The sequence below is a fragment of the Prochlorococcus sp. MIT 1341 genome, from assembly GCF_034092415.1.
Classification (GTDB): domain Bacteria; phylum Cyanobacteriota; class Cyanobacteriia; order PCC-6307; family Cyanobiaceae; genus AG-363-P08.
Genome location: NZ_CP139304.1, coordinates 1,248,188 through 1,363,530, shown reverse-complemented (window position 1 = coordinate 1,363,530; position 115,343 = coordinate 1,248,188). Strand labels below are relative to the sequence as shown.

Below are 115,343 nucleotides of genomic sequence, written 5' to 3'. Positions count from 1 at the left end.
ATCCAAGCTAACAAAGTAGCCATTATTACTCGAATGCCAAAAAATAAACTGCTTTCCTCTGGACAAAAATTACCATTATGTAAAGGAGCACATCCAGTCTTTCCTGCGACTCCTAAACGAAACATCGTGCCAGGAACAGTCACTAAAAGCTCTGCAAAATCCTCTGCACCAAGCGAAGGCCTATCTAGCTGCAACACCTTTTCTTGCCCTAATACCTCAATAGCAGCCTTTTCTAAAATAGATGTAAGTTCCGGGTCGTTATAAACAGGTGGAGCAATTCTTCGATACCTAACAACAGCTGTAGCTCCAAAAGTAGAACAAATGCCCTGAACAATTTCTTCAATCCATATAGGCAAACTTTCCGTTAATGAAGAATCTAAACAACGAACTGTCCCAAGTAAACGAACACGATCTGCAATCACATTAAAAGCTTTCCCTCCTTCAATTCGACCAAAACTAATCACAATTGGATTCAAAGCATCCAAACGTCTACTAATGGCCTCTTGGAGACCTGCTACAACTCTTGCTGCAATCCATATCGCATCAATTGACTCATGAGGTCTTGCTCCATGCCCTCCTTCTCCGAAAACTTCAATTTCCAATTCACCAGCTTCAGCTGTCAAAAGACCACCTTTCACACCAATCGTACCGACGGGTAAAGATGGGCAAACGTGAACCCCAAAAAGAGCCTCTAGATTATTAATCGCTCCATCTTCTTTCATCCATCTCGCGCCCTGAGCTAATTCTTCTGCTGGTTGAAATAACAAACGGACCCGTGCAGATAACGAAGCTTCTTGGGCAAGAAGTCTGCCAATGCCAATGCCTATACAAGTATGTAAATCATGACCACAAGCATGCATTAATCCGATTCGTTTAGAGGAATATGGCAAACCTGTTCTTTCTTCAACAGGCAATGCATCCATATCCACTCGAACGCCAACTAATGGTCCTGTATCAGGTCCAAACTCAGCCAGGACACCTGTTCGACCAACAGCCTCTCGAACTTCCCAACCATGACTTCTAAGATCACCAGCAACTAATGCGGCAGTTTGATGCTCCTCACCACTTAACTCAGGATGCGCATGCAAATGTCTCCGGATTTCTAGTAATTCAGACTGAATTTTCTCAAGCTCTGTAGCAAAAGAGGACGAAGAAAAATTACTCATGGTTTCTCTAAAGCTAGAAAAGCCATCAAATCCTCGGTAGGTCGAGGTGGCCAACGACGAATCTTCAATAGCCAATCACGTTGCCTATAGCGATTGTCAAGGCCTGAAGCAGCCGCCCAATTGCTTTCCGCTTCACCATAAAACCCTTTTCGCCATAACAAAGCACTTAGAGCAGCACGGGCATCTGCCATCATCGGATACCTTCTAATGAGATTTCTTAGCTCAACTTCTGCATCATCAAATTGCTCCAACTGATAATCAGACAAAGCCTTACTAGAACGAGCCAAAGCGAAGCCAGGTCTGGCAAAAGCAGCCTGACTAAATAATGCCTTCGCTTGGTCCCAATCACCCTTGAAGCCAGAAACATTTGCGAGATTATAAAGAGCAGAAGCATTATCAGGCTCTCTTTCGAGTATCCATTTGTAATCGATAATTGCCGAGTCCCAATCTTTAAGAGCCTCTTCCGCAATCCCACGATTTAGATGCGGATCTATTTCAAAAGGGCTCAACTTCAAAGCATTTGTCTGATCAAGAATCGCGCCATTTGGATCACCAAGCACCAAACGAACATTTCCACGATTACTCAAAGCAGCAGAATCATTCGGTGTCATTTCCAGAACCTCATTCCAAAGAATCAGTGCTTTAGGGAAATCACCATCATTAGTAGTTTGAAGAGCTGTTTCAAACTTTTGTTTTACTCCTAGAGAAGACGAAGCCTGTAAGGGTTGGACCATGCCAACAAATAAATACAAACATAAAAACAGGTTTAAAACTAAACCTTGAAAACTTTGACTAAATAAATAAATCATTTTCCATCTGGCCAACCAAGATGACTCCTCCCTTCATTTGTAACTACTCTGCCTCTATTGGTGCGCTTTAAAAAGCCTAATTGAAGAAGGAATGGTTCTACAACAGATTCAAGTGTATTTGGATCGTCACCAAGAGCAGCGGCAATTGTCTCAAGACCCACTGGACCACCATCAAAAGATTCAAGAATTAATTTCATCAAACGACGATCATTCGAATCAAGACCTTTTCTATCAACACTATGAAGAGACAAAGCCTCATCTACTAATCGTTCATCAATGAAGGATTCTCGACCTTTTACCGATGCAACATCTCGAACTCTTCGCAAAAGTCGATTGGCAATTCTTGGGGTACCTCTACAACGCAAAGCTATCTCCTTAGAGGCATTATTAGTTAAAGGTAAGTTCATTAATCCGGCTGTTCGCTCAACGATTAAGTGAAGTTCATTCAATTGATAAAAATTTAACCTTTGAATCAATCCAAAACGATCTCTCAAAGGAGAGCTAAGCAAGCCGGCCTTCGTGGTTGCACCCACAAGTGTAAATGGAGCCAACTGAAGCATTCGTGTACGTGCAGTTGTCCCCCTCCCAACATTTATATCAAGCCTTCGATCTTCCATAGCGGGATACAAAAGTTCTTCGGCAACTTTGGAAAGACGATGAATCTCATCAATAAACAACATTTCTCTTGGTTGCATATTTACTAACAGTCCAACGATGTCACGGGGTCTCTCAAGCGAGGGTGCACTAGTGATACGACACCTAACTCCCAACTCTTCTGCCAGAACTAGTGCCATTGTTGTCTTCCCTAAGCCAGGGGGGCCATACAACAAAACATGATCTAAAGCATCTCCTCTCCCTAACGCAGCTTTAACCGCGATTTCCAAAACCTGCTTCAACTCTGATTGTCCAATGTAATCCTGTAAAGATCGAGGCCTAAGACCATCCTCTATTGATGTCAGCTGATCTTCTTGCGACAATGCAGCATCCATCACCCTAGGCCTGGACCTGGAAGATTTTGAAGACGGGCTGCCGTCACCAGAAGAGACAATCGCCATGTTGCAAGGGTACTTAAAACTGAATGCATTCGGAGCATTCTCTAAATCTCATGAGTAAAAAAAAAGGTAAAAAAGCAAATGCTAAAGAACGATTAAAGGCCCAACGACTTTTGGCCGATAATCGCCTCGCCAGACATCAGTATGAAATCCTTGAAACCCTTGAAACTGGAATCGAGCTATTGGGAACAGAAGTTAAGTCAATTAGAGCTGGCCAGGCAAATCTTAGAGATGGTTTCTGTCTAATTCGTAAAGGCGAATTACACCTGCACAATGTTCACATATCACCAAATAGTCACTCGGGTAGTTATTTTAATCATGAACCATTACGAATACGAAAATTACTTGCTCACCGTAGAGAAATTAAAAAATTAAAAAATCAAATTGAAAAAAAAGGGTTAACATTAATTCCATTAAATCTTCACTTAAAAGGCTCATGGATCAAAGTTTCATTAGGTATTGCTAAAGGTCGAAAACTTCATGATAAAAGACAGGCCGAAAAGAATAAGGAAGCTAAGGTTGAGACAAGAAATGCTCTTGCAAGATATTAACCACATTCACATTGAAAAACATCTCTCCTTGCAATGGTTTTTTGAAAAAGTCTATTAATTTCCACGGTCACGGGTGAACAAAAAAATGAGCCAGAACGAACAACGTGAAAAAATTCGAGTAATCAGAGAAAACATGATCACTCAAATCGAAGATCTTTACAAATCAACCTTTGAAAACCTAACTGAACAAGGCATTGAGGATAAATACCTGGCCAAGATCACTCAGCTGCTTTTGAACTCGAAGGAAGCAGCTGTTACTTTCTTAAAACAAGAAGTCGAAAATCCTATAATCACAAAAGCTGCCAACCCACATTGAAGGTGTGCTGACTGAAATCATAATCGGAGAAATCTAATTCCTGCCAATCATGCAGCATCCATGATTTATAAAGTCAAGAAGAAAACTCAGCTTTTTGGAGCTGGTGGTTCAAGACTCACATTCTCTGGGGGAGGTGTTGGATCAGGATCAGCTATCAGCATATGCTGCAGCACAATTTCTGGTCTTTCACTATCGCGCCATCGGATGCGATAAGCCGGCATCTTGGTACCTCTGCTGGTGGTCTGTTCAACAGGTTCAATAACCCAGCCTCGCCGCGAACGGCCCTGGGGATTGCGCTTGACCACCGCATCGGTGTGCTTGAAGCGGAAACCTACGCGCTCACCACTCATCTCTTAAGGACATTGCCACTACATCAATTATCCACTTTGATGGTTCCATCTGTGTGAATTATGTCCTTGAGTCCGGTCGAAGTAGAGGAAATGCAATCACATCCCTAATAGATGGGCTATCAGTGAGCAACATCACCAAGCGATCAATCCCAATCCCCAAGCCTCCTGTCGGAGGCATACCAACCTCAAGTGCTTGAAGAAAATCTTCATCAACACCATGAGCTTCCAAATCACCAGCTTGCCGTCGAAGTTGCTGGACCTCAAAGCGCTCCCGTTGATCAATTGGGTCTATCAATTCGCTAAATGCATTTGCAGTTTCCCTTCCAGCAATAAATAGCTCAAAACGTTCAACAAGCCCGTGCTTGTTGCGATGAGGTCTAGCCAAGGGAGAAATCTCAATGGGGTAATCAAGAACAAATGTTGGCTGAATCAAATTAGGTTCAACTGCTTCTTCAAACGCAACATTTAATAAACGTCCAACTGTGTCAGCAGCTTCTGGAACGTTTAGGCCGATCGATTGCATTGCCGCCGCCGCAGAATCTCTTTGATCACTAAATGTATTGAAATCAATCCCCGTAGCCTCTTGAACCAGCTCATGCATCGTGGCCCTTCTCCAAGGGGATGACAAATCAATCACATTTCCCTGATAGGAAATTTTTGTTGACCCACAAACATCTAAAGCAACTGAAGAAATCAACTCTTCGGTAAGTTTCATCATGTCGATGTAGTCAGCAAAAGCCTGATAAATCTCTACAGATGTGAATTCAGGATTGTGTCTTGTGCTAACTCCTTCATTACGAAAGATTCTACCTAGTTCATAAACACGCTCAAAACCACCCACAACTAACCTTTTAAGATGCAACTCCGTAGCAATTCGAAGATAAAGAGGGAGATCAAGCGTATTGTGATGAGTTACAAAAGGTCTGGCCTCCGCACCTCCCGCCTCTGACTGCAAAACAGGTGTCTCAATCTCTAAAAATTCTCGTTTATCTAACCATCGGCGAATAGATCTCACCGTAAGTGCACGCCTTCTAAAAGTTTCACGAGATTGAGGAGAAACAACTAAGTCCAAATATCTTTGCCGGTAGCGCTTCTCGACATCGGACAAACCATGCCATTTATCAGGCAGAGGCTGTAATGATTTACTGAGCATTTCCCATTTCCTTACCTTGATAGAGAGTTCACCTCTATCAGTTCTTCTTAAAGTTCCATACACACCTATCCAATCTCCTACATCTACAAGGGTTGTTAGCTCTTTAAAAGCATTTAATTTCTCCCCTTTAGAACTCACGGATTCAAGGATTGCCTTCTCCAAAAAAAGCTGTATTTGCCCTGTCTCATCAGCAAGTGTAAAAAAAGCCAGTTTCCCCAAAACTCGCCTAGCCATAACCCGACCGGCTATAGCAACCTCTAAATCAAGCTCTTGGCCTTTACCAAGGTCAATATGATCTTCTTGTAATTGAGAAGCAGAATGCGTTTTTTTAAAACGCATTGCATATGGACCCTTTCCTAAATCCCTAAGGGTTTGAGACTTTTCAAGACGGGTCTCACGAAGATCAGACAAGGCCTTCAAAGCACACGGGCGTAATATTGCCGGTTAATTGGACAAATAAAAGCCATTGACCAATGGGTTTATCAACTGGCTATAACCGCAGGGAATTCACCCATTCTTTGAGAAGCGTAACCAATACCTCGTACCGTAAGAATTAATTCTGGATTTCTTGGGTCTGGCTCAAGCTTTCCTCTCAGTCTTGCAACGTAAACATCAACAACTCTGAGATCAGCAGCACGACGTGGAGGATAGCCCCACAACTGTTCAAGAATCTCTGCTCTTGGCACTACTCGTCCTGGCTCTCTAAACAAAAGCTCTAACAAACTAAATTCGGTATAGGTCAATCCAATACGTTCTCCAGCTCTACTTACCTGCCTTCGATTCGTATCAACTACTAAATCACCCACTCTGAGAACTCCTTGACCTACTGGAAGTTCTCGGGGCTCTGCAATTGAAGTCCCAGGACCTACCCTGCGGAGAATAGTTGCAATCCTTGCTTCTAATTCTTTAGGGCTAAATGGTTTTGAAAGGTAATCATCAGCTCCTAAATCTAAACCTGCAACTTTTTCTGAGATTGCCTCTAAGGCTGTTAAAAAAATAATCGGAACACATGACTCTGCTCGAAGTCTTCTGCAAACTGCGAAGCCATCTAATTTTGGAAGCATCACATCTAGCACAACTAAATCAGGTGACTCCCGATGAAATACTTCTAGTGCCTGTTCACCATCCTCAGCGGACAAAACCTTGTAACCGGCTAACTGAAGGCGAGTTACTAGAACACGTAATACAGCTGGTTCGTCATCAACCACCAAAAGAGTGGCCTTTGGGTTCACTGGGCCCTTCTGATCAGCTGAGCTATTAATGCTTTCTAAATGGGATGAACCGCCCCCACGCATCAGCAATTCCTCATAAAGAAAATCAACTATATACTTTCGACAAAATCAAAAGGCGCTAAAAAGATCAAAAAGAAGCCTTTTTCCAAATTTTTTAAGGTTTTACACTTACGTATTTATACTTAATTTTTCAACTAATTTCTCATGAGACTTGTTAGGTCTGCATTCCCCTTAATCTTTAGCCTCATCCTTGATTAGCTGAATCTCGAAACAGTTCTTGAAATCTTTCAAAGAATCATACTCAATATCCTTCGAAAACAAGAACAGCAAAAAATCTTTTTTAGAAGTTCAAAAAATATGAATATTCTAAGCATCCGAATTAAAGCTTTTTCTCAACTTCCTTCGTCTTAACAACACCAAAAACCCAGAACTTATCAATGGTGCAGACAAACCTGTTAGAACAGATTGAATGATTAAGGTTTGCCATGCCCAACTAATAATTATATTACTCGGATGATCATGATGGAAAAGTACAATCTGTACCAATAAACTAAGACTAGAAAAAACTGATCCCAACCAAGCCAGAAGACCCAAATTTAATGTCCCCTCAATCACTGATCCATATCTTCCTAACCAACCCCACCAGAAACCAAGTGCCATTAATACAGGCATAAGGGTTGCTCCACCAACACTAAGTGCATCTAATAACAAACCAAGAAAAAACCCAGCCATGACAGCGGCAAACATGCCTTCTTCAAGAGACCATGGCAATAACCACAACACAGCCCAACAAGGTCCCACTCCTGCAACACTTAACCACTTAGGAGCCAAGAGAGTTAAAAAAGGGACTGTCAACAATGACAGCCACCAAGAAGTCTTATAAAAAGTCTTGAGCATCAGCGCGTCCTGACTTGAACCCAATCAATAGCTTCAGGAGGGGCAATCAATTGAACATTTGCTATCGGAGAAGGTAACGCACCAGCATCAATAGATTGAATGACTCCTACAGGCAGATTAGGAGGCATCAAAGTACTGATTGGTGAAGTACTCACAAGATCTCCTGGCGCAACCTTTGGTTCAGTATTTAAGAAAACCAATTGAGGTCGATTAGTTCCATTACCGATCAACATCCCATGTTGCTGATTTCTAGACACCCAAACTGCAACTTTGCTAGCAGGAGAAGTTAATAAAAGGATTCGAGAGGTTACTGGCGTAACACTACTAACTCTCCCAACTAGTCCACCTGGACCAATGACTACATCATCCTTAGCTATTCCATTCAATAGTCCCTTACCAATTTCTAATTGTTGCCACCACCCTCCATATCTACGAGAAATAACTGCTGCAGAAATCAGTCCTTTAGCTTTAGTCTTACTATCCAAAGAAAGCAATAACTTAAGGCGATCATTTTCCTGCTGAAGCAAATTTAATTTCGCTTTTTGTTCTACCTTTAAGGCGCCTTCAATCCATTCCCTTTGAGCCTGACCAGGCCAAAATGGTTTTGTAAATAATGCATAGAAATCAGAAAAAACAGCACCCTTGGTAAATCGAACTGCAACAAGAGCTGTAGTTAAAAATAACCAAGGAGCTAAACGACGTAACAAACGCCAACGCTGAGAAGCTCGCCACAACTGAGCTCTCATCTAAATCAGTTCTTAACAGCAGACCTAGCAAATTCAGGAGTATCAAGAACCCGCCTAAGCCTCTTGAAGTCCTCCAAGACTTGGCCACATCCATTTACGACACAAAGCAAAGGGTCTTCTGCTACATGGGTAAAGATCCCGGTTTCATGGCTAACTAAATCACTTATCCCCCTTACTAAAGCTCCACCACCAGCCAACATGATGCCTCTATCAACAATGTCAGCAGCAAGCTCAGGAGGGGTGCGTTCAAGAGTTCTTTTTACTGCATCAACAATTTTGTTTAGTGGCTCAGCCATAGCCTCACGTAAATCACCAGCTTGAAGATTTACCGAGCGTGGTAAGCCAGAAAGCATATGCAGACCCCTCACATCCATTGATTGCAAATCAAACTCATTGTCAGGAAAAGCTGATCCAATACGAATTTTAATTTCCTCAGCCGTGCGCTCTCCAACAACAAGATTATGAACTTTCTTTAGATACGTTCCTATCGAATCATTGATCTCATCTCCAGCCACGCGAACCGACTCACTTAAAACTGTTCCTCCCAAACTCATTACAGCAACTTCAGTAGTCCCCCCACCAATATCAACAATCATCGTGCCTATAGGTTCAGTAACAGGCAACTTTGCGCCAATGGCTGCTGCAACAGGTTCATCGATTAAATGAACCTCTCGAGCACCTGCCATACCAGCTTCTCTTACAGCCCGTCGTTCAACACCTGTGACTCCACTAGGTATGCCAACTACTAAACGGGGAGCAATAATTCCTCTACCTTCATTGCATTTCTGAATAAAGCTTTTAAGCATCTGTTCAGCTGCATCGAAATCAGCAATAACACCATCACGCAAAGGTCTAACAGCGCGAATATTGCCTGGTGTCCTACCAAGCATCAACTTGGCATCATCACCAACAGCCAACGGAACCCCTTCCTCTAAATCCATTGCAACAACAGAGGGCTCCTGAAGGACAATTCCTTTCCCTGATACGTAAATCAGAGTATTCGCTGTCCCCAGGTCAATACCAATATCCCTGGATAGCTTGAAGCGTCTAAAAAACACGAGTGAAAGAGCCAATCCGGCGAATCATAGGGGCAGTTGGAATTAAACCCAATGAAGTAAAGCTTTAATAGATAAAACTCCTATAGTTATTTGACTGTAAATTCCCCCATTATTAATAAAATCACCATTACCTTTTTGAGAAATGAGTGTTAATTCCGTCACATTAGTCGGTCGGGCAGGCAGAGACCCTGACGTTAGGTACTTCGAATCAGGTAGCGTTGTCGCGAACCTAACCTTGGCTGTTAATCGAAGAAGTCGCGACGAAGAACCAGACTGGTTCAACCTAGAAATTTGGGGAAAACAAGCACAAGTTGCAGCTGACTACGTTAAAAAAGGTTCACTAATTGGTGTTGTTGGCAGCTTTAAATTGGATCGCTGGAATGACAAAAATAATGGTGAAGAAAGAAGTAAGCCTGTAGTTCGTGTTGAACGCCTAGAACTAATGGGTTCGAAAAGGGACCAAGAGGGAAGTGGCTACAGTAATTCTCCGAATCAAGACGAAGTGCCTTTTTAATAAGGCAAAAAAATAATCAATGATTATTATTTCTTCTATTCCAAGCTCGAAAGATCAACCAACAAAAGGAAATTATTAATAAAGTTGCAAGCAAAGTCTTTATAATCTTAGAAACAGGCTCAATCCAAGTTTCAACAGAACTATAACTCTCACCTAACGCAAATCCTGCGAGGGTAAGAAGTAATGTCCAAATAAAACTCCCTGCCGTTGTCCAAAGTAAAAATGGGCTCAATGGCATTAGTTCTATTCCTGCAGGCACAGAAATTAATGTTCTAATACCTGGAACTAATCTTCCCCAAAAAACTAATAAAGAACCATATCGACTAAACCAGCTTCTACTCCTTGACAACTCATCAGGACTAATGCCAATCCAACGACCATTTCGCCTTAACCATGCTTCTAAGCGTTCTTCATTTGCAAATCGGCCAATGTAATACCAGGGAAAAGCTCCGAGCAAAGTACCTAATAAACCAGCAAGAACAACAGGGAAAAGCTGCAATTGACCTTGATGAACATAAAATCCACCTAGTGGCATTATCAATTCAGAGGGAATTGGCGGGAATAAGTTTTCAAGAAACATTGCCAAAAAAATTGCCAAATATCCCATCCATTGATTGGCTGCAACAGCTTGTCCAATTAATTGAGGTAATTGCGAAATAAAATCAGAGAAATCCATGCCTTAATTCCTATCAAGTTGTCAATATCTATAGTGATCTGGCTTATAAGGACCTTCAACGGGAACACTTATATATTTGGCTTGAGTTTCTGTTAACTCAGTTAACCTTGCTCCAATCCTATCAAGATGTAATCGAGCAACCATTTCATCAAGATGCTTTGGCAATACATAAACTCGATTTTCATATTTATCTTTTTTAGTAAACAACTCTATTTGGGCTAAAACCTGATTCGTAAATGAATTGCTCATTACAAAACTTGGATGACCTGTTGCACAACCTAAATTTACCAATCTACCTTCAGCAAGAAGGATAATTTTATTTCCACTCGGCAAAGTTATATGATCTACTTGAGGCTTTATTGATTCCCACTCATAATTCTTCAATGAAGCTACATCAATCTCATTATCAAAATGACCAATATTACAAACAATAGCTTCATCCTTCATGCGAATCAAATGCTCATGTCGTATTACTTGAAAATTTCCAGTTGCAGTAACAAAAATATCTACATCTTGAACTACTTCTTCCAATCTTACAACCCGATAACCCTCCATTGAAGCCTGAAGAGCACATATTGGATCAATTTCAGCAATCATGACAGTTGCACCCAATCCTCTCAAGGATTGAGCTGAACCTTTCCCTACATCTCCGTAGCCCAATACAAGAGCAATTTTGCCTGCAACCATTACATCAGTAGCTCGTTTAATTCCATCTACTAAGGACTCTCTACACCCATAAAGATTATCAAACTTACTTTTAGTAACTGAATCATTAACGTTAATCGCTGGGAAAACTAACTCACCTCGTTTATGCATCTGATAGAGGCGTGCCACACCCGTTGTGGTTTCTTCGGTTACACCTTGAATAGTCCTTTTAATTCGTGAATAAAAAGATGAATCTTCCTTTAATTTGCTTCGAATAGAAGCAAATAATGCGACCTCTTCATCATTATTCGGGTTATCCAATACAGCAGGTTCTGATTCTGCCTTCGATCCAAGCATTACCAACCCAGTTGCATCACCTCCATCATCCAAAATCATGTTGGGTGAGCCTCCATCACCCCATTCAAGAATATGGTGTGTATATTTCCAATACTCCTCTAAAGTCTCACCTTTGACAGCAAAAACGGGGACTCCTGTAGCAGCAATAGCCGCAGCAGCATGATCTTGTGTAGAAAAAATATTGCACGAAGCCCAACGAACCTCCGCACCTAACGAGACAAGAGTTTCAATTAAAACTCCTGTCTGAATGGTCATATGCAAACTTCCAGCAATACGCGCTCCTTTAAGAGGCTGTTCATCCCCATACTTCGACCTAAGGGCCATTAAACCAGGCATCTCAGTTTGAGCTATTGCAAGCTCCTTCCGTCCAAAGTCGGCTAATTCCATGTCCGCGACAACGAAATTAGGGGTTTGCTGAATTAGGGAATTTGAGACTTTCGCTGCCACCATGGTTAGAGCTCTTGAGAGGAAAATGTGAAAGAGAAACACGACGAAAGCTCAAAGGCTTCCGAATCACCTAAGAGCCAATCTACTGATAAAGGTTTAATCCTCAAAGATTTAGCCAGTACAAAAAAACTTGGAGAATCTCTTGTTTCAGAACTCGACAATGTTGGAATTCTCCTCCTTAAAGGACCTCTTGGGGCTGGAAAAACCTCTCTTGTTCAAGGTCTTGCCTTGGGATTAGGAATATATGAACCCATTACAAGCCCGACATTTGCCCTTTCACAACATTACCAAGGAGAAACCTTTGCGTTAATACATTTAGACCTATATCGAATCGAAAATATTGATTCAGCCAATCAATTGTTCCTGCAAGAGGAAGAAGAGGCCAAAGCAAAAAGAGCAATCATAGTAGTAGAATGGCCCGAAAGATTAAGCCTAAACTTAGTTGAAGCATTAGTCATAGAAATACAATACGAACCAAATGGTGGTCGTAGAGCATATTTAAAAAGACCTCAAATAAAATTCAAAAATTTCTCTACTTCAGCCTGAGTGGGTTGAGGGTCAATTGCTCCAGATCCAGAACATGTAATCGCACCACATGCGGCTGCAAAACGAACAACTTCATGGAAGTCAATAGTTTTATTTTCAGAATAAGAGTCTAAAGCTAATTTATGAAGAAATCCTGCCATAAAAGCATCACCTGCTCCCGTAGTATCTTGAACAACTTTTGGTACTATTGTTGCTGTTTGACCAGAGTTACCACCCAAAAACCAATTAATAGGTCTGGCACCATCTGTAATAACCACATCAGGTTTTTTTGATAAGGATAATGATATCTTTTTAGGGTCATCATTTTCAAAAAACCATAGCGCCTCCTCTCTAGCAAGTTTTAGCAAAGATGCGCACTCAAAAAGATATGTAATCTCTTTTATAGAAAGCAAATTTGGTCCTGTAGTTGGATCCATATTGGGATTCCAGAAAGTTGGCCGCCAATTCACATCAAATACAATATTAATCCCTTGTTTAATAGCCATATCAACAATCCAATGTAAAGCCTCTCGAGATATTGGACTCGCCAAAGGAATAGATCCTATTAACAACCAGGAAACCTTTTTAGACAGTATCTGGAATGTCTCTTTTAATTGATTTATATCAAGTGCTTGATCAGCAAAACCATCACCCTGATCTCCTTCAAACCCATTAAAAGTCCTCTCTCCACAGTTGCTTCTACGTACTAATACAATCCGGCAAGGTCTCTTGAAATCAGTCTGTAATCCAATTATATTAACACCTCTAATTTTCATTAGATTCCTAAATTTATCTGATATAACATCACTACCTAAACGGCCTATAAAAGCAACATTGGTCCCTAATTTTGCAAGACCACATGCAACATTGGCTGGTGCACCACCAAAACAATCAATAACAGGTTTATCTATTAATGGATCTCCACCTAAGGGTCCTAAGCGATCCACTAATGCCTCACCAAGGCAGGCAACAACTGGCAAAGTTCTAGTCACTGACAAATAAACTTTAATATAAGGGATAAATTAAAGCTAATAAAAAAATTATATGGATTTTATATAATTCATTAACGCATCAATAATCTTTGTATTAGCAGCTGGAAATGGATACTTATTAAGAGATTTAGGCTCAACCCATCGAACTTGTTGACTGGCTAGTGGCTTTGGTTCTCCACTAACATATTCGCAAATATGAACCACAAATCGCAATCTTTTATGGCTATAAGCATGAGCAAAAGAAATTAATTCTTCGCCAACTTCAACGGTAATCGCAAGTTCCTCAATGATTTCTCGCGAAACTGTTGATTTAATCGGTTCGCCTTGTTCTTGCTTTCCTCCCGGGAATTCCCACATCCCTCCCAACAATCCATCATTCTTTCTCTGATCAATAAGGACTTCCCCCCTCTGATTAAAAATCACTCCTACGCCTATCACTTGAATGGACAACCTTCTTGATTCCATTTTCACTGGGAAACTACTTTGCTGGCCAATAGAGTACGCAAAACACCTTTCAACAAGAGGACATAAAGAACATTTTGGATTACGTGACGTGCAAACTAAAGCTCCAAGATCCATTAGAGCTTGATTGAAATCCCGTGGTCGTTCCTTATCCAACAACAAAAAACTCAATCGCCAAAGCCTCGAATCAACTGATTTTGAAGGGGGTTCTTTACATCCAGTTAATCTCGTCAAAAGACGTCGAACATTCCCGTCAAGTATGGGGAAAGGCAAATTAAACGCACTAGAAAGAATGCTTCCAGCAGTTGTACGACCTATACCCGGCAAAAGCATCCAACCTTGCAAAGTGCGAGGCCAAGCATCACCTTTTAAATTCATTGATGCTCTATGAATACTATGAGCTCTCCTGTAGTAGCCGAGTCCCTGCCAAATAAGAAGGACCTCTTCTAAAGGCGCTTCAGCAAGCAAAGAAACATTAGGAAAAGCATCCATCCATCTCTTCCAGAAAGGCAACATCACACCAACTTGGGTCTGCTGAAGCATGATTTCAGCAATCCAAATTCGATATGGATCTAGTTCACAAGTAGTTTGTTCGTGAGAAGGCTTCAAATCGAATTGATCCGAAGCCTTTTTCCAAGGCAAATCATGACGGCCATAAACAGCCCACCAATCCAGAACTCTTTCACGAACATATTTGAATGAAATAATAGTATCCATCAATAATTAATCTTTAATTTCCAAGTCATTAAATTTTCTCCTTAGGAACTAATAGCAATTAACAGCAAAAATACCGTATAATTCAGCAAGATTAAACATATTAATGGCTGCAAAGAAAGACAAACATCAACGGCTCAAGTTTTCCTCTTCAATCTTCTTTCACTAAAAATACCTTTAAACAATGTCGGAAAAAACTTTTCCAAACTCAAATCATTTAAAACATGGTATATGGGAATGGAAAGGTCACAATATTGCCTGGACAAGCAAGGGTTCAAAAAGCAATGAACTACCGGCTGTTTTGTTAATACACGGCTTTGGAGCATCCAAAGAGCATTGGCGTCACAATCAAAATTTTATAGCAAACAAAACAAACTGCTTTGCTATTGATCTCATTGGTTTTGGTAATAGCAGTAAACCAAAAGCAAGACTAAAAGAGGAACCGACAGAGGAAAAAGATTTCTGTTATTGCTTTGACTCCTGGGGAGAACAGGTGGCTAACTTTTGCCAACAAATTATTAAAGATAGAGTTATTCTAGTGGGAAACTCCATAGGTGGTGTAGTTGCACTCACTGCTGCACAACATCTAACCAAGACATGTGCAGAAATCATTCTTATAGATTGTGCACAAAGAACTATGGATGACAAACGCCTTAGTGAGCAGAAATATTGGATGCGAATAGTCAGACCATTCCTAAAAACGATCGTCCGCCAAAGATGGCTCAGCAATAGCTTATTTAGAAATGCAGCCAATCGCACTGTAATTCAAAAAGTACTTAGACAGGCATACCCAAGTGGGTGCAATGTTGATGAGGAACTGATTGATCTTCTGCACAGACCTAGTCAAAAAATGGGAGCAGCTGAATCATTTAGAGGTTTTATTAATCTCTTTGATGACCATTTAGCTCCAGACCTTCTAGCAAAAACTGATACACCAGTTCACCTAATTTGGGGAGAGGCTGATCCTTGGGAACCGATAGCATTAGCAAAAAAATGGAACTCTTCTATCCCATGTATTCATTCACTTGACATTATCCAGGGCGCAGGACATTGCCCTCATGATGAAAAACCTGAGCTAGTCAACCCTTTACTATTAAAAATTATTCAAGCAGCAATATAAGCGTCATAAGACTTACTTTTTTGTCTTAATAGTCTTAGCCCATCTCGCTCTAAATTCCGTATTCGATCACGACTCATTCCCAAATCTCTCCCGATACCAGTAAGGGTCATGGGATCATCTCCATCAATCCCATATCTCTTTCGCAATACAAGACCTTGTATTTCTGGTAACTGATCAATTAATGCATGTAAATCTCCTTTCATGCAATCAGCTTCGACTTTTTCACTAGGTAGGCTTTCTTCTCCTGGAAGTAAGTCAAGCAGGATCGTGTCATCACCCTCTCCTACTTTCTTTTCCAAACTCATTGGTTGACTAGCTCTATACATCAATTCCTTGACTTCTTCTTCTTTTAGCTCAACAAATTTCGCCAATTCCGATATAGAAGGAGTCCTTGCAAGCTTTTGACTTAATTCTCTTTGACCTTTTTTCAGTTTGTTCAACATTTCAGTGACGTGAATAGGCAAACGAATAGTTCGGCTTTTCTCAGCCAATGCCCTTGTTATTCCTTGTCGAATCCACCAGTAGGCGTATGTCGAGAATTTATAGCCTCGAGTAGGGTCAAACTTTTCTACCCCTCGCACTAATCCGAGAGTACCTTCTTGGATTAGGTCCAAAAGCTCCATATTCCGTTTCGTATATTTCTTTGCAACGCTGACAACCAAACGCAAGTTTGCAGCGACCATACGCTCTTTAGCGCGTCGCCCAGATTTAAGTTTTTTCTTTAGCTGGGTAATGGAAATCCCTGCTGCTTTAGATAATTCGTCAAAACTGGGCTTCTCACCATTGGTTAGTTCTAATTCGGTGCCCAACTGCTCAAGAGACATCAGCTCCTGGACTTGTCTTCCTAAAGTAATTTCTTGATCATTCGTCAACAAAGGAACACGACCTATATCACGTAAATATGAGCTGACCAGGTCTAGATCTCCTCCAGGCTGACGAGTGGACTTCACCACAGCCTTAACGGAATCTTTAGTCAACAGTGCAGAGGCCACGAATCAATTTATTGCGTTATGTAAAGCGTACTACTAAGAAGTGTAAAGATAAAGATTTAGGGGATTGTTTAGGTATTAATACTCATCAACTTACTGGGTTCATGTGCCTGAGCAACCATGCTGCAGTACGCAAATAGATTAAAACCCCTGCAACATCAGTCGCTGTAGTGATAAATGGTGCAGACATCAGGGCAGGATCCAGCCCCATGCGATCAAAAAAAAGTGGCAAAGCGGCTCCTGCAGTGGCAGCAAGAGTAGTTATTGCCATAAGGCTTATCCCCACCGCAGCCCCCACCAAAGGACTCTCCCCTCGCCACCAAGCAAAAGGCACAACAACTAAAAGCATTAATAATCCAAGAAGTGCACCGGCTATCGCCTCTCGAGCAACTGCCTTTAAAGGCCCTAAAGCTTGAATCCTTTGTGTACTAAGACCTCTAATTACAACGGTGGAACTCTGAGCGCCAACATTGCCCCCAGTTCCAATCAAAAGGGGAATAAATGCTGCTAACAAAACAACCTGCTTCAACACAAGATCATTCATTGCAATTACTTGAGTTGTAAAACCATTTGCCACCACAAGTACCACTAACCAAACCACCCGCCTTCTAGCAACCATGAATAAATTACTTTGAAAATAATCATCTTCATCACCAGCTTGAACTGCACCAGCGGCATACAAATCTCTAGTTGCTTCCTGCTCAATCACATCAATAACATCGTCAACAGTCACAATTCCTACAAGTCTTTGTTCTCTATCAACTACTGGAAGCGCAAGAAAGTCATATCGCTGGATCGCTCTTGCAACCTCTTCCTGATCTGTGTCCGTAGCAACGCTTACCACCTCTCTAGTCATCACATCGCCAATGCGTGATTCGGGATCTGCAGTAACTAAATCCCGTAATGACAGGATTCCAGTCAAATGTCTTTTCCCATCAGTCACATAAAGGCTATAAACCGTCTCTGTATCTGGCGCCCTTTTACGAACAATGGTTAGAGCTTGAGCTGCACTGTGAAATTCCTTTAAATCAATAAATTCTGGGGTCATCAGCCTTCCGGCAGTCTCTGACTCATAGCCCAGCAATTGTGCTGTAACTCTCCTCTCAGAAGGACTTAATTCAGCAAGTAGTCTTCGGACAACTTTTGCTGGCAACTCATCAAACAATTGAACCCTGTCATCTGGTGACATCTCCTCAACCAATTCAAGAACCTCACTTGAACGAAGTCTGTCAAGCAAACTCTGTTGAACTCCTGGATCCAAATACTCATATACCTCGATGGCCTCATCCTTACTTAATAACCGGAATGCAAAAGCCTGCAAAACCAAAGGTAAAAAGCCAATAGCTTCTGCAATATCAACTGGCTGAACAGGCTGCAGCAAAGTTTTTGCTCCGTCATAATTGCCATTGGAAAGCAAAGCTTTCAAATCTGCGGCAACTACTTCTGCAAGCTGAGGATCATTGACTACTGATGCAACATGACCTGGCGGCCCAATTTCCTGTTTCATAGGCACACCATGGAGGCTTGATTAAGTGTATGGCTTAACCTTGACGAAATTAGTTTTTTTGTGAGTAAACCATGGACATAAACGTAAGCGACGTTCTGGTTACAACACCAGATGGAAAAAAGAAAGCACTAGGTGACTACAAAGAACGGGTTCTTTTAATCGTAAACGTGGCAAGCCGGTGCGGGTTCACCAAACAATATGAAGGGCTCCAATCACTGCAAGACGAATATGGAAAACAAGGACTAACGGTTCTTGGCTTTCCTTGCAATGACTTCGGAGGACAGGAGCCTGGGGAGCTTGAGGAAATCAAAACATTCTGCAAAACAACCTATAACGCAACCTTCGAACTCTTTGCAAAGGTGCACGCAAAAGGCAACACGACGGAACCATATACAACACTTACAAAAACAGAGCCCAAAGGAGATGTCGCATGGAATTTTGAAAAATTTCTCATAAACAAACAAGGCAAAGTAATTGGAAGGTTTAAGAGTGATATTGAACCTAATAGTAGCGAGCTCAAATCAGCGATCGAACAAGCTTTAACCAACTAATTTTTTGCCAAGATAAAATCCTAGAAATGCAAAGATCAATGCTAAACTTGTGTGACTAATTATTACCCAAAACAATCCCAAGAAATTATTTTTTATAGCAAGAAACAGTAAATCACCCATCAAAGTACTAAATGTTGTCATAGAACCACAAAAACCAATTCCCATCATTATGTAATACTTCTTTGAGAGTTTAGCTCCAAAAAAAAATCCTAAAAGAGCCGCCCCAATAACATTCACTAACAAATCATTGTTCAAGTGCCACCTGATCAAAGCTCCAGGAATAGCTCCTAAGGAAAGCAAAGCATAAGTATTTAACTTATTACTTGTGAACAATTTTCTTTACCAAGCTTTTCCAATGCTATATCCAATTACTATTGCAACGAACCCTCCGATTAAAGAGAACAAAAAAATTAGAATGGCGTCTTTATATCGATCATCAAATATGCTTTGCAGAATATCCAAAATAAAAGAAGAAAATGTGCTCAGACTCCCTAGAAAGCCTACTCCAAAAAACAAAATCAAAGAGTTCAAACTTGCTTGAGAAAAAACCAATGGCTCTATAGAAATAAATAGCCCCAATGCAAAAGAGGCAAGAATATTTACTGTCAAGGTACCAAGAAAAGTTAGTTCATAGATTGATTGAAAATATCTAACAAAATTGAATCTTGCCAATGTACCAAAACAAGCACCTATCGAAACAAAGAAAAATTGAGAAAGAACTATATTATCCTCAAGCATCTATATCTAACCAGCCATTTCTTACGGAATTAATATTAAAATTATGTTCGTATAAAACATGAACATAAGTCCACACTTGGCCATCTGATTCTTGCCAATATTTCAAGATTGTCAAAGGTGTTCCAGATGGAACTGACCTCAGAACAGGTGCTTTTTTTAAAGGGCTAGCTCTCAATGCAGTATCTCTTGTAGTTAAAAAAGGATCAGAAGATTTGCGAGAACGAATCTGTGGTATCAAAAATTGCGCACCTCCAGCAGGTAAAGAAATAGGGGCAAGCAGTGAAATCCCTAGTAACCAACCCCATCGTATAAAAATACCCATTTAAACTATTTCTAAATATCGAGAGATGCCAAATCTAATTCAGCACTATGGGTTTCTATAAATTCGCGACGAGGAGCAACTTTATCGCCCATCAGAATAGTGAAAATTCTATCTGCCTCTAGTGCATCTTCTATCTCTACTCGTTTCATCATTCTTGTGGATGGATCCATTGTCGTCTCCCATAACTGCTTTGGCATCATTTCACCTAGTCCCTTAAATCGTTGAATTGTGTAATTGGCCTTTTCACCAAATCCAGAAAGAGTCTTCTGCAACTCTGACTCGTTATAGCAATAATTATGATTCTTACCTCGCTCAACCTTATATAGTGGTGGGCATGCGATGTATATATATCCACCCTCAACTAACTCTTTCTGATAACGATAGAAAAATGTAAGCAACAATGTTCTAATATGAGCACCATCCACATCAGCATCAGTCATAATCACTACTCGATGATAACGTAAATTATTAAGATCAAATTCCTCTCCTTTAATACCTAAGCCCAATGCAGTTATCAGAGATTGAATCTCTGTATTTTTATAGATTTTTGCATCATCTGTTTTTTCAATATTAAGAATTTTCCCTCTCAATGGAAGAATTGCTTGAAAACGTCTATCTCTGCCTTGTTTTGCAGATCCACCCGCCGAATCTCCTTCAACAATATATATCTCAGATTCCGAAGGGTCTCTAGAACTACAATCAGCCAATTTCCCAGGCAAAGTAGAGCTTTCCAAAACACTTTTTCTACGGACAAGTTCACGTGCTCTACGAGCAGCTTCAGCAGCATTAAAAGCTTGTATTGCCTTTTCAAGAATAAGGTCAATAACAGAAGGATTAAATTCCAAATATTGACTAAGAGATTCTCCAACTAAATTATCAACAATTCCACGAACTTCGGTATTACCAAGTTTAGTTTTTGTTTGCCCTTCAAATTCTGGCTCAGGGACCTTAACAGACAACACTGCTGTTAAACCCTCCCTAATATTTTCACCAGCCAAATTAGAATCACCGTCTTTACGTTTACCTCGCTTTCGTGCAAAAGCATTAAGAGTTCTTGTAAGAACCGTTTTCAAGCCTTCTATATGAGTCCCACCATCAACTGTTCTAATGTTATTTGCAAAACCTAAAATGCTATCCGAATATGCATCAACACACCATTGCAGAGCTGCCTCAACTTGTACACCATCTTTCTGTGAATCTACATAAATAATATCTGAATGAAGGGCATCTTTCTCTGTATTCATATATTTGACGTATTCTTTAATTCCACCTTCATAAAAATAAATCTCTTCATGAGGGTTACCTTCCGAATCAAGAGAAGAAGAACGCTCATCTCTAAAAACAATCTTTACTCCTCCATTTAAATAAGCAAGCTCCCTCAATCTTGTGGATAAAATTGCATATTCGAAAACAATTCCGCCAGTAAAAATATCTATATCAGGTTTAAAATAAACCGTAGTTCCAGTAGAGGCATTTTCTTCTTTTGGTTGTTTCTCAGATTTCAAAATTCCTATAGGAACACCTCTTTCAAATCGTTGAGTATGAACTTCGTTCTGTCGACGAACCTTAACTTCAACCCATTCACTTAGTGCATTAACTACTGATACTCCTACTCCATGCAACCCACCAGAAACCTTGTAACCACCGCTTCCAAACTTGCCTCCAGCATGGAGAACTGTAAGAACTGTTTCTAAAGCGCTTTTTCCAGTTCGGGGATGGATATCAGTTGGAATTCCCCGCCCATTATCACGAATACAAGCTGAGCCATCCTTACAAAGGACAACAACAATCTCATCGCAATGGCCTGCCAATGCCTCATCAACTGAATTATCAACTACCTCATAAACAAGATGATGCAATCCTCTTGGGCCTGTAGAGCCGATATACATGCCAGGACGTTTTCGTACTGGCTCGAGACCTTCCAGAACCTGGATTTGTTCGGCGCCATAGGCCGCCTGCACCTTGGAATCTTCGCTCATTCGTAGAATTCTCAGCCAAAGAGGGGTGTTCCAAGAGGCCTCATATAGAGAACCCTCAAACTGGCATATTTAATCTAACACTGGCTCACTAGGGATGCTCGAGCAGAGCTTTTCTGACAAGGAAAAAGCCTAGCTTTGAACACAATGAAAAATTCTACGGAAACGCAAAAAGCAAAAGATTCATTAGTAATTGTCCTGCTAGGACCAACTGCTAGCGGTAAAACGAAATTAGCTCTAGAGATAGCAAAAGTCCTTGATTTAAGCATCATTAACATTGATTCTCGGCAGCTATATAAAGGGATGAACATAGGGACTGCAAAGCCCACCAAGGATCAACAAACCCAAGTAGAGCACCATCTGCTTGATTTAAGACTCCCCAATCAGCCAATAACGGTGCAAGAATTTCGCCTTGAAGCAGAAAAGAAAATTGAGCAATCTTTTCAAGACAGAGGCATTGCCTTTTTAGTTGGCGGCAGTGGTCTTTATCTAAAAGCTATTACAGCAGGGCTTAATCCCCCGGCTATAGGCCCTCAGAAATCATTGAGAAAACAATTACAAGACCTGGGACAAAATGAGTGCTATCAAATTCTTTCCAGTTCAGATCCAAAAGCAGCAGCCCGCATCTCATCAGCGGATGCAATGCGCACAGAACGTGCTCTTGAAGTCCTTTATGGAACCGGCAAAGAAATCAGTTCTCAACAAAGCGCTTCGCCTCCTCCTTGGCAAATTATTGAACTAGGGCTTGACCCAATTGACCTAGCAGATCGCATCGCCAAAAGAACTTCAACAATGTATTCAGAAGGACTTCTAGAAGAAACCGATGAATTAACGCAACGCTACGGACCAGAACTACCTATGCTAAAAACTATTGGTTATGAAGAAGCCTTAAAAGTTCTGAACAATGAACTGAATACCCAAGAAGCCATAGCCATCACAACAACTCGTACCCAGAAATTTGCTAAACGCCAAAGAACATGGTTTAAAAAACAACATGAACCACACTGGTTAAAAAATGAGAATGCCCTAATTAAAGCTCTTACATTAATCCCTGAGATTTAGGTTAATTCTTGAAAATCAACTACCGTTAATTCTGTAATCGGCTCTGACCCCCTCAACCCACTGAATGCCTCCTCGTCCTCGTTTTGATCGTCGCGCTCCCGTTCGGGAGCTCCCAAACATTAATGACCGTATCAAGTATCCAAAACTTCGAGTGGTCGATGCTGATGGAACCCAACTTGGAATTATTAATAGGGAAGAAGCCCTAGAAGTAGCCAAAGAAAGGGAATTAGACCTAGTACTAGTTAGCGAAAAAGCTGATCCACCCGTATGCAGAATTATGGATTACGGGAAATTCAAGTTTGAACAAGAAAAAAAAGCAAAAGAAGCCAAAAAAAAATCCCATCAAACCGAAGTTAAGGAAGTCAAAATGCGCTACAAGATCGATCAGCATGACTATCAGGTACGAATTGGGCATGCAGTGAGATTTCTTAAGGCAGGAGACAAGGTCAAATGTACGGTGATATTTCGAGGCAGGGAAATTCAACATACGGCCCTAGCAGAAACGCTTTTAAGAAGAATGGCTAAAGACTTAGAAGAACAGGCAGAAATACAACAAGCCCCAAAAAGAGAAGGTAGGAACATGATTATGTTCCTTACTCCACGGAAAACACCGCTTATCAAAAAAGACAAAGAAGATGACAAGCAGCCTCGAGTAATAAGAAGCATCTCAACTACCTCTACCTCCCCTCGAGGGTCTCAAATAAAAAATCGTTGAAGCAAAGAAATTCTCAAGGTCCCAGCAAATATATGAATGCCTTGCTATTAGAAAAAATTACGTATATCAGTAGCTAATGCTTTAGAGCCTCTTAACAAGTAAGTAAATTTCGTTTGCACATCAAGAAATACAAACGGGGCAAAATTAATTTGGTTTTGAGATATGCAAAACCTAAAAAAAGACCAAAAGCGCAAATACGTAACAATGCTGTTACGAATTAGATACTTTTATGCGTCTCACTTTGCTGCTTCATCAGTTCTTGGGCCTAGTGTTTTAGGTAAATTGAGGCCTTCAGGACGAAAGAGTTAAAACAACAAAATCAAAATCCAATTGTCACATTGCTCGTGCCTCCTTAGGGTGGCCGCATTACAACCTGTCCCACTGGCGTGCGCTTCCACATCCAGCAAGAAAGCGATATTCCTGCTTCCACTCAGTTATATAACCAAATTTGTTTCGCGATTGCAGCGAGACACTATCCGCCTGGGCATCGACTTCCCAGCACAAGACAATTGGCAATGCAAACCGGGCTTCATAGAAACACCATAAGCAAGGTATATCGACAACTGGAAACAGATGGTGTCGTTGAAGCAATGGCTGGGTCAGGAATCTATGTTCGCGATCAACAAAAACCAAGAGAAGCGAAAAGTCCTCCACACATCAGGAATAAAGCAATTACTGATATAGATCAAGAAGTTCGAAAATGTGTTGATGGATTACTCAATGCAGGATGCACGCTTCAACAAACAAGGGATTTACTAACCAGAGAAATTGACTGGCGCTTGCGTTGTGGTGCCAGGGTGCTGATCAGTACCCCGAGGGAAGATATTGGAGCATCAATGCTTATTGCAGAAGAACTTGAACCCCATCTAAACGTGCCTGTTGAAGTGGTTCCAATGGAAGAACTAGAAAGCGTTCTGGAAAGCTCAACCAATGGAACCGTAGTAACTAGTAGATATTTTTTACAACCCATTGAAAGTCTTGCAAAAGCACACCGCTTGCGAGCAGTTGCAGTGGATCTAAATGACTTCCGCCAAGAACTAAATATGTTAAAAGAGCTCCGCCCAGGAAGCTGCGTGGGCCTTGTTAGCATTAGTCCAGGGATTCTGAGAGCTGCTGAAGTAATCCTTCACAGCATGCGAGGAAACGAAATCCTTCTAATGACAGCTTCCCCGGACATTGGTAGCAGACTATTAGCTCTTCTTAGAGCATCTAGCCATGTCCTTTGCGATAAACCAAGTCTTTCATTAGTAGAGCAAAGTTTGCGTCAAAATAGATCCCAATTAATGAGAATGCCCCAAATTCACTGTGCAGAAAGCTATTTAAGTAAAGACACAATTGATTTATTACTAAAGGAAATTGGACTTCAGTCATCTTGAAATTATTAAAAAATAGATGCTCAGGGACATAAAAACCGATCTAGCAATTGTTAGAGAACGCGATCCGGCCGCAAGAGGTCTTTTCGAGATCTTACTTTGCTACCCAGGAGTACATGCACTGGCAATGCATAGGCTGAGTCATCGAATCTGGTATACAAGATTTCCACTCCTACCCATGAAACTAATAGCTCGAATTCTGAGTCAAGTAAGTCGAAACCTAACAGGGGTAGAAATACATCCCGGAGCAATAATTGGAAATGGAGTATTTATCGATCATGGAATGGGTGTTGTAATTGGTGAAACTGCAGAAATCGGCAATCGATGTTTGCTCTATCAAGGAGTGACCCTAGGTGGAACTGGAAAAGAACATGGGAAAAGACATCCAACTCTCGAAGAGAATGTTGTAATTGGTGCAGGAGCAAAAGTATTAGGAGCAATTCGTGTTGGTGCAAATACAAGAATTGGTGCAGGTTCTGTTGTAGTTCGTGACGTAGAGGCAGATAGCACAGTAGTTGGCATACCAGGACGAGTAGTGCATCAGAGTGGCGTAAAAATCAATCCACTTGCTCACTCAGCATTACCAGATGCTGAGGCAAATGTAATACGTAACCTTATGGAAAGAATTGACGAGCTAGAAAATCAGATCGCAGCACTAGAAAGGTTCTTACAAGAAACCAGCTCTGACAATCTGCCAGAAAAAGTGCTTACCAATAAAGCACAAAGTCTTAAAGACAGAGAAATTATTGAATTTCTCGGAGAATAAGTAAATCAATCAAAAATCATGCCGTTGTAGATTCCTGGGGCGGTGCAGGTTGGAACATAAACATCGAATAAATTACATTCCTCCGCATGTTCATCATCATCTCTAAGAACATATCATATCCCTCATTCTTGTACTCAATTAAAGGATCTTTTTGCCCATATCCTCTTAACCCAACTGACTCTCTTAAAGCATCCATAGCTTGCAAATGTTCACGCCATAAAGTATCAATTTGTTGAAGGATAAAAAATCTTTCGGCTTCCCTCATAAAGCCAGGTCTTTCCTGCTCTATTTGAGATTCCTTAATATCATATGCATTACGTAATTGTTCTCGTAAAAATAGCTTGAGTTCCTCCACCCCTAAACCTCGTATTTGGTCTGGCGTTAAGTCACTTAATAAATAAACAAACTCTTGCATTTTGGCGACTAATCGTTCAAGGTCCCACTCTTCAGGGGGAAGATCAGGGTTTACGTAAGCTTCGACGATATCATCAACTGTCCTTTCTCCATAACCAATAACCTGGGTTTTTAGTCCGATACCTTCAAGAACTCTTCTCCGCTCAGAGTAAACAGCTCTCCGCTGATTATTCATGACTTCATCATATTCAAAAACTTGTTTTCGGATGTCATAGTAATAGGTCTCTACCTTCTTCTGAGCACCTTCTAATGAACGAGTAAGCATCCCGGACTCGATTGGCATATCTTCTTCAACACGAAAAGCATTCATTAATCCCGCAACTCGATCACCTCCAAAAATTCGCAAAAGATTATCTCCGAGAGATAAAAAGAAGCGTGTACTTCCAGGATCGCCTTGTCTACCAGAACGACCCCTTAGTTGATTATCTACCCTACGAGATTCATGCCTTTCAGTGCCAATTACATGTAAACCCCCTGCTTGTCTAACCGCAGATTCTTCCTGTTGAACAACAACATCGTACTCAGCCTTAACCTTGGCAATTGCACTTCTTAGGTCAGCAATTTTCTGGTCATCAGTAGGAGCCTTTTCAGCAGCCGTCGATATACGATCCTCTAACTCTATCAAGCTCAAAGACCTGTCACCCCAAGTCTTTACTAAGTCACTTGCCAAGTCACCAAGTAACTTGTCAATTTCTTCAGTTAATTGACAGGGGTATAAGCTATCTATTGCTTTTGATGTATTAGTAGAAGTCAATTTTGATTCAGTTAAGGGCTTCTCCTTCTCTCCAAAACCCGATACATTTGAACCACGATTTTGAATGGGTACAGGAGGCCTATGGCCATCTTCAGGTTTAACGAGTCTAGGCATTAAAACCTCTCTCAATTTAAGTCTAGCCATATAATCACTATTACCTCCTAAAATAATATCTGTACCTCTTCCAGCCATATTGGTTGCAATAGTAACTGCTCCAGATCGACCTGCTTGAGCAACAATTTCAGCCTCACGCTCAACATTTTCTGGCTTAGCATTAAGTAAGTTATGAGGAATATTTTGCTCAGACAAAAGAGTGCTTAAAAGCTCGCTTTTCTCAACACTTGTTGTTCCAACTAAGACCGGACGTAGCTTTTTATGTATATGAACAGTTTCCTGAGCCACAGCCCTCCATTTTGCAGCCTCTGTTTTATAAACTTGATCAACCAAATCCTCTCTAGAAGTAGGCCTATTTGTAGGAATAACAGTAGTTTCGAGTTTATAGGTCTTCTCAAATTCTACTTCCTCAGTCTTTGCTGTACCCGTCATCCCAGCCAATCGTGGATATAGCAAAAAGAAATTCTGGTAAGTTATTGATGCAAGAGTCTGTGTTTCAGGTTGAACAGGTAAATTCTCTTTAGCCTCAATAGCCTGATGCTGGCCATCACTCCAACGTCTACCTGGCATAACACGTCCAGTAAATTCATCAACAATTACTGCATCACCATCACGAACAATATAATTAACATCTTTAACAAACAGTTCTTTTGCTTTTAAAGCATTTGTTATGTAGTGTGCCCAGGGATCTGCAGGGTCATATAAGTCACCAACATTCAAAAGCTTCTCTGCCTTTGCAAAGCCTTGATCAGTGAGGGTACAACTGCGCTGTTTTTCATCAACTTCATAGTCACCATCTGGGTCGATTCCATCTTTTCCAATTTCAGGAGAACGTTCTAATTGAGAAACTAATTCTGCAGCTTTTTCATATTTTTCTTGTGGCCTCTCAACCTGACCTGAGATAATTAGAGGTGTTCGTGCCTCATCTATCAGAATTGAATCTACTTCATCAATTACACAATAATGAAAATCTCTTTGAACAACCTCTGTACTATCTGTAGCCATATTATCGCGTAGATAATCAAAACCAAGTTCGGAATTAGTTGCATAAGTAATATCACACAAATAATTTTTACGCCTTTCTGAAGGGCTCATATCTTGCTGAATAAGCCCAACAGTTAATCCAAGAAACCTGTGTACTTGACCCATCCACTCTGCATCGCGGCGGGCTAAATAATCATTCACCGTAACTACATGCACACCCCTACCTGTTAAAGCATTTAAATAGCAGGGAAGTGTTGCAACAAGCGTTTTCCCCTCACCAGTCTTCATCTCTCCAATCTGCCCTTCATGAAGAACCATTCCACCAATTAACTGCACGTCAAAATGACGCATGCCTAAAACACGTTTACTTGCTTCCCTGACAACTGCAAAAGCATCAGGCAAAAGCTCATCCAGTCGAGCACGCTGCACTTGAAGATTTTCTGCCTCCTCTAACCTCTTTCGAAAATCAGCGGTTTTTGCACATAAATCTTGATCTGATAACGAGGAAATTTCCTCTTCTAAAAGGTTGATATCAGTGACAATGGGCTGATAACGCCGCAACTTGCGGTTATTCGGATCACCAAGAAGATGCTTGAGCATATTGTTATGGCTGCTAAAGCTTTTAGCGCAGCCTACTTAGACGAGGTCAACAACAAAAGAGCTCTTTTTAGCAGTGACGGAATAAACAACTGTAAAAAGAGCAAATCTATCTCCTGAAACACTAACAAGTATCAGTGTTTTGGAGACTGGACCAATCTCTAATTCACAATATTAAGCCTATTGCTTTATCAACAAAAGCTCATCTGTTCTGTAAGAACCTTTAGAAAAAAAGCCCAATAACCATTGATCAAACCAAAAATCATTTAGAAGACGTCAAACAAACACCCAAATAAGTGGCCGGCCATCGAGGAATGTCCCTGCCATAAATGGGTATTTTTTATTAATGATGAAGGCGAGCCAGACACTAAACAACCTGGTGCGTCTAATGAAGGCACTACCGGCTAAGCGTAAGCGTGCTCTCGTAGGCTTGATCCCAGTAGCCTTTATCGCAGGCCTTGCAGACGTACTTGTTATAGCAGCCGTTTCTAGACTATTTACCGTATTTGTCGGGTCTCCAAATCGTCCATCTTTACCATTTACAGACCTTATTCCAGCCGACCCACGCATCAAAGCCTTAGGACTTGTCATTGCATTCATAGGATTGAGTTGGTTCTCTTCATTCACAAAGCTTTTACTAAGATCTTGGCAATTTCGTTTGAAATCAGGTATTTGGCGAGACCTCTCAGAAATGGCCCAAAGGAAAATACTAGGTCAGAGGTATGAATATTTTCTAGGAAAAGATAATAGCGAGTTGTCGGCAACTATATTAGTAAATATAGAACGAGTATCGGAAAGGTTAATACTACCCTTATTGCAATTAATAAGCGGTTTATTTCTAATAAGTTTTCTTTTTACAGCAATCATATTTGTCGAGAAACTCGTAGCCTTTGTGTTAATAGGATGTTTAATCCTCAGCTATGTGGCTATAACTCTAAGTATTACTCCTTTTATACGTTTTTCATCGAGACAACGCGTAACTCTTCTCAAGCAGACAAATAACGTATTGAATGATTCTCTAAGAACCATTCTTGATGTGCAATTAACAGGTTCAGAAGAATTCTTTCAGAAAAGATATGCATCTGCTTGGCGTTCTAGTATTCCTTTTATTTGGAAAGGTGAAGCATTACCAGAAATGCCAAGAGCTCTCTTAGAGCCTCTTGGGATAACCCTAATCTTTAGCATTGGAATGCTCCCAATATTGAGCAATTCTGATCCATCTAACTTATTAAAGATAATACCTTTTCTAGCTACTATTGCCGTTTCCTCTTTAAAGCTAACACCTCCGCTTCAGGATTGTTTTCGAGCTTTCACATCGATTCGATCAGCAATGGCTGACCTTGAAGAGACACTTAAACTGATTGAATTAAAAACCAACAGGCTTACTTTAGGGTCACTAGGTGTACCTTCTCCAAGAGGAATAGCACCTAAATACAATATAAAGTTAAACCATATTGATTATAAATACCCATCCAGAGATCAACTAGTTCTCAAAGACATAAATATAACAATCCCTGTTGGAGGAAGAGTAGCCTTTGTTGGTGCAACCGGTAGCGGCAAAACTACTGCTGCCAATCAACTTCTTTGCTTACTTCGACCAACCAAAGGTTCATTACAACTAGATGGGATTGATGTTTCTGAAGCAGATATACCTGCTTGGCAGGCAAATTGTGCTTATGTTCCTCAATCTATAACCCTGCTGAATAGCAATGTTCTAGAGAATATTGCCTATGGAAAAGACCCAAGCAAGGTGGACAAAGATCAAATCTGGGATGCTTTGCAAGCTGCTCAATTAGCAGATTTAGTCTCCGAACTACCGTTAGGGCTATTTACGCATATAGGTGAAAATGGTATTCGGCTATCAGGGGGACAAAGACAAAGGCTTGCATTAGCAAGAGCCTTTTATCGCAATTCAAAATTATTAGTCTTGGATGAAGCAACAAGTGCATTAGATAATAAAACTGAGGCTGAAGTAATGGATGCCATAGAAGTTATTGGACGCAGATGTACTTTAGTCATTATTGCTCATCGCCTTTCTACTGTTATTAGATCTGACTTTATATATGAATTCGAGGAAGGAAGAATAAAGGATTCCGGTCGATTTGAAGAACTACGCAAAACCTCAACAAGCTTCAAAAATCTCACATACTTAGAGCAAACAGAATCTAAATCATGAATTAGTTCTAATGATTTTGGCATAAAGTTTACAACCCATAAGGGTTACTTTTCTATCAACTAATTTATATGTCCCATTCGTTGTCCATCGTAACCAGACTTATTTACCACATCATTACACCAACTAAGATTATTACAATACCACTCTACTGTATTTTTGAGTCCTTCTTCTAAGCTATGCCTTGGTCTCCAATCTAATTCTTCCTGTATTTTTTTTGAATCAATTGAATATCGAAAATCATGGCCTGGTCTATCTTGAACAAAACTAATCAAACTACTATGAGGAGCAGAATTAGGTATTTTTGCATCGAGGAGTGAACAAATTGAATAAACGATTTGCTTATTTGTACATTCACCATTACCCCCCACACAATAACTTTTACCTATCTCACCTTTGATTGCTGATAACAATAGCGCGTCGACGTGATCCTCAACATAAAGCCAATCTCTGGTATTCATACCATCTCCATAAAGGGGAATTTGTTTTCCCTTTAAAGCCTTAAGTATGACCAATGGGATTAGCTTCTCTGGGAATTGCCAAGGGCCATAATTATTTGAGCAATTTGTTACAACCACGGGTAAACCATAAGTAAGATTCCAAGCTCTAACGAGGTGATCGCTAGCCGCCTTAGTAGCTGCATAAGGAGAGCTGGGGTTATATGGTGTATCTTCAGAAAAATATCCTGTATTACCTAAAGATCCAAAAACCTCATCCGTACTTATGTGAATAAGCCGAAAAGAGCCCTTTCTTTTAGGAGGTAAAGACTCCCAAAATTTACGAATAGCTTGTAAAAGATTAAAGGTGCCTATTACATTGCTATCTAGAAAGGTTTTTGGTCCATCAATTGATCGATCAACATGACTCTCAGCCGCAAGATGAAAAACTATATCTGGATTAGCATAAATAATCGCTTCATCAATCGAGCCTGCATCAGATAAATCTACATTGATCAATTCATGACGTTGTGATGATTCACCAACCTGCTGAATACTTTTCAAATTACTAGCATAACCACACTTATCTAAATTAAACACTTTTACATTGCTTCCTGTTAATAACCGCCTTATCAAGCAACCTCCTATAAAGCCAGCTCCACCCGTTACAAGAATTCGCTGCCTATCAGAAAGAAGCTCATTGATTTGAAATATTTCTGGAGAATAAATAGTCATGGATAGCGATTAACGGACTAAAAGAAAACACATGAATCAAAAGTTAATCATCGAGGATTACTAACTAATTTTATAAGGTCTCAAAAAGAAAATTAACAGAACCTTTCATAGCAGCAATGGATTATGACATTGCAATATTTGGCTGTGGTTTTTCAAGAAGATCAAGCAAATAATCCCCATAACCACTCTTCCGCAAAGGATGTGCCAATTCAGCTAAATCCTCAGCTGTAATCCATCCTAATCGCCACGCCACTTCTTCTGGACAACCAACTTTTAACGCCTGTCTGTGTTCCAAAGTGCGTATATAAGCTGCTGCCTCCTGCAAAGAATCGCAAGTGCCAGTATCAAGCCAGGCCATGCCGCGACCCATTAATTCAACATGCAACAAACCATCTTGTAAATACTGAAGATTCAAATCGGTTATTTCTAATTCTCCTCTAGAAGAAGGTTGAACAGATTTGGCGCGTTCAACAACAGTATGATCGTAAAAGTATAATCCTGTAACTGCATAAGTACTTTTAGGATTTTTTGGTTTCTCCTCAATATTTAAGACTTGACCATCTTGAGAAAACTCAACAACACCATATCTTTCTGGGTCACTCACTGGATAGGCAAATAATGTCGCACCTACGTCTTTAGAACGACTGGCAATCAACTGAGGGACTAAATCATTACCATGAAAGATATTATCGCCGAGTATTAATGTGACTGGAGAATTATTGAGAAATTTCTCACCAATCAAAAATGCTTGTGCCAAACCATCTGGACTCATTTGCAGCTGATAATTAATCTCCATACCCAAGTCACTGCCATCACCTAGCAAATTTTGAAAACTCGCTAGATCCTGAGGAGTTGTAATGACAAGAACTTCTCGAATACCTGTAAGCATTAAGGTTGTTAATGGATAAAACACCATAGGCTTGTCATAGACAGGTAACAGCTGCTTACAAACTGCCTTGGTAATCGGATATAGCCTGGTGCCATAACCGCCAGCAAGAATGATCCCCTTACGCTTCATGTACAGCTGTTACTGCCTTCATGCTGACATAGAGACCATTCACAATGCCTTCTATAAAACTGATTAAACATGGAAGAGGAGCTATAGGCCTCCGATGGTTAGGCCTAGGACCAGGCTTGAAACCTATAAGAGGGTTAAAAAAATTAAAAATTCTTTTTGATGACCATGCTTTTTGGGCTGAGAATCGTGACTTAATCAGCATCAAAAGACTACTTGCAGGCAGCCAAGTAGTAATCAGTGTGTGGGAGAAAAATAGAATTGTTGGGTTTGGCCGCGCTACAACTGATGGCGTCTACCGAGCTGTGCTATGGGACGTCATAGTTCCGCAGGACCTCCAAGGCAAAGGATTAGGTAAAAAAATAGTAGATGCGCTTTTGAAGTCCAATTCACTTAAAAACGTTGAAAGGATATATCTAATGACAAGTAATTGTTCTAAATTTTACAACCAATTTGGTTTCGAAAAAGTTAATCAACAAAGTCTGCTTTTAAAAAAGAGACCTAAACAAAGAACTCTGTGAGAATAAAGTAGATATCTATTTACAAAACATTATCCTTAGGGAAGGTGCCATTGATTTATAATATCTATGTATTAAAATCGAATCACTTAGCTTTTAATAAGCTAAAGTATGAATCGGCCACAATAAACTATAGTAAATCGCTGAGTTATTTAGCCCTCAGGCATAATTGCTTGCCTTATTAATTACAAATGATTTCTCAATTACATGAACAATCAAAACATTTCAATTAGCGTAACAGTACCACTTTATAAAAATGATAGAAGAACACTTCTCTGCATAGCCAGTGCCATAACTCAGGGATCTATTGTCTCTGAAATAATTCTTTCAGATGATGGCTCTAATCAAGAGTTAGGAGAACTTGCTCAAAAATTAGACCCTAGAGTTCGTTATTTTCAGAACAAACCTTCTTTAGGAATGTATAAAAACTATGTCAATCTTTATAAGCTGGTTAATAATCGATATTTTCTTTGGCTGGGAGATGATGATTATATCTCTCCAGCTCTTAATAAATCTGTATTAAATTCAATAGATAACCACCCAGATTGTGTTGCATGGCATGGTATACCTAATTATCATTCAACCAATGTAGGCACTTTATTATCTGGTAAAATTCTGACACAAAATATAACTAAAGATCCCTACAAAAGAGTTCTTGATATTTTTGCTCAGGGTAAATATGGAGTGTCTTTTTATGCTGTAACCGATAAGAATCAAGTCAGCATAAGGCCTCTTGAAAAATTACTTGATTGGCCATATGAGCAATATAGTTTTGATTATGTTTGGATGGTTCATCTTGCTATCCAAGGGCCTTTATACCAATCTCCAGAACTTCTATATTTCTACGATCAATCACATTGGGGGGGGGGAGGCAAAGAAATAGAGAGCAAAACGATGGATGAAAAGATGAGGAAATTTTATCGCAACATCAATACAACAATGAATCCATTAAATGTGCCACTTATATATTTTTGTGGTGTATTGATATCAATGTATTGTTATCTAGATAATAATCTTGATAATTATAAAAATAATTTTGCAAACAAAAAGGACTTAGCAAAATCATGGCGGAAAATATTTGCAATGCTATTTACAAAATATCTATATGCAAGACTTTCTAAAACTCATGCTTCTATCATTTTATCAATGACATTATATGAATCATTAATTTTCTGCTCTAAAACATTAGATGCTAACTATAGTAGCTCCAACACAGCCTATTCCTTTGTTAAAAATACACTAGATGAAGCATCAAAATATGAAATAGTTGAAGAACTTTTAAACAAAAAAAGCCTCTCATACTTATCTATAAACTGGAGATATTTCCCAGATGGACCTTTGAAGTTTCGTTCTATTCAAAACTTAATTAAAACAACCCTCACAGGAAAATCAAATTTCGCAATCTGGTCTAAATAATAATTTAGGGGGCATCATTGGTGTTTTTAACTTAATAAATTTATGCAAAAGCCTTCTTCATTTAACAAATAGGTGGCTTTAGAAATTATTCCTAAACTCTCAGGCGAGAAAAATTATGGTTTCAGTCCCTCTAAAGTTATTGTCTCAAATTCAAGAAATCCAGGAGGCATTCTTGCTTCATTCTCCAGAAGGCTTAAATTAACATCCGAGCTTTCAGAAATAGATAATGTCTTTTTGGGAATATCAACAAAGCCAGCTATCGATAAATTTAATTCAAGTGTTTCTATGTCATATATAAATTGATGTCCCCAGTCACGAACATAATTGTTAACTACAAAAGCAGGGCTAAAAACTTTTGGATATTTATTACAACACCAATTCTCAATCGACCATTCAATATAACTTTTATGGGTTTCAGTTTTTGGATTGAATAAGGTGATTATTTTTCTAATATCAGGGGTTGAGATTCTAATTTTACCGCCTGGTTTAAGTATTCTAAAGCACTCTTTCAACATCTTAGTTGCATCATTATAGGATATATGTTCTATCATGTGCTCACTAAATATATAATCAAACTCATTATCTTTAAAAGGGAATTTCTTAGTTGCGTCTAATCTCATAATATCTTTACCGCCATAATAATCAGTATTTAGCCAACCTTTAATTAGGCTTCTACCACATCCAATATGTAACTTACGAATTTTATTGTTTTTGATATACTCATTATATAACCATTTATCTCTGATAAAGTTTATGGAGCGAGCATAATTAAACAGCCTAATTGCGATATTTGTAAGTTTGTTAAACAAGTTTGAAAGCCCTTTATCGTTTACCCCATCGATTGTATGGCCAAAATCTAACAACATCAATTACTTAAATTTATGTTTCCAAACCAGTGAGATGGAGAGATTTCTTCAGGAGCAGTGCGAATTGAATTTATGGAGCTGCTAGTGGAGAAATCCAACCGCATAAAACTTTTGGTATGGATTTTGATCAAATAGCAAGCGAATACCCATAACAGAGCCTTTCATTGGAAAGGTACCAAACCTCTAGGAAGACTTCCAAACTTTTCTAGTGGCATTTCAAGTGCCGCCCTGGCATTTCTGAAAATTTAAAAATCCCTGTTTAAACAGGGATTCACTCTAAGCGGATGAAGAGATTCGAACTCTCGACCCTCTCCTTGGCAAGGAGATGCTCTACCACTGAGCTACATCCGCACTCGAACTAGGAAGTTACATTCTCAATCTAAACAAGCATGCACCACTAATGGGTAACTGGTCAATTAAAACAATCATCTTGCAAGCTTGGACGATTCTATTTCCCCCATCAGCGAACCCATTTCGAGAGCCTGCAGCGCAAAATTCCACCCGCAATTATTCTTAATGCCAGCTCTCTCAAGAGCTTGTTGCATATTGTCTGTTGTGAGTACACCAAAAATAATTGGTATTCCTGTCTCTCGTGAAACAGAAGCAATCCCCTTGCTTGACTCAGCTACTACAACATCAAAATGAGGCGTATCACCTCTAATTACAGCCCCAAGAGTAATGATGACCTGATAACTACCTTTTCGTGCCAACTGTTGAGCCACAAGTGGTAATTCAAAGGAACCTGGGACCCAAGCAATATCAAGCTGAGAACTATTTTCTGAAGTATCAATACCATGCCTTTCTAAACAGTCCAAACAACCAGTAAGAAGCTTGCTAGTGACTAAGTCATTAAATCGAGCAACTACTACGGCTATGCGTAAAGTTGAGATTTCAGTAAAACGTCCTTCAATTGTAGCCATTTTAAAGAGCAGCAACTGCCATAATTATCTAACTACACTAGAAGATAGGGGATTGAACCCAATCCCCAGAAAATACAAAACAACTAGTATTGTCAAAAACTTTCAATCGCTCATCAGAGAAAGAGCCTAAAAAGAAACCCCGACCAACTGATGTGCGACATACTCAGAAATCAAACCATTGACGAGCAAAATATGGAACCAAATTCCACAACCATTCTCGATCAATCGAATATTCCTGGATCGACTGCCATAACTTTCTGTATCTGAGGCAAACAGCAGTGGTACTGCCACGACAAGAATCAGAGACGCAAATAAAAGCGCGTTTGCAGCGATAAAACTAATAGTGTTCATTGGAGATGAAGCAGCTGAGCCAATGCTCTAACCAAGATATTCTCCCATGGTGGATAAGAATCCAGGAAAAACGTAGCAATGATGTCGCGAGGCTTCACATCCAAAGGAACGAATCTCCCTTACGATGCCCATCTTTAAAGGGGTAGGGATAGATGGCTGGCGATGATAAAGCCCTGCAAGGCAGCCTATTTGGGGATTCTCCTGAAGAATCATTCGTTACGGAAGACCTCCAAAAACCCAATTTGAACGATATTTCTGATCTTGCAGAAAAAGATCTTGTTTTAGATGCTGAACAAAGACCAAGGACAAGGAAGGACCCCATCTCAACAGACAAAAAAACCCTTTTAAAAAACCCTATCCAAGACAATCTCGAGCCTTCATGGTCTCACCACACTTTGGTTGAAGTCGAGCTCTTAACACCGGTCCTTAAGCATTACGTAGAACTGAAAAAAGCTAATCCAGAAAGAATATTGCTCTATAGGTTAGGAGACTTCTTTGAATGCTTTTTCGAAGATGCAATCCTTCTTTCACAACTGCTTGAACTAACTCTCACAGGAAAAGACGGAGGCAAATCTATTGGAAGAGTTCCCATGGCAGGCATTCCTCACCATGCCGCTGAAAGATATTGCTCTGAATTGATACGAAAAGGTAAAAGTATTGCTCTCTGCGACCAGTTAGAAAGGACACCTTCTAAAGGAAATTTATTAAAAAGAGGCATTACAAGAGTTCTAACACCAGGTACCATTCTGGAAGAAGAGCTATTAACTGCAAGTCGCAACAATTGGTTGGCAGCAGTGATAGTTGAAGAAAAGCCACAAACTAAAACATTTGTATGGGGATTCGCCTGTGCTGACGTGAGCACGGGCGAGTTCTTAGTAACTCAACAGGAATCAGAATCAGAACTTTTTCAATCTTTAGCACAGATAGAAGCTGCTGAAATTCTCGTATCAGAACACACAAAAGGAGCGAATCATTCCTGGTGTCCGCGGGATATACATGTCACAAAAATTGGAAATACTCCTTTTACTTACCCTGAAGCAGAAAAAAGATTAAAAGAGACATATAACCTTTCGAATCTAGATTTTCTTGGTCTACAAGAGGTTCCTCTTGCATTTAGAGCCGCGGGAGGATTACTAAGTTACCTAAATACAACTAAGCCTATTAATGGTGAATTAAAAGTAAGCAAAGAGTCCGTACCAAATCTTGATCTACCAAAGATAACCTTCAAAAATGAGTCATTAAAGTTAGATGCCCAAACCAGACGAAATCTTGAAATAACATCAACACAAAGGAAGGGCCAATTTTTTGGTTCTTTACTTTGGGCTATTGATCAAACGCTCACAGCAATGGGAGCAAGATGTCTCCGACGATGGTTGGAAAATCCACTGATTAATATCGAGAAAATTAAGGCGCGACAGGCAATTATTAGTTGGTTAGTCAAACAAAAACACGCTCGTAAATCGCTTCGTAAAATTCTTAAGCCTATGGGTGATCTTGAACGATTAGCAGGTCGCTCTAGTGCAGGTCAAAGTAGTCCTAGAGACCTAATTGCTATTGCTGATGGCATTGAAAGATTGCCATATCTTTCAAGAGAATTGCCATCGAAAGATGCAATTGGGCCTAATTTCATCAAAGACTTAGCAAAAGTTAATCCTAAATTAATAGAAGTTGCATCTATAATTCGAGAAAGTATTATCGAAAATCCACCATTAAGCCTAAGCGATGGAGGTATTATTTATGATGGCGTAGATAAAATTTTAGATGGATTAAGAAACCAAATTGATGACCAAGAAAAATGGCTAAATAGTCAAGAAAATATAGAAAGAAAGAATAGCAATATAGCGAACCTTAGACTTCAATATCACAGGACATTTGGTTATTTTTTAGCAGTAAGTAAAGCCAAAGCTAAAGCAGTTCCTGAACATTGGATTAGAAGGCAAACACTTGCCAATGAGGAACGCTTTGTAACACCAGTATTAAAGTCGAGAGAAGAAAAGATTTTTCAACTTAAAGCACGTTGCACACAACGTGAGTATGACGTCTTTTGTCAGGTAAGAGAAAAAGTCAGCAAATATACAAGCGAAATTCGCAATGCGGCTAGAGCTGTAGCTGGATTAGATGCAATTGTTAGTTTGGCAGAAGTGGCAGCTACGAATGGATACTGCCAGCCAGAAATTTTAGAGCCTTTAAAAACAGAGAACAAACGCATCTTGCATCTTGAAGATTCTAGACATCCAGTTGTAGAGCAATTATTAGTCAATGAATCTTTTATTCCAAATGATCTACGGCTTGGTGAAGGAACAGAACTAATAATACTTACAGGCCCAAATGCGAGTGGGAAAAGCTGTTATCTTAGACAAATAGGGTTAATACAATTGTTGGCACAAATAGGAAGTTGGATACCTGCAAAGAAAGCACGCATTAGCATTGCTGACCAAATATTTACTAGGGTAGGGGCTGTTGATGATCTTGCTGCAGGGCAATCAACTTTCATTGTTGAAATGGCTGAAACAGCCTATATCCTTCATCACGCAACTGATAGATCACTAGTTTTGCTAGACGAAATAGGAAGAGGAACTGCCACTTATGATGGTTTATCAATAGCTTGGGCTGTAAGTCAATTCCTAGCGGAAATTCTTTGTTCTAAAACAATTTTTGCTACCCACTATCACGAGCTAAATCATTTAGCAAAGCAAATCAAAAATGTAGAGAACTTCCAAGTTCTTGTTGAAGAAACTGGTAACGATCTTCTATTCCTTCATCGTGTTGTTCCTGGAGGAGCCAACAAAAGCTATGGCATTGAAGCAGCACGCTTAGCAGGGGTACCCAAAAAAGTTTTAAATCATGCAAAAAAAATCTTACATCAACTCGAAAATGGTGAAGGAGTGAAGACAATTACAGCAAAACAAATCTCCATTAAAAATTCACTTACGAGTGCAGCATAAATTAATTCATCTTTAAATATGCTGCTCTAAGCAAAGCATTTAGTGTTGCTGCAGCTAACCCTGCACCCCCCCGGCTCCCCGTCAGTCGAATATTCGCCAAGTCAGTAGCAGCCAATCTTGTTTTGCTCTGTGAAACCCCTATAAACCCAACAGGCATTCCTATTACTAAACTTGGTTTTGCAAAGCCTTTTTCAACTAAATCAAGTAATGCATTTAACGCAGTAGGTGCACTTCCTATTAAAACAATAGGAGCAGGCCCAAAGTCCGACTTCTTTGTAAGTTCTTGCCAGGCTATTGTCATACCTCTAGCAGATCTTGTGACGGCTTCGTTATCTAAATCAGTTGCCCAGTTGAGAGAACAATAAACTGAGGTACCTAAAGTACGTCTCGCCATAGCCTCTACGCCTGCATGAGCCATTCCCGTGTCCACAAGAATCGATGCCCCTGCTAATAAAGCATTTACACCAATCTCACATGAAGACGCACTAAAGCGAAGCGAATCCATAAGAGCAAAGTCACCACTGCTATGGATTAACCGCTCAAGTACTTCTTGTTGCAATGGATCCAAACCTGTTGAGTCCAGCCTCTCTCGAATGAACTGAACACTCTTTATAAAAATTGGATGATCTGGACTCTTCACTGAAATCAGGTTTTACAGTTATGAGCTTAAGCAAGTTGAAATCACTACGTCCAATCCACTGATTTAATGCCTATTCACCTCATCTGGGGAGACGACTCCGCAGGGAAAGAAAACTACATAAACACACTAATCAAAACAACTGTTGACCCCTCCTGGATCAGCATCAACTTAAGTCGATTAGAAGGTACAAATCCTGAACAAGCCATCCAAGCGCTGGAAGAAGCTCGAACTCCACCTTTAGGTAGTGGTTGCAAAATTATTTGGCTCAACAACAGTCCTTTTTGCAATGGCTGCACCAATGAACTTGCGATCCTTTTTGAAGAAACATTGAAACTGATCTCAGTTCAAAATCATTTACTTCTTAGTAATCACAAAAAACCTGATGGAAGGCTAAAACCGACTAAAGCACTACAAAAATTAATCAAGTCAAAATGTTGTATCGAAAAGAGTTTTGTCCTTCCTGCTGCATGGGATAAGCAAGGGCAACAAGAACTGATCAAACGGATTTCGAAAGAGCTTGGCCTTCAAATGGAATCTGATGTAATAGAAGAACTCATTGATGCAATAGGCAATGACAGTGTTCGCATCTACTCTGAGCTCCAAAAGCTTTCTCTCAATGCGGAAACAACAAGGAACTCAGTAATAACAACAAAAATGGTTCGGTCTCTGATTGAAGGTATTTCTACAAATGCAATTGAAATTGCCAATTCATTGCTTATAAACAAACCAATAGAAACTATTGCGCTACTAGATGCATTACTGGAAAAGGGAGAACCACCCTTAAAAATTGTGGCCACACTCATTGGCCAGGTTAGAGGTTGGCTATGGGTCAGCCTTTTAGAAAAAGCAGGAGAAAAGGATGTAGGCTTTATAGCAAAAGCTTCGGGAATTAATAATCCAAAACGTATTTATGTGATTCGAAAACAACTAAATGGCCAACCACCTGAGCTATTTTTAACTTTGCTAAGTCGCTTGCTATCAATTGAAGCTGCTATCAAAATGGGAATTGAGCCTAAAGATGCTTTTAGAGATGGTCTTTTAAGCACAATTTAATTTATCTTCTTTGCAAACTCAAAGAATCAATCCACCTACTCTGACAGCCTAAATGGCATTACTAATTCAAAAATTTGGCGGCACTTCTGTTGGGAACGTAGAACGAATTCAAGCTGTCGCAAAACGAATAGCAACTAGCAAAGAGTATGGCAATGATCTAGTTATCGTTGTTTCAGCCATGGGGGGTACAACTGATGAGCTCACTGAATTAGCAAAAACAATTAGTAAAAATCCGCCTCAAAGAGAAATGGATATGCTCCTCTCCACAGGAGAGCAGGTTTCCATAGCATTACTTTCGATAGCACTACACAAACTGGGTATATCAGCCGTTTCAATGACAGGAGCCCAAGTTGGCATTGTGACTGAATCCGCGCATGGAAGAGCCAGAATTTTAGAAGTTAAAACTGAAAGACTACACAACCTTTTAGAAGATGGGAAAGTTGTTGTCGTGGCAGGCTTTCAAGGAACAACATTAAGTAGTAGAGGAACTGCTGAAATTACCACCCTTGGTAGAGGAGGGTCAGACACGACTGCAGTAGCCCTAGCGGCAGCCTTGAAAGCAGACGCATGTGAAATCTACACAGATGTTCCTGGAGTCCTGACCACTGATCCCCGTCTAGTTCCAGAGGCACGACTAATGACAGAAGTGAGTTGTGATGAAATGCTTGAACTTGCAAGTCTTGGAGCTGCAGTTCTGCACCCTCGAGCTGTTGAAATTGCAAGAAACTATGGAGTCACATTATTTGTGCGTTCAAGCTGGAGCGAAAACCCTGGAACCAAACTCACGAGCAAATCCATTCGAGAAATTGGTCTAGCGGGCCTGGAATTAGGGCGCCCGGTTGATGGAGTAGAACTTCTAGAAAATCAAGCCGTAATCGCACTTTCGGACCTCCCAGACAAACCAGGAATTGCAGCCAAGCTTTTTGAAGAACTGTCGACTGGTGGAGTGAATGTAGATCTCATAATTCAATCAACACATGCTGGCAATAGCAATGACATAACATTCACAGTTGCTGAAGAGAACCTCGAAAAAACAAAAATACTTTGCACAAAAATACTTGCGAGAATTGGAGGAAATCTTTGTACCGAAAAGGGAATGTCAAAACTCAGTATTAATGGCGCAGGAATTATGGGCAGACCTGGTATTGCAGCAAGTTTCTTCGATAAAATCTCTCGAGAGGGTATCAATCTACGGCTAATTGCTACAAGTGAAGTCAAAGTTAGCTGTGTTATCGATAAGAAGTTAGGAAATAAAGCTATCCGTGCAGTCGCATCAACGTTTGATCTATCAGAAAATCAAATCCAATTAAATCCAATAAATATACCTATGAACTCCCCAGAGGTCCGAGGAGTTGCGTTAGATACAAACCAATCTCAACTAAGTGTGCTTCATGTACCAGACAAACCTGGTACAGCAGCGGCACTTTGTGCGGCAATGGCCGAATCTGGTATCAGTCTAGATGCAATCGTTCAATCAGAAAGACAACATAAAGATGGCAGTAGAGATATTAGCTTCATCCTAAAAACGGAAAATAGACAACATGCAGATCAAGCCCTTGTGCCTCTACTTGCCCAATGGCCTGGCTCACATCTGGAAGAAGGCCCTGGGATTGCACGTGTCAGTGCAGTTGGAGCGGGAATGCCAACAATTCCCGGAACTGCAGGTCGCATGTTTCGGGCTCTTGCAAACGCAGAAATCAACATTGCAATGATTGCAACAAGCGAAATCAGAACTAGTTGCGTAGTGTCAGCAGATAATGGAGTAAAAGCCATTAGAGCAATTCATAAAGACTTTAACCTTGGAGAAGAAAATCTCAGTAAATCCTAAAGAATTTTATTTGCGACCTAATTGCCAAACATTTTGAGCCGTAACTTGCGAATTCTGTCACGCAACTTAGCCGCTTCTTCAAAATCTAATTCTTTAGCAGCTAATTTCATTCTTAGCTCTAGCTTATCGATTAAGTCTGGGAGTGTCTCAAGCGCAATTGCAGCATCGTCATGTTCGACTATTACTTGATTTGCAACGTCTACTATTTCTAATAAATCATTACCAGTGCAGTCCTTCTGGACTCGTCTTGATAATTCTAAAAAAGACAAAATAGAATTATTGGCTTTCTTCCCAGCAGGTTTAGGGATAATGCTATGTTCTTTATTATAATCTTGTTGAATAGCACGTCTTCGATCAGTCTCAGAAATAGCCTTCACCATAGATTTCGTGAGATTATCTGCATACATAATTGCCATACCGTTAATATGTCTTGCGGCTCTTCCAATTGTCTGAATTAAAGATCTTTGAGCCCTAAGAAAGCCCTCTTTATCTGCATCAAGTATAACAACCAGAGAAACCTCTGGTAAATCCAACCCTTCTCTCAACAAATTTACACCAACAAGAACATCATATTCACCTAAACGCAAATCTTGAATTATCTCTATGCGTTCTATCGAGTGAATTTCAGAATGTAGATATCGAACTCTTACATGATGTTCAGACAGATAATCTGTCAAATCTTCAGCCATTCTTTTAGTTAAAGTAGTTATCAAAACCCTTTCATTTTTTTTAGAGCGTGAATTAATTTCTATTAGAAGATCATCGACCTGACCTTTAGTAGGCCTAACCTCAATTAAGGGATCAAGAACACCTGTTGGCCTGATAACTTGCTCAATAACTTCGGCATCACTTATGGCAAGTTCCCAATCTCCAGGTGTTGCACTAATAAAAATTGTTTGTCTAGCCTTTTCCCAAAACTCCTCACTCTTTAAAGGCCGATTATCAGCCGCACTAGGCAATCTAAACCCATGCTCTATCAGCACATTTTTCCTTGCTTGGTCCCCATTATACATGGCTTGTAATTGAGAACATGTTACATGACTTTCATCTACAACTAGCAACCAATCACTAGGGAAATAATCAATTAAACATTCCGGAGGTGATCCTTCAGCTCTTCCAGAGAGATGACGCGCATAATTCTCTACGCCATTACAATATCCAACTTCATTCAACATTTCAAGATCATATTTAGTTCGCTGTTCTAAACGTTGTGCTTCCAGTAATTTTCCTTCAGAATGCAGAAAATCTAACCTCTCATTTAGTTCTTTTCGAATTAATTGGATAGCCTCCTCCAATCGATCTTTAGGAGTTACAAAATGTTTTGCAGGGTAAATACTAATATGATCTAAACTATTAAGGATTTCGCCAGTAGTAGGATCAACATATCTAATTGCCTCTACTTCATCACCAAATAATTCTATCCTAACTAATCTATCTTCATAAGCAGGTCCAATTTCTAAAACATCGCCCTTAACTCGAAAACGACCACGAGTAATATCATAATCATTCCGTGTGTATTGGTTATTTACCAAATCTCGTAAAGACACTCTAAGGTCAAGTGTTGAACCTACATCAAATTGCACGGCAGCATTCAAATATTCTGCTGGCATACCTAATCCATATATACAACTTATAGATGCAACAACAATTACATCTCGGCGCTCAAATAATGAACGAGTTGCAGAATGCCTTAGCATATCTATCTCTTCATTAACAGAAGCTGTTTTTGCTATATAAGTATCACTAACCGGGACATAAGCCTCAGGCTGATAATAATCATAATAAGAAATAAAGTATTCAACTGCATTTTGCGGAAAAAACTCACGCAACTCATTACATAATTGAGCAGCAAGCGTCTTATTATGAGCCAACACAAGTGTTGGGCGTCCTGTTTGCTCAATCACATTCGCTATCGTAAATGTCTTCCCAGTTCCAGTGGCACCTAATAGTGTCTGAAATGGCTTGCCTTTATTTACACCATCAACAAGACACGTAATCGCTTTAGGTTGATCACCTTTTGGAGTATAGGGAGAATCAAGATGATAATTAGACATATGAATATTTTAATCTATTAAAAAAGAAAAAGTAACCCTCATGTTGACTTAGAAATAACTGTTGTTAGAAGGCTGACAATGAAAATTAGAGCAAATTAATTACTACAAAATAAAATATTCAAGAGATTATCTAAATTATGTGCTGATATTTAATCTTGAACTCATACTGTTATAAGAGATTGATCAATCAAAGCTGTTCTCAAGCTTCGAACAGCTGCAACCATAGCCAATTGGTTATCCAATCTATTAATCAATGACCCTACACCCACTCCACTTGCTCCTGATGCAATCGCCATAGGTGCTGTAACTGCAGTGATTCCTGATGCAGTCATGACTGGAATAAAACATTCCTCAGAACGTAAAGCATCAACAATCGCATTCGTGGCCGCCAAAGTAGGCACTGCCTTTTCCACGAGTCCTTGCAGGCCTGTGCTAAATGGCCTAGACGAGGTCCCACCTTCAGTTTGAATCAAATCTACTCCTGCAGTAACTAAGTCGAGCGCTAATTGGCCTTGCTGATCTAAAGGTAAAACATGTGGAACAGTCACAGACAGGAATACCTCTGGCAAAAGTTCTCTTGTTTTAAAAGCCAAAGAAAGCACATCTTTCGCAGTAAAAATTCGTCCTTCTGGGTAAAAGGTGTCGAAGTTACCAATTTCAACCATTGCTGCACCAGCAGCTACTGCGTTTGGGAAAAGATCTGGCTCTACAGAACTTACGCAAACAGGTAATTTTGAAGTCTTGATTGCAAGCCGAACTAAATCTGGATCACATGCAATATCAACCAAATCAGCACCGCCCTGAGAAGCGGCCCAGGAGATCATTTCAACAGAAGCTGAATTGAAGTTACTAAGCCCTGAAATCACTTTGAAAAGACTACGCTTCTGAAGACGTGCCCTAAGAGAAACTGGCAAACGATAAAGACGAGACATCAAAAAACCACGGAATACAGAAATTCTGCCACTCAACAAGGCAGATATCTTAAGACTGTCATCAGGTGGGTAAATCTCGAAACCCATGCAGCCAACCTCCACCAATTGCCAATCATGGAGTTCTTTTCATGAGCGGCTTCATCAAAAATTACTAGCCACTCCTGATTTACTACCTAAAGGAGCAGCTCTTTTGTTAGCCATCTCTGGCGGACAAGACTCAATGGCAATGCTTGGGCTTTTAAGTGATTTAAGGCGAATACATAATTGGCAATTATTTATATGGCATGGAGATCATGCGTGGCATGATTATTCTGCCGAGATTGCAAGTGGATTAGAGAATTGGTGCAAGGAAAAGTACTGTAAATTCTTTTGTGATCGTGACAATTTAAATCAAGCTAAAAATGAATCCTCTGCACGAAATTGGCGTTATCATCAGCTTGCCTCGACCATACAAAAACTCTCCAAAATAAATATAAAATGTTCACATGTAATCACAGCTCATACAGGAAGTGATCAAACAGAAACACTTTTATTAAATTTATCACGAGGAACAGACCTTTCTGGAATGTGCTCATTAAGAGAAACGCGGCCATTAGATAAAAAAATGTATGGAAATGATGTGACTTTAGTAAGACCAATGTTTGAATTTAGTCGTCAGGAAACCCAAGAGATTTGCGCCAAATTGAATCTTCCTATTTGGCTAGACCCCTCAAATGAATCTAAAGAATACAAAAGAAACCGAATCCGCCATGAAGTTATTCCTGTCCTTGAAGAAATTTTTCCGGGATGCAGTCTACGTATAGCCTCATTAACTAATCGATTAAAAAACTATAAAGAAGACCAGAATGAATTAACTTTTTTAGCTCTTCAATCAGGACTCAAACCAGAAGGAATAGCTCGGAACATTTTCTTTGATATTTCAGAAACTTCAAGGGCAAAAATATTATCTTTATGGCTACAAAGAAATAATGTGCCATCTCAAACTTCTAAAAAACTTATGAATCTATCAAGACGCATCGGTGCTCAACAAGCACCAGGTTCAGTTAACCTAACTAATGGATGGGTAGTCAAATGGAATAAAGAAATAGTTTCATTGATCAGGAACAATCAACAAAGTGCAATGAATTACTAAAAGATTGTTTCTCGGATCTTATGCCACGGCAGAGCTACGGCGACGTGTTCGACCAGTAGAAACCTCACCGTTCTGATCCTTATTGACCGATTCAGAGTTAGCTACCCCTTTTTCAGAAGGTGCAGAATCTCCAGTAGCCATCTTTACAGGATTTGCAGTCTGACCTGAGCGAGAATTTCGTGAGATCTTGGAAACTGATCTTGGGTCTTTTTCTTGATCAAAACGACTCTTATATGCAGCTGTACCTCCTGGTGCTGGCTGTACCAACGTAAGAATCAAAGGTTCGATCTGTAACTCACGTCGTATTCGACGTGCCAACCCAACTTCAACTTCTCTCTGAACCCCCATCCAATCAACTTCTGGGGCCGAAGACCCTCCAGTATGGCGTGCAAGTTGCTTCCAACGATTTTCTAGGACCCAGGCTATTTCCTTTTCAGTCCAAAAAGACATCTTCCTTGCATCAACAGTAGTAACCACACCTCTGAGATTTACCCGGGGTGGCGCAACCATCATCCCATCAGTACTTATTGCAGCAAGTACTGTAATAACACCATCTTCAGCCAATTGTTGTCGTTCTTTTAAAACTCTTGCATCAACAATGCCATTTCTAGAAGCATCTAATAATTCAATTCCTGCCTTCACAGAATCTCCTTTTGCAATAGATTCTGATGTCAGTTCAACAACATCTCCATTGTCAAGAATAAGGATATTTTCTGCAGGAACACCCATTGACGTCGCGCTCTTACTATGGCAAACAAGCATCCTATGTTCACCATGCACAGGCACAAAGAATTTAGGTTTTGTTAGTGCCAACATCAACTTCTGATCTTCCTGGAATCCATGCCCAGAAACATGAATTCCCTCACCTTTCCCATATACAACTTTCGCACCCAACATCATTAATCTATCAATTGTATTAACAACAGATATTGTATTGCCAGGAATAGGACTTGCTGAAAAAATAATCGTATCGGTAGTCTTTACTTGAACATGTTGATGATCACCCCTAGATATACGACTAAGAGCTGCTAAAGGTTCTCCCTGACTACCTGTCATAAGTAAGAGTGTTTCTCGATCTGGCAGATCACGAATTTGTTTAATCGGAACAAATAAATCATCAGGTGCACGCATATAACCAAGCTCTCTAGCCTTAGCAATTACATTGATCATTGAACGACCTAATAAGCCAACTTTTCTCCCATTCTTAATTGCTAGCTCTAAAATCATTGAAACTCGATGAATTGAACTAGCGAAAGTAGTTACTATAACCCTACCTTCTGACTCGGATATATGCCTATCTAAAGAAGGAAATACAGATCTCTCTGGAGGGCAAAAACCTGGAACTTCTGCATTAGTTGAATCACTAAATAAACACAAGACTCCCTTGTCACCATAATGTGCGAGGCGTGAAAGATCAAAATGTTCTCCATCAACTGGTGTATGATCAAACTTAAAATCGCCTGTAAATATAATTGTTCCTACAGGCGTAGTAATCGCTAAAGAAAAACTATCAGCCATTGAATGGGTATTTCGTATAAATTCTACTGAAAAATTTTGGCCAACCTTGACTACATCTCTTGGACCTACAGTTTGAATTGTGGAACGATCACTAACACCGGCTTCCTCCATTTTCCCCTGAAGCATAGACATTGCTAGACGAGGTCCATAGATGATCGGAATATTGAAATGTTTTAAGTGATGTGGAATTCCACCAATATGATCTTCATGGCCATGTGTCACTATCATCCCACGAATTCGTCTTTGATTTTCACGTAAGTAACTTGTATCTGGCATTACAACATTCACACCATGCATACCATCAGAAGGAAATGCAAGTCCTGCATCTACTAACATCAAATCATCCCCGTACTCGAAGACACATGTGTTCTTACCTATTTCATGAAGACCCCCTAAAGGAATGACACGTAAGCAGGGATCTTTTGCCCTAGAGGATGTGTTTATTCGAGAGCTTGTTTGATTGGAAGAGCTAGACATTTTGAAATTCGTATAAGGAACTAATGGTTGTTACAAAAATCGCAAAGAGCGAAAACCATCAAATTGATTCGTACCTTCGTCAAGAATGACGAAGCGAAGCAAGGATTTGAGAAAGTGAATTTCTCATTGTTTGATTTAAAGGAATTAAAGGGCTACGGGGTGGACCTACAGGCCAACCATTTAAATCCAATGCGGCTTTGACTGGGATTGGATTAGTTGTTGCAAACAAAGCCTTAAAGAGAGGCTGAAGCTGCTCGTGATAGCCAAGAGCTAAAGCTACTTGACCACTTAAATAAGCATCAATCATCGCCTTCAGACGCCTCCCGACAATATGGCTAGCCACACTGACTACCCCAACAGCACCTACTGAAAGCATTGGCAAAAGCAAAGCATCATCACCGCTATAAACAGCGAGCTTTGAACCACAGTTAGACCTAAGCTGTGTCACCTCGTCTGTCGAACCACTAGCAGCTTTAAAACTGACAACATTTTGACATTCCATTAACTTTGCAACTGTACTTGGTTCAAGGGCACATCCTGTTCTACCTGGAATGTTGTAGAGCATTAAAGGTAAATCCGCAGCAGCCTCTGCAACCTTACGAAAATGATGCTCGAGTCCATCCTGAGGAGGTTTGTTGTAATAGGGCACAACCACCAAAGCGCCATCTGCCCCAGCTGCTGCGGCTGCAGCAGTGGCCTCAACGGCTTCGGCAGTACTATTGCTTCCTGTGCCAGCAAGTACCTTTACACCTGATCCAACTGCTTGTCTGACTGCATCCAATAGTTGATGTTGTTCCTTCCAACTTAGTGTTGGGGATTCTCCTGTAGTTCCACATACCACTATTCCATCAGACCCTTCATCAACTAAATGCCTAGCAAGTCTTCCCGCCAACGCTAAATCAACATTACCCATTTCATCAAACGGGGTGACCATTGCTGTAAGCAAACGACCAAATGGGGTTGGAGATAGTTCAGCTAAAAAACTCATTCTGACCTCAATAAAAGTTCAGCAATTTGAATGGCATTTAATGCAGCACCTTTACGTATTTGATCTCCACATAACCAGAACTCTAAGGCATTAGCATTAGTAATGTCTTGTCGTATTCGACCCACTGCAACAAGATCTTTTCCTGCGACATCAGATGGCATAGGAAAACGATTCGATTGAATATCTTCAATCAATTGCACCCCCTTAGCGTTTGACAGAACCTTACGAGCCTCAGTAACACAAAATGGCTGCTCAAACTCTACATTTACTGACTCAGAATGGGCTCTTAAAACAGGCACCCGAACACAAGTAGCAGAAAGACCCAGGGAAGGTAAATTCATAATCTTTCTGGTTTCATTCAACATCTTCATTTCCTCCTCACAATAAATATTCTCTTGAAGAGAAGAATTATGCAGAAACAAATTAAAAGCAAGTGAATATGGAAGAACCTCACTTTTAGGATCTTTGCCTTCTAAGACTTCTTTTGTTAGTTCTTTCAACTCTTCCATGGCTCTAGCACCAGCACCACTAGCAGATTGATAAGTAGAAACAATTACTCTGCGAATTTTTCTATGCCTAGCCAATGGGGCTAATGCAAGTGTGAGCAAAATTGTTGTGCAATTTGGATTAGCAATAACCCCCTGATGTGTTTCTACAGAAGCTGGATTAACTTCTGGAACAACTAATGGAACGTCGGAATCCAGCCTAAATGCACTGGAATTATCAATCATTACAGCGCCGGCTAATTTGATGGATTCCTGCCACCTTCTAGAGATAGAACCGCCTGCAGATGCAAACACCAGATCTACCCCTTCAAAAGACGCATCCCCTACCTCTTGAACCGTAAGCCTAGATCCGTTCCAACTCTGAGTATTCCCAGCTGTCCGCGCAGAAGCCAATAAGCGAAGTTCCTTTACAGGGAAAGATCGATCAGCCAAAAGCTGAAGCAACTCTTGGCCAACTGCGCCAGTTGAACCAAGGACTGCAACTGTAAGAGGACGATCAGGGAAAAATGTTGTAGAAGTCAAACTTAAAGCAAAGGTATCGACGTTGAATGGGTTGATCTAATCAATGATCAATCTGTCAAAGGACTACAGCCTTTAAAGCTTGAGCAAGGAGACGTTAAAACCACAATAACTTGGCAGTGAGTGCCCCTTGCTTTCTTAAGGTGGTAATTATCTGGTTTAAGTCCAACGATGAGTGCAGTCAAATTGAAGGTAAACACCTCGGAACTTCCCAAAAGCCGACTCGCAATAGAGGTCGAAATTCCTGGGTCGCGAAGCCAGGAAAGCTATGACGAAGCCATCTCAAATTTAAGTCGATCGGTAAAGCTGCCAGGCTTTCGAAAAGGAAAAGTACCAAAAGCTGTTCTGCTTCAACAAATCGGAATAATTCGAATTAAAGCAACTGCTATTGAAAAACTCATAGAAAAAATTTGGAGAGAAACCCTAGATCAAGAGTCAATTAATGCACTTTGTGAGCCACAAATTAAAGATGGCTTTGAAAGTCTCTTAGAAGAGTTCAAGCCTGGAGAAACTCTAAAAGTCACTTTTGAAACTGATATCTCACCTAATCCAAAATTAAAAGCCACCAAAGGTCTTACAGCCGAAGTAGAAACTGTGAACTATGACCCATCAAAAGTCGATGAACTCATAGAACAATCTCGAAAACAACTTGCTACCCTAATACCTGTTGAGAAAAGACCAGCAGAAAAAGGAGATGTAGCCGTTGTTAGTTTCAAAGGAACCTACAAAGATAATGGTAGTGAGATAAAAGGTGGCAGCTCAGAATCAATGGATATAGATCTTGAAAAAGGGCAAATGATTCCAGGTTTCATTGAAGGAATTATAGGAATGTCATTAAATGAACAAAAAATGATCGAATGTGATTTTCCCAAAGACTATGTTGAAAAAGATGCACAGGGAAGAAAAGCTATTTTCGATTTAACTTTAAAAGATTTAAAGCAAAGAGAACTTCCTCCCCTAGATGATTCATTTGCCAAACAGGCAAGTGACAAAAAAACATTTGCAGAATTAAAAGATGACCTGGAAGAAAGACTAAAAAAAGATACCGAGCTTAAAAATGAAGGCAATCGTCATGATGCGTTACTAAAAGAACTTGTTAGCCAATTAGAAGTAGACCTTCCTGAAACTCTTATCCAGCAAGAAATTAGGAATTTAATTGAACAAACAGCTAGTAATTTCGCAGAGCAGGGAATGGATGTTAAATCCTTATTTACTGAGAAGCTTGTCAAATCATTAATGGAATCTTCGAGAGGCGAAGCAGAAGAAAACTTACGCAAGAGTCTTGCACTTAAAGCTCTTGCAGAAACAGAAGAGATCACAGTTGAAGATAAAAGTATAGAAGAAAAAATGCAGGAGGTAAAAAAACAATTATCAGATGAGAAGCAAATAAATGATGAAAGACTAAAAGAAGCAATTAGAGAAGATCTTTTACGTGAAAAACTTCTTGGCTGGCTAGAAGAAAATAATACAATCAAAGAAATGAAACCTTCAGATGCTGATCAGAAATTACAGCCTGCTTCTAAAGCAAAGAGTAAAAGCACTGCTGTCAGCAAATCACAAGTCAATAAAACCAAGAACACAAAATCCACCCCTAAAACACCCAAATCATGAGTTATCCAAATAGATTGTTTTGATGATGCAGCATAAATTGCACGTGATAGAAGCCAGCAGTGGCCATCCAATTAAAAATCTCTGGACAGGGAACTACCCCGTCTCTTCTCCAACTGGCATCTTGCCCACGGTTGTAGAGCAATCAGGACGGGGAGAAAGGGCATTCGATATCTACTCGCGATTACTGCGTGAAAGGATCATTTTCCTTGGTACAGAAGTAAATGATCAAATAGCAGATGCATTGGTCGCTCAAATGTTGTTTCTTGAAGCAGAAGATCCAGAGAAAGACATCCAGATTTATATCAATTCTCCTGGCGGATCAGTGACCGCAGGACTGGCTATTTACGACACGATGCAGCAAGTAACACCCGATGTCGTAACCATTTGCTATGGACTTGCTGCAAGCATGGGAGCTTTTCTGTTGTCAGGAGGTTCAAAAGGAAAAAGACTTGCTCTTCCAAATGCACGAATAATGATTCATCAACCGCTTGGTGGAGCACAAGGTCAAGCCGTTGATATTGAGATTCAAGCCAAAGAAATTCTTTTCCTCAAAGACACTCTCAATAGCTTGCTTGCAGAACACACAAGTCAGCCTCTCAACAAAATTGCTGAAGACACAGAGCGTGACCACTTCCTTTCGCCGGAAGAAGCGGTTGAATATGGCCTGATCGACCGAGTAGTCCAACCTTAAAACAACAGCTAAATCATTACGGAAAGCTGACTAATTCCAATTTCCGAACGATCCTGTAATCCAGGTTGGCAATACTTGTGTCAGATCCTGCGACAGTAAACCCCAAGACCCCCACGGCCGATGGCTAAGTTTGACGCCCATCTCAAGTGCTCCTTTTGCGGCAAGTCCCAGGAACAAGTGCGAAAGCTTATTGCCGGCCCTGGTGTTTACATCTGTGATGAATGCATCGATCTCTGCAATGAGATTTTGGATGAAGAGCTCTTAGACACGCAAAGCAATCAGAGACAAAATCCTGATCCCAACAAAAGCACCTCTAACCCTGCAAGAAATAGTGGCAAACCGGCCCCAACACTTGCATCAATACCAAAACCACTAGAAATAAAAAAATTCTTAGATCAACAGGTGATGGGACAAGAGGACGCAAAAAAAGTTTTATCTGTTGCTGTTTATAACCACTACAAACGTCTTGCTTGGCAAGGAGATGGCAAAGCAGAGGCAGACCAAACAGCCACCAAATTACATAAGTCAAACATCCTTCTGATTGGTCCGACTGGATGTGGAAAGACTCTTTTAGCTCAAACCCTTGCAGAATTATTAGATGTACCTTTTGCTATAGCCGATGCGACAACACTGACTGAAGCAGGCTATGTAGGGGAAGACGTAGAAAACATTCTGCTGCGGCTTTTACAAAAAGCAGATATGGATGTGGATCAAGCTCAACGAGGAATTATCTATATAGATGAAATTGACAAAATCGCCCGTAAAAGTGAAAACCCTTCCATCACAAGGGATGTCTCGGGAGAAGGAGTTCAACAAGCACTATTAAAAATGCTAGAAGGAACAGTCGCCAATGTTCCTCCACAAGGTGGACGCAAGCATCCCTATCACGATGCTATCCAAATAGATACCAGTCAAATACTTTTTATTTGTGGTGGTGCATTTGTAGGGCTGGAAGACGTTGTTCAACGACGGCTAGGTAAGAATTCAATAGGTTTTATGCCAAGTGAGGGGCGAGGGCGCATAAATCGTGAGCTACAAGCCGCACAAGTGCTCCGTGAACTGGAACCAGATGACTTAGTCAAATATGGGTTGATCCCAGAGTTCATTGGTCGTATGCCTGTAAGCGCCGTATTAAAGCCTCTTGATGAAGAAGCCCTTAAGTCGATTCTTACTGAACCACGGGATGCACTCGTCAAACAATTCCGAACACTGCTCAGCATGGACAATGTCCAATTGGACTTCGAGCCAAAAGCAGTGACAGCTATCGCCCAGGAAGCTCATCGCCGGAAGACTGGGGCAAGAGCACTTAGAGGAATTGTCGAAGAAATCATGCTTGACCTAATGTATGACTTACCTTCCCAACAAGAAATAAAAGACTTTGTTGTGACTAAATCTATGGTTGAAGAACATATTGGGGGCAAAATCCTGCCAATGCCTGAGAAGAAAAATAGAAACCAAAAAGAATCTGCCTAACTCCAATGGCAGCTGCGGACCATTTACAGGTACCAAGGCAACATGGCTTATTCCTCCATCACGGGATTGATCTTGGAGATGGCACAGTTGCGCATTACTTAGAAGGAAAAGAAATTCTTAAAAGCCCAATAGAAGACTTTCGCAGTGGAGGATCTATCAAAGTCATAGTTCATAATCACGCATCAACAAGAACAACAACCCTAAAAAGAGCAAAAAGTCGTATTGGGGAACAACGCTATAACCTCCTTTTCAACAACTGCGAACATTTCGCAAACTGGTGCAAAACTGGTAAGCACAGATGCACCCAAATGGAGAACCTATTACAAAGAGGCAACCTAGGCGATATGCCTATCAGCCAAGTTTTACCTGCAGCATTACTAAATTATCTAAGGCTGCTTTTAAAAGAAGGGATTAGCAACGAGAAAACACGAAAGAAAGCTTTAAATTCACTCAAAAACCTTAGACAAATGCGTTTGGAATTATATAAAGCACTTGAATCAACACTTGAAAAAGTTGAAAGCTGGATACAAAACAACCCAACAGCAATCAGAACAGAAGCGACAAGTAAAGCAACCCATTTTCTTTTACTAAGAGGCCAAAATCTTGAAGACCAAATAACAACTTTAGACGAACTAGAAACGAGGATCTATTGTCTACTAGAAGCACCCAATTATTCAAAAAAAGACAAAACGACAAAAATGAACGCATGAGCCAGATTTACCAACCTTTACATCACAAATATCGGCCTACAACCTTCGATGCTTTAGTGGGCCAAGAAGCAATTGCTACCACTCTGAAACAAGCTCTCAAAACTGGTCGAATAGCACCAGCATATTTATTTAGTGGACCACGTGGCACTGGAAAAACATCTAGTGCACGAATATTGGCACGATCATTAAATTGTCTAAAAAGCAATGCCCCTACCACCGAGCCTTGTGAAAAATGTGAGGTTTGCAAAAGCATTGCTAATGGAGCTGCACTGGATGTAATCGAAATCGATGCTGCATCAAATACTGGTGTTGAAAATATTCGTGAACTCATTGAAAGATCTAGCTTCGCTCCAATACAAGCAAGATGGAAGGTTTATGTAATCGATGAATGTCACATGCTCTCCACTGCAGCTTTCAATGCATTACTAAAAACACTTGAAGAACCACCTTCGAAAGTCGTTTTTATTCTTGCAACTACAGATCCACAAAGAGTATTGCCAACAATTATAAGTAGATGTCAAAGATTTGATTTTCGTCGCATCCCTTTAGAGGCACTCAAAACTCATCTGAAAATGATTGCTTCAAAAGAATCAATTCCTATTGAAAACGTAGCGCTACATCTAATCGCACAAAAAGCCCAAGGAGGCTTAAGGGATGCCGAAAGCATGCTCGACCAAGTTAGTCTACTTAAAGGCCCTATCAAAAGTGAAACAATCTGGGAATTATTAGGAGGAGTACCAGAAAATGAACTTCTCAATATGGCAAAAGGACTTGGAGAAAGCAATCCACTATCTATCTTAGAAACAACACGGCAACTACTTGAAAGAGGAAGGGAACCACTCGCAATACTTCAAGGTTTAGTAAGTATCCTAAGGGACCTAGTTCTAATTAAAGTTGCTCCTGAAAGATCAGATCTAACCAATATTTCACCTCCTCTACATAAAGAACTTAAAGATCTAGCACAAACAATTAAAATTGAGATGTTGCTTTCTTGGCAAGCACAATTAAAAGGAACGGAATACCAACTTCGAACTAGCCTTCAACCAAGATTATGGTTAGAAGTTTTACTGCTCGGCCTGATTTCAGACCAGAAAAGAGAACACTCACAAACCACTTTGGGACCTAACAAACAATCAGATATCAAAAAAGGAGGCTCACAAAAAGCAATAGAAGGTGTTTCTCAACAACAACAACAACAACAACAACAACAACAACTTATTGAGAACAACAATCAATCTTCAAAAGACAGAGAACCCGAATTAGAACTTAAAGAATTATGGCAGCAAATCCTTGGAGGCTTAGAACTACCGTCTACACGCATGCTTCTTTCTCAACAAGCAAAGCTTGTAAAACTTGACTCAGATAGTGCAATAATTCAAGTAGCAGAAAATTGGATCGGAATGGTCCAAAGCCGCACAAGTCTTTTAGAAGCAGCAATTAGCAAAGCAATTGGTAGCCATAGAGATTTAATAATAAAAAATCAAGACAACACTCCTATAGAAAATACTTCAAAAGTAGTTATCAATAAAGCAAATCTAGAGAAAGATATAGTGAAATCAACTGATGAACCAAAGGATAAAAAGATAGCTGATTCTAATCCTCATAATACCAATCTAAACCAAACCAATACTTCAGCAAAAGAAGAAACATTGAAAAAGACAAATAATGAAGATAGTAAGAGCAAAGTAGATCTAAAGGCACAGAAATTAGCAGATTTTTTTAATGGCAAAGTACTCGATATTGATATCTAGATAAAATCAATAACTACAATGCTTCCACACCTAAATGATTGGTCTTTGCCCAAAACAATCTCTTAGGAAAAATAGCCATACGTATCGTAACCCAAGGGATTACTATGAACCAATGTGCCAAATATAAAATTGCAAATAAAACTGTCAAAGGGCTCGCAACAGGCAATTGAGGTCCCTCACTTACTTTTCTACAACCACGCCAAAATGCAAGCCCTGAAACACTTAAAGCCACTATAGATAATGGAAAATATGCAGGTATAGTTCGAGTTGCAATTGCTGTCATCAAATCAAACATCGTCACAACGGGTAGTGCATATTGGAGCAAAAAGAAACAACTAAGGTCATACCTCTGCGCAAGAGTCAATTTATTAGAAATCAAAATTGACCAATAATCAAAAAATCGCTGCAGGCCCCCCTCTGCCCAGCGTTGCCTTTGCCTCCAAAGAGCTGGAAGTGTTTGAACAGCCTCCTCTTTTACTGGTGGATTCCAAAGCATCCCTACTAAAGATCCAGTTACTAAAAACCTAAAACTCAGATCTAAATCATCAGTAACAGTATCTTCATTAAAGCCACCACACTTCTCCAAAGCTTGTCTAAGGAGTAATTGACCATTACCTCGTAATTCAACAACACCGCCACTCGTCAGACGACCTTGTTGAATTACAGCATCCATAGCCATTTCCATAGCCTGCATGCGAGTCAAAGGATTTTTTTCGGAATTAATTACTGCCTTTCTCAATTGAATTGCAGACCAGTTACCTTGCTCCGCAAAAGATACAACACGCTTCAACAAATCATCTTGCAATTGAGCATCAGCATCCAAAATTAATAACCACTTTCCATTAACTTCCCTAAGGGCCTGATTAAGAGCTCCTGATTTTCCACCCCCAGCTCCAAATTTACGATGAATAACATTCAACTTAGGAAATTGATTCACTAACTGATCTAAAAGAACTGGTGTCTTGTCTTTACTTCCATCATCCACAATCCAAATTGATAAATTTTCCTTTGGATAACTAATCAAATTCAAACGTTTCACCAAGCTCTTAATAACGGCTTCTTCATCTCTTGCGGCAACAACAATATCGACCATAGGCCACTCCTTTGGGTCAGACAATGAAAGATCGATCTTATCTGGATTTTGCGAGCCTTTCTTTCTCTCCTGCAAGACCGCTCGCAATCCATAACCACCTAAGAACACTGCCAAGGTAATTGCTGGCAACAAACTTCTGCCCGTTTCTACCCAATGAGGAGCAGCACCTGCCCATCCACAGGCAATCAAAAAAAGGGCTGTCTTGCCTCGTCGATAATCATCAATGACAGCAAACGCAGTCATGAATAATCCAAAATTTGAATAAACTCTAGGGCGGATTGTGGTTTACAGGCCAAAATCCATAAGTTGCTCCTGGATAATAATGTCTAAAAATTTGCTCAATCGACCAAGCTCTCCGCGCTAAATCCATGGCTCCTGCCTGAGAAAGTCCCACTCCGTGACCAAATCCACCACCAGAAAAAGTCCAAACTCCTTTATCAATCTTTTCAATCACAAAGAGAGTACTAGGAAGTTGAGGTAAATAACGTCTTATTTCATCCAGCCTCAAAATCAACGGGTTTCGATTCGACTTGAAAACAAGCTCTAAAGCTAAAACACGTCCGCTCTTACCTCTTTCAAGAACATTAATATCCTGTGGAAAATAAATCCCAGATAAAACCTTAACCAAAGATTCACTTAATTGATTAGTGTTTATTTTCCTTTCCCAGCGGAAACGAGGGTGATCTGCCCCAAAAGAACCCGTTCGAAACTTTAAAAATTTCTTTATAGAACTCTTTTTTTTGAAAGGTAAAGAAAATCTTGTTGACGAAGAGGAAGAACTATCCAATTTAGCTTTCAGATAAGGCAATGGTTTCATTGACCATGCCTCTTCCGCAGAAGCCATAACGCCCCCATTACTTGCATGATAAAAAGCATTAATAGGTTTGCCCTGCCAACTAAGAACCATACCTTTGCTGGCATCAATTGCCTTTCGTACTTGAGTAGTTGCTTTCGCCGAATCCCTATAAACCTGACACTGTGTATTGCTACATAAATGAAATCCATCAATCACAAAACGATGACTATTAGCCAATGCCCAAGTCCGCGCCAAAACTGCTTGTGCCGTAAGTGCAGCAAAAGGAGCACCTGAACCAATTTCATGCGGTACAACACCTTCTAGATAATTCTGCATAGGCACCTTCTCAATCAATGTCCAACTGCCATAAGCATCTCTTTGAAGTCGAAAAGGTCCTTTATATACAACCCCTTTCCAAATCATTCCTTTGGGGGCATCTATTTCTATAGGTCCTAAAAGAAGCTGCTGCTTATTATTACTAACTAATCTTGGTAAAAGTGCTTTTTCAATTAACCCCTTTTCTGTAATTGCCTTTATTCCTCGAGGGGACTTACCTGAAGCAGAAAACCAAACTTGCCAATCTTTTGGTCGAGCAACCTCAGCCTTAAGGCCAAATTTTCTAACCAACAAAGCAACACGCTCTGCTGATTCAAAGCTTGCATAAGGTCCTACTACTTGCCTTTGCCATTTAATAGGTTTCGCCAAAGGCACTTTTTCCCAGCGCAGTTGAATTTCCGAAGCTCTATGAACAAATCCATTAGCATCCTTCAGTATTAAAGACTCACCAAACAATTTTAATTGCAGAGAGGAACTTACATCATTACCAGTTTGTCTAGCACCCAAATAATGCTCCAAAGCAACCCAAAGAGATGAATCAGCATTTTTGGCTAAAGGTGGCGCTGAGACAGCCCAATGAGTAGGCAATTCATCCGGGATATTTGAAGCAAGGTAAAAGTTTTTACAGCCACCAAGAAGTCCAGTAATTAAAAGGAAGAAATACTTAATCTTGACTTTGATCTCAATATTCAAAACAAAACAACCTTTACTAAAGGTTCAGCGAATCAATAAAACAATGATGCGATGGTTTGGCTAAGAGCAGGTCGGGGTCGTAGTGTTATGTATTGTGCTTAGTGCGAGACATGCCAAAGCTAAAGACCCGCAAAGCTGCCGCAAAGCGGTTCAAAGCTACTGGTACCGGTAAATTCATGCGCCGTAGAGCATTTAGAAATCATCTACTAGACCACAAAAGCCCAAAGCTAAAACGTCATCTTGCAACAAAAGCAGTGGTAGATGAAAAAGATGCAGACAATGTTAGTTTGATGCTCCCTTACGCCTAACCGAAAACGTCTCGTTTCACTTTGCAGCGATCTTTCACTAACTAATTGAAGTCCTATGGCCCGCGTTAAGAGAGGCAATGTTGCCCGTAAGCGCCGTAACAAAATCCTAAAGCTTGCCCGTGGCTTTCGTGGAAGCAACGGAAGGCTGTTCCGGACTGCAAACCAACGGGTCATGAAGGCCCTATGCAATGCCTATAGAGATCGAAGGCGTCGTAAACGTGATTTCAGACGACTATGGATTTCACGAATTAATGCTGCCGCACGAATAAATGGTGTTAATTACAGCCGTCTAGTTGGCGGGCTCAAAAAAGCTGATATTCGTCTAAACAGAAAAATGCTTGCACAAATTGCACTTGTAGATCCTAATAGCTTTAAAGAAGTAGTTAACTCAATCAAATAATAAATGAAATCTAAGAATTCTTAAAAGTAAATTATAAGGAATAAATATAATGTTTGAATTTCTTATATTTTTGTCTTCGAGTGACAAAAAAATTCTCGACAATTTATATAAAGCAGGCTTTTCTATAGAAGAGAACTCAATCCCTTGTCTGCTAGGAGAAAGATATTTTGGTTTTATCAAGAAATCACAAAAAACTATTGTGATCTGCACAAGGAATGCAATGAAAATGGGAGGGCATTCCATCCCAAGGTCTAATGATGACTGGGATCCAACTAAAATTTACATCAGAAAAGCGTTAAGGCATGAGGCAACTCATGCAGCTCAAGTCTGCAACAACGGCAAACTTTTAAATATGGTTAAAAAGGAAAGAATGAAACTACATCCTTTCAAAAAAGAAGCTCTTGAAGCTTCAACCAAACTATCTGGAAATAGAGAAGAAGAATATGAAGCCTATTGGATGGAGGATAGGCCTAAGATGGTTTTAAAAGCTTTAAAAAAGTATTGCTTATAAAAGATTGTTATTCTCAAATATAAGTGCCTTCACGATGACTAAAAGATAGCTCTGGGGCAAGGCCTAACCTTAGCAAGCGCAATTCAAGTTCTTGGTCGCTTATCTGTTGGCGTATTCGCTGAACCCTAGGGGTCAGCACTGGATGCAGAGAGGCTTTCAACTGTCTTACAACTTCCGCCATAGAACTATCAATAGCGTCGTATAGGATAATTGTAATTATAACACACTAAATATGGAGTTAAGGCTTTTCGCTCTAAAATGAAATTTTCGGCTTCAAGAGATCAGCTAGAAACATTGCCATAAAATCAAATCTGATCTAGCAAGATGTGAGGAAAACTTGTAAAGCCTGACTCTTTGGATATACCGTTGTGCAACTTTAGATTTGCGAACAATATGCAAATGGGATGCCAACCGTCCGTGCCAACTTAATCAAACAAGAAGCCCCTCACACAACAACAATCGCCAAACCTTGTCATGAAAATGCTCGTTCCAGAAACCTACCTAATAGGCCTGATAGGACTACTCCTAGTTATTTCTGTCTTAGTAGGTCGTCAGGTCCTAAAAGTGAGAAATGAAGAGATAAAAATGATTAACCTTGAAAAAGAAGGTGCGGGATCGTCAAAAGAAGCTTCCAAATTATATGAACTTGCTTCAGTTCAGCTCCAAAAACGTTTATACCCACAAGCTGCTTCAACCCTCAGAAAAGCTTTAAAACAACTTGCAAAAGAAGAACCAGCAGAAGCAAAAGCACTAATAGAAAATGCTCTCGGTTTTTCCCTAGCAGCTCAAGACGACTTTTCCACAGCGGTAAAGCACTATCGTTCTGCCTTACAATCAAAACCTGATTATCCAGTGGCCTTAAATAATCTTGCCTTTGCCCAAGAACGTCTTAAACAAATATCAGAAGCCAAACAACTCTATCAACAGGTATTAAGAATAGACCCAAAAAATAAAACAGCGATGAAGCAAATTAAACGACTTGAAAAAGCACAGGAAGATGACATATCAAAACCTGTAAATCAACAAGGATTCTAAATTAAATATGCAAACTTATTAGATTATCTCCAAATGAAAATGCTTTCTGCAAGAACAACTAACCATTTCTCGTCAAGTTTCTTATTCTTATGAATATACAATCATCTGAAAATGATCCCCTTAAGATTGGAAATAAATTATTTAAAAGCAGACTTCTAACTGGAACAGGAAAATATTCAGATATAAAGCTCATGCAGCAATCTCTAACTAGCTCTAATTGCGAAGTAGTAACAGTCGCTGTTCGACGTATCAAGAACTTAGAAAAAAATCATGAAGGTTTACTTGAAGCAATAGATTGGTCAAAACTATGGATGCTTCCTAATACAGCTGGCTGTCGCACAGCCAATGAAGCAATCCGGATTGCAAGGCTTGGACGAGAACTTGCAAAAGTCGCTGGGCAAGAAAATAATAACTTTGTCAAGTTAGAGGTTATTGACGATTCCAAATACTTACTGCCTGACCCTCTGGGTACACTCCAAGCTGCGGAACAACTAATAAAAGAAAATTTTACGGTTTTACCATACATTAATTCTGATCCAATCCTTGCTAAACGATTAGAAGAATTAGGATGTGCGACAGTAATGCCATTAGGTTCACCGATTGGCTCTGGACAAGGCCTGAAAAACGCTGCCAACATTGCTTTAATTATTGAAAATGCAAAAATACCTGTAATTGTTGATGCCGGGATAGGGGTCCCAAGTGAAGCTGCTCAAGCACTAGAGATGGGTGCTGATGCTGTATTAGTCAATAGCGCCATTGCCCTAGCTAAAAAACCTGTTCTCATGGCTAAAGCAATGGCAGCAGGTGTCCAAGCAGGAAGAGAAGCTTTCCTCTCTGGAAGGTTGCCCCAAAAAGCTCAAGCAATCGCCTCCTCTCCCACACAGGGAATTTCTTTACAGAGTGAATAAGCAAAGCTTTTAATAAAGGAAGATGACGGAAGCGAGAACTTAAGCCTTCCATTCCATATTGTCCGCCAAGCTACACCAAAAAAATGACGGTTATCAAAGAAGAAGGTGGACGTTATAACGCCTTTGCAAAAGAACCAAAAATTGAAGTAGTAAATACAAGCTCTAGTCTAGGCAATGGGTTTAGGCTTATATTTGTAGCTGGCGCGGCTCTCCTAATAGGTTTAATCGCTTACACAGTTAGGATCAGCTGAAAACCTAGGTATTAACTTGCCTGAGGGGAGCTTATTAGTCATTTCTCTAGGAGTTTTGGGTGAAAGTAATTGTTCTTGGTGGTGATGGCTTCTGTGGGTGGCCTTGTTCGGTCAACCTCGCAGATCAAGGTCATGAGGTTTTGATCGTAGATAACCTCAGTCGACGCAAAATTGACATTGACTTGGAGGTTGCATCCCTCACCCCTATTTCAAGCATGAATGATCGCTTGAAAGCTTGGGAAGAGGTGGGAGGGAAACCAATGAAATTTATCCATATGGATATCGCCCATGAATATCAACGACTCTTAGACCTGATCCTTGCAGAAAAGCCAAAAGCAATTGTTCATTTTGCTGAACAACGTGCAGCTCCTTACTCGATGAAAACAAGCGCTACAAAGCGTTATACAGTTGACAATAATGTCAATGGAACTCATAACCTTCTCGCGGCAATTGTTGAAAGTTGCCTAGATATTCATGTGGTTCACCTTGGGACAATGGGAGTTTATGGCTATGGATCACATCGTGGAGCAACGATTCCTGAAGGATATTTAAAAGTAGAAGTACCTCAACCAGATGGAAGTCGTTTCGAAGAAGAAATTCTTCATCCAGCAAGTCCTGGAAGTGTTTATCACATGACTAAAACTCTTGATCAACTACTTTTCTTGTACTACAACAAAAACGATCTAGTACGTATAACTGACCTTCATCAAGGAATTGTATGGGGTACAAATACTGATGCGACTAATAAAGACCTAAGACTCTCAAATCGATTTGATTACGATGGTGACTATGGAACTGTTCTTAATCGTTTCCTCATGCAGGCTGCAATTGGATACCCCTTAACTGTTCATGGAACTGGTGGTCAAACAAGAGCCTTCATACATATTCGAGACTCAGTAAGGTGTGTTCAACTGGCTTTAGAAAATCCACCAAAGAAAGGTGAACGAGTCAAAATTTTCAACCAAATGACAGAAAGCCATCAAGTAGGAGAACTTGCCCAAAAAGTTGCTGCCTTAACAGGGGCCAAAGTCAATTATTTACCTAACCCTCGCAATGAAGCTGTTGAAAACGATCTCATCGTAGATAACAAATGCTTTATAGAACTAGGACTAAAGCCAACAACACTAGATGATGGTCTGTTAGAAGAAGTGGTAGATGTGGCTCGTAGATGGTCTGACCGCTGCGACCGCAAACGAATTCCATGTATATCGGCATGGACAACCACACAAGCACAAGCCATCAAAAAGGGTTCCTAAGCATCCCTATCTAATTCCATTAACCCAGTGAAGATTGCTTTTTTCACCGAAACTTTCCTCCCCAAGGTGGATGGAATTGTTACTCGTCTAACCAAAACAATTCAAAACCTTATTGAATTAAACGATGAGGTCCTTTTGTTCTGTCCCGAAGGTGGACCTGAGCATTACATGGGAGCGAAGGTTATTGGTGTACCGGCAATGCCCTTACCGCTATATCCAGAACTCAAACTTGCCTTACCTAGGCCTGCTGTGTCAGAAGCATTAGACGAATTCCAACCGGATTTGGTGCACGTTGTCAATCCTGCTGTTCTAGGCCTTGGAGGCATCTGGCTTGCAAAAACCAATGGAATTCCACTGGTAGCCAGTTACCACACTCATCTACCTAAATACCTTGAGCATTACGGAATGGGGATGCTTGAACCTTTGCTTTGGGAAATGCTAAAAGCAGCACACAACCAAGCACAACTAAATCTGTGCACATCCACTGCAATGGTTAAAGAATTGCATGAAAAAGGAATACAACACACAGCTCTATGGCAACGAGGGGTTGACACAGAAACATTTAGACCTGAGTTACGCAAAGAATCTATGCGTAAAAAACTGTTGGGAAAATATGATGATCAAGGTTCTCTACTCATATACGTAGGACGACTTTCTGCAGAAAAACAAATTGAAAGAATCAAACCTGTTTTGGAAGCACTTCCTGAATCGAGACTTGCTCTAGTAGGGGATGGGCCATACCGACAACAACTAGAAAAAATCTTTGAAAATACTGCTACAACTTTCGTTGGATATTTAAGCGGCGAAGAACTTGCCAGTGCTTATGCATGCGGTGATGCATTCCTCTTCCCGTCTAGTACAGAAACCCTAGGATTAGTACTCTTAGAAGCCATGGCAGCAGGCTGCCCAGTCGTAGGAGCAAATAAAGGTGGCATACCAGACATCATTACGGATGGTGTAAACGGATGTCTTTACGATCCAGATGGAATGGATGGTGGCTCAAAAAGTTTGATTAATGCCACCCAGAGACTTCTTTCAAACGATCTTGATCGACAAACAATGCGTAATGCCGCTCGTCAAGAAGCAGAGCGATGGGGTTGGAAAGGGGCGACAAAACAACTACAAAGTTATTACAAACAAATTATTGAGACACCTTCTATAACTATTGCTGCTTAGCTTTCTGCTAAAGATGCTGACCCTACATTTTCCTTACGAATTCTCTCCCAAACCTTCAGGACTTTTCTTGCAATAGGCAATGCATGTACCGAACCTCCGCCAGGAGTATTTTGTGCAAAAGCAACAACTACAATCTCTGGTGATTGGTAAGGAGCAAAACACACAAACCATGCATGATCATGCCCTCCAGAACTATCCTCAGCAGTGCCAGTCTTGCCAGCGACAATTGGAAAATCAGCCATATACATTGCTGCACCAGTACCTGACTGAACAACTTTTCTAAGTCCTCGTCTAATTGTGTTCAAAGTAGATGGTCTAATATCTACTTTGCTGCGGTATTTATCAGACATCCAATCTTTTCCTCCATCTACTAGATGTGGAGTAATCAAATAACCGCCGTTTGCAAAAACTGCATAAGCTCTTGCTAATTGAAGGGGCGTTACCTGAACCACTGCTTGACCTATAGCTGCGCTTGCCATGTCTTCAGGCATCCATGGTGTCATCCCTGGATTAGCCCATCCTCTACCGTCTTTGGCCCAGTCCTCATGCCCCACTAAACCGGGACTTTCTTCATAACTCAATTCAATACCTGTCAAAACATTAAAACCAAGTTTTCTCGCCGCTTGATAATGCTCTTTAGAACCGACTCCAACTCCAACTTGATAGAAAAAAGTATTGCTTGAAAAACTTAAAGCATCTTCATATCCAATATTGCCAAAACCAATGCCATTGTGATCAGGAAAACAATGGCTTCCGTAAGTTATACAACTAGTAGTTTCCAGAAGAACATCTGGAGGAAATTTCTTACTTTCCATTCCTGCCATTGCAGTAACAACCTTCCATGTACTACCAGGGTCATATGCATTTAAAGCTCTGCTAAATAAAGGTTTTGTAGAGGAAAAAAATAATCGGTCATACTCCTTTTGAGTGGTAAAAAACTTGGAAAAAAAATTTGGATCAAAAGACGGCCTACTAACCATGGCTCTAACAGCTCCATCTCTAGGATCAAGAACAACAATTGCCCCTGCAGATTTAGCAGAAAGTGCTTGTTCCGCAGCCCTTTGTAAATCCAAATCAAGTGTAAGAACTAAATCTTTTCCAGCTACTGCTTCTTTTTCTCCTAAATTTCTTTGTACCACTCCCATTGCATCTACTTCAAGCATCTGACCACCCCATTCGCCACGTAAATGACTCTCAAATGCGGCTTCCAAACCCTTTCTTCCAATACGATCTCGAATTCTGTATCCCTTTGATGATAAGAACTTATATTCATCTTGAGTAATTAATTGTGTATAACCTAAAGCATGTGCAGCTAAAAACTTATTGGGGTAATAACGAAGGACATCAACATCAACCTGTGCTCCTTTAAAATTACTTTCATTCTCTCGAAAACTAAGAACCTGTTTAGGCTTTAAATTCACTGCTAAAGTCATCCTATAAGAACTACTAGGAGTAAAATTATTAAATCGCTTATCCAGTTTATTTTTAGGCAGATCTAAAAGACTAGACAACCGATCTCGAAGTGCAGGCCAATCCTTCTTTTCAATTAATCTTGGCTGAAGATAAAGATTGTAAATTAATTTATTAGTCGCCAAAATCCTACCCCTTCGATCCAAAAGGCGTCCACGTATAGGAGAACGAGCTACTAATCGAATACGATTTTGCTTAGAAAGATCTCTATACCTCGAGCCTTCTAAAACCTGCAACCAAAAAAGACGCCCAACTATGACCGCAAAAAAAATAAATATGCAAGAAACAAATACTGCAGGTTGAAAGCCAGTCCCAGCCAAGCGGCGACTACTCTTAATCACGAAGGGACGTTGAGCCATAACTTTTCCCTTCTCTAAGAATTTATAGACGATTCAAAAGTATTATCTGCTAAGTGATTTTCAAGTTCTTCAAGCCTAGATTCAATACGACTCAGCAATTTCACCAACTCCTCCTCATCTGCAATCCCATTAGATGTGGCAATTGAATCTTCAACCCCTACATTTACGGACATTACTGGGTTACCAAGACCTGGACTAACACTATCGAGCTTCTCACGTAAGTCTTTAGCTGCACTCTCTCCCTCTTTTTTCAAATCATCTAAAGGAGCCTTGGATTCATTAATAACCTCCAAAACCCTCTTAACCCCTCCCTGACGAACCCTTTCAAACATCGCCAAACCTACTGGAAGAACATCTTGCATAAATGCAAGTCGTATCCGATCAATTTTTTCATCAGCCATGCATACTTAAAAAACTAACGAACTACAGTCTGCTCGGAAGGAGAGAAAAATGTTGGACAAGAAAAATTAGACACCCCAATGGACCATCCTGTAAAGCCCGAAAGTACTACTAAGGCAATCATGGGTCCTATTGCATGATGGGTGGCATCTAAAGCAAACCACTCCTTCCAAGAACGCCAAAACCTTTCTCTTTGCAAACGCTTTCTATCCTTTAGTTCAGCGTGAAAACGTCTTCTAAAAGCTTTCTCTACCCAACGCTCAAAAGCACGCTTTTTAGTCACGGCCATTTTGCGTTCCACCTCTAAAAGTTGACCTGCTGTGAGTTCAGGATGAAATGTGCCTATCAACTCAAGACTTTTTAAAAACATCTCAACTGCTGCATCCTTGAGAGCAATTTGTTCTTGATCCAAAAGAGACCAGTCAATCTCAGGGTAAAAACGTGCTCTATTCAAATTAATTTGATCTTCACCTAACTGTCCAGGCTCCCTAAGCCACCGATCAGTATTGCTATCAAAGCGACGCCAATAAAGAAAAGGGTTGATGAACACTGTCTTCCCTGCAATCCAAATACTGTCTTGCTGCAAACGTCGTTGAAGCTGGGGATCAGCTTGAGGTGCGGCAGTCAAAATGCTCATAGCCAGTGCACCAAGATATCTATTTCAAGAGCAAGGCACCAGTACCTGGCAATTCTTAGTATGAATCTCTAAACGTAAATCAAAAGTCGTGAAATAAACAACAATTTCGAAATCAAAGCTAGTAAAAGCGATAATTAAATAAAAGGAAGGAAATTCAACATGGAATCAGGAATTCAAATTGATCAATTAAAATGCCCAAAATGTCAGTCTGGTTTAATCTACCAACTAAAAAGTAGGTCAAAGATACAATGCATTAGTTGCCTTAAAGTTTTTCAACAATCTAAAAACTTCTATGATTTTATACATGAGAGTAGCTTGAATGAAAAATCATTAAAAGAAATCAGATTTTGGGAAGATCTTATTACAAAAGAAAAGAATAAAAGTCATAATAATATAACCAATATGAACCTTAGGCTAAAAGGTTATTTAGAAAATATTTCTGGTTCAGTACTAGAAATTGGATTTGGTGCAGGGGCTGATCTTAAGTTATTTAGTCAGAATATTAACATCAAAAAACTAATAGGAGTCGATTTAATCTCTAACGGAAGTTCAATTGCTGAAAGCTTTAAAAATCGAAATGATGTTTTGATTATTAGAGCAGACACTGAATCTCTCCCTTTAAAAGAGAGGCAATTTGACTATGTTTACTCATACGGTGTAATACATCACACGAAAAATCCTCTTAAATCACTAAAAGAATGTAGAAGAGTAATGACAAATAAAGGAAAATTACTTATATACGTTTATAGCTCCCATGAGGGGAATATATTGAAAAGAATTGGAATTCTTGTGGAAAAGTTTTTGATAGATATCCTTAGGCCATTTCCACAATGGGTTCAAATAAGTTGTTGTGGCTTAATTACTCCATGTGCTTGGATTCTTTTTTCTATACCCTCCAAACTAATTAGATCTTTAGGTTTCAAGGAAATAGCAAACCAATTTCCATTTCATTGGGCTGGTAATAAACCTTATACAATACTCCCAGATATAAAAGATAGATTGCTGTCACTTGCTAATCACAGATACACAAAGAAATCATTAAATTCATTACTCAGTCATGCAGAGCTGAAAAGTGAATTCATGTTTGAGGATCACACTGGAATATATTGTGTTATTCAAAAAATTAGGCCGTATTAACATTGATCTGCAACCCATCTCATTGCATCAGATCTTCCTACCCCAAGAACTTCCCTCCAATCTCTACATGCACCTTCTATATCTCCTGATAATTCCTTAGCAATTCCCCTATTTTTATAAGCACCTACATATCTAGTATCTATAAGTAAAACCTTATTCAGATCTTGGATAGCTGCCTTATAATTTCGTTTACGTTTATAAATTAACGATCTAAAGTAGTAAGAATGTACAAAATCTGGACGTAAGCGAATTACTTGATTATAATCCTTAAGAGCTGCTTCATAATCTCCCAATTCGTCATTCAATGTGGCGCGATTATAAAAAGCTGAATAATCATTATAATTAATATAAATGACCCGACTGTAATCATCTAAAGCACCTTTATAATCACCAATAATTCTTTTTACTGTGCCACGATTATTATAAGTATCAGCACTGTTAGGATTAAACTCTAAAGCCTTTGTATAATCTTTAAGGGCTCCCTGATGATCACCTTTGCTACTTCTCTCAACACCACTATTATAATAGAATCGATAACTATCTAAATTAGACTCCGACATAGCAAAAATAGTTAATTGGGAGGATATTAAAAGAATTGAATTTAAATACTGAAAACAACTAGGCTTAAATAAAAAAGAGAAATAAAAAGAAAGGTATTTTCTATAATGAAAGAGCAAATAGTGTTGCGCTCTCAATCGTTTATCATGCAAAGATAATATGTTTGGCATATATCTATTACTCCCACTCAATTGTAAGTTCGATATTTTGATCCTTTATTATTGCAGGAATCTGGGGATTTGTCTAGTATTCTCACTCAATAGTAAGTTCAATATTTTAATCCTTCATAATGAATGGGATCACTAAGGAGTTGAAATCATAGTATCACAACTATTTTAGCGTGTGATGAGTGTGTGTTTAAAAAATAATGCGACATACTTTTGGAAATGTTCAGTATTGATAATAGAATTCTAATAATTATTAGTAAATTTTGATGTCAATCAATATCAAGGAAAGTAAATTATCTGGACAAAGTCACTACCGTCCAGAGATTGATGGTTTGAGAGCATTTGCAGTAGTCACTGTCATTATCAATCACTTCAACAAAGAAATACTACCAAATGGATACCTTGGGGTTGATATCTTTTTTGTTATATCAGGATTTGTTATAACATCATCTCTTTATCAAAGACGAAGTAAAGACTTCAAGGATTTTATCAGTGGATTTTATCAAAGAAGGATCAAACGCTTAGTGCCAGCACTATCAGTTTTTGTCCTGATCACAAGTATTGCGATCTGTTTATTCAATCCAACACCTGGAATATCTTTGATAACAGGTCTGACATCATTATTTGGATTATCTAATCTATATCTCCTCAAAAATGCAACAGATTACTTTGCCCAGTCAACAGAATTTAATGTATTCGCACACACTTGGTCTCTTGGTGTTGAAGAGCAGTTCTACATGTTGTTTCCTTTTCTGATTTGGTTTTCTGGTTTTGGAAGACAAACTAAAAATGGTGCTCGCAATTTATTTCTGACAGTTGTAACACTAACGATTATATCTTTTATTGGATTTCTTTATTTATATCCAACAAGCCAATCAGCAGCATATTTCCTAATGCCGACAAGGTTCTGGGAAATGGCAGTCGGGTGTCTGATTTTTATTGGCTTGCAGAGGCGAGCATTTATTGAAAAGTTTGTTGAGAAGGTGCCACCGCTTTTAGTGCTGTTTTTGATTGTGGGAGTGATGTATCTACCGATTTCATTTGCAACAGAAGCAACAATTACAGTGGTTGCTTTGTCATCAGTCCTCATCGCCTCTTTGAAGGAGCAAACGGGAGCATACAAATTTTTCACAAGTCCTAAAGTTGTTTATATAGGTCTCATTTCTTATTCACTTTACCTATGGCACTGGGGTGTTCTTTCAATCAGTCGTTGGACTATTGGAATTCATTGGTGGTCAGTGCCAATTCAGGTCGCTCTAATGCTTGGTATGGCAATTGCCTCCTATCGATGGATCGAAACACCACTTCGTAAGGGCAACTGGTTTGGGAAACGATGGAAGACTCTTGTAGTTGGAGGAGGAGTGATAGTCACACTTTCAGCTGGTCTTATTGCACTTGGGAGACCACTCAAGGGAAAATTATTCTTAGGAGAAATGTATAAATACCCAATTGAGAAAACCATCAACAAGCATGAGTCTCTTATAAGTACACTATCAAATAAAAATTTCTCTATTGCTGGAAACAGTCACTCCGACCATATAATTCCTCTATTAGAAAATTTATTTGATGAGAAAGTTTTTCACCTCAAAAAAAGTTTTCCTTGCGAAACCTTAGAGATCAACCAAGAATCTTTGAGTTTTGATAAAATTCAATGCTCGTTTTATAAAGATATAGATCTTCTTCTAGAGACTTTAGTCAAAGGGGACTTTCTGATTATTTCATCTAGGCATAGAGGTATTTTTCAGAATGGTTGGTATACCAATCGTCTAACTTACATGCCTAATAAGCTAAACAAAGAGAACTGGGATAACTACCAAATGCAATTCTGGGATCAAGTTGAACAAATAGCAAAATTAGCAAAAGAAAAATCAATCAATGTTATTTTTATAATGCCTTTGCCTGAATTCAAAACTTATACAGATGCTAACTTTTGTACTAAACAGTGGTTCAATAATCTAGGTTATAGTAGTGATCAATGTATTCCTAATACAAATAAGCAGACTTTAATTGACAGGCTTAGTTCATATTCTTACAAAAGAGTACTTATTATTTCTGAGAAATATAAGAACTTTGTTGCAGTAGATTTCCTTGCCGAATTCTGCATGGATGAGATTTGTAATCCTATTCATAAAGAATCCAAAAATTATCTTTACTTAGATCCCAATCACCTAGACCCAACAAGATACTTGGAATTGTACAATTCAATTCTGAGGCAGTTGCATTTGAAATTTAAAGACTCTAATTTGTTGAATGGCTGACTAAAATACTAGATTAGTCTATATAAACATATGAGATTCGATGGGAAGATATAAAAAGGAAGATACTATAAACCTACAAAACTTTGAAACCTCCCTTGAGATGGCGATCAAAGAAGAAATTGCCCCAGTACAAAAAATGAAGAAGGGATTTTTATTCCCCAACTTTTATATCTGGTAAAAAGAGTCTTATTTTTCTAGATTTTGTTCTAGAAAATAGGTCTTTTTGTTTGTTAGTTGCAACAAAGAAAGCATATTGACTAGTACCTAAACTTCTCATCTCCTTTATAGAAACTTGACTACCTGTCTTATTGAATAATTTCTTAGTTCGTAACCTAAAAATAATATTTATATGACTTGTTCAACCTGGATTTGGATATGCCTATATTGTCATACCTATCTTTAGTAATACTTTTACTAACACCTTCTTTTTTACCAACCATTTCAGAACGAAAATTAGAACGTTTATTTAATAGACATTGATCAATCACTTTTTGAAGTGCTTTAGTTTTTGCTGGTGACAATTCAGCAGTACAAAGAGATAACCTTTTCCCATAATCTTTATTTCGAACGAGGATACCTACGTACCAAGTTTTTTTTCACTAACTGGTTGATTAATTTTGCTATCTAATCTTTTGAAATATAAGCATTTGGTGAATACTTATCAACAGCAATATCTAATTCAACGTACCCAACAAAAGTACGCCCATTATTCCCTCAGAAACCCATAATTCTTCTCTTTCTAAATGTTTAAAAATATCGAAAAGACTAATCCAAGATTTCTCTGTGGAGACGGTGACAAGATGTCACGGTGAAGTTGCGGTGAAGTAATCTCTCAGAGCCCTTGCAATTATGTCGCCTAATTTTACGTTGAACTCCCGATGAAGTGACCTTTTAGTGAGTAATTGGGTTCTCTATATGTTACTTATTCCCACTCAATTGTACCAGGTGGTTTACTAGTAATGTCTAAGACAACTCTATTTACACCTTGAACCTCATTGACGATGCGATTAGAAATCAATTCAAGAATCTCATCAGGCAATCGAGACCAATCTGCAGTCATTCCATCCTCACTAGATACACATCTAAGTACAATCGGCCATGCATAAGTTCTTTGATCTCCCATAACTCCTACTGAACGTACTGGTAAAAGAACTGCAAAAGCCTGCCATATATCATGATATAAACCTGCTTTTTGTATTTCATCACGAACTATAAAATCAGCATCTCGTAAACAATCTAGCTTTTCATGAGTAACTTCTCCAAGTATACGAATGGCCAATCCAGGGCCGGGAAAAGGATGCCTTCTAACTATTTCTTCTGGTAACCCAAGTGACCTTCCGACCTTACGCACTTCATCCTTAAATAAACGCCTTAAAGGTTCGACCAATTTAAATTGTAAATCTTTGGGAAGTCCACCAACATTATGATGACTTTTGATTTTCACTGCCACACGCTCTCCCGTCTTAGAGTCTATATTTGTTCCTGCACTTTCTATGACATCAGGATAAAGAGTGCCTTGAGCTAAATAATCAAAAGGCCCAAGACGAAGACTTTCCTCTTCAAAAACCCTAATAAATTCTGTTCCAATAATTTTCCGTTTTTCTTCTGGGTCAACTATACCCTCTAGTTTTCCAATAAAACGCTCTCTAGCATTAATATATTCAACATTAATATGAAATTCTTGTTTAAAGAATTCCATTAAAAACTCAGGCTCTCCTTTTCGCATAAAGCCCTGATCAATAAACATGCAGGTCAGCTTTTCTCCAATTGCTTTATTTAATAAGAATGCAAGCGTTGAGGAGTCGACCCCTCCAGAGAGTGCAAGCAGAACTCTTTTGTTTCCAATTTGTTGTCTAACCTGTGAGATAGATTCCTCAATAAATGTATTAGTAGTCCAATCAGGTTCACAACCACAAATATGGTAAACAAAATTCCTTATCATTGACATTCCATATTGTGAATGTACAACTTCAGGATGAAATTGAACTCCATATAATCTTTGCCTCTGAGAGGCAATTGCTGCCATAGGAGTATTTGATGTATGCGCTAAGCAATCAAATCCTTCTGGAAGTTGCAAAACAGAATCCCCATGACTCATCCACATCGTTGAACCATTTTTTACATTGGTAAACAATTCTGTTGGATCATCAATCTCTAAAGGAGCCTTTCCATATTCCGCCCTGCCAATCGCAGCTTCTACTTTTCCCCCCAACTGATGTACCATCAAATGCATTCCATAACAGACTCCAAGTACTGGAATATCTAAGTCCCAAATTTTTTGATCACACTTAGGAGCACCTTCAAAATAAACAGAACTTGGTCCCCCACTAAGAATGATTCCCTTAGGCGCCATCTTTCGCAGAGTCTCCGCTGAAGTGCTATAGCTGAGAACGAGAGAGTAGACCTCCGTCTCTCGGACTCTTCTAGCGATCAACTCGGAATATTGCGAGCCAAAATCGAGAATAACTATCGCAGCCTGTCGCTGCCCGTTTGACTGAGTAGAAGGCATATATCCTAAATCTTTTAAAAAGAAACACTAAGATCCTTCAGAGTAGATAAAAACTCATGAGACGTCCTCCCAATCAACACCCAAAGAACTAAGAAGTTCCATCCCATTTGGACCTACCCATCGCAAACACCTCTCTCGATCAAACAAAGCAGAGCCCACTTTGATGGACCATGATCCATATCTCGCAATATAAATCAAACTTTTCATCTCAACCTCAACAGCCAATCTATTCCATAATTTGCTTGCTAAATCTGGTTGTTGCTTACTAAGCACACGAAAGGCAGCTTCCATTGATTCAGCATCAGCAATTAATCTGATCACCGAAACAGATAATTCTTCCTTGACTGCTAAAGAGGTCAGGATTTCAAGACGAGCATCTGCTAAATGATGATGTGTATGAAATACACCCCCAGCTAACTTAACTAATTTGCCATGGTAACCAAATAACAAAAGTTCTTTAACACCAACTTCAGCAGCAGCAACTAAGGCGGGTCCCAACCAATTACCTACCTTAAGGATCAAATTGAATGGTATCCCAATCTCTTGAGCCAATAGCAATCCATTCTCTCCGATAACAAAAACAAATCGACCCTCAAAATCATTTTGAGAAGTCTGTTCTCGAAGTTTTTGTAGAGTCTTTTGAAGCTGGTCAGGAGAAGCACTATCTTGAACTTCGGCCTGAGTACCTATCAAAGCTAAGCCATCTACAACACCAAAAGAAGCATTACTAGTTTTAATCGCCAAATCTTTGCCTCTTGGCAAAACAATTTCAACCCTTAGTGAAGATCCATCAGGTACTAATGAACGTAAATTTACTGTCAACAACTCCTTTGCAAAAGATGAAAGGCAAATATCACCATTATCCTGATAAGTCCCAACTCCTATTCCAGGGATAATTTGAAGCCAATCATCCCCATAATCTTCAAATTTTTCACTAGAAAGTCCTGCTGTATCTGCATCTATCCATTGCACAAATACCCAGATTTCAAGACCTCGCGTTAAATCTAATGAAGCACCTGACTGACAATCAGCAATTGCAAAAGCTTGCTGACCTTCATTAAACCTGCCCGAAAATCTAACTGGCACATCTCGGGGTCCTTTCCCGTCTAATAAATTAAGACTCTGAGATGAAGAGAAAGGCCTTCCTCGCAATGTTTCTAATGCGGATTTGGCAGCTGCTGCTGCCCAAACAGGAAGGACTAATCCTTTGTCAATAGCGCAATGTTTTTCTATGGGAACTAACCAGAGGCTAACTTTTAAAGTGTCATCCGTTTAATCCAGAGACCATGCAGGACAAACTAACCCTGATGATCCCTGGTCCTACACCAGTCCCAGAAACTGTACTCAAAGAGATAGGACGCCATCCTATTGGCCATAGGAGTAGTGAGTTTCAAAACCTTGTACAACGAACTACTGAACAACTGAAATGGTTGCATCAGACCACTAATGAAGTTCTAGTCCTGACTGGGAGTGGAACTGCTGCAATGGAAGCAGGAATCATCAATACTTTAAGTAAAGGAGACAAAGTGTTATGTGGTGAAAATGGAAAATTTGGAGAGCGATGGGTCAAAGTCGCCAAGGCATATGGACTCGATGTAAAAGTCATCAAAGAAGAATGGGGTAAACCGCTAGATCCAACTAAATTCAAAAACGAACTAGAAAATGACAAAAAGAAAGAAATACGTGCAGTAATAATTACACACTCCGAAACATCAACAGGCGTCATAAATGACCTAAAAACAATTAGTGAATATGTACATAGATATGGCAATGCTCTAATAATTGTAGATTGTGTTACAAGTCTTGGAGCTTGCAATGTCCCTATGGATGAATGGGAACTTGATGTCGTTGCATCTGGCTCTCAAAAGGGATATATGATCCCACCTGGTTTAAGTTTTGTAGCTATGAGTAAAAGAGCTTGGAAAGCTTATGAACGATCAGATTTGCCAAAATTTTACCTTGACCTAGGTCCCTATAAATCTACTTCCTTAAAAAATAGCAATCCTTTTACTCCTGCAGTAAACCTATACTTTGGCCTAGAAAAATCACTCAACATGATGCAAGAAGAGGGCCTTGCAAATATCTTCAATAGACACTCTCGACATAGAAGTGCGATTCAAGCTGCAATGCACGCAATTAAATTGCCTTTGTTTGCAGCTGAAGAACATGGGAGTCCTTCTATAACAGCTATAGAACCACAATTTATTAATGCAGAAGAACTTAGAAAAACAGTTCTAAACCGTTATGACATCCTTTTAGCAGGAGGACAAGATCATCTCAAAGGAAAAGTTTTTAGGATTGGTCATTTAGGGTTTGTAAATGATAGAGATATTTTGACAGTGATCGCTGCTATTGAAGGCACTTTAGATGCTTTAAGATTACATAAAACAAATCCAGGTGCAGGAATGGCTGCAGCAGCTAGAATATTAGCCTAAAAGCAACCCAAATTTATGCAAGTCTGTTAGTATATGTAAAAGTTGCGGGTGTAATTCAGCGGTAGAATGTCAGCTTCCCAAGCTGAACGTCGCCGGTTCGATTCCGGTCACCCGCTTGCTAGGTAAATAGCATCAGTTCCAAGCTTAGAATATTTTACATGCTAGTAATTTATTAGTATTGCTAAATGCTAATAACCAGCAGCCTAGCTTCTTGGTTTAATTAATTGAAGAACCTGAGGACCCACTGCTCCAGCTCGACGTTCCTGATCTAAGGCCCTAAGAATCAACATTCCTGCTGCATCTATATCACCAGCTTCAGCCTTCAGGCATGCAGCATCAAAGAAACTTAAAGCAGCTTTAAAATAAGCCTCACGTTTACTATGCGAAGCAACCATTTGAAATCAAGTTCTTAGAATAGTGTAAGTCAAGTCTTCTTAAATGAAGTTCTTCAATTAAAGCTGAAATTAGATTCTATTTAACACTGTTAGTATACAACAGCAATGTCAAAATATGTAGACACCACTTCAAGTCAGAAGCTCTTAGCAGGGGAAAGCAAAAAAAGTAATAATCTTGCTACTTATTTCAAAAATCTTGATGGATACCGTAAAAAGTTTTCTTAGGTTTTCAATAAATAATCAATATATCCACTCTTGATGAGGTAGCAATCGGATCATTTCATAACACTTTAGGCAATTGCACTCATTGCAATTGTCAGTCATACACTAAGCCGCAAGTGTTTCCTCTTCATCCGACCATGACTGGTCAACATTTTCAGGTGGGCTTGAGGTTGCCAACAATTCCTGGCAATCCCTAAGAAGTTGCTCAACACCATCCAACATTGCTAATTCCTCCTCAGAAGGTTCCTGCTGAGCTTTATTCAACTGCAATTCAAGAACCTCTTGTCGTTGCTCAAGCCTCACCAAACGCTGAGACAATGCATTAATTGTCTGGGCAAGATCTTCTGCTGTTCTAGTAATCCTGAAAGAGCATGACGAAGGCATCGCAATAAGTTGCACTACTTCAGATGACAACACATAGAAGAGACAATCTCAAGTCCTCATAGAACTTGTTTTGAAAGCAAGAACTGAATCCAAAGAGATCTGTATGCGGAAAGATCATGTCAAATTGAGGGCCATTTTAACTACCTTTTTGTGGAACATTAATCGGGTTGCTGACTGTGCGAAGTGGAATCCCTGCTGCTCAGCTAGCAAGAGCAATTTTTCGAGCAGGGATCGCAAGTATGAATGGTCAAATCAAAAATATCGAATTGCCACTACGTACACCAATCACATTAAAAATAGGCATTTGAACGGTTATTTGAACAGGCCTTAATAGAGAAGCTTTAGAACAAATCCAAAACCTTTGGACACAAGCCTTCCTAATCACTAACACGCTAATAACATACAGACATTGGTATTGGCCTATGGAGCAGCCGCTGACTTGGTATTGATACAGTCGTATCACTTTTAGGTGAAGCCGCAGGCGGTATTAGTGGGATGAGCCTTGTAGGAGAAGAGTTTTGAGTAAATGCTGCAGTCGCTAGTCTTCATCCTGTAAGACTAATCAGAGTGCTTGTGTACTGGCTCTAAGAATGAAGCTTTGGGGACCTCTTAGAAATAAAATCCCTGATCAGGCCTGGACAGAATCTAAAGAGTAGATAAGTTGATCAAAAATATCTTTGCTATCCAGCCATGAAAGCAAATAACACCTTCCAAAAATTTTCACTCCTACTACTTGGCATTTCAAGCATTGGGATTTTGACCTCCTATGCAAAAGCAAGTGAACTAAACACTCAAGGAGGTAAAGGCGCAAAGGTCTATTGCTATATGCGCAGTAATGGCAATGCACATGAAGTCAGCTGGGATGCCTCATATGCACTACTTAAGAGACAATCAAATAGCATGTTTAAAACATCTCCTAAACATGCTGCAGTAATGATCACCGAAGCTGTAGTCCAAGATCCAGAAAAATATCCCAATTGTGGACAATATCTGGGAGATCTATTCTCACCAAACAAAATAAAAGAAGAAATTGCCAACATGCAAGATACTGAAACCAACCAAAAGACTAAATACAACTCAAACAGTGCTAGTCGCTACAGCTACTAACGTAGACTGATAAAGTGCTAAAAATACTAATCCTATTAAGCATAACAATACTTCAAATAAGTTGTCGTGAACAGGGAGATATGTCGACAATAAATTCACAACCATCATCAAACTCATGCTTGGAGGGTGTAAATCTTAGCAAGCTAGAAATAGCCTTAGAAAATTGCAATAAAATTATCAAAAAATATCCAAATAGTGCTCTAGCACTAAATGCAAGATCCATGCTATTCATACTATTAGATGAAGATGATCTTGCATGTAAAGATATAGAGAAAGGTATTTCTCTTATTAAAAATAAAACCATCACAAATGACCGTCTCCTAATTCACGAGCTCAAAACTCGTCACAAAAACTGCATACAAAGTCGAACCATTTCTGAAAATGACTGACGCTCTATAGAAACTTGTCTATTCCCTAAAAATAAATCAATCCTTTTTTCCTTCTTTTCAATAGTTGCATCAACTAACTGATCAGCAATCCCAAGCTGCAGCCAATGACTTTTTAATGGCCATTTGCTGCCTATTCGATGGCAACGATCTTCTGCTTGATTGACATCGCCTGGTGTCCATGGACGTTCTAATAAGACAACATGATTTGCCTTCATAAGATTTAGCCCAAGACCGCCAGATCCATAGGTTGTGAGTAACAAAGAACTTGGGTTAGATTGAAAACGTTTTATAGATATATCACGCTCTTTAATACTCTGTCTACCTGTCACTAATTCACCTCCCAATCGTCTTCTAAGAAGAATTAAAGGGGTAACAAAGCTACTAAAACAAACAACAGATTGATCTTGATCAATAATTCCTTTTATCAGAGAATAAGCTTCTGGTAACTTAAACTCTGCACCAATCTGTCGAAGAGCAGTTAGCAAAACTAATGATTCGGTTTCGGAGCGAACCAAACCTTGTTGGACACGAAAACGATAATCATCAATCGCTAAGGAAACTCTTCGTTCAAAACCCAAGGTTTTTGCAGAGTCAAGTTTAACAGGATGTTTAATACGGGTTTTCGGAGGTAACTTGATAAGATTTAGTTTGCGACGCTGCAAGATAAATGAAGCTGTAGCTTCATGAAGTTCAAGCAAATTTTGGTGTTGATCATCAACAAAATCTCTGTGAAATTTTTTTTTATTTGAAGCAATAGGATGCTGCATTGCAGCTAATAAAGGAAAAAGTTGCGATGGATATCCGTTTTTCATGGGTGTTCCAGTTAGTAGCCAAATTGCTCGCAACCTTGGATGACGGGATAAACGTAATAATGCTTGTGTTCTATTAGCTTTAATTGATTGAGCAAAATGTGCTTCATCTACAATTAAAACTGTTTCTTGATTAGGTAAATCTCTAGGGAGAGAGGCCCAGCTTTTCAGAATTATTGGAAGATCAATTGCGTTTGCCTCTTCAGTCCAAAGTGAATGAAGGCATGAAGGAGCAATAACCATGACAAGTGCATCAGTTGATCTAACAATCGCTTGCGAGGCTAAAAGAGCAGTCAGTGTTTTCCCTAAGCCCATCTCATCAGCAAGCAAAGCAGCTTTGCGAGATAGAAGCCAACTAACAGCAAACCGCTGATGAGGGAAAAGGCTCCTGCCATCAGGCAACTCTCGATCTAGGGACGCAGCAACCATCAATTCCTCATGGCTAGGCAGTGGCCCCAAGGGATGTCTAACCAACTGCAGCCAGCGAGCTAAATCATTTGTCACTAAAAACCGTGAACCAAGTTGCTCAAGAAGCTCTTGTGCAGCAGATAAAGGGAACTGCCAACCTTCCTGAACGCCATTCCATGTTCCCTTGGGCCTCACTTTCTTCAACTGAGCATCAGTCACCCCATCGAATGGAAAAACCACCTTAAGCAAGCCATCTGCAGAGAGATCTAAATAACAACTAGGAGCCAAAGAAATCTATGCCGCTTTGCCGTAATGAATCCAAATTTACTCTCACTAGGCATAGTTGCAAGAATCAGAGACGAAATAACGCAACCTACGTCAAATATGGAAATTGAAACATTCAATGCATTGACTAGCCGCACAAGCACGGCAAACTTTGCTTAACCAATTGATTCGGATGCACTCAAGGGATGCGGTTTTCCTAGAGGATCTCTGCCCTAAGTTGCGTGTTCGGCAATGGAGACAATCTCTTCATACTTTTACTGGAAAAAGCTGTATCTATTGTGGGAAGCCATCAGAGTCTATTGATCATATTTTGCCAATGAGTCGTGGCGGCCTCAGCATTACTGAAAACTGTGTTCCGGCATGCCTTTCTTGCAACGGTAAGAAATCTGATACCGATGCTTTTGATTGGTATAGACAACAAAAATTTTATGATCCTCGCCGTGCAATGGCTATAAGAGCTTGGCTAGATGGGGATTTACGATTAGCGATAAGATTGTTGCAATGGGCCACTCCTAATCGCAAGGCGAATCACAAAGAGATAAACCAAGAGATTTCTCAAAACAGCAAAGATAATGAAGAAGATTGGGCATTGTTTGCTGCATAAATCAAATTCACCAAACAGCACAAGCAGCTGATGAATTATGTTGCTGACAAATCTTTGCATGTACCAAAGGTTTCTCAGGTGCTAATAAAGCTGCAAAAATTATCAAAATTGCAGCTATAAAACCAAAGGAAATCCAACTTCTGTTCAAAAACTCTCTAGAACTATCTTCCTCACTCTCAGGCAACATGAAATGCGAACTATGTTTCAGACGAAAACTCGAATCAGCCATAAGGCGACCTGACCAGTAATACATTTGTACTCATGCCTAAAGAGTTTGTCAAGTCTTTCCCGCCCTTAAGACCGAATTCAAAACTATTGGTTCTAGGAGCAGGTTTTAGTGGTAGAAGAGTCGCAAATGTTGTCAAAGCCCAAGGCAGGACTGTGATATGTAGTAGACGAAATATCAATAGTTCTGGAGCAGATATTGAGTTTGATAGCAATTCCAAAGATCTACCTCCTATAGATGATCTAAAAACCATCACTCATGTTCTTAGCTGTATTCCCCCATTAGCAACTGGAGAAGACCCTGTACTAACAAAATTTCTAAACCATCTGCAAGAGATGCCACTCCAATGGATTGGGTATCTTTCTACTACTGGAGTTTATGGGGACTCCAAAGGAGAATGGGTAACAGAAAACGATATTCCTAAACCACAACAACCACGAAGCATAAGAAGACTTGCATGTGAAGAAGCTTGGAAACATTCAGGCTTACCCATTCAAATTCTCCGTCTTCCAGGGATTTATGGCCCTAATCGTTCAGCATTGGAAAACTTCAAAAATGAAAAATGTAAAATCATTGAAAAACCGGGACAAGTCTTCTCAAGAATCCATGTTGACGATATTGCTGGAGCCGTATTACACCTCATTCACAAATCCTCTCAAGGAGAATGGCCTTTGGTTGTGAATATTGCTGATGATCTCCCGACGTCAAACAAAGATGTTCTGAATTTTGCGGCCAAATTACTTGAAAAGCCATTGCCTATAGTCGAGCCATTTGAAAGAGCAATTGAAGAAATGAGTGCTATGGCAATTTCATTTTGGCAAGAAAACAGAAGGGTTAGCAATCATCTTCTTTGCAAAGAACTAGGCTATTCATTACTTCACCCTGACTATCAATCAGGACTTAAAGACTGTCTCAAACATTTTAAATATCAAAAAAACACCAATCCTAATTATTCTTGATTTGGTTCTCCAAGAATAAATTCAGACCAATTCATGGGTTTATTTGGATCTACATCAGTAAAACCAACCTCGTGGAAGAACTGTGACCATTTGACCACTATCCATCCATTTTGAAGGCCTCTACCAAAACCAAACAACAGAAGCCCAATAAACAACCAACGCAACATGGCTAAAAAAGATCAATACCTCAACGCTACTAAAAATTTGATCATCGCATTAGGGGATCCTGCAGGAATAGGAATGGAAATCACTCTCAAAGCTTTAGCGTCAAGAAAATTACCCCCAGGGATAATTCCATTACTGGTTGGATGCAAAAAAACCCTAATCGCTACTCACCAAAATCTAAAAGAAAAAGGAATTGGCCCTCTTCCAAATATTCAAGATATAGAAATAGACGACATCCCATTAACTGAAGAATTTAAACCAGGGTATCCATCCGCAGCGACAGGCGATGCTTCATTTGAATGGCTAACAAGAGCTACAGAATACGTTCTGGACAAAAAAGCAAAAGCATTAGTTACAGCACCAATTTGTAAGCATGCCTGGCATGCTGCAGGCCACTTTTACCCTGGACAAACAGAACGACTAGCAGAGCTGGCAAAAACGAATCAAGCCTCAATGCTATTTACAGCAAAATCTCCTTATTGCAATTGGCGATTTAATACTCTTTTAGCTACAACACATATCCCAATTTCACAAATTTCTACAAAACTGACACCACAACTAATCTCATCAAAACTAGATATTCTGTTAAATTTCTGCAAAAACTTTAAAGACAAGCCAACTCTTTCAGTAGCAGGTTTGAATCCACATGCTGGAGAAAACGGAAGTCTTGGCGATGAAGAAATAAAATGGTTAACTCCCCTTTTAAGGGAATGGAGCTGTCAACATCCCACAATCAATCTAATAGGCCCAATTGCACCGGATAGTTGTTGGCTATCAGCTGCAGAAGCATGGAGGAAAGGTCAAACAAGTCACACACCTGATGGGTTTCTAGCTCTATATCATGACCAAGGTCTCATTCCAATGAAATTATTAGCCTTCGACACTGCCGTAAATCTCACGTTAGAACTTCCATTTATAAGAACCTCACCAGACCACGGCACAGGATTTGATATAGCCAGTAAGGGTTGCGCTCGCGAGGAAAGCATGTTGGCCGCAATTCAAACTGCCTGGGAATTAAAAAAATAAAGTCAAATTAACTCGGCTTAACCCTCATTAAAACCTGGCCATATTCCACTGGGGTTCCATTATCAACGAGTATTTCTATTACTTCACCACCAACCTCAGACTCCAACTCATTCATAAGCTTCATCGCCTCAAGAATACAAACAGGTTGACCTATGCCTATACGTGTTCCCACCTCAACAAAAGGAGCCTCATCAGGACCGGGAGCTCGATAAAAAGTACCAACCATAGGAGCAGTAACATCCACCAGGTCAGCCCTGGAAGCCGTTACAGCCGGGGGAGGGGTTACAGGAGTAGAAGCTTCTACTTTGAACTCAGGAGGCGATGAAATCGCGGCCTCATGGACAACAGGAAGCGATGAGGGAGTGCTTGTTAAAGGACCAGGCAAATTGCGCCTGATTTCCAAACGAAAATCATCCCCTTCCAAGCGAAATTCCTGGATATCGCTTTCTGCTAAAGCATCAAGCAAAAGATGCAGTTGTTCGTGATCAAGCTGCATGGTGATTAGTTCTCACGACCTAAATAAGAGTCATTACGAGTATCGACCTTAATTTTCTCACCAACGGAAATAAACAAGGGAACCATAACCATTGCTCCTGTTTCTAGTTTGGCAGGCTTTGTACCACCTGTAGCAGTATCACCCTTTACACCAGGATCAGTCTCAGTAATTTCTAAAACCACAGAATTTGGCAACTCAACTTCTAAAGGCTTTCCATTCCAGTAAACAACGTTTACCTCCATACCTTCCTTTAGGTACTTCCGGCTCTCGCCAATCTGTTGGGAAGTAAGACGCGTTTCTTCATAACTAGACATATCCATAAAGACATAATCACTTGAATCCATATAAGTGTGCTGAAGAGTTGATTTCTCAAGCAATGCTTGTGGCACCATTTCACCAGCGCGAAATGTTTTCTCGACTACATTTCCACCTTGAACCGACTTGAGTTTTGTCCTTACAAACGCTGATCCCTTTCCAGGTTTGACATGTAAAAACTCAACAACACGCCAAACAGCCCCATCTAACTCAATAGTGGTACCAGTTCGGAAATCGTTGCTGGAGATCATTCCTGCAAAATCAATTATGAAATCATAGAGCTGTGCGAAAGTTCTTAAGCACTTGACACCAAAATGGCACGTACCCGGCTTCTACAAAACGTCTTATCAATAATTGCTGTAGGTTTTTTGATATTTACACAGCCAGTCTTGGCTGACCTTCCACCAGGTAATGCAGTAACCGATGCCACAGCAATTTTGCGTAATGCACTTCCCATAAAACAAGAGGAAATACAAAATCTTCAACATAAGCTCGAATCCACCAGAGAACTAATTAGAGGAAATCGCTGGCCATCTTTGGCGAAAATAGTTTCTTCAAGCAAATTCCTAATCACTAGCAAAAATCAAAAAATTATTGCAGCTATTCCGAAAGACAAATCAACTGAAGCAGAAACACTATTTAACTTAATAAATAAAAATCTAGACCAGCTTGAACTAGCTACCGAAGCCCAAAACAAAGATGCTTTTATTGAAAAAAGAGACCAAACCCTAAAATTAATAGGGGAAGTCGAAACCCTTTTAGTTGGAGATTTTCCTTTCCAGATTCCCGAAGAATATAATGCTCTTCCCAGACTGCTTGGAAGAGCAAGTGTAGACATCAGAACAACACAAGGCACTATCAAGGCTGTGATCGATGGTTACAATGCTCCTATAACTAGTGGTGCATTTATTGATTTAGCAATTAAAGGTTTTTACGACGGCTTACCATTCACTAGGGCCGAAGATTTTTATATTCTTCAAACTGGTGATCCTGAAGGGCCCGAAGTTGGATATATTGATCCTTCAACCAATAAATTAAGAGAAATACCATTAGAAATTCGCTCACCAGATAAAGTATTACCCTTTTATGGTCAATCTTTTGAAGAGCTAGGTCTCTACAAAACTACACCTGTGCTTCCGTTCTCCGCCTCAGGAACTCTTGGATGGGCTCATTCAAATGCATCTCTAAACGATGGTTCGTCGCAATTTTTCATGTTTTTGTATGAAGCCGAATTAACTCCTGCGGGAAGAAATCTTATTGATGGACGTAATGCAGCCTTTGGATATGTAGTAGATGGAAATGAAATATTAGAGAAACTAGGTGTTAACGATGAAATCATCTCTGTAAAAGTGACAGACGGGAAAGACCGACTTGCTCCGCATGGGTAAGCTGCTAAATAGTGAACGAAACTCTAAAACAACTAGGTGAAGACGAAATTCTAAATCGCATTTCGCATTATCTTCCTAATGGTCAAATAGAAGACGATACAGCGGTAATCTCTGCGAAAGGCAAAGAACTTTTAATAAATACTGATGTATTAGTTGAAGGTATTCATTTCAATGAATTAACTACTAATCCAGAGGATATTGGTTGGAAAGCAATCGCAGCGAACATTTCTGACCTATCAGCAAGTGGGGTAGAAGAATTCATTGGCCTAACAATCGGACTAATAACTCCTCCAAACACTAAATGGGAATGGGTATCAGGCGTATATGAAGGCATTAAAAGTGCTTTGAATCACTATGGCGGTGAAATTCTGGGAGGGGACTGTTCAAACGGAAAGCAAAAGTTAATTGCTATCACCGCTTTCGGCACCCTGGGACCACTGCATATACACAGAGGAAATGCCATCCCAGGCGATTACATAGTTGTTAGCGGTCCTCATGGACTGAGCCGTCTTGGCCTTGGTTTATTACTGAATGATCCACAAATTAAAGAATTGAATATTCAAAAATCACTGAAAGAAGAAGCAATAAAGTCTCATAGGAGACCTCATCCATCCATCCAAATTATTCGGAAGCTAGAAAAATGTAAGCCAAATCACTTGGCATGGCGGGCAGGAGGAACTGATAGCAGCGATGGACTCATTAAAGCACTTGAATGTATATGCAAAAGCAGTAAATGCTCAGCAGTAATTACAAGAAAAGACCTTCCCAAGCCATCTCATTGGCCAACAGGCAATCTTTGGGAAGACTGGTGCATCAATGGTGGAGAAGATTTTGAGCTGGTCCTCAGCCTTCCACCAACATGGGCAAAAGCCTTTATAGAAGAGGTCTCCACTAGCAAGATAATTGGGAAAATCGAATCTGGGCCAGCAAAAGTATTTTGGCGCGATGAAGACGGAGAAATTAGCTCTAAAACATCATATAAACACTTCTAAAAAGAAGACAATTTAAAAGAAACAGTCATCTTTTTAGAAGAACAGATTAATAAAAAAGGAAGTAATTTACTTCCAGTTCTTTGCAACAATCTCAGCCAGATCTACCACTCTTTGGCTATAACCCCACTCATTATCGTACCAAGCAAGTACCTTCACCATATTATCTCCAATGGACATTGTTAATGCCTCATCAACAATAGTTGACTCATTAGTCCCTGCATAATCACTTGAAACCAAAGGCAGGTCCCCATATTTAATAATACCCTTCATAGAACCTTCAGAGGCTGTTTTTAAAGCAGCATTCACTTCTGCAGCAGTAGTAGATCGCCCTGCTTCAAACACCAAGTCCACAGCACTAACATTAGGAGTAGGAACACGCATAGCAATTCCTGTTAGCTTTCCTTGCATTTGCGGATAAACCAAAGCAACCGCCTTTGCTGCACCAGTTGAGGTTGGAACAATATTCATTGCTGCAGCCCTAGCCCTGCGAAGATCCCTATGACTGTTATCTAAAATTCTTTGATCTCCAGTATAACTATGAATTGTAGTCATTAAACCCTTATTGATTCCGAATTCCTGGTCCAATACTTTTACAATAGGCGCGAGACAATTAGTAGTGCAACTTGCGTTACTTAGAATGTCAAAGGATTCATGTCGGTATTGATCAGCATTAACACCAACAACATAAGTACCTACACCATCTCCCTTTCCAGGAGCTGTAAGAATGACTTTTTTAGCACCGGCCTGAATATGCTTACTTGCACCCACATCAGTATTAAAAACACCTGTTGATTCAATCACTATATCTATATCCCACTCCTTCCATGGCAGATTTAAAGGGTTCCTATCTGAAAAACATTTGATAGTTTTTCCGTTAATTATGAAAGTATCATCTGTATAACCAATCTCGGCATCTTTAATCTGTCCCAGAATTGAATCGTACTTCAGGAGATGGGCATTGGTTTTAGGGTCAGAAGTGACGTTAATACCGACAACCTCAATACCCGTATTAGATCCTCGACTAAGCCAACAACGCATAAAGTTGCGACCAATACGTCCGAATCCATTAATCGCAACACGCAAAGTCATGAGAAAAGCGGTTCAACCGCAAAAAGTAATTGGGCGCTGATCATACAGAAATGCCTTGAAATCCCTCTATCTTTTTAGTCATATCTCAAAAAAGGCGGACCTGACGAGCAAAAAACCTTTGTAAAAGCATCGAAAAACAGCGATCAATGGCATTGGGGCAAAGACTGTTCTATGTTTCAATTCTTGTCCTCAGCCAATTGGCTATCACCCTAAAAAGCCAAAGACACATTCACTTCATTGGTATTGGCGGTATAGGTATGTCTGCCTTGGCCATGATCCTCTCTAACCGTGGGCACATCATTTCAGGATCTGATACTCGCTATAGCTTGATAATTCAGCGCCTGGAAGATGCAGGTATCAAAATTTTTACCGAACAAACTGGCGAAAATATCAAATCCATATGCACAAAAAGACAGGATTCGCCCTTAATAGTTATCAGTTCGGCTATTTCCAAAGAGAATCCTGAACTAAAGACAGCAGAAAAAAAACAACTCCCAATTTGGCATCGATCTGACCTCTTAGCAGCTCTTATAGCCGACCAACCCTCCATCGCAGTTACGGGAACACATGGGAAAACAACAACCAGTACATTCATTACAACAATGCTTGCGGAGGCTGGAGAGGATCCAACCGCCTTAATTGGAGGGCTAGTCCCCTGCTACTCAAGCAACGCTCATAGCGGGCAAGGGGCTTTACTAATCGCAGAAGCTGATGAGTCAGATGGAACTCTGATCAAATTCCAAGCAGCGCTAGGTGTCATAACAAACCTGGAACTAGATCACACAGATCATTACTCAAGCCTCGAACAAATAATTGACACCATGAAAGAATTTAATCATGGGTGTGACGGACTACTGGCCAATTATGACTGCAACATTCTTCGAGAACACATAAGCCCTTCAGCTTGGTGGTCTGTAAAAACACATGAAAATGTAAATTTTGCTGCAATACCTATCCACCTAGAAGGAAATCAAACAACTGCTAAATTATATGAGGATAGTAAATATATAGAGACAATAACATTACCAGTTCCAGGTATACATAACCTAAGCAATGCCATTGCCGCATATGCCAGTTGCAGATTAATGGGCGTCTCGAAGATAAAACTCATCAATGCTATCTCTTGCCTTAAAACTCCGCTTAGACGTTTTGAATTTCGCGGCAATTGGGAAAAGCGTTTAATAGTCGATGACTATGCTCATCATCCAAGTGAGATAAAAGCAACTTTAACTATGGCAAAACTAATGATTCAAACAGGAAAAAGCTCTCTTCCAAGTACACCAAAAAGAATTATAGCGGTCTTCCAACCTCATAGATTTTCAAGAGTTAAGCAATTCCTTAAGGAATTTATTGAGGCACTTGCAACTTCAGATCTCATTATAATTGCACCTATCTATGGAGCAGGTGAAAAACCCATTGAAGGAATAAACAGCAATAACATTGCAAAAGAAGCAAAAAAAATATACCAAGATATTCCTATCCTAGTTGGAGAAGATATGAATGAAATCACACAATTAATCAAAGATCAAAGTCAACCTGAAGATTTAATCCTTGCAATGGGTGCAGGTGACATAAATTCTCTTTGGAAATTATTAATACAAACAGACAACAAAGAGAAATCTTTGACCAACTAAATATCCAGCAATGAAATTAGACAAACTAGTTTCTCTTTCAACTTTTACAACATGGAAAGTTGGTGGACCTGCTGAATTTTTAGCAGAAGCAACAAATCAAAATGAAATTAAAAGCCTTCTTCAATTTGCACATCAAGAAAAGATGCCCTATCAAATTATTGGAGCAGGGTCTAATCTTCTAATAAACGACTCAGGGCTAGAAGGTCTAACTATATGCACAAGAAAACTTCAAGGAAGTGAGATCAACAATATAGATGGATATGTCGAAGCAGTGGCTGGGGAATCTCTGCCAACATTAGCCAGAAAAGTTGCAAAAGCTGGCCTTCATGGCCTTGAGTGGTCCATTGGGATTCCAGGAACAGTAGGTGGAGCTACTGCTATGAACGCAGGAGCTCAAGGAGGATGTATTGCTGAGAGGTTAGATTCAGCTTTAGTCATGGCATTGGACAGCAAAAAGGCATTCCGGATATACAACAAAGAGCTTGACTTTGGTTATCGATCAAGTCGAATACAAAAGGAACAAATGATTGTTCTATCAGCTCGGTTTCAACTTGAACCGGGACACAACCAAAGGGTTATAGAAAAGCATAACAATGAAAATCTTCATCATCGACTAGAAACACAACCCTACCAATTACCAAGTTGCGGCAGTGTTTTTCGAAACCCAGAACCATTAAAAGCTGGGCAACTAATAGAGAATTTAGGCCTTAAAGGGAAAAGAATCGGTGATGCTGAAATTTCCAAAAAACATGCGAATTTTATTGTGAACAACGGCAACGCAAAGGCTCATGACATTGATACGCTCATACGACTCATACAAAAAGAAGTCAAAGAAGCCCATCAATTGCTACTTCATCCAGAAGTAAAGCGACTGGGCTTCTAAGCAAACGTTTAATGTGCAAATCGCCACTACATCAACAATGGCTGGATTCGGTCTCCCAAACTTCGGTCAAATCACCGAAGCCTTTAAAAAAGCACAACAAATCCAAGAAAAGGCCCAAAAACTACAAGAAGAGCTTGACGCAATGGAGCTAGAAGGGAAAAGCTCCGATGGTAGAGCCAGTATTTGGTTATCAGGCAACCAAAAACCAATACGGGTGGAACTTGCAGCTTCACTTCTATCCCAAACAAAAGAAGAAATCGAGCAATCAATCCTGGAAGCACTTGAAGCAGCTTATGAAGCATCAACCTCTACGATGAAAGAAAGGATGAATGAAATTACCGGTGGCCTAAACCTTAACTTGCCTGGCCTGGAAAGCTCAGACTAAACATCTCCTGAACAAAGTTTCTATAAAACGAATATCTTTCCCAGTTTTTATTCAAACCACAACCTAATTCATCGAGATGAAGGCAATTACGAAATCTACAGGGATAATCCTTTAATTGGCTACGTATTTCAGGGAATAGAGCAGCTATCTTAGATGGCTCGACAAAGATTTCAGGTCTATTGAATCCAGGAGTATCAGCTACCCTACTATTACTTGAAAGACTAAATAACTCTACATGCCTAGTTGTATTTTTTCCACGGCTAATTTTTTCTGATAATGTTCCAACCTTTAAATCTGTACCAGGAATCAGCTTATTAAGTAAACTACTTTTTCCAACACCCGAAGGACCAAAAACTACCGATAAGCTTTTTCTAAATATATGTTCTTTAAGCCTCTTGAGACCCTCTCCAGTTTTAACGGACACAGAAAAAGGTCGATATCCCCAACTATCAATTCTTGCTAATTGTTTATTCATCTCATCAGTAGAAACTAAATCCATTTTCGTCAATAAGAAATCAACCGATAAGCCTGTATTTTCTGCCGTTAACAAAAACCGACTCGCTTGAGTAAAATCAAAGACGGGTTCCTTATGAGCCAAAACAACAATTATATTAGAAACATTAGCAACTGCTGGCCGCTTTAACCAACTTTTCCTCGAACAAACTTCATTTACAACAGCTGTCATGTTTCTGCAACATATTTCTTCCAGTAACACAAAATCGCCAACATATATTGAGTCTCCAAAATGTTTTAAGCGGCTTCTAGCTGTACATAAAAAGCGATTTAACGGCTTTGAATTTGTTATTGTATTCTGGTCTTTCAAACTTTGCTGTTCGTCAAGAAGTTCAACATTAAAAAAGTTAGCTTGCTTAGAAACAACAATTCCCAGACAGCTCAAAATATTAATCCTCTCCGCAAACAACCAAAATAGTTATTGACTTTACATCTTTCTGAATAATCTGAACATAATGCCCAGCTTCTTGAAGACCATTAACCACCATAAATTCCGGTTCACCTCTATCTAAATTTACAAAAATCCTATCTTTTTTCTTCAATTGCTCTAGAGCAAGTGACACGCGAACAAAATTCAAAGGGCAAGGTATTCCTCTTAAATCAATTTGCTGTTTAGGCAAGTTCACTGTCTCTGCCTATTGACGGAATAAACGAGAAAATAAACCGCTTTTATGATAATGATATTGGGATCCGCGTGCAGAAAAATGACTTGCTAACTTCTCTAGGAGTGATCTCTCATCATCTGAAATTCGCTTAGGAAGTTTAACTTTTACTGTAATTCTTTGATTACCTCTCGCCACTGGATTGCCTAACTTTGGAATTCCTTTATTCTCTAAAGTTAAAACTTCATTGGGTTGTGTTCCAGATGGAATCTCTAAAGAAGTTGGCCCATCTACAGTATCAACTTCAATAGTGTCTCCTAAAATTGCTTGAAGATAGCTGATATTCACTTCAGATAAAATCGTAAGACCGTCACGTTGCAAACGCGGATGATTTTTTACCTTCAGGAAAACATAAAGATCACCAGAAGAACCTCCTCTAAAGCCAGCATTACCTTCTCCTGAAACTCGTAAACGCGTCCCAGTATCTACTCCTGCTGGAATATTGATACGTAATTTCTTTCTTATTTGTTGAACACCTTTCCCTCCACAGCCTCCGCAAGGATTTGATATAACCTGACCACTCCCAGAGCAATTGGGACATTCAGCAACCTGAGTAAAACTGCCAAATGGAGTTCTAGTTGCTCTTCGTACCTGACCTACCCCACCACAGGTATTGCAACTCGTAGGACCACTGCCTGATTTCGCACCTGTTCCCCTACAGCTAGAACAACTTTCTAAATGAGGGACTTTTATTTCTTTCTCCTCTCCAAAGACAGCCTGCTGAAAATCAATAGTTAAGTCATAACGCAAATCATCGCCTTGCTGAGGCCCTCTTCTCTGAGTCCGAGTACCCCCTGGCCCACCAAAACCACTAAAAAAAGTTTCAAACAAATCTGCAAATCCACCCATATCTCCCATATCTGGCATACCTGCAGCCCCACCCAAACCAGCTTCTCCAAACTGATCGTATCTTGCTCGTTTTTCTGGATCCCCTAAAACCTCATAAGCACGTCCAATCTCTTTAAATTGCTCCTCAGCTCCAGGATCTTTATTTATATCTGGATGATACTTTCTTGCTAAGCGGCGATAAGCACGCTTTAGAGAATCTGCATCAGCATCTTTGCTGACTCCAAGCAAATCGTAAAAATCAGCCATTAAGCCCTCTTCACTCCTTAAATATCAAGATGCCTATTAAATTCATTCCGTATCCTCTTTTGGATCACTTTGTTGTTCTACAGAAGACTCTTGAGATGAATTGACTAAATTTTCTAATTGAGCATTTTGTCCAGGGCCTGGACCCATCGAAACCTTTACAAGAGCATGTCGTAATACCTTTCCATTTAAGTGGTAGCCACGCTGTAACTCTTCAACAACAATATCCTCAGGCTGCTCCTCACTTGGCTCTCTCATTACAGCCTCATGCAGATTTGGATCAAAAGCTTGTCCAATCACCCGCATCGGTGCAACACCAAGTTGCTTCAAAACATCCACCAATTGCTTGTACAACCCCTGATAACTTCGATGCAGTGCTTGTGCTTCTTCACCTTGTGGATCAAGCTGCTGACGAGCTCTTTCAAAGTTATCCACTATAGGTAGGATTTCGGACAAAGTTGAGCAGATCAACTGCAGGCGCAAATCATCATGATCTCGACTTTGACGCTTACGAAAATTATCAAAATCAGCTGCAATCCTCATATATTGACTTTTCAAGGTTTCATGCTCCTTTTCTAATTGCAGCAAGCGGGTTTCATTATCAGCAGAAGACTTCTGTGGGGTTGCTTCAGCTTCGATATCAGTTTCAGGGTTCTTGATAGGGCCCAAATCTTGATTTTGATTATCGAGCTCTGAAGCTGATGACTTACTCACTTCGATCATCTCATCTGTAGAAGGCGTGTCTAGAGAAGAATCTTGAACTGAATTTGATTGTTCACCACTCATGCTGACCATAAAACTCGCCTATACATACTTTGAATGGAGAAGCACTCCTGGCACAAGCGGGGGAAGCCCGCACCTTTCTGCTCACATACCTTGTTTTAGTGCCCTAAAACTATGCTTGCAATATCCCAAGGGGAACTATGAATATGCAATTGCTTTACCTGCAAGCCAACCACTTGTCCAACAATGTTGAAAATTAAATCCACCTGTCACACCATCAATATCAAGCAACTCCCCAGCAAAATACAAGCCTGGGCAAATCCTACTTTCAAGCCTCACGGAATCAACCTCAGACAAGGGAACCCCTCCGGCAGTTACAAACTCCTCACCAAAGGGTCCTCGTCCAGAAATTTCATACTGACTTGCTGTTAAAGCCTCCAACAAAGCAAGCTCTTTTTGAGAAGAAAGTTCAGCCCAACGAAGTGAAGAGTCAACACGGATTTGCTTTAAAAGAACTAACCAAAGTCGTTTGGGTAACGCCCTAAAGGGTCTCGCCTGTAAAAGTGTCTTTGAAGCTCCCTCATAACGAAATTGATTCAAGATCTTACTTATAGAAGATCGATGAAAATTTGCTAACCAATTTACTGTCAAACGACCCTTATACGACAAACGATGTAATTCACGGGCAGCAAATGCAGTCAAACGCAAAACTGCAGGGCCACTAATACCCCAATGTGTAAGCAGAACTCTGCCAATTTCCTGAAATTTTTTATCTGACGTATGCAAAGTTAAAGCAATATTATCTAAAGCAATGCCTGAACAATCTTTTAGCCAAGATGCATCTAATCCTAAAGAGAAAAGAGAAGGTACAGGTTGCACAATACTATGTCCAACTAACTGGGATAATCTTCTGCCTAAAGGATGTCCGCCCGTAGCTAGTAAAACTTTTTGAGAAGCATATTTTGTATCGTCCTTACAAGTAAGCAAAAAACCATTTTTCTTTGAAAATTGCAAATCTCTTACAGCTGATTTCAATCGCAAAGAAACACCTACTTTCTGCGAGGTAGATCTCAAGCAATCAATAACAGAAGAAGAGCGATTACTACTAGGAAACATCCTTCCATCAGATTCAGCAACTATTTTGAGCCCTCTATCTGAAAACCAATTAACCACATCAGCACAAGCAAATCTATGGAATGCACCTAATAGTGCCTGCCTTCCTCTTGGGTAATAATCAACTAAATCACGTGAGTCCCAACAAGCATGTGTAATATTGCATCGGCCACCACCACTAATAAGTACTTTCTGTAATGGCGAAGAAGTGGCTTCTAAAATAAGAGGGGAGACAACACCATTTTCCGCAGCTGTAATGGCCGCCATAAAACCTGAAGGGCCACCCCCAACAACTAGAAGTTCATGCTGATGGTCGAAATGTGAGGGCAATTCCGTTGTTGCAATATCGCTTGCCTGTAGGACGAGGCCCGTCATTAAAGACATGACCCTGGTGTCCACCGCAACGAATACAATGATATTCAGTGCGAGGAACAATTAGCTTAAAGTCAGTCTTAGTCTCTACAGCATTTGGCAAAGGTTCCCAAAAACTAGGCCAGCCTGTACCACTATCAAATTTCGAAGCGAAAGAAAAAAGAGGTAAATCACAGCCTGCACAATGATAAATACCTTCTCTCTTCTCATTGTTTAATGGACTAGAAAAGGCTCTCTCAGTTGCCTCCTCTCGCAAAACAGCAAACGCCTCCCTAGAAAGACGTTTCTTCCAGTCAGCCTTGCTAAGAGCCCAATTATTATCTTCTGAAGCTAACGTTTCTGCCAAGGCTAATAAAGGATGAAAGCAAACTCCACCATATGCTGTAATTGCACCTAAAAGCAATAAACGTCGATTAATAATAAAAGAATTACTTTGCATACAATCAAAAATCTCTATAAAGACAGAATAAAGCTCTTAAAATCTTAAATGATAGCTAAACAAATAAATGCTTAAGCAATACTCTTCAACCAACACAAAATCCTATCAATTTAGTATTGCACCAATGCTGGACTGCACTGATAGGCACTTCAGGGTTCTCATGCGACAAATAAGTAAGAAAGCTCTTTTATATACTGAAATGATAGTTGCACAGTCTTTACATTACACTCAGCGTCGTGATCGATTACTTGATTTTGATTTCATTGAACACCCAATAGCTTTGCAGCTCGGAGGTGATAATCCCAAACTCTTAGCAGAAGCAGCTTGTATTGCAGAAGATTGGGGTTACGACGAAGTAAATTTAAATATTGGATGTCCAAGTCCCAGAGTTCAATCAGGAAATTTTGGAGCATGCCTTATGGCAGAACCTAAAAAGGTGGCATGTTGCATTGAATCAATGACAAAAGCAACCCGACTGCCCATCACAGTCAAACACCGTATAGGCATAGATAATCTAGATAATCTTGAGCTGCTAATAGAGTTTGTAGATCATCTTTCAATTGCAGGAGCCAAAAGATTTGCAGTGCATGCAAGAAAAGCTTGGTTAAAAGGGCTCAACCCAAAACAAAATAGAACTATCCCTCCTCTTCAATACGAAAGAGTTGCAGAATTAAAAGCAAAAAGACCTAACTTACTAATTGAGCTGAATGGTGGTTTGCAAACACCTAGCGATTGCCTACAGGCATTAACTATTTTTGATGGAGCAATGGTGGGAAGAGCTGCATACGAACATCCTCTTAGATGGCAACATATAGATGAAGTAATTTTTGGTGGATCCCCAAAATCAATTACTGCTTCAGATGTAATTAAAGGGATCCTACCTTATGCGGAAAAACACTTAAATAATGGCGGAAATCTTTGGGACATATGCAAGCACGTAATTCAAATAGTGGAAGGAGTTCATGGAGCACGAAAATGGAGGCATGAATTATCAGTTTCGGCTCAAAAAAAGAACGCTAATTTAAAGGTACTAGAACACTCAGCCAAACAACTAGAAGATGCAGGGCTGTGAATGATTTATTTATTCTTTTTTGCGTAATTTAGGGCTCTCAACCACCAAAATCTTCGGTATTTTCTGGAGCTGCACCCCTACGTCGTCTACTCCTCCGATCATCATCAGATGCATTCTCTGTGGAAGCTCCTCCCCCATAACTTCTATCTTCCCAACCACTAGCACCTGAGGGCCCACGATCAGCAGGCTCACCACCGCCGTAGTTACCACCACCGCCGCCACCGCCGTAGTTACCACCACCGCCGCCGCCGTAGTTACCACCACCGCCACCGCCGTAGTTACCACCACCGCCGCCACCGTAGTTACCACCACCACCGCCGTAGCCACCGCCACCGCCGTAGTTACCACCGCCGCCACCGCCGTAGTTACCACCGCCGCCACCGCCGTAGTTACCACCGCCGCCACCGCCGTAGTTACCACCGCCGCCACCGCCGTAGTTACCACCGCCGCCACCGCCGTAGCCACCGCCACCGCCGTAGCCACCGCCGTAGCCGCCGCCGCCGCCGCCTCTTCGGGGAGCACTACCTCTAGGCTCAGCTTTATTGATCCTGAGTGGACGACCCATCATTTCAGCGCCTTGAAGTGCTTCTATGGCAGCAGCCTCAGCTGCTTCATCAGCCATTTCAATAAACGCAAACCCCCTTTTTCGACCCGTATCTCGCTCTAAGGGGAGCGCACAGTTTGCTACCTCTCCAAAAGGTGCAAACAACTCAACCACGTCTTCCTGCTCAGCGCGGAAGGGAAGATTGCCAACGAAAATACTCACTTTGCTAATTGACCGTAAAAATGGACCTGTGGGAAAAATCGCCACTTGTGAATAACTCTAATAAAAATTATTCACTTATGACTTAAATAGAGTAGACCCAAGCGGGTATTTGGATCATTACTTCTAGAGATCAAAACGATTTTTCCAAAAATTCAATTGCTCCTTTACGCGAGAAAAAGCTGTACCACCTTCACTTGTACGAGAAGCAACTACCGCTCTAGGCAAAATGCTGTCATAAATATCGTTCTGAAAACAAGGAGAAAGTTCCTGCCATTGCTCAAGAGTGAGGTCACGTAACAAGATTCTTTCGTTAATACAACGTTTAACCAAACTCCCAACCATTTGATAAGCCTCGCGGAAAGGAACACCTTTCCTTGCCAAATAATCAGCGACATCGGTAGCATTAGAGAAGTCAGACTCAACAGCCACAGAAAGACGTTCTGTACAAAACTCAAGCCCCTCATCCATAAGAATAGTCATTGCATTTATACAATTATGAGTAGTTTTAACAACATCAAAGAGAGCTTCTTTATCTTCCTGAAAATCCTTATTATAGGCAAGTGGCAATCCTTTCATCATTGTCAGTAGACTTTGAAGATGTCCAAAAACACGGCCACACTTTCCTCTGACCAGTTCAGGGACATCAGGATTCTTTTTTTGAGGCATTAAACTACTTCCTGTTGCACAACGATCAGTAAGTCGAACAAACGCAAATTCCTCTGTTGCCCAAAGAATAACCTCATCAGCTAAACGACTTAAATGAATCATTATTAAAGCAGATGCGGAATTAAATTCTATAGCAAAATCTCTATCACTTACTGCATCAAGACTATTTGAATAAACATCATCAAATCCAAGCATTTCAGATGTTTTGCGTCTGTCAATTGGCACTGATGTGCCCGCCAAAGCTGCAGACCCTAAAGGACATATGTTAACTCTTTTTCTTACATCAACTAATCTTTCTCTGTCTCTTTGCAGCATCTCAACATAAGCAAGTAAATGATGCGCTAAAGAAAGCGGTTGTGCTCTTTGGAGATGAGTGTATCCTGGAATAAGGACATATAAATTTTCCTCTGCTTTAGATAATAGAATTTTCTGAAAAGATTCTAACTGTTTATCCAATAAATCTATCTGTCTCCGTAACCATAATCTTATATCAACTCCAACTTGATCATTCCGACTTCTCCCTGTATGAAGCTTTTTCCCAAGCTTACCTATCTTGGCTATTAGTCTCCTTTCCACTGCAAAATGAACATCCTCATCATTTAGGTCAGGAACAAATGTTCCCGACAGTTCTTCTGAGCGAATTTCTTCAAGTGCTTTTTCTATTTGCAAACTTTCATCTGGCGAAATAACGCCACATTCTCCTAACATGCGTACATGAGCAATAGAACCATCCAAATCTTCTTGTAAAAGTTGAATATCAAAACCAATAGACGCATTAAATTGCTCGATTGCTGGATGCAATCCCTGATCAAACCTATCGCTCCAGGTATTACTCACAATAAGATGTTATGTAATCTTGCAAGTAAATGCTAAAAAGTTCATGAAATACTCTGGGGCACAGATGGCAAAGCAAGACCATCGGGTATCTTCAAGACAACCATAGAAGCATCATCTTCAAGATGGTGGTCAGGACCAACAAATGCATCTAATCGACTAAATAAATCATCCAAAATACCTTGAGAAGATTTTCCACTTCTACTGGCAACCTCTAAAGTTCGAATCAAACGGCTTTCGTTAAAACGATCTCCGGCCATACCCGAGGCTTCCGTTACCCCATCTGTGTAATAAAGAATAACGTCTCCGGGTTCTAAAACAATTTCACCACATACATATTCTGCTTCTGCTTGCAAACCAATCAACAAACCCGCTGCATCAAGCCTAGTTACTGACCGCTGCTGAGAACGCCATAGCAATGGTGGATTATGGGCAGCATTTGCAAATCTCAAACGACGAGATCGAGGATCATAATCAGAATAAAAAAGAGTAACAAACCGATGAGAATGTGCAAGATCTTCTAAGGCCAACTGATTTAGATCATGCAATATGCGATCAGGTGGCAATCCACTTAAAACTTCAGCACGCAACATCCCCCTAAGCATGGTCATCAAAAGACCTGCTGGGACTCCTTTACCCATAACATCACCAACCACTAAAGCCCAACGACTTCTTTCTCTACGACGACCAGTCAATTCAGGCCGAGTTGGCATAAAATCATAATAATCTCCTCCTACCTGATAAGCAGGTCTACATCTTGCAGACAATTCGACACCCTCAATAACTGGACAATGATCAGGTAAAAGCTGAGCCTGAATCTCAGCTCCAATAGTTAATTGCCGATCAACACTCTCATGCCTACGAACCAATTGAAGACTGCAATCATTTTCAATGGCAACACCAGTCAAATCAGCAACCAACTGAACATTTCTTCTATGTGCCTCACTCCAAACAAGAGATCCGCGAGGATCAAAAACATATAGGCGCCCCCTTTCTCGACCACGAGAAACTATTGATGTAGCAAAAATGCCCACACCAGCCATATGACGCTGCACCAATCGATCCATCTCTAAGATTTGATTACCATCTCGTCCAAAACCTTCTTGTGTTCCTGGCTTAAAAGAAGCCAATTGCCTTAACAATTCCTGAGAATCAGCAATTGGTACAACCTGTAAATGTTCTCGCCAAATACTTCCATTTTCCTGAAACGGGACCAATAAAGACCCGTCTACACCAACTAAACGAGATGTAAAAACTGGTACCAACTCAAGAAAAGAATGCAAGTTGGTAAAACTTCTAATAGCAAACCCTAAAGAAGACAACAAATCCTGATTAGAACGCTGCTCTCTGGACAAACTATCCAACAAAGCACGAACCGCAGACGATACTGTCAGAGACTCAGATGTACTCCGAACCGAAGGTATTGAATGTCGCTGTGGTGCTTTTCTATTCACCACCAAAACTTGAAGAGGATTTGAAACGTAGCAAAACCAACATAAAGAAACTATTAAATCATCGTTTAGCTAGTAAAGCTTCAACAAATTCAAAGCTATTAAAAGGTCGCAAATCATGAAGACCCTCGCCAGCACCTACAAATCGAATTGGCAGATTCGCTTCAGAAGAAACCGCCAAAGCAACACCCCCTCTGGAAGTGCCATCTAATTTTGTAATAACAACACCAGTTAATCCCGCAGTCTTGCTAAAAGCCATAGCCTGTCTTAAACCATTTTGTCCCTGACTAGCGTCCAACACCAATAACGACTCAACACAAGCATCAGGCTCCAATCTGTCAATTATGCGACGCACCTTATTGAGTTCCTCCATCAAATTATTCTTTGTCTGAAGACGTCCGGCTGTATCAACTAACAAAAGATCAGCATTCTTGGATTTCGCAGCACCAATTGCATCAAAAACGACAGCTGCGGGATCCGCATTGGCTGAAGCATTTGCGATAACTGGAACACCGCTACGTTCTCCCCATACTTTGACTTGCTCAACTGCTGCTGCGCGAAATGTATCGGCTGCTGCAATCAAAGTAGAAAAACCACTTCGAACTGACAAATTAGCGATTTTCCCAAGTGTTGTTGTTTTTCCAACACCATTTACTCCAACAAACAACCAAATATTTAGACGACCTCGTACTGGAGAAAGAATATTTTTACCAGTCGCTTTAATAGGAGCTTCAATCAAATTACAAAGTTGCTGCTTAAGAAATCGCAATCCTGCTTCTGGTTCAACAACCTCTTGATTCATTTTGAAACGCAACGCATCCAAAACTTGATCTGTAGCTGATACCCCAGCATCAGAACGCAAAAGCAATGTTTCCAAATCATCGAGAACCTCAGGAGTGAGTGGGTCATCTCCCAAGTTTTCTAATAACCCAGTGACAAAACTTTGACGAGTACTTTCAAGTCCTCTTCTTAAACGGCCTAACCAATCAACTTCTTCCAATGAGACTTGACTTGCATCACGTCCCTGTGCAGCCAAGACTTCTGCTGACCAAGTAAAAGTTTCATCAAATTCTCCCAACTGCACACCTTCTTCAATTGAAGCATCATGTTTAATATCTTTTAAAGATAAATTATCAGGCCTAAAATCTGCATCTAAATTAGAAACTCCAGGAATAGTTTGTGAATTTAAATCAGTAGTATTTGGTTCTTTAATGTTTTTATTGTTGTCTACATTCTCAGTGTTTATTAAATTAGACTGATGAGAAAGGTTCTTCTCTTCAACTTGCAAATTTTCTACTTTTTGTTCTTCTTGTTTTGCCTTTAATGCTGCATATGCTTTACGCGCCCACTCTATAGAATCTTCTTCTTCTGAACTATTTAAAGGAGAGCTAACCTGACCAGCTCCTGAATCTATTTTAAAAGAAGAATCAGAATCTTGATTATTGTTCATTTGATACCTTTAGATAAAACAGAGTCTTGGAATTTTCGTAAAATTCCATTAATCATTCTACGACCCTGATCATCACTATATCTATTTGCAAGTTCAACAGCCTCATTACAAGCAACAGCCTCGGGAGTTTTTAAAATCATTAAATCAACACAAGCAAGTCGAAGGATATCTCTATCAATTCGTGGCAATCTTTTTAAACGCCAGCCTTCCATAATCTGATCCAAGCGATGATCAATATTATTTCGATTTTGCAGGACTAAATTTATACGATGAATAGCACCCTTACGAATTTCATCTTGATCTGATAAAACCAATAGTTGTGGTATTTCAACACTTGCAGATAAGCCATTTAACAACTTCTCAGCTTCCGTTAGACAATTAACTAAACATTTTCTAGTTTCATCAATAGAAATAGATGGAGACTCTAAAGGATCAGTCTGAACTAAGTTTTGCTGTGCTGTCTCCAACTCAATTGCACAATTATCAAGCACCTCACGCCAATGCTGTTTAAGAGTTTCTATGGACTTCTGAATCAAAAGATCCAAAGAAGCATGATCGTCTAAGGCAATACTACTTTCAGAAATTTGTCCTAAAACCAATAGGGACAACTCTCTAGAAAAGGACCTAGATTGCATCATAGATCAAGAGAAGAAGAAAAATATTGCCTCAAGCCTGGGATGATGTTGAGGAAGGAGTTGTTCGAGCTCTTAACTGAGAGAACAAACTAGAAAAACTACGATTAACAGGAACTTCCCTCTCATCAGGATTAACAATACCTGCGGAAATTATCGTTCTAAAAGCATCTTCAACGGAAATATTTAAATCTTTAACAGAAGATTCTGGAACAAGCGTGTACCAACCGGTTGTTGGGTTTGGTGCTGTCGGAATAAAGACACTAAGCAAAGGTTGATCTAATTCAGGCTGCAATGAAGGACCAACTAAACCTGTAACAAAACCAACACTAAAAAGGCCCTCTCTTGGATATTCAACAAGCACTACACGTCGAAACCTCTTTGAGTTGTCCCGTAAAAAAGTCTCTAATAGTTGTTTTAGAGTTTTATAAACAGAACCTGCAAGAGGAATACGAGACAAAGTACCTTCCCCAAACTCAAGTAACCATCGCCCAACAATATTTCTTGCCATTAAACCAATTAAAAGAATGCCCAACAAAGGCACAGTCAAACCCAATGCAAGGTTAATCAAATCTTGCAAAAGTGGATTGAGAGTAATAAAAGGATTTAATTGCTTAGGAACAGAAGTCAAAAAAGCAAGAACAAATCTACTCACAACAGTCGATAGCCAGATGGTTGTTGCCAATGGAATCACCACTAACAATCCAGCTATGAGATCATTTTTAAGATCCTGCTGAAGCCTTGCGGCTAGAGGAAGATCAGGTCTGGGGTTTGATTCGACCAAGGAGCATCAAATTCCTTTCACATCATAAGGTTAATCTCACTAAATATAACGAGAAAGATCATTTTGTGAGATGTCAGGCAAATGCTGACAAAGCAATTAACACAAATGAGACAGCCAAAACCACTCCTCTCAAAGTACTTGCAGAAAGCCTTTGCTTTATCGCAATTTTGCGCTGTTTTTCGTCAAGTCTAATTTTAAAAATCATCTGATCCAATTGCTATCCACAAATTCCATTGCCACAGCTTGCTTCTCAGCCTCTGTTTCCTCAGCAGAAATCTGACCTCACTGAACAAACTGCATTGAGAAGGCTCCTAAAATATTAGGGTCTTTTAAGATGTTCACGCATCATCGATAACTGATTTTTTCCTCTGTCAAGGCAATTTATCCCGAGTCTTCTAAAAAACTTAGATTTTCATAAACATCAAAAAAGTTGCAATAAACCACAAGAAGGCAAAACAACTTGAAAAGGGAGAATCACCCATCCCATCCTTTTCTGAAAAGACACCGAAGCCTCTAGACGCATACTAAAAGCCATAAGCATCAAACCAACAAATCCCATTGAGGGTTTGGTAATTAAGCATTCAAAAACAATTCCTGAAGTCTTCTTTCCGAAAACAAGGCAAAAGACGCAAAAACACTAATCTGCAACAAGAGGAGTAGGGCCAAAGTGATTCCTAGTCAGCAAAACAGGAACCTTCTATGGAAAAAAAACGAAAGATTATCTTTTAAAGGCACAACAAAAATGTTTAAAAGTAATTAATTCTAGGTTTCTGATAATGAAAATCATAGAAAGCCAATCCGAACTCACCAAAGCCCTTAAAGAAGTGGCTAGAAAACAAGGATTTAATCCAATTGGAATTGCAAAAGTTCCAGGCAGCAATCGGTTAAAACTACGAAACCAAGCTTTAGAAAGATGGCTCGCAGCAGGGAATCACGCAGAAATGAAATGGATGGAAACCAGTACTAGAAAAAAAATAAATGAATTATTAGTTAATGCAAAAAGCATTTTAAGTGTAGGGCTCAATTACTATGTAAAAGAAAAACAACATTCCGAAAGCCTACTAATTGCAAGATATGCCTGGGGAGAGGATTATCACAAAATCTTGAAAGATAGATTAAAGATAATTAGCAAATGGTTGAAAATACAACGTCCGAATTGTCAATTTAAAATATGTGTAGACACCTCACCCTTACTTGAAAAAGCATGGGCAGAAGAAGCTGGTATTGGATGGATCGGCAAACACAGCAACCTAATTAATCAAAAAAACGGTTCATGGATGGTAATAGGCCATTTGCTATGTACAGAAAAACTCACTGCGGACAAGCCATCAAAACCTCTTTGCGGAACTTGTGAAGAATGCATCAAAGCATGTCCAACAAATGCCATCCATGAACCATTTGTTGTCGACTCAAGAAAATGCATTGCGTATCATACGATCGAAAATCGTCAGGAGAATCTACCTATAAACATTGCTGCTGAAATAGGAAAATGGGTAGCAGGCTGCGATATATGTCAAGAAATATGTCCCTGGAATAAGTCCTCAATTAAAGAAAGCAATGATCCTGATATCACCCCAAGAGAGTGGATAATGAAGTTAACCTATAATCAAGCCTTATCATGGGATGAAAAAACTTGGCAAAAAAAATTAAAAGGGTCAGCATTAAAAAGAATTAAGCCTTGGATGTGGCGAAGAAATGCTTTAGCGACAAAAAATAGTATTTCTAGTAGTCTGAAAGGGAAAGAAAAGTAGAATGAAACACACCAATCCTGGCCTATCAAAAGCAAGTCATTGGTTGCTAGTGACCCTTTTCAGTTTATCTGCAGGCTTGTTAGCAACACCTTCTAAAGCCTTTGTTCCTTATTTATATCAGCCAAACAAAAATAGTCTTCGAGCTACAAGTCTAAGTATTGGACGTACAGCAGCACAATTATTACAATTGGGACAAGCTAAAGAAGCTGAGCGATTGGCAGAATTATCAGTAAGACTTGTCAAAACTGATGATAAACTTTGGGCTATCCTTGCAGAAGCACAATTAAGAGCCAATAAACTTGAAAAAGCAAAGGCATCTCTCAAAAAAGCAAAATCAATAAATCCTAAAAAAGGAAGTCTGTGGTTTGCAGAGGCATCTATAGAGTTACAAGAAAAAAACACAAATAAAGCTATTGAGCTATTAAACAGAGGCTTAAAGTTAGAACCTGAAAATGCAGGGGCTTATTTCCATTTAGGAAATGCAAAGATAATGCAATTAAAATTTAGAGCTGCATTATTAGCCTTTGAGAAGGCTACAAAATTAAAACCTACATTTTGGGAAGCTTTAAATAATAAAGCACTAGTACTCTTTGAAATTGGAGACATTAAAACATCAATAAAGACTTGGCGAGAAGTTATTCAAATCAATGCAAATGCTGAACCAATGCTAGCTCTTGCAGCTGGCATTTATCATGCAGAAAAAAATAACGAAGAGGCACTCAAACTTGCAAAAGAAGCATTATCTAAAAATCCAAACTATGTCTCATCTAAATACCAAGAAAAACAACTATGGGGGGAAAAGTTAAGAGCAGCCACTAAAGCACTTCTCTCTTTACCTGAACTGCAGGCAAACGTAGAAAGAGCCCGAGCCAATTCCGAACCATAATCAAAAAGTACTGGTAAGACGAGCAAAAATATGTAGGCTAAACATTGCGTGGTTGCAAAAGTCCCCTAGCTAAATGGCTGAGGAACGCCTAAAACCAATCTCCTTGCATCAAGAGATGCAACGCTCATATCTCGAATACGCAATGAGCGTAATCGTTGGAAGAGCGTTGCCAGATGTTCGTGATGGACTGAAACCAGTTCAAAGACGAATCCTATTTGCAATGCACGAGCTTGGTCTTACACCAGATAGACCCTATAGAAAATGTGCTCGTGTCGTTGGAGATGTACTTGGCAAATACCATCCCCATGGAGATCAAGCGGTATATGACGCACTTGTTCGTTTAGTTCAAGATTTTTCAAGCCGATATCCAATTCTTGATGGACATGGAAACTTTGGATCTGTGGATGATGATCCTCCAGCTGCAATGAGATATACAGAGACAAGACTTGCAGGAATTGCATATGAAGGTTTGCTTTCAGAAATTGGAGAAGAGACAGTAAATTTTTCCCCAAATTTTGATGGTTCACAACAAGAGCCAACAGTACTTCCAGCACAACTTCCATTTCTATTGTTAAACGGATGTTCAGGAATTGCTGTAGGTATGGCAACTTCTATACCACCACATAATCTGAATGAACTTGTTGACGGGTTAATCGCATTAATTAAAAAACCAGAAATAAAAGATGAAAAATTATTAGAAATTATTCCAGGTCCCGATTTCCCAACAGGAGGTGAAGTTCTAATGGGAAGTGGACTTCGGGAAACTTATCTAAAAGGGAGAGGAAGTATTCCCATGAGGGGAATCGCACATATTGAAGAAATTCATCCCGGTAAAGGAAAGCACAAAAGAAACGCAATAATCATTACAGAATTGCCTTATCAATTAAGCAAGTCGGGTTGGATTGAAAAATTAGCTGACATGGTAAACGACGGTAAAATCAATGGAATTTCAGATATTCGAGACGAAAGTGATAGAGATGGTATGCGAATCATGGTTGAACTGAGAAGGGATTCTGATGCAGAAAAAGTATTATTAGAAATCCAAAGAAGAACATCTCTTCAAAATAACTTTGGAGCAATTCTGCTTACTCTAGTAAATGGACAACCAAAACAATTGTCATTAAAGGAGTTATTGTCAGAATTCCTAAATTACAGAGAACTTACTATTATAAAACGTACAAGATTTAACCTTCAAAAAACAATTAATAGACTTGAAATAATAGAAGGTCTAATAGAAGCCATTAAAAATTTACAAGTAGTTATATCAATGATTCAAGAAGCTAAAGATGCTGCTACAGCAAAAGCAAAATTAATGGTTAGATTAAATTTAAATGAAAAACAATCAGATGCAGTTTTAGCTATGCCTCTAAGAAGGCTAACGGGTTTGGAGCAACAAAACTTAAAAGACGAATTTAATAGTCTTAAAATTAAAAAAGAAGAGCTTGAAGAACTTCTGAACAACAGGCAACATTTATTGAATACACTTATAAAGGAATTGAAATTATTAAAGAAAAGATTTGGAGATAAAAGAAGAACAAAACTAATAGAAGGCGGGGATCGTATATTAGCTGAAAAGGCTGCTATTCAAAGACCCACTACAGAAAGTCTAAGAAAACTTGCTTTTGACTCAATACCAAATGACCATAAGATCCTTGTTCAATATAACCATGAAATCAAAATATTAAGTACAAAGGTTTTAGATAAATTACATCTAAAAGAGGAATGTAATGTTACTGAAGACATAGTTCCAGGAAAATTAATCCTGCCAATCAATGAATCACCAAAATTAATTGCAATTACAGAAACAGGAAGAGTTGCAATAATTCGATGGGAGTTTGCGAATCAACAACCTGGAAAGTTAAATAATTTTTTACCAGGAGGTTTAGAAGGCGAGAAAATAATTGAAATACTAAAAATACCAGAAAAAAAATCTATAAGCCTTGGGCTGCTTAATAACGACGGAAGGTTTAAAAGAATTGCTATTGAAGAAGTTTTAGATTTATCAGGAAGAGCATCTACATTAGTAAAACTAAAAGAAGGTACGAAATTAAAATCTGCGACTATCTGCGAAGAAAAAGGATATTTAATACTTGTAAGTAATCTTGGAAGAATTCTAAAACTAAAGATTAATACAAATAATACTCCTCTTATGGGTAAGCTAGCACAAGGGCCAATGACAATGAAACTACTTCCTAATGAAGAATTAATTGGTGCATCAAGTATTTCCCAAAACTCAACAAAAAAATTATTTATGGCTACAAAACAAGGAAGAATTTGTAGCTTAGAAACAAAGGGTATCCGTGAAAATCGTCGGGGGGCAATGGGAAGCATGGGAATCTATTTGATAGACAAAAAACTAGAAAAAGATAGAATTATCACATTTTGTATGGAAGAATCAATAATTGGATTAGGTACTAATTTAAACAGATTTGGAAGAATAAAACAAGAAAATCTAAATATTAAAAACCTGAAAGAACTAGATACAATTAAACTAAAAGACAATGAGTATATAAACAGACTGATGCCTATCTATAACCTAAACTAAAAACTTAAGAAACATACGTTTCTTCAACCCATGTTAAATATTCATCCGTTACTCCATCAGTCACATATTTCCCATTGAAACAAGAAAGATCTAAATGCTTCACAATTGAATCCTGAATAATAGAATGCTCTAAATCTTCAACTGTCTGGTAAACAACTTGATCAGCTAATATTTCGTATTGAACTTCCTTTTCTGTTCGATTATATGCGATAAGCTCTTTACGACTAGGCATGTTGATTCCATAAACGTGAGGGTAACGAACTGGTGGCGCCGCAGAGGTAAAGGTAACTTTATTAGCACCTGATTGTTTCGCCATCTGGACAATTTCTTTTGATGTTGTTCCTCTAACGACAGAATCATCGACAATCAATACATTCTTTCCTTTAAACTCTGTTCCCATTGCATTTAGTTTTTGTCGTACGGATTGTTTTCTCTGTGATTGACCTGGCATAATAAAAGTTCTTCCAATATATCTATTCTTAAAAAACCCTTCTCTATATTCAATTCCAAGCGACCTTGCCACCTGCATTGCTGCTGGACGAGAAGAATCAGGGATTGGCATAACAACATCAATATCCCCTTTTGAGATTTGCTTAGAAATTGTTTTAGCTAAATAATCACCCATCCTTAATCGGGCTTCATAAACGGAAATCCCATTCATAACAGAATCTGGACGTGCAAGATAAACATATTCAAATGAACAGGGCGATAAAACTGGATTTGTAACACATTGTTTTGAAAACAATTCACCATTAGAGGTTATAAATATTGCTTCACCTGGCATAAGGTCGCGAACAATTTGATAGTCTCCATTTTCAAGAACTAAGGACTCGCTTGCAATCATCCACTCTTCCTTTGTATGAACCTTCGAATATCTCTTTCCTAAAACTAAGGGACGAATTCCAAAAGGATCCCTAAAAGCTAAAATGCCATAGCCAGCAATCAAGGCAATCGATGCATAAGAACCTTTAACTCTTTTATGTAAAGAGGTAACGGATTTAAAAACTTGATCTGGTGTTAATTCACGACCAGAAACATTCTCATGTAATTCAGTCGCAAGAACATTCAATAACATTTCAGTATCACTTGTAGAATTAGTGTGGCGTCGATCAATTTGATATAAATCAATCTCTAATTCCCTTGTATTGATAAGGTTTCCATTGTGAACTAAAACTATCCCATAGGGAGCATTTACATAAAAAGGCTGTGCTTCATTTTCCCGATCAGCAGATCCTTTGGTCGCGTAGCGAACATGTCCTAAACCAATATTCCCTATCAAAGAGCGCATATGCCTAGTTCTATATGCTTCCTTAACGTAACCCTTTGATTTATGTAAATGAAAGGTATTACCGTCCATTGTGGCTATACCTGTAGAATCTTGTCCTCTATGCTGTAGCAACAATAAAGAATCATAGATTTGCTGGTTTACTGACTCGATTGAAAAAACACCAACGATGCCACACATGTCTAAAAGCAATTAGTTCATATGATTAGCAAATATTAGCTCTTTAAAGATACGGATAGTAATAAATGACAATTTAATTGTTACTCTGCATTAATACGTCTGGAAATGGAACTAGAAGAAGTATGCTTCATTTGAGAAATAGAAAGATCTATTAAAACATTAGAATCATATTTAATGGTAAATTGATCTGTTGTAGAAACACTACCCAAAAGTTGAGGATGGATTGCATTTGGGTAACTAGAAGTCCAATCTTTTATTGCTTGCAACCAGTTAGAAGTATTATTCTCAGAAATACTAATAATTATTCGGGCACCACCCTCACCAAATAGAATACGATCAAGCCTGTTATAACTCTTTGGAATATCAATTTCGATACCTAGTTGAGAACTAATAGAACATTCAGCAAGAGTAATAGCAATCCCACCATCACTAACGTCATGAGCTGATGAAATTAAATTTTTACGTATACAATTTACTAGAAATTCTTGCACAAGAATTTCTAGTTGAAGATCAACCTTTGGAGGTCGTCCTGTAACCAATTTATGTATATATTCTAAATATGAACTACCAGATAGGCTTATTCTTTCATCAGATATTTCTGAAGTTTCAATAGGAACTCCCAATAACCAAATGTTATCACCAGGAGCAACCCAAGATTGACCAATAACTTGTGAAATATCTTCAACAAGACCTACTAAGCCAACAACTGGTGTTGGTTGGATCGGCTGTAAAGATCCGTCGCTAAGTCGAGTATCATTATAAAGTGATACATTGCCACCAGTAACAGGAGTTTGAAAAGCCTTACATGCAATTGATAATCCATGACAAGCAGTTGCTAATTGCCAATAGCCAATAGAGGTATCAGGGGAAGGGAAGTTAAGATTATCGGTTACTGCTAGAGGTTTTGCACCAACGCAAGAGACATTTCTACAGGCTTCCGCGACCGAAGCAACAGCACCTCTTTCAGGGTCCAAATAAACCCAACGATTAAGACAATCAACAACTGCAGCAATACCTCTATTATTTAAATCATCAGAGGTTTTATTTTGTGGTCTAAGTCGAATGACAGCGGCATCTGCATCCCCAGGTTTTACAAGGGTATTTAATTGAACTTGATGATCATATTGATCATAAATCCATTCTTTAGATGCAATATTAGGTTCATCTAATAATGTTAAAATAACATTATTCCAATCTTTCAATTTAGTATTTAAAATAACACCATCTAGCGTAGGTTTAATTATAGAATCCTCAGTCCATTTCCAATGATTAAGGATATCTTCAGGGGGAGAAGAAATTAATTTATGTTCGTTAATTGGAGTATCATTAGCGAGTGCACTTGCTGGAAGTTCAGCAGCAATTTTATTTTCGTGAATAACTCTAACAATATTAGAATCTAAAACCCGACCAACCACAGCAGCCTGTAAACCCCAACGCATAAATCTTTCCATTAAAGTATGTTCTTTACCTGGATAAACAATAAAAAGCATCCTTTCCTGTGACTCAGATAATAGATACTCATAGGCTGTCATACCAGCTTCTCTCGAAGGTACTAAATCAAGATTAATTTCTATACCTAATTTTCCATTTGCTGCCATCTCAGAACAACTACACGTTAAGCCTGCAGCACCCATATCTTGTGCAGCCACAACATCACCTGTTTTAAAAGATTCCAAACAGGCTTCTATTAAACCTTTTTCCAAAAAAGGATCCCCTACTTGAACAGCAGGTCTATCATCTAATGATGAATTAGACAATTCTGCGCTTGCGAAACTTGCACCACCCATTCCATCTCTACCAGTAGTACTTCCTACATAAACAACTGGATATCCAACACCTGAGGCTCCCGATTTGACAATATCTTTTGTTTCCATTAATCCTAGTGCCATAGCATTTACCAAAGGATTACCAGAATAACTATTATCAAAACAAACCTCTCCTCCAACAGTTGGAACCCCTACACAATTTCCATAATGAGATATTCCAGAAACTACTCCTTCAAGTAAACCAATATTTTTACTATTATTTAATTTACCAAAACGGAGAGAGTTCAAAATAGCTATAGGCCTTGCGCCCATAGTAAAAATATCTCTTAAAATACCACCTACACCAGTTGCCGCACCTTGAAAAGGTTCGATAGCAGAAGGATGATTATGACTTTCAATTTTAAAAGCAAGACGTTGACCATAACCTAAATCAACGACGCCAGCATTTTCACCAGGACCCACAAGAATATTTGGTCCGGAAGTGGGAAACTGTGATAAAAGGGGTTTAGAATTTCTATAACAACAATGTTCCGACCACATAACGCCAAACATGCCTAATTCAGTTCTGTTTGGTAGTCGCTTTAATCTTTTTTTGATTTCATCAAAATCAGAATGAGATAAACCTTCCTTTTGCAAAGCTAGATCTAGATCATAATCTAGTGAAGAAGAGTCTTCTGTAAAAGGTGAAGTAGTCATAATTTAAAATAAAGGATAAGATTCAAACCCAAGGATCTTCCTCATTTGATTCAATATTAGAATATTTTTCTCTCTTGTAAGAACGATCTGAAATATTATTTTTTTTATCTTTCCCAAGATAATCTGAATTATTATCATCCCAATCTAAAATAGAATCAACATCTTCCTTATAATTATAAGAATCATACAGATCTGTTTTTTCTTCTGAAAGAGACTCATCTAGCCACCCTTCTAATTTGTCAGAGGCTAAAGATGTAAATTGATTAAATTGTTCTCTAAAATTTCTAGTTTGTCTTAAAAAGTCTTGTTTAATACTAGATCTTGATAAAGGTAGCTCATCTAAAACTGTAGCATTAACTTCTACTCTTCCTGGATGCTGATCGACAATACGATCTAACGAAAGTCTCCATCTACTACTACCTGGAAGGCGTGGATCCGATCTGGATATCAAATAATAAAGAATCTTTCCTGTCTTAGAATTAAATACAAAATCGGCAATTAATCCAAGTTTCTGTCCATTATTGTTTAAAAGGTGAGCATCCAAAAGGGAAGGTAATAAATCAAGAGTAAGAACATTTGAGATAGATGGTATTCCTTTTACATAAACCTGTTCATCACTAATTGCACAAATTTGATTGAGTCTCCAAACATGTCTTTCAGAAGTAAAAGACGAAGGCCTAGTAGCCCAACCTAATATTCTATGAACTGGAGGATGCATCCAAACAAAAGCCCCTGGGCCGTGATCAATCCCTCTATCACATCGTGCCCTATGCCTAAACAAATCACTTAGAAAAATAGTTTCAGGTAAAGACAAAGCTCAAGATCTTATTTGAACTGGCATGACGAGATAGGTAAATTGTTGAATTTCCTCAGGACTTGAAAGAATAGCAGGGGTTGTTGATGAATTAC

Annotated in this window: 112 protein-coding genes, 2 tRNA genes and 1 pseudogene (2 of these 115 running past the window's edge); 49 read left to right on the top strand and 66 right to left on the bottom strand. The window is 39.6% G+C overall.

Annotation, left to right across the window (positions count from 1 at the left end; genetic code table 11):
• The 3 genes and pseudogenes from SOI84_RS06865 to ruvB form a co-directional block, all read right to left on the bottom strand.
• A protein-coding gene (locus SOI84_RS06865; protein WP_320673810.1) for an amidohydrolase crosses the window boundary here: on the bottom strand, positions 1–1,166 show its 5' portion. Its footprint begins 13 nt before the window's first position; the window shows 1,166 of its 1,179 coding nt (coding positions 1–1,166); its start codon is at positions 1,164–1,166; its stop codon lies off the left edge, out of view.
• Positions 1,163–1,900: a tetratricopeptide repeat protein gene (locus tag SOI84_RS06860; RefSeq protein ID WP_320673809.1), complete on the bottom strand. Its 738-nt coding sequence runs from the start codon at positions 1,898–1,900 to the stop codon at positions 1,163–1,165. Before SOI84_RS06860 ends, SOI84_RS06865 begins: the two co-directional genes overlap by 4 nt.
• 71 nt (positions 1,901–1,971) lie before the next feature.
• Positions 1,972–2,922 (bottom strand): annotated as a pseudogene (ruvB, locus tag SOI84_RS06855) (Holliday junction branch migration DNA helicase RuvB); the annotation flags it as partial.
• Between the two features lie 158 nt (positions 2,923–3,080).
• Here ruvB and smpB point away from each other — a divergent pair.
• Positions 3,081–3,578 carry an SsrA-binding protein SmpB gene (gene smpB / locus SOI84_RS06850; protein ID WP_320673807.1) on the top strand — a complete coding sequence of 166 codons (498 nt, stop codon included), beginning with the start codon at positions 3,081–3,083 and terminating at the stop codon, positions 3,576–3,578.
• A gap of 85 nt (positions 3,579–3,663) precedes the next feature.
• Entirely contained in the window at positions 3,664–3,894 is a 231-nt protein-coding gene (locus SOI84_RS06845; protein WP_320673806.1) for a hercynine metabolism small protein, read from the top strand.
• Positions 3,895–3,980: 86 nt separating this feature from the next.
• Here the strand turns inward: SOI84_RS06845 and SOI84_RS06840 are convergent, their stop codons facing one another.
• The 6 genes from SOI84_RS06840 to SOI84_RS06815 all read right to left on the bottom strand — a co-directional run bounded on the left by SOI84_RS06840 (position 3,981) and on the right by SOI84_RS06815 (position 9,330).
• Positions 3,981–4,244, bottom strand: coding sequence for a hypothetical protein (locus SOI84_RS06840; RefSeq protein ID WP_320673805.1), 264 nt, complete (start codon positions 4,242–4,244; stop codon positions 3,981–3,983).
• Positions 4,245–4,302: 58 nt separating this feature from the next.
• Positions 4,303–5,808 (bottom strand): lysine--tRNA ligase, encoded by a 1,506-nt coding sequence (gene lysS, locus SOI84_RS06835; RefSeq protein WP_320673804.1) that lies wholly within the window; start codon positions 5,806–5,808, stop codon positions 4,303–4,305.
• A gap of 71 nt (positions 5,809–5,879) precedes the next feature.
• Complete coding sequence (rpaB, locus tag SOI84_RS06830; RefSeq protein ID WP_320673803.1) at positions 5,880–6,692, bottom strand: response regulator transcription factor RpaB; 813 nt, start codon at positions 6,690–6,692, stop codon at positions 5,880–5,882.
• Between the two features lie 303 nt (positions 6,693–6,995).
• Positions 6,996–7,526 (bottom strand): rod shape-determining protein MreD, encoded by a 531-nt coding sequence (locus tag SOI84_RS06825; protein WP_320673802.1) that lies wholly within the window; start codon positions 7,524–7,526, stop codon positions 6,996–6,998.
• Complete coding sequence (gene mreC, locus SOI84_RS06820) at positions 7,526–8,272, bottom strand: rod shape-determining protein MreC (protein WP_320673801.1); 747 nt, start codon at positions 8,270–8,272, stop codon at positions 7,526–7,528. Before mreC ends, SOI84_RS06825 begins: the two co-directional genes overlap by 1 nt.
• Before the next feature lie 5 nt (positions 8,273–8,277).
• Positions 8,278–9,330 (bottom strand): rod shape-determining protein, encoded by a 1,053-nt coding sequence (locus SOI84_RS06815; RefSeq protein WP_320675408.1) that lies wholly within the window; start codon positions 9,328–9,330, stop codon positions 8,278–8,280.
• Positions 9,331–9,472: 142 nt separating this feature from the next.
• On the opposite strand from SOI84_RS06815, the gene SOI84_RS06810 reads away from it, so the two are divergent.
• On the top strand, positions 9,473–9,844 hold the full coding sequence (locus tag SOI84_RS06810; RefSeq protein WP_320673800.1) for a single-stranded DNA-binding protein: 372 nt from the start codon (positions 9,473–9,475) through the stop codon (positions 9,842–9,844).
• Positions 9,845–9,860: 16 nt separating this feature from the next.
• On the opposite strand, the gene SOI84_RS06805 is transcribed toward SOI84_RS06810, so the two are convergent.
• Both SOI84_RS06805 and ahcY read right to left on the bottom strand, forming a co-directional pair.
• Positions 9,861–10,520, bottom strand: a complete 660-nt coding sequence (locus SOI84_RS06805) for a DedA family protein (protein WP_320673799.1) — start codon at positions 10,518–10,520, stop codon at positions 9,861–9,863.
• Between the two features lie 21 nt (positions 10,521–10,541).
• Entirely contained in the window at positions 10,542–11,972 is a 1,431-nt protein-coding gene (gene ahcY, locus SOI84_RS06800) for an adenosylhomocysteinase (protein ID WP_320675406.1), read from the bottom strand.
• Positions 11,973–11,996: 24 nt separating this feature from the next.
• Between ahcY and tsaE the strand changes: the two genes are divergently transcribed.
• Positions 11,997–12,515, top strand: coding sequence for a tRNA (adenosine(37)-N6)-threonylcarbamoyltransferase complex ATPase subunit type 1 TsaE (gene tsaE / locus SOI84_RS06795; protein WP_320673798.1), 519 nt, complete (start codon positions 11,997–11,999; stop codon positions 12,513–12,515).
• On the opposite strand, the gene SOI84_RS06790 is transcribed toward tsaE, so the two are convergent.
• Both SOI84_RS06790 and mutT read right to left on the bottom strand, forming a co-directional pair.
• Positions 12,479–13,486 carry a carbohydrate kinase gene (locus SOI84_RS06790; protein ID WP_320673797.1) on the bottom strand — a complete coding sequence of 336 codons (1,008 nt, stop codon included), beginning with the start codon at positions 13,484–13,486 and terminating at the stop codon, positions 12,479–12,481. The two genes, tsaE and SOI84_RS06790, sit on opposite strands and share 37 nt — an antisense overlap.
• Positions 13,487–13,534: 48 nt before the next feature.
• Complete coding sequence (gene mutT, locus SOI84_RS06785; protein WP_320673796.1) at positions 13,535–14,665, bottom strand: 8-oxo-dGTP diphosphatase MutT; 1,131 nt, start codon at positions 14,663–14,665, stop codon at positions 13,535–13,537.
• A 181-nt stretch (positions 14,666–14,846) separates the two neighbouring features.
• Between mutT and SOI84_RS06780 the strand changes: the two genes are divergently transcribed.
• On the top strand, positions 14,847–15,782 hold the full coding sequence (locus SOI84_RS06780; protein ID WP_320673795.1) for an alpha/beta fold hydrolase: 936 nt from the start codon (positions 14,847–14,849) through the stop codon (positions 15,780–15,782).
• On the opposite strand, the gene SOI84_RS06775 is transcribed toward SOI84_RS06780, so the two are convergent.
• Both SOI84_RS06775 and mgtE read right to left on the bottom strand, forming a co-directional pair.
• Positions 15,767–16,762 (bottom strand): RpoD/SigA family RNA polymerase sigma factor, encoded by a 996-nt coding sequence (locus tag SOI84_RS06775; protein ID WP_320675405.1) that lies wholly within the window; start codon positions 16,760–16,762, stop codon positions 15,767–15,769. The genes SOI84_RS06780 and SOI84_RS06775 overlap by 16 nt on opposite strands.
• Positions 16,763–16,859: 97 nt before the next feature.
• Positions 16,860–18,278 carry a magnesium transporter gene (gene mgtE, locus SOI84_RS06770; protein WP_320673794.1) on the bottom strand — a complete coding sequence of 473 codons (1,419 nt, stop codon included), beginning with the start codon at positions 18,276–18,278 and terminating at the stop codon, positions 16,860–16,862.
• A 71-nt stretch (positions 18,279–18,349) separates the two neighbouring features.
• Here mgtE and SOI84_RS06765 point away from each other — a divergent pair, with 71 nt between their 5' ends.
• Entirely contained in the window at positions 18,350–18,829 is a 480-nt protein-coding gene (locus SOI84_RS06765; RefSeq protein ID WP_320673793.1) for a glutathione peroxidase, read from the top strand.
• Here the strand turns inward: SOI84_RS06765 and SOI84_RS06760 are convergent.
• Genes SOI84_RS06760 through gyrB form a run of 4 tightly spaced genes read right to left on the bottom strand, consistent with a single transcriptional unit; the run spans position 18,818 to position 21,868 of the window.
• A complete protein-coding gene (locus SOI84_RS06760) occupies positions 18,818–19,162 on the bottom strand; it encodes a fluoride efflux transporter FluC (protein WP_320673792.1) in 345 nt (114 codons plus the stop codon). The two genes, SOI84_RS06765 and SOI84_RS06760, sit on opposite strands and share 12 nt — an antisense overlap.
• A gap of 6 nt (positions 19,163–19,168) precedes the next feature.
• Positions 19,169–19,567 carry a fluoride efflux transporter FluC gene (locus SOI84_RS10010; RefSeq protein WP_414153585.1) on the bottom strand — a complete coding sequence of 133 codons (399 nt, stop codon included), beginning with the start codon at positions 19,565–19,567 and terminating at the stop codon, positions 19,169–19,171.
• Entirely contained in the window at positions 19,560–19,889 is a 330-nt protein-coding gene (locus SOI84_RS06755; RefSeq protein ID WP_320673791.1) for an SH3 domain-containing protein, read from the bottom strand. Before SOI84_RS06755 ends, SOI84_RS10010 begins: the two co-directional genes overlap by 8 nt.
• Before the next feature lie 11 nt (positions 19,890–19,900).
• Entirely contained in the window at positions 19,901–21,868 is a 1,968-nt protein-coding gene (gyrB, locus tag SOI84_RS06750) for a DNA topoisomerase (ATP-hydrolyzing) subunit B (RefSeq protein WP_320673790.1), read from the bottom strand.
• A gap of 144 nt (positions 21,869–22,012) precedes the next feature.
• Between gyrB and miaA the strand changes: the two genes are divergently transcribed.
• From miaA to cysE, 4 genes are all read left to right on the top strand, one after another.
• Positions 22,013–22,927: a tRNA (adenosine(37)-N6)-dimethylallyltransferase MiaA gene (miaA, locus tag SOI84_RS06745; RefSeq protein ID WP_320673789.1), complete on the top strand. Its 915-nt coding sequence runs from the start codon at positions 22,013–22,015 to the stop codon at positions 22,925–22,927.
• A 64-nt stretch (positions 22,928–22,991) separates the two neighbouring features.
• Positions 22,992–23,642: a translation initiation factor IF-3 gene (infC, locus tag SOI84_RS06740; RefSeq protein ID WP_320673787.1), complete on the top strand. Its 651-nt coding sequence runs from the start codon at positions 22,992–22,994 to the stop codon at positions 23,640–23,642.
• Positions 23,643–24,028: 386 nt separating this feature from the next.
• A complete protein-coding gene (locus tag SOI84_RS06735; RefSeq protein ID WP_320673786.1) occupies positions 24,029–25,018 on the top strand; it encodes a GntR family transcriptional regulator in 990 nt (329 codons plus the stop codon).
• Between the two features lie 16 nt (positions 25,019–25,034).
• Positions 25,035–25,781, top strand: coding sequence for a serine O-acetyltransferase (cysE, locus tag SOI84_RS06730; protein WP_320673785.1), 747 nt, complete (start codon positions 25,035–25,037; stop codon positions 25,779–25,781).
• A 16-nt stretch (positions 25,782–25,797) separates the two neighbouring features.
• On the opposite strand, the gene secA is transcribed toward cysE, so the two are convergent.
• Positions 25,798–28,647 carry a preprotein translocase subunit SecA gene (gene secA, locus SOI84_RS06725; protein WP_320673784.1) on the bottom strand — a complete coding sequence of 950 codons (2,850 nt, stop codon included), beginning with the start codon at positions 28,645–28,647 and terminating at the stop codon, positions 25,798–25,800.
• Between the two features lie 385 nt (positions 28,648–29,032).
• Here secA and SOI84_RS06720 point away from each other — a divergent pair, with 385 nt between their 5' ends.
• Complete coding sequence (locus SOI84_RS06720) at positions 29,033–30,820, top strand: ABC transporter ATP-binding protein (RefSeq protein WP_320675404.1); 1,788 nt, start codon at positions 29,033–29,035, stop codon at positions 30,818–30,820.
• 59 nt (positions 30,821–30,879) lie between these two features.
• Here the strand turns inward: SOI84_RS06720 and rfbB are convergent, their stop codons facing one another.
• Together rfbB and rfbA are read right to left on the bottom strand one after the other, a co-directional pair.
• Positions 30,880–31,989, bottom strand: a complete 1,110-nt coding sequence (gene rfbB / locus SOI84_RS06715; RefSeq protein WP_320673783.1) for a dTDP-glucose 4,6-dehydratase — start codon at positions 31,987–31,989, stop codon at positions 30,880–30,882.
• Between the two features lie 121 nt (positions 31,990–32,110).
• The gene (gene rfbA / locus SOI84_RS06710) at positions 32,111–33,007 is read right to left on the bottom strand and encodes a glucose-1-phosphate thymidylyltransferase RfbA (RefSeq protein WP_320673782.1); all 897 of its coding nucleotides are present in this window, start codon (positions 33,005–33,007) and stop codon (positions 32,111–32,113) included.
• A 44-nt stretch (positions 33,008–33,051) separates the two neighbouring features.
• Between rfbA and SOI84_RS06705 the strand changes: the two genes are divergently transcribed.
• Positions 33,052–33,525, top strand: coding sequence for a GNAT family N-acetyltransferase (locus tag SOI84_RS06705; protein WP_320673781.1), 474 nt, complete (start codon positions 33,052–33,054; stop codon positions 33,523–33,525).
• A gap of 204 nt (positions 33,526–33,729) precedes the next feature.
• Positions 33,730–34,938 (top strand): glycosyltransferase family 2 protein, encoded by a 1,209-nt coding sequence (locus SOI84_RS06700; RefSeq protein ID WP_320673780.1) that lies wholly within the window; start codon positions 33,730–33,732, stop codon positions 34,936–34,938.
• A gap of 113 nt (positions 34,939–35,051) precedes the next feature.
• On the opposite strand, the gene SOI84_RS06695 is transcribed toward SOI84_RS06700, so the two are convergent.
• From SOI84_RS06695 to psbZ, 4 genes are all read right to left on the bottom strand, one after another.
• On the bottom strand, positions 35,052–35,804 hold the full coding sequence (locus tag SOI84_RS06695; protein WP_320673779.1) for a class I SAM-dependent methyltransferase: 753 nt from the start codon (positions 35,802–35,804) through the stop codon (positions 35,052–35,054).
• 279 nt (positions 35,805–36,083) lie between these two features.
• Positions 36,084–36,155, bottom strand: a tRNA-Gly gene (locus SOI84_RS06690).
• A 74-nt stretch (positions 36,156–36,229) separates the two neighbouring features.
• Complete coding sequence (gene ribH / locus SOI84_RS06685) at positions 36,230–36,724, bottom strand: 6,7-dimethyl-8-ribityllumazine synthase (RefSeq protein WP_320673778.1); 495 nt, start codon at positions 36,722–36,724, stop codon at positions 36,230–36,232.
• Positions 36,725–36,850: 126 nt separating this feature from the next.
• A complete protein-coding gene (gene psbZ / locus SOI84_RS06680) occupies positions 36,851–37,075 on the bottom strand; it encodes a photosystem II reaction center protein PsbZ (RefSeq protein ID WP_320673777.1) in 225 nt (74 codons plus the stop codon).
• Between the two features lie 152 nt (positions 37,076–37,227).
• Here psbZ and mutS point away from each other — a divergent pair, with 152 nt between their 5' ends.
• Positions 37,228–40,020, top strand: a complete 2,793-nt coding sequence (mutS, locus tag SOI84_RS06675; protein WP_320673776.1) for a DNA mismatch repair protein MutS — start codon at positions 37,228–37,230, stop codon at positions 40,018–40,020.
• 1 nt (position 40,021) lies between these two features.
• Here the strand turns inward: mutS and SOI84_RS06670 are convergent, their stop codons facing one another.
• Entirely contained in the window at positions 40,022–40,660 is a 639-nt protein-coding gene (locus tag SOI84_RS06670; RefSeq protein WP_320673775.1) for a precorrin-8X methylmutase, read from the bottom strand.
• Positions 40,661–40,726: 66 nt separating this feature from the next.
• Here SOI84_RS06670 and holA point away from each other — a divergent pair, with 66 nt between their 5' ends.
• Together holA and SOI84_RS06660 are read left to right on the top strand one after the other, a co-directional pair.
• A complete protein-coding gene (holA, locus tag SOI84_RS06665) occupies positions 40,727–41,713 on the top strand; it encodes a DNA polymerase III subunit delta (RefSeq protein WP_320673774.1) in 987 nt (328 codons plus the stop codon).
• A 52-nt stretch (positions 41,714–41,765) separates the two neighbouring features.
• On the top strand, positions 41,766–43,541 hold the full coding sequence (locus tag SOI84_RS06660) for an aspartate kinase (protein ID WP_320673773.1): 1,776 nt from the start codon (positions 41,766–41,768) through the stop codon (positions 43,539–43,541).
• A 17-nt stretch (positions 43,542–43,558) separates the two neighbouring features.
• Here SOI84_RS06660 and uvrB read toward each other — a convergent pair whose 3' ends face one another.
• Both uvrB and SOI84_RS06650 read right to left on the bottom strand, forming a co-directional pair.
• Entirely contained in the window at positions 43,559–45,595 is a 2,037-nt protein-coding gene (gene uvrB, locus SOI84_RS06655) for an excinuclease ABC subunit UvrB (RefSeq protein WP_320673772.1), read from the bottom strand.
• A gap of 161 nt (positions 45,596–45,756) precedes the next feature.
• Positions 45,757–46,527, bottom strand: a complete 771-nt coding sequence (locus tag SOI84_RS06650) for a DUF561 domain-containing protein (protein WP_320675403.1) — start codon at positions 46,525–46,527, stop codon at positions 45,757–45,759.
• Between the two features lie 85 nt (positions 46,528–46,612).
• Here SOI84_RS06650 and tilS point away from each other — a divergent pair, with 85 nt between their 5' ends.
• On the top strand, positions 46,613–47,659 hold the full coding sequence (gene tilS, locus SOI84_RS06645) for a tRNA lysidine(34) synthetase TilS (protein ID WP_320673771.1): 1,047 nt from the start codon (positions 46,613–46,615) through the stop codon (positions 47,657–47,659).
• An 18-nt stretch (positions 47,660–47,677) separates the two neighbouring features.
• Here the strand turns inward: tilS and SOI84_RS06640 are convergent, their stop codons facing one another.
• The 3 genes from SOI84_RS06640 to SOI84_RS06630 all read right to left on the bottom strand — a co-directional run bounded on the left by SOI84_RS06640 (position 47,678) and on the right by SOI84_RS06630 (position 51,670).
• Positions 47,678–49,654, bottom strand: a complete 1,977-nt coding sequence (locus tag SOI84_RS06640) for a ribonuclease J (RefSeq protein ID WP_320673770.1) — start codon at positions 49,652–49,654, stop codon at positions 47,678–47,680.
• Positions 49,655–49,733: 79 nt separating this feature from the next.
• Positions 49,734–50,642, bottom strand: coding sequence for a 4-hydroxy-tetrahydrodipicolinate synthase (gene dapA / locus SOI84_RS06635; protein WP_320673769.1), 909 nt, complete (start codon positions 50,640–50,642; stop codon positions 49,734–49,736).
• Positions 50,639–51,670: an aspartate-semialdehyde dehydrogenase gene (locus SOI84_RS06630; RefSeq protein ID WP_320673768.1), complete on the bottom strand. Its 1,032-nt coding sequence runs from the start codon at positions 51,668–51,670 to the stop codon at positions 50,639–50,641. Before SOI84_RS06630 ends, dapA begins: the two co-directional genes overlap by 4 nt.
• Positions 51,671–51,838: 168 nt before the next feature.
• Here SOI84_RS06630 and tig point away from each other — a divergent pair, with 168 nt between their 5' ends.
• From tig to SOI84_RS06605, 5 genes are all read left to right on the top strand, one after another.
• Positions 51,839–53,278 (top strand): trigger factor, encoded by a 1,440-nt coding sequence (gene tig, locus SOI84_RS06625; protein ID WP_320673767.1) that lies wholly within the window; start codon positions 51,839–51,841, stop codon positions 53,276–53,278.
• 43 nt (positions 53,279–53,321) lie between these two features.
• Positions 53,322–53,969: an ATP-dependent Clp endopeptidase proteolytic subunit ClpP gene (gene clpP / locus SOI84_RS06620; protein WP_320675402.1), complete on the top strand. Its 648-nt coding sequence runs from the start codon at positions 53,322–53,324 to the stop codon at positions 53,967–53,969.
• A gap of 120 nt (positions 53,970–54,089) precedes the next feature.
• On the top strand, positions 54,090–55,442 hold the full coding sequence (clpX, locus tag SOI84_RS06615) for an ATP-dependent protease ATP-binding subunit ClpX (RefSeq protein WP_320673766.1): 1,353 nt from the start codon (positions 54,090–54,092) through the stop codon (positions 55,440–55,442).
• Positions 55,443–55,447: 5 nt separating this feature from the next.
• Positions 55,448–56,152, top strand: a complete 705-nt coding sequence (locus SOI84_RS06610; RefSeq protein ID WP_320673765.1) for a lecithin retinol acyltransferase family protein — start codon at positions 55,448–55,450, stop codon at positions 56,150–56,152.
• Complete coding sequence (locus SOI84_RS06605; RefSeq protein WP_320673764.1) at positions 56,149–57,903, top strand: DNA polymerase III subunit gamma/tau; 1,755 nt, start codon at positions 56,149–56,151, stop codon at positions 57,901–57,903. Before SOI84_RS06610 ends, SOI84_RS06605 begins: the two co-directional genes overlap by 4 nt.
• A 13-nt stretch (positions 57,904–57,916) precedes the next feature.
• On the opposite strand, the gene SOI84_RS06600 is transcribed toward SOI84_RS06605, so the two are convergent.
• Both SOI84_RS06600 and SOI84_RS06595 read right to left on the bottom strand, forming a co-directional pair.
• Positions 57,917–59,239, bottom strand: coding sequence for a glycosyltransferase family 2 protein (locus SOI84_RS06600; RefSeq protein WP_320673763.1), 1,323 nt, complete (start codon positions 59,237–59,239; stop codon positions 57,917–57,919).
• Between the two features lie 25 nt (positions 59,240–59,264).
• Positions 59,265–60,821, bottom strand: a complete 1,557-nt coding sequence (locus SOI84_RS06595; RefSeq protein WP_320673762.1) for a SpoIID/LytB domain-containing protein — start codon at positions 60,819–60,821, stop codon at positions 59,265–59,267.
• A 110-nt stretch (positions 60,822–60,931) separates the two neighbouring features.
• Here SOI84_RS06595 and rpmI point away from each other — a divergent pair, with 110 nt between their 5' ends.
• The 3 genes from rpmI to SOI84_RS06580 are packed head-to-tail and all read left to right on the top strand — an operon-like array spanning position 60,932 to position 62,040.
• Positions 60,932–61,129 (top strand): 50S ribosomal protein L35, encoded by a 198-nt coding sequence (rpmI, locus tag SOI84_RS06590; protein WP_320673761.1) that lies wholly within the window; start codon positions 60,932–60,934, stop codon positions 61,127–61,129.
• A gap of 55 nt (positions 61,130–61,184) precedes the next feature.
• Positions 61,185–61,529, top strand: a complete 345-nt coding sequence (gene rplT / locus SOI84_RS06585; protein ID WP_320673760.1) for a 50S ribosomal protein L20 — start codon at positions 61,185–61,187, stop codon at positions 61,527–61,529.
• 49 nt (positions 61,530–61,578) lie between these two features.
• A complete protein-coding gene (locus tag SOI84_RS06580; protein WP_320673759.1) occupies positions 61,579–62,040 on the top strand; it encodes a serine hydroxymethyltransferase in 462 nt (153 codons plus the stop codon).
• Between the two features lie 13 nt (positions 62,041–62,053).
• Here SOI84_RS06580 and SOI84_RS06575 read toward each other — a convergent pair whose 3' ends face one another.
• Positions 62,054–62,221: a hypothetical protein gene (locus SOI84_RS06575; RefSeq protein ID WP_320673758.1), complete on the bottom strand. Its 168-nt coding sequence runs from the start codon at positions 62,219–62,221 to the stop codon at positions 62,054–62,056.
• Between the two features lie 293 nt (positions 62,222–62,514).
• Between SOI84_RS06575 and SOI84_RS06570 the strand changes: the two genes are divergently transcribed.
• From SOI84_RS06570 to SOI84_RS06550, 5 genes are all read left to right on the top strand, one after another.
• Positions 62,515–63,075: a tetratricopeptide repeat protein gene (locus SOI84_RS06570; protein ID WP_320673757.1), complete on the top strand. Its 561-nt coding sequence runs from the start codon at positions 62,515–62,517 to the stop codon at positions 63,073–63,075.
• A gap of 89 nt (positions 63,076–63,164) precedes the next feature.
• Positions 63,165–63,983, top strand: coding sequence for a thiazole synthase (locus SOI84_RS06565; RefSeq protein ID WP_320673756.1), 819 nt, complete (start codon positions 63,165–63,167; stop codon positions 63,981–63,983).
• 83 nt (positions 63,984–64,066) lie between these two features.
• Positions 64,067–64,234, top strand: coding sequence for a high light inducible protein (locus tag SOI84_RS06560; RefSeq protein WP_320673755.1), 168 nt, complete (start codon positions 64,067–64,069; stop codon positions 64,232–64,234).
• A gap of 59 nt (positions 64,235–64,293) precedes the next feature.
• Positions 64,294–65,490, top strand: a complete 1,197-nt coding sequence (locus SOI84_RS06555) for an NAD-dependent epimerase/dehydratase family protein (RefSeq protein ID WP_320673754.1) — start codon at positions 64,294–64,296, stop codon at positions 65,488–65,490.
• Between the two features lie 27 nt (positions 65,491–65,517).
• Positions 65,518–66,666, top strand: a complete 1,149-nt coding sequence (locus SOI84_RS06550) for a glycosyltransferase family 1 protein (protein WP_320673753.1) — start codon at positions 65,518–65,520, stop codon at positions 66,664–66,666.
• On the opposite strand, the gene mrdA is transcribed toward SOI84_RS06550, so the two are convergent.
• From mrdA to SOI84_RS06535, 3 genes are read right to left on the bottom strand one after another with little or no spacing between them, the layout of a single operon-like run.
• Complete coding sequence (gene mrdA, locus SOI84_RS06545) at positions 66,663–68,495, bottom strand: penicillin-binding protein 2 (RefSeq protein WP_320673752.1); 1,833 nt, start codon at positions 68,493–68,495, stop codon at positions 66,663–66,665. The genes SOI84_RS06550 and mrdA overlap by 4 nt on opposite strands.
• Before the next feature lie 14 nt (positions 68,496–68,509).
• Positions 68,510–68,896, bottom strand: a complete 387-nt coding sequence (locus SOI84_RS06540) for a hypothetical protein (RefSeq protein ID WP_320673751.1) — start codon at positions 68,894–68,896, stop codon at positions 68,510–68,512.
• 14 nt (positions 68,897–68,910) lie between these two features.
• A complete protein-coding gene (locus SOI84_RS06535) occupies positions 68,911–69,522 on the bottom strand; it encodes a hypothetical protein (RefSeq protein ID WP_414153630.1) in 612 nt (203 codons plus the stop codon).
• Positions 69,523–69,690: 168 nt separating this feature from the next.
• On the opposite strand from SOI84_RS06535, the gene SOI84_RS06530 reads away from it, so the two are divergent.
• Positions 69,691–70,668 (top strand): class I SAM-dependent methyltransferase, encoded by a 978-nt coding sequence (locus SOI84_RS06530; protein ID WP_320673749.1) that lies wholly within the window; start codon positions 69,691–69,693, stop codon positions 70,666–70,668.
• Here SOI84_RS06530 and SOI84_RS06525 read toward each other — a convergent pair.
• Positions 70,665–71,396, bottom strand: coding sequence for a tetratricopeptide repeat protein (locus SOI84_RS06525; protein ID WP_320673748.1), 732 nt, complete (start codon positions 71,394–71,396; stop codon positions 70,665–70,667). The two genes, SOI84_RS06530 and SOI84_RS06525, sit on opposite strands and share 4 nt — an antisense overlap.
• A 263-nt stretch (positions 71,397–71,659) precedes the next feature.
• On the opposite strand from SOI84_RS06525, the gene SOI84_RS06520 reads away from it, so the two are divergent.
• Positions 71,660–73,651: an acyltransferase family protein gene (locus tag SOI84_RS06520; protein ID WP_320673747.1), complete on the top strand. Its 1,992-nt coding sequence runs from the start codon at positions 71,660–71,662 to the stop codon at positions 73,649–73,651.
• 922 nt (positions 73,652–74,573) lie between these two features.
• Here SOI84_RS06520 and guaA read toward each other — a convergent pair.
• Together guaA and cbiD are read right to left on the bottom strand one after the other, a co-directional pair.
• Positions 74,574–76,160 carry a glutamine-hydrolyzing GMP synthase gene (guaA, locus tag SOI84_RS06515; RefSeq protein WP_320673746.1) on the bottom strand — a complete coding sequence of 529 codons (1,587 nt, stop codon included), beginning with the start codon at positions 76,158–76,160 and terminating at the stop codon, positions 74,574–74,576.
• A 54-nt stretch (positions 76,161–76,214) separates the two neighbouring features.
• Positions 76,215–77,375 carry a cobalt-precorrin-5B (C(1))-methyltransferase CbiD gene (cbiD, locus tag SOI84_RS06510; RefSeq protein WP_320675401.1) on the bottom strand — a complete coding sequence of 387 codons (1,161 nt, stop codon included), beginning with the start codon at positions 77,373–77,375 and terminating at the stop codon, positions 76,215–76,217.
• 71 nt (positions 77,376–77,446) lie between these two features.
• Here cbiD and SOI84_RS06505 point away from each other — a divergent pair, with 71 nt between their 5' ends.
• On the top strand, positions 77,447–78,595 hold the full coding sequence (locus SOI84_RS06505; RefSeq protein ID WP_320673745.1) for an alanine--glyoxylate aminotransferase family protein: 1,149 nt from the start codon (positions 77,447–77,449) through the stop codon (positions 78,593–78,595).
• Between the two features lie 44 nt (positions 78,596–78,639).
• A tRNA-Gly gene (locus SOI84_RS06500) sits at positions 78,640–78,711 on the top strand.
• 87 nt (positions 78,712–78,798) lie between these two features.
• On the opposite strand, the gene SOI84_RS06495 is transcribed toward SOI84_RS06500, so the two are convergent.
• Both SOI84_RS06495 and SOI84_RS06490 read right to left on the bottom strand, forming a co-directional pair.
• Entirely contained in the window at positions 78,799–78,990 is a 192-nt protein-coding gene (locus tag SOI84_RS06495) for a hypothetical protein (RefSeq protein WP_320673744.1), read from the bottom strand.
• 327 nt (positions 78,991–79,317) lie between these two features.
• Positions 79,318–79,596 carry a chemotaxis protein gene (locus tag SOI84_RS06490; protein ID WP_320675400.1) on the bottom strand — a complete coding sequence of 93 codons (279 nt, stop codon included), beginning with the start codon at positions 79,594–79,596 and terminating at the stop codon, positions 79,318–79,320.
• Between the two features lie 167 nt (positions 79,597–79,763).
• Between SOI84_RS06490 and SOI84_RS06485 the strand changes: the two genes are divergently transcribed.
• The 3 genes from SOI84_RS06485 (at position 79,764) to SOI84_RS06475 (ending at position 81,092) form a co-directional block, all read left to right on the top strand.
• Complete coding sequence (locus tag SOI84_RS06485; protein WP_320673743.1) at positions 79,764–79,904, top strand: hypothetical protein; 141 nt, start codon at positions 79,764–79,766, stop codon at positions 79,902–79,904.
• Positions 79,905–80,286: 382 nt separating this feature from the next.
• Positions 80,287–80,703, top strand: coding sequence for a DUF6554 family protein (locus SOI84_RS06480; protein WP_320673742.1), 417 nt, complete (start codon positions 80,287–80,289; stop codon positions 80,701–80,703).
• Between the two features lie 80 nt (positions 80,704–80,783).
• Positions 80,784–81,092: a hypothetical protein gene (locus SOI84_RS06475; protein ID WP_320673741.1), complete on the top strand. Its 309-nt coding sequence runs from the start codon at positions 80,784–80,786 to the stop codon at positions 81,090–81,092.
• On the opposite strand, the gene SOI84_RS06470 is transcribed toward SOI84_RS06475, so the two are convergent.
• Positions 81,047–82,597 (bottom strand): DEAD/DEAH box helicase, encoded by a 1,551-nt coding sequence (locus SOI84_RS06470; protein WP_320673740.1) that lies wholly within the window; start codon positions 82,595–82,597, stop codon positions 81,047–81,049. The two genes, SOI84_RS06475 and SOI84_RS06470, sit on opposite strands and share 46 nt — an antisense overlap.
• A gap of 169 nt (positions 82,598–82,766) precedes the next feature.
• Here SOI84_RS06470 and SOI84_RS06465 point away from each other — a divergent pair, with 169 nt between their 5' ends.
• Positions 82,767–83,198 carry an HNH endonuclease gene (locus SOI84_RS06465; RefSeq protein WP_320673739.1) on the top strand — a complete coding sequence of 144 codons (432 nt, stop codon included), beginning with the start codon at positions 82,767–82,769 and terminating at the stop codon, positions 83,196–83,198.
• A gap of 7 nt (positions 83,199–83,205) precedes the next feature.
• On the opposite strand, the gene SOI84_RS06460 is transcribed toward SOI84_RS06465, so the two are convergent.
• On the bottom strand, positions 83,206–83,451 hold the full coding sequence (locus SOI84_RS06460) for a hypothetical protein (protein WP_320673738.1): 246 nt from the start codon (positions 83,449–83,451) through the stop codon (positions 83,206–83,208).
• Positions 83,452–83,459: 8 nt separating this feature from the next.
• Between SOI84_RS06460 and SOI84_RS06455 the strand changes: the two genes are divergently transcribed.
• Positions 83,460–84,383 carry an SDR family oxidoreductase gene (locus tag SOI84_RS06455; protein WP_320673737.1) on the top strand — a complete coding sequence of 308 codons (924 nt, stop codon included), beginning with the start codon at positions 83,460–83,462 and terminating at the stop codon, positions 84,381–84,383.
• Here the strand turns inward: SOI84_RS06455 and SOI84_RS06450 are convergent.
• The gene (locus tag SOI84_RS06450; protein WP_320673736.1) at positions 84,374–84,550 is read right to left on the bottom strand and encodes a 4-hydroxythreonine-4-phosphate dehydrogenase; all 177 of its coding nucleotides are present in this window, start codon (positions 84,548–84,550) and stop codon (positions 84,374–84,376) included. The two genes, SOI84_RS06455 and SOI84_RS06450, sit on opposite strands and share 10 nt — an antisense overlap.
• Between SOI84_RS06450 and pdxA the strand changes: the two genes are divergently transcribed.
• On the top strand, positions 84,549–85,574 hold the full coding sequence (gene pdxA / locus SOI84_RS06445; RefSeq protein WP_320673735.1) for a 4-hydroxythreonine-4-phosphate dehydrogenase PdxA: 1,026 nt from the start codon (positions 84,549–84,551) through the stop codon (positions 85,572–85,574). The genes SOI84_RS06450 and pdxA overlap by 2 nt on opposite strands.
• Before the next feature lie 7 nt (positions 85,575–85,581).
• On the opposite strand, the gene accB is transcribed toward pdxA, so the two are convergent.
• Together accB and efp are read right to left on the bottom strand one after the other, a co-directional pair.
• The gene (accB, locus tag SOI84_RS06440) at positions 85,582–86,076 is read right to left on the bottom strand and encodes an acetyl-CoA carboxylase biotin carboxyl carrier protein (RefSeq protein WP_320675399.1); all 495 of its coding nucleotides are present in this window, start codon (positions 86,074–86,076) and stop codon (positions 85,582–85,584) included.
• Complete coding sequence (gene efp / locus SOI84_RS06435; RefSeq protein WP_320673734.1) at positions 86,076–86,636, bottom strand: elongation factor P; 561 nt, start codon at positions 86,634–86,636, stop codon at positions 86,076–86,078. The genes accB and efp overlap by 1 nt, the downstream gene beginning before the upstream one ends.
• A gap of 63 nt (positions 86,637–86,699) precedes the next feature.
• Between efp and SOI84_RS06430 the strand changes: the two genes are divergently transcribed.
• Positions 86,700–87,773, top strand: coding sequence for a peptidylprolyl isomerase (locus SOI84_RS06430; RefSeq protein WP_320673733.1), 1,074 nt, complete (start codon positions 86,700–86,702; stop codon positions 87,771–87,773).
• An 11-nt stretch (positions 87,774–87,784) separates the two neighbouring features.
• Entirely contained in the window at positions 87,785–88,765 is a 981-nt protein-coding gene (gene thiL / locus SOI84_RS06425) for a thiamine-phosphate kinase (protein ID WP_320673732.1), read from the top strand.
• A gap of 66 nt (positions 88,766–88,831) precedes the next feature.
• On the opposite strand, the gene gap is transcribed toward thiL, so the two are convergent.
• The gene (gap, locus tag SOI84_RS06420; protein WP_320673731.1) at positions 88,832–89,854 is read right to left on the bottom strand and encodes a type I glyceraldehyde-3-phosphate dehydrogenase; all 1,023 of its coding nucleotides are present in this window, start codon (positions 89,852–89,854) and stop codon (positions 88,832–88,834) included.
• Between the two features lie 146 nt (positions 89,855–90,000).
• Here gap and murC point away from each other — a divergent pair, with 146 nt between their 5' ends.
• From murC to SOI84_RS06405, 3 genes are read left to right on the top strand one after another with little or no spacing between them, the layout of a single operon-like run.
• Positions 90,001–91,488, top strand: a complete 1,488-nt coding sequence (murC, locus tag SOI84_RS06415) for a UDP-N-acetylmuramate--L-alanine ligase (RefSeq protein WP_320673730.1) — start codon at positions 90,001–90,003, stop codon at positions 91,486–91,488.
• A 10-nt stretch (positions 91,489–91,498) separates the two neighbouring features.
• Positions 91,499–92,371, top strand: coding sequence for a UDP-N-acetylmuramate dehydrogenase (murB, locus tag SOI84_RS06410; protein WP_320673729.1), 873 nt, complete (start codon positions 91,499–91,501; stop codon positions 92,369–92,371).
• A gap of 37 nt (positions 92,372–92,408) precedes the next feature.
• The gene (locus SOI84_RS06405; protein WP_320675398.1) at positions 92,409–92,756 is read left to right on the top strand and encodes a YbaB/EbfC family nucleoid-associated protein; all 348 of its coding nucleotides are present in this window, start codon (positions 92,409–92,411) and stop codon (positions 92,754–92,756) included.
• On the opposite strand, the gene rsgA is transcribed toward SOI84_RS06405, so the two are convergent.
• The 6 genes from rsgA to msrB all read right to left on the bottom strand — a co-directional run bounded on the left by rsgA (position 92,725) and on the right by msrB (position 97,670).
• Entirely contained in the window at positions 92,725–93,657 is a 933-nt protein-coding gene (gene rsgA, locus SOI84_RS06400) for a ribosome small subunit-dependent GTPase A (protein WP_414153629.1), read from the bottom strand. The genes SOI84_RS06405 and rsgA overlap by 32 nt on opposite strands.
• Before the next feature lies 1 nt (position 93,658).
• Complete coding sequence (locus SOI84_RS06395) at positions 93,659–93,895, bottom strand: sulfurtransferase TusA family protein (protein ID WP_320673727.1); 237 nt, start codon at positions 93,893–93,895, stop codon at positions 93,659–93,661.
• Positions 93,896–93,904: 9 nt separating this feature from the next.
• Entirely contained in the window at positions 93,905–95,026 is a 1,122-nt protein-coding gene (gene dnaJ, locus SOI84_RS06390; protein WP_320673726.1) for a molecular chaperone DnaJ, read from the bottom strand.
• A 42-nt stretch (positions 95,027–95,068) separates the two neighbouring features.
• The gene (gene grpE / locus SOI84_RS06385; protein ID WP_320673725.1) at positions 95,069–95,809 is read right to left on the bottom strand and encodes a nucleotide exchange factor GrpE; all 741 of its coding nucleotides are present in this window, start codon (positions 95,807–95,809) and stop codon (positions 95,069–95,071) included.
• A gap of 135 nt (positions 95,810–95,944) precedes the next feature.
• Positions 95,945–97,234: an NAD(P)/FAD-dependent oxidoreductase gene (locus tag SOI84_RS06380; RefSeq protein ID WP_320673724.1), complete on the bottom strand. Its 1,290-nt coding sequence runs from the start codon at positions 97,232–97,234 to the stop codon at positions 95,945–95,947.
• Positions 97,161–97,670 carry a peptide-methionine (R)-S-oxide reductase MsrB gene (msrB, locus tag SOI84_RS06375; protein ID WP_320673723.1) on the bottom strand — a complete coding sequence of 170 codons (510 nt, stop codon included), beginning with the start codon at positions 97,668–97,670 and terminating at the stop codon, positions 97,161–97,163. The genes SOI84_RS06380 and msrB overlap by 74 nt, the downstream gene beginning before the upstream one ends.
• Positions 97,671–97,737: 67 nt before the next feature.
• Between msrB and dusA the strand changes: the two genes are divergently transcribed.
• Positions 97,738–98,742 carry a tRNA dihydrouridine(20/20a) synthase DusA gene (dusA, locus tag SOI84_RS06370; protein WP_320673722.1) on the top strand — a complete coding sequence of 335 codons (1,005 nt, stop codon included), beginning with the start codon at positions 97,738–97,740 and terminating at the stop codon, positions 98,740–98,742.
• A gap of 37 nt (positions 98,743–98,779) precedes the next feature.
• Here dusA and SOI84_RS06365 read toward each other — a convergent pair whose 3' ends face one another.
• The 7 genes from SOI84_RS06365 to SOI84_RS06335 all read right to left on the bottom strand — a co-directional run bounded on the left by SOI84_RS06365 (position 98,780) and on the right by SOI84_RS06335 (position 105,884).
• Entirely contained in the window at positions 98,780–99,508 is a 729-nt protein-coding gene (locus tag SOI84_RS06365; protein WP_320675397.1) for an RNA-binding protein, read from the bottom strand.
• 123 nt (positions 99,509–99,631) lie between these two features.
• A complete protein-coding gene (gene argH, locus SOI84_RS06360; protein ID WP_320673721.1) occupies positions 99,632–101,011 on the bottom strand; it encodes an argininosuccinate lyase in 1,380 nt (459 codons plus the stop codon).
• Between the two features lie 41 nt (positions 101,012–101,052).
• Positions 101,053–102,462 carry a GAF domain-containing SpoIIE family protein phosphatase gene (locus SOI84_RS06355; RefSeq protein ID WP_320673720.1) on the bottom strand — a complete coding sequence of 470 codons (1,410 nt, stop codon included), beginning with the start codon at positions 102,460–102,462 and terminating at the stop codon, positions 101,053–101,055.
• A gap of 58 nt (positions 102,463–102,520) precedes the next feature.
• A complete protein-coding gene (ftsY, locus tag SOI84_RS06350) occupies positions 102,521–103,909 on the bottom strand; it encodes a signal recognition particle-docking protein FtsY (RefSeq protein WP_320673719.1) in 1,389 nt (462 codons plus the stop codon).
• Positions 103,906–104,544 (bottom strand): transcription antitermination factor NusB, encoded by a 639-nt coding sequence (nusB, locus tag SOI84_RS06345; RefSeq protein WP_320675396.1) that lies wholly within the window; start codon positions 104,542–104,544, stop codon positions 103,906–103,908. Before nusB ends, ftsY begins: the two co-directional genes overlap by 4 nt.
• A gap of 31 nt (positions 104,545–104,575) precedes the next feature.
• Positions 104,576–105,325: a DUF502 domain-containing protein gene (locus SOI84_RS06340; RefSeq protein WP_320673718.1), complete on the bottom strand. Its 750-nt coding sequence runs from the start codon at positions 105,323–105,325 to the stop codon at positions 104,576–104,578.
• A gap of 421 nt (positions 105,326–105,746) precedes the next feature.
• Positions 105,747–105,884: a hypothetical protein gene (locus SOI84_RS06335; RefSeq protein ID WP_320673717.1), complete on the bottom strand. Its 138-nt coding sequence runs from the start codon at positions 105,882–105,884 to the stop codon at positions 105,747–105,749.
• 217 nt (positions 105,885–106,101) lie between these two features.
• Between SOI84_RS06335 and queG the strand changes: the two genes are divergently transcribed.
• From queG to SOI84_RS06320, 3 genes are all read left to right on the top strand, one after another.
• The gene (queG, locus tag SOI84_RS06330) at positions 106,102–107,076 is read left to right on the top strand and encodes a tRNA epoxyqueuosine(34) reductase QueG (protein ID WP_320673716.1); all 975 of its coding nucleotides are present in this window, start codon (positions 106,102–106,104) and stop codon (positions 107,074–107,076) included.
• 1 nt (position 107,077) lies between these two features.
• On the top strand, positions 107,078–107,962 hold the full coding sequence (locus tag SOI84_RS06325; protein ID WP_320673715.1) for a tetratricopeptide repeat protein: 885 nt from the start codon (positions 107,078–107,080) through the stop codon (positions 107,960–107,962).
• Between the two features lie 73 nt (positions 107,963–108,035).
• Positions 108,036–110,507, top strand: a complete 2,472-nt coding sequence (locus SOI84_RS06320) for a DNA topoisomerase (ATP-hydrolyzing) (protein WP_320673714.1) — start codon at positions 108,036–108,038, stop codon at positions 110,505–110,507.
• Between the two features lie 4 nt (positions 110,508–110,511).
• On the opposite strand, the gene purF is transcribed toward SOI84_RS06320, so the two are convergent.
• The 4 genes from purF to dnaN form a co-directional block, all read right to left on the bottom strand.
• A complete protein-coding gene (purF, locus tag SOI84_RS06315) occupies positions 110,512–111,972 on the bottom strand; it encodes an amidophosphoribosyltransferase (protein WP_320673713.1) in 1,461 nt (486 codons plus the stop codon).
• Positions 111,973–112,052: 80 nt separating this feature from the next.
• Complete coding sequence (purL, locus tag SOI84_RS06310; RefSeq protein ID WP_320673712.1) at positions 112,053–114,434, bottom strand: phosphoribosylformylglycinamidine synthase subunit PurL; 2,382 nt, start codon at positions 114,432–114,434, stop codon at positions 112,053–112,055.
• Between the two features lie 22 nt (positions 114,435–114,456).
• A complete protein-coding gene (locus tag SOI84_RS06305) occupies positions 114,457–115,248 on the bottom strand; it encodes a PRC-barrel domain-containing protein (protein WP_320673711.1) in 792 nt (263 codons plus the stop codon).
• A 3-nt stretch (positions 115,249–115,251) separates the two neighbouring features.
• Positions 115,252–115,343, bottom strand: the final stretch of a protein-coding gene (gene dnaN, locus SOI84_RS06300) for a DNA polymerase III subunit beta (RefSeq protein WP_320675395.1). 1,075 nt of this gene lie beyond the right edge of the window; the window shows 92 of its 1,167 coding nt (coding positions 1,076–1,167); the start codon falls outside the window, past its right edge — the gene reads right to left on this strand; the stop codon is at positions 115,252–115,254.

Bases quoted from the DNA above. Each gene is read 5' to 3' on its own strand.
- SOI84_RS06570 (WP_320673757.1), top strand. From the start codon at position 62,515: ATGAAAATGCTCGTTCCAGAAACCTACCTAATAGGCCTGATAGGACTA.
- mgtE (WP_320673794.1), bottom strand. From the start codon at position 18,278: ATGAAACAGGAAATTGGGCCGCCAGGTCATGTTGCATCAGTAGTCAAT.
- SOI84_RS06780 (WP_320673795.1), top strand. From the start codon at position 14,847: ATGTCGGAAAAAACTTTTCCAAACTCAAATCATTTAAAACATGGTATA.
- SOI84_RS06610 (WP_320673765.1), top strand. From the start codon at position 55,448: ATGGCAGCTGCGGACCATTTACAGGTACCAAGGCAACATGGCTTATTC.
- mutT (WP_320673796.1), bottom strand. From the start codon at position 14,665: ATGGATACTATTATTTCATTCAAATATGTTCGTGAAAGAGTTCTGGAT.
- SOI84_RS06455 (WP_320673737.1), top strand. From the start codon at position 83,460: ATGCCTAAAGAGTTTGTCAAGTCTTTCCCGCCCTTAAGACCGAATTCA.
- gap (WP_320673731.1), bottom strand. From the start codon at position 89,854: ATGACTTTGCGTGTTGCGATTAATGGATTCGGACGTATTGGTCGCAAC.
- SOI84_RS06600 (WP_320673763.1), bottom strand. From the start codon at position 59,239: ATGACTGCGTTTGCTGTCATTGATGATTATCGACGAGGCAAGACAGCC.
- guaA (WP_320673746.1), bottom strand. From the start codon at position 76,160: ATGCCTTCTACTCAGTCAAACGGGCAGCGACAGGCTGCGATAGTTATT.
- gyrB (WP_320673790.1), bottom strand. From the start codon at position 21,868: ATGAGCGAAGATTCCAAGGTGCAGGCGGCCTATGGCGCCGAACAAATC.
- murC (WP_320673730.1), top strand. From the start codon at position 90,001: ATGGCATTGGGGCAAAGACTGTTCTATGTTTCAATTCTTGTCCTCAGC.
- SOI84_RS06640 (WP_320673770.1), bottom strand. From the start codon at position 49,654: ATGTCTAGCTCTTCCAATCAAACAAGCTCTCGAATAAACACATCCTCT.
- ftsY (WP_320673719.1), bottom strand. From the start codon at position 103,909: ATGAACAATAATCAAGATTCTGATTCTTCTTTTAAAATAGATTCAGGA.
- SOI84_RS06825 (WP_320673802.1), bottom strand. From the start codon at position 7,526: ATGCTCAAGACTTTTTATAAGACTTCTTGGTGGCTGTCATTGTTGACA.
- SOI84_RS06720 (WP_320675404.1), top strand. From the start codon at position 29,033: ATGAAGGCACTACCGGCTAAGCGTAAGCGTGCTCTCGTAGGCTTGATC.
- nusB (WP_320675396.1), bottom strand. From the start codon at position 104,544: ATGCAATCTAGGTCCTTTTCTAGAGAGTTGTCCCTATTGGTTTTAGGA.
- SOI84_RS06650 (WP_320675403.1), bottom strand. From the start codon at position 46,527: ATGTCTCGTCTTTATCGTTTGCCAGTTTCTCTTAGGGCACGTCTTCAG.
- dapA (WP_320673769.1), bottom strand. From the start codon at position 50,642: ATGAGTTTTTTAGCTGAACTATCTCCAACCCCATTTGGTCGTTTGCTT.
- SOI84_RS06810 (WP_320673800.1), top strand. From the start codon at position 9,473: ATGAGTGTTAATTCCGTCACATTAGTCGGTCGGGCAGGCAGAGACCCT.
- rfbB (WP_320673783.1), bottom strand. From the start codon at position 31,989: ATGACTATTTATTCTCCAGAAATATTTCAAATCAATGAGCTTCTTTCT.
- SOI84_RS06840 (WP_320673805.1), bottom strand. From the start codon at position 4,244: ATGAGTGGTGAGCGCGTAGGTTTCCGCTTCAAGCACACCGATGCGGTG.
- SOI84_RS06505 (WP_320673745.1), top strand. From the start codon at position 77,447: ATGCAGGACAAACTAACCCTGATGATCCCTGGTCCTACACCAGTCCCA.
- dnaJ (WP_320673726.1), bottom strand. From the start codon at position 95,026: ATGGCTGATTTTTACGATTTGCTTGGAGTCAGCAAAGATGCTGATGCA.
- msrB (WP_320673723.1), bottom strand. From the start codon at position 97,670: ATGCAAAGTAATTCTTTTATTATTAATCGACGTTTATTGCTTTTAGGT.
- secA (WP_320673784.1), bottom strand. From the start codon at position 28,647: ATGCTCAAGCATCTTCTTGGTGATCCGAATAACCGCAAGTTGCGGCGT.
- SOI84_RS06490 (WP_320675400.1), bottom strand. From the start codon at position 79,596: ATGCCTTCGTCATGCTCTTTCAGGATTACTAGAACAGCAGAAGATCTT.
- pdxA (WP_320673735.1), top strand. From the start codon at position 84,549: ATGGCTAAAAAAGATCAATACCTCAACGCTACTAAAAATTTGATCATC.
- SOI84_RS06525 (WP_320673748.1), bottom strand. From the start codon at position 71,396: ATGCCAAACATATTATCTTTGCATGATAAACGATTGAGAGCGCAACAC.
- mreC (WP_320673801.1), bottom strand. From the start codon at position 8,272: ATGAGAGCTCAGTTGTGGCGAGCTTCTCAGCGTTGGCGTTTGTTACGT.
- dusA (WP_320673722.1), top strand. From the start codon at position 97,738: ATGCTTAAGCAATACTCTTCAACCAACACAAAATCCTATCAATTTAGT.
- rpaB (WP_320673803.1), bottom strand. From the start codon at position 6,692: ATGCGTGGGGGCGGTTCATCCCATTTAGAAAGCATTAATAGCTCAGCT.
- efp (WP_320673734.1), bottom strand. From the start codon at position 86,636: ATGATCTCCAGCAACGATTTCCGAACTGGTACCACTATTGAGTTAGAT.
- rplT (WP_320673760.1), top strand. From the start codon at position 61,185: ATGGCCCGCGTTAAGAGAGGCAATGTTGCCCGTAAGCGCCGTAACAAA.
- SOI84_RS06765 (WP_320673793.1), top strand. From the start codon at position 18,350: ATGGACATAAACGTAAGCGACGTTCTGGTTACAACACCAGATGGAAAA.
- ahcY (WP_320675406.1), bottom strand. From the start codon at position 11,972: ATGGTGGCAGCGAAAGTCTCAAATTCCCTAATTCAGCAAACCCCTAAT.
- SOI84_RS06335 (WP_320673717.1), bottom strand. From the start codon at position 105,884: ATGGGATTTGTTGGTTTGATGCTTATGGCTTTTAGTATGCGTCTAGAG.
- SOI84_RS06430 (WP_320673733.1), top strand. From the start codon at position 86,700: ATGGCACGTACCCGGCTTCTACAAAACGTCTTATCAATAATTGCTGTA.
- cysE (WP_320673785.1), top strand. From the start codon at position 25,035: ATGCTCAGGGACATAAAAACCGATCTAGCAATTGTTAGAGAACGCGAT.
- SOI84_RS06575 (WP_320673758.1), bottom strand. From the start codon at position 62,221: ATGGCGGAAGTTGTAAGACAGTTGAAAGCCTCTCTGCATCCAGTGCTG.
- SOI84_RS06530 (WP_320673749.1), top strand. From the start codon at position 69,691: ATGGAATCAGGAATTCAAATTGATCAATTAAAATGCCCAAAATGTCAG.
- mrdA (WP_320673752.1), bottom strand. From the start codon at position 68,495: ATGGCTCAACGTCCCTTCGTGATTAAGAGTAGTCGCCGCTTGGCTGGG.
- uvrB (WP_320673772.1), bottom strand. From the start codon at position 45,595: ATGTCTAATTATCATCTTGATTCTCCCTATACTCCAAAAGGTGATCAA.
- SOI84_RS06845 (WP_320673806.1), top strand. From the start codon at position 3,664: ATGAGCCAGAACGAACAACGTGAAAAAATTCGAGTAATCAGAGAAAAC.
- SOI84_RS06465 (WP_320673739.1), top strand. From the start codon at position 82,767: ATGCACTCAAGGGATGCGGTTTTCCTAGAGGATCTCTGCCCTAAGTTG.
- SOI84_RS06605 (WP_320673764.1), top strand. From the start codon at position 56,149: ATGAGCCAGATTTACCAACCTTTACATCACAAATATCGGCCTACAACC.
- SOI84_RS06460 (WP_320673738.1), bottom strand. From the start codon at position 83,451: ATGTATTACTGGTCAGGTCGCCTTATGGCTGATTCGAGTTTTCGTCTG.
- purF (WP_320673713.1), bottom strand. From the start codon at position 111,972: ATGTGTGGCATCGTTGGTGTTTTTTCAATCGAGTCAGTAAACCAGCAA.
- SOI84_RS06705 (WP_320673781.1), top strand. From the start codon at position 33,052: ATGCCTTCTATAAAACTGATTAAACATGGAAGAGGAGCTATAGGCCTC.
- SOI84_RS06380 (WP_320673724.1), bottom strand. From the start codon at position 97,234: ATGACGGGCCTCGTCCTACAGGCAAGCGATATTGCAACAACGGAATTG.
- SOI84_RS06520 (WP_320673747.1), top strand. From the start codon at position 71,660: ATGTCAATCAATATCAAGGAAAGTAAATTATCTGGACAAAGTCACTAC.
- SOI84_RS06495 (WP_320673744.1), bottom strand. From the start codon at position 78,990: ATGGTTGCTTCGCATAGTAAACGTGAGGCTTATTTTAAAGCTGCTTTA.
- queG (WP_320673716.1), top strand. From the start codon at position 106,102: ATGAAAATCATAGAAAGCCAATCCGAACTCACCAAAGCCCTTAAAGAA.
- mutS (WP_320673776.1), top strand. From the start codon at position 37,228: ATGGCTGGCGATGATAAAGCCCTGCAAGGCAGCCTATTTGGGGATTCT.
- clpX (WP_320673766.1), top strand. From the start codon at position 54,090: ATGGCTAAGTTTGACGCCCATCTCAAGTGCTCCTTTTGCGGCAAGTCC.
- tig (WP_320673767.1), top strand. From the start codon at position 51,839: ATGAGTGCAGTCAAATTGAAGGTAAACACCTCGGAACTTCCCAAAAGC.
- purL (WP_320673712.1), bottom strand. From the start codon at position 114,434: ATGACTACTTCACCTTTTACAGAAGACTCTTCTTCACTAGATTATGAT.
- SOI84_RS06860 (WP_320673809.1), bottom strand. From the start codon at position 1,900: ATGGTCCAACCCTTACAGGCTTCGTCTTCTCTAGGAGTAAAACAAAAG.
- SOI84_RS06660 (WP_320673773.1), top strand. From the start codon at position 41,766: ATGGCATTACTAATTCAAAAATTTGGCGGCACTTCTGTTGGGAACGTA.
- SOI84_RS06695 (WP_320673779.1), bottom strand. From the start codon at position 35,804: ATGTTGTTAGATTTTGGCCATACAATCGATGGGGTAAACGATAAAGGG.
- rfbA (WP_320673782.1), bottom strand. From the start codon at position 33,007: ATGAAGCGTAAGGGGATCATTCTTGCTGGCGGTTATGGCACCAGGCTA.
- ribH (WP_320673778.1), bottom strand. From the start codon at position 36,724: ATGGCTACAATTGAAGGACGTTTTACTGAAATCTCAACTTTACGCATA.
- SOI84_RS06580 (WP_320673759.1), top strand. From the start codon at position 61,579: ATGTTTGAATTTCTTATATTTTTGTCTTCGAGTGACAAAAAAATTCTC.
- rpmI (WP_320673761.1), top strand. From the start codon at position 60,932: ATGCCAAAGCTAAAGACCCGCAAAGCTGCCGCAAAGCGGTTCAAAGCT.
- SOI84_RS06560 (WP_320673755.1), top strand. From the start codon at position 64,067: ATGACGGTTATCAAAGAAGAAGGTGGACGTTATAACGCCTTTGCAAAA.
- grpE (WP_320673725.1), bottom strand. From the start codon at position 95,809: ATGAGTGGTGAACAATCAAATTCAGTTCAAGATTCTTCTCTAGACACG.
- tilS (WP_320673771.1), top strand. From the start codon at position 46,613: ATGCAGCCAACCTCCACCAATTGCCAATCATGGAGTTCTTTTCATGAG.
- SOI84_RS10010 (WP_414153585.1), bottom strand. From the start codon at position 19,567: ATGCTTGAGGATAATATAGTTCTTTCTCAATTTTTCTTTGTTTCGATA.
- SOI84_RS06700 (WP_320673780.1), top strand. From the start codon at position 33,730: ATGAACAATCAAAACATTTCAATTAGCGTAACAGTACCACTTTATAAA.
- SOI84_RS06755 (WP_320673791.1), bottom strand. From the start codon at position 19,889: ATGGGTATTTTTATACGATGGGGTTGGTTACTAGGGATTTCACTGCTT.
- psbZ (WP_320673777.1), bottom strand. From the start codon at position 37,075: ATGAACACTATTAGTTTTATCGCTGCAAACGCGCTTTTATTTGCGTCT.
- infC (WP_320673787.1), top strand. From the start codon at position 22,992: ATGCCTCCTCGTCCTCGTTTTGATCGTCGCGCTCCCGTTCGGGAGCTC.
- miaA (WP_320673789.1), top strand. From the start codon at position 22,013: ATGAAAAATTCTACGGAAACGCAAAAAGCAAAAGATTCATTAGTAATT.
- SOI84_RS06320 (WP_320673714.1), top strand. From the start codon at position 108,036: ATGGCTGAGGAACGCCTAAAACCAATCTCCTTGCATCAAGAGATGCAA.
- SOI84_RS06805 (WP_320673799.1), bottom strand. From the start codon at position 10,520: ATGGATTTCTCTGATTTTATTTCGCAATTACCTCAATTAATTGGACAA.
- SOI84_RS06565 (WP_320673756.1), top strand. From the start codon at position 63,165: ATGAATATACAATCATCTGAAAATGATCCCCTTAAGATTGGAAATAAA.
- SOI84_RS06325 (WP_320673715.1), top strand. From the start codon at position 107,078: ATGAAACACACCAATCCTGGCCTATCAAAAGCAAGTCATTGGTTGCTA.
- SOI84_RS06450 (WP_320673736.1), bottom strand. From the start codon at position 84,550: ATGTTGCGTTGGTTGTTTATTGGGCTTCTGTTGTTTGGTTTTGGTAGA.
- SOI84_RS06540 (WP_320673751.1), bottom strand. From the start codon at position 68,896: ATGGCTGATGAAAAAATTGATCGGATACGACTTGCATTTATGCAAGAT.
- smpB (WP_320673807.1), top strand. From the start codon at position 3,081: ATGAGTAAAAAAAAAGGTAAAAAAGCAAATGCTAAAGAACGATTAAAG.
- holA (WP_320673774.1), top strand. From the start codon at position 40,727: ATGCCTATTCACCTCATCTGGGGAGACGACTCCGCAGGGAAAGAAAAC.
- SOI84_RS06480 (WP_320673742.1), top strand. From the start codon at position 80,287: ATGAAAGCAAATAACACCTTCCAAAAATTTTCACTCCTACTACTTGGC.
- SOI84_RS06405 (WP_320675398.1), top strand. From the start codon at position 92,409: ATGGCTGGATTCGGTCTCCCAAACTTCGGTCAAATCACCGAAGCCTTT.
- murB (WP_320673729.1), top strand. From the start codon at position 91,499: ATGAAATTAGACAAACTAGTTTCTCTTTCAACTTTTACAACATGGAAA.
- SOI84_RS06475 (WP_320673741.1), top strand. From the start codon at position 80,784: ATGTCGACAATAAATTCACAACCATCATCAAACTCATGCTTGGAGGGT.